96 protein-coding genes and 2 pseudogenes (1 of these 98 running past the window's edge) are annotated in these 115,343 nt (G+C 75.6%); 50 read left to right on the forward strand and 48 right to left on the reverse strand.

What is annotated here, in order from left to right:
- The 8 genes from secA to mtrA all read right to left on the reverse strand — a co-directional run.
- A protein-coding gene (gene secA / locus GY42_RS06695; RefSeq protein ID WP_046528743.1) for a preprotein translocase subunit SecA crosses the window boundary here: on the reverse strand, positions 1–1,276 show its start. The gene continues 1,538 nt to the left of window position 1, outside the view; 1,276 of the gene's 2,814 nt are visible here — the first part of the coding sequence; its start codon is at positions 1,274–1,276; its stop codon lies off the left edge, out of view.
- 121 nt (positions 1,277–1,397) lie between these two features.
- Positions 1,398–2,687, reverse strand: coding sequence for a winged helix-turn-helix domain-containing protein (locus GY42_RS06700; protein ID WP_046528744.1), 1,290 nt, complete (start codon positions 2,685–2,687; stop codon positions 1,398–1,400).
- Positions 2,688–2,780: 93 nt separating this feature from the next.
- Positions 2,781–3,413 carry a ribosome hibernation-promoting factor, HPF/YfiA family gene (gene hpf, locus GY42_RS06705; protein ID WP_046528745.1) on the reverse strand — a complete coding sequence of 211 codons (633 nt, stop codon included), beginning with the start codon at positions 3,411–3,413 and terminating at the stop codon, positions 2,781–2,783.
- 160 nt (positions 3,414–3,573) lie between these two features.
- The gene (locus GY42_RS06710) at positions 3,574–4,497 is read right to left on the reverse strand and encodes a ComF family protein (protein ID WP_236686733.1); all 924 of its coding nucleotides are present in this window, start codon (positions 4,495–4,497) and stop codon (positions 3,574–3,576) included.
- 112 nt (positions 4,498–4,609) lie between these two features.
- On the reverse strand, positions 4,610–5,404 hold the full coding sequence (locus GY42_RS06715; protein WP_046528746.1) for an LpqB family beta-propeller domain-containing protein: 795 nt from the start codon (positions 5,402–5,404) through the stop codon (positions 4,610–4,612).
- Entirely contained in the window at positions 5,401–6,282 is an 882-nt protein-coding gene (locus tag GY42_RS19350) for a GerMN domain-containing protein (RefSeq protein WP_052748247.1), read from the reverse strand. Before GY42_RS19350 ends, GY42_RS06715 begins: the two co-directional genes overlap by 4 nt.
- Positions 6,279–8,066, reverse strand: coding sequence for an MtrAB system histidine kinase MtrB (mtrB, locus tag GY42_RS06725; protein WP_082131390.1), 1,788 nt, complete (start codon positions 8,064–8,066; stop codon positions 6,279–6,281). Before mtrB ends, GY42_RS19350 begins: the two co-directional genes overlap by 4 nt.
- Positions 8,063–8,746: an MtrAB system response regulator MtrA gene (gene mtrA, locus GY42_RS06730; RefSeq protein ID WP_046528747.1), complete on the reverse strand. Its 684-nt coding sequence runs from the start codon at positions 8,744–8,746 to the stop codon at positions 8,063–8,065. Before mtrA ends, mtrB begins: the two co-directional genes overlap by 4 nt.
- A 224-nt stretch (positions 8,747–8,970) precedes the next feature.
- Here mtrA and GY42_RS06735 point away from each other — a divergent pair, with 224 nt between their 5' ends.
- The 6 genes from GY42_RS06735 to GY42_RS06760 all read left to right on the forward strand — a co-directional run bounded on the left by GY42_RS06735 (position 8,971) and on the right by GY42_RS06760 (position 15,791).
- Positions 8,971–10,209, forward strand: coding sequence for a hypothetical protein (locus tag GY42_RS06735; protein ID WP_046528748.1), 1,239 nt, complete (start codon positions 8,971–8,973; stop codon positions 10,207–10,209).
- Positions 10,210–10,252: 43 nt separating this feature from the next.
- The gene (locus GY42_RS06740) at positions 10,253–10,870 is read left to right on the forward strand and encodes a DUF4129 domain-containing protein (protein WP_046528749.1); all 618 of its coding nucleotides are present in this window, start codon (positions 10,253–10,255) and stop codon (positions 10,868–10,870) included.
- A complete protein-coding gene (locus GY42_RS06745; protein WP_046528750.1) occupies positions 10,867–12,075 on the forward strand; it encodes a DUF4350 domain-containing protein in 1,209 nt (402 codons plus the stop codon). The genes GY42_RS06740 and GY42_RS06745 overlap by 4 nt, the downstream gene beginning before the upstream one ends.
- 61 nt (positions 12,076–12,136) lie before the next feature.
- Complete coding sequence (locus GY42_RS06750; protein WP_082131703.1) at positions 12,137–13,270, forward strand: AAA family ATPase; 1,134 nt, start codon at positions 12,137–12,139, stop codon at positions 13,268–13,270.
- A 3-nt stretch (positions 13,271–13,273) separates the two neighbouring features.
- Complete coding sequence (locus GY42_RS06755; protein WP_046528751.1) at positions 13,274–14,590, forward strand: DUF58 domain-containing protein; 1,317 nt, start codon at positions 13,274–13,276, stop codon at positions 14,588–14,590.
- A gap of 34 nt (positions 14,591–14,624) precedes the next feature.
- A complete protein-coding gene (locus tag GY42_RS06760; RefSeq protein WP_046528752.1) occupies positions 14,625–15,791 on the forward strand; it encodes a winged helix DNA-binding domain-containing protein in 1,167 nt (388 codons plus the stop codon).
- A 44-nt stretch (positions 15,792–15,835) separates the two neighbouring features.
- Here the strand turns inward: GY42_RS06760 and GY42_RS06765 are convergent, their stop codons facing one another.
- Entirely contained in the window at positions 15,836–16,825 is a 990-nt protein-coding gene (locus GY42_RS06765) for a stage II sporulation protein M (RefSeq protein WP_046528753.1), read from the reverse strand.
- Between the two features lie 63 nt (positions 16,826–16,888).
- On the opposite strand from GY42_RS06765, the gene GY42_RS06770 reads away from it, so the two are divergent.
- The 4 genes from GY42_RS06770 (at position 16,889) to GY42_RS06785 (ending at position 21,342) form a co-directional block, all read left to right on the forward strand.
- Entirely contained in the window at positions 16,889–17,734 is an 846-nt protein-coding gene (locus GY42_RS06770) for an RDD family protein (protein ID WP_233421220.1), read from the forward strand.
- A 437-nt stretch (positions 17,735–18,171) separates the two neighbouring features.
- Positions 18,172–19,467: a quaternary amine ABC transporter ATP-binding protein gene (locus GY42_RS06775; RefSeq protein WP_046528754.1), complete on the forward strand. Its 1,296-nt coding sequence runs from the start codon at positions 18,172–18,174 to the stop codon at positions 19,465–19,467.
- Positions 19,464–20,333, forward strand: a complete 870-nt coding sequence (locus tag GY42_RS06780; protein ID WP_046528755.1) for an ABC transporter permease — start codon at positions 19,464–19,466, stop codon at positions 20,331–20,333. Before GY42_RS06775 ends, GY42_RS06780 begins: the two co-directional genes overlap by 4 nt.
- Before the next feature lie 73 nt (positions 20,334–20,406).
- Entirely contained in the window at positions 20,407–21,342 is a 936-nt protein-coding gene (locus tag GY42_RS06785) for a glycine betaine ABC transporter substrate-binding protein (RefSeq protein WP_046528756.1), read from the forward strand.
- A 74-nt stretch (positions 21,343–21,416) separates the two neighbouring features.
- Here GY42_RS06785 and GY42_RS06790 read toward each other — a convergent pair whose 3' ends face one another.
- Positions 21,417–21,620, reverse strand: a complete 204-nt coding sequence (locus GY42_RS06790) for a Trm112 family protein (protein ID WP_046528757.1) — start codon at positions 21,618–21,620, stop codon at positions 21,417–21,419.
- A 279-nt stretch (positions 21,621–21,899) separates the two neighbouring features.
- Entirely contained in the window at positions 21,900–22,295 is a 396-nt protein-coding gene (locus GY42_RS06800; protein ID WP_046530649.1) for a DUF3499 domain-containing protein, read from the reverse strand.
- 127 nt (positions 22,296–22,422) lie between these two features.
- On the opposite strand from GY42_RS06800, the gene GY42_RS06805 reads away from it, so the two are divergent.
- Together GY42_RS06805 and GY42_RS06810 are read left to right on the forward strand one after the other, a co-directional pair.
- Positions 22,423–22,938: a metallopeptidase family protein gene (locus GY42_RS06805; RefSeq protein WP_330217830.1), complete on the forward strand. Its 516-nt coding sequence runs from the start codon at positions 22,423–22,425 to the stop codon at positions 22,936–22,938.
- 145 nt (positions 22,939–23,083) lie between these two features.
- A pseudogene (locus tag GY42_RS06810) lies at positions 23,084–23,863 on the forward strand (glycosyltransferase family 2 protein); the annotation flags it as partial.
- A 43-nt stretch (positions 23,864–23,906) separates the two neighbouring features.
- On the opposite strand, the gene GY42_RS06815 reads toward GY42_RS06810, so the two are convergent.
- From GY42_RS06815 to GY42_RS06825, 3 genes are all read right to left on the reverse strand, one after another.
- On the reverse strand, positions 23,907–25,496 hold the full coding sequence (locus GY42_RS06815; protein ID WP_046528759.1) for a DUF5719 family protein: 1,590 nt from the start codon (positions 25,494–25,496) through the stop codon (positions 23,907–23,909).
- On the reverse strand, positions 25,493–29,161 hold the full coding sequence (locus GY42_RS06820; protein WP_046528760.1) for a glycosyltransferase: 3,669 nt from the start codon (positions 29,159–29,161) through the stop codon (positions 25,493–25,495). The genes GY42_RS06815 and GY42_RS06820 overlap by 4 nt, the downstream gene beginning before the upstream one ends.
- Before the next feature lie 82 nt (positions 29,162–29,243).
- Positions 29,244–29,573, reverse strand: a complete 330-nt coding sequence (locus tag GY42_RS06825) for a WhiB family transcriptional regulator (protein ID WP_046528761.1) — start codon at positions 29,571–29,573, stop codon at positions 29,244–29,246.
- A gap of 259 nt (positions 29,574–29,832) precedes the next feature.
- Here GY42_RS06825 and GY42_RS06830 point away from each other — a divergent pair, with 259 nt between their 5' ends.
- Entirely contained in the window at positions 29,833–30,585 is a 753-nt protein-coding gene (locus GY42_RS06830) for a TIGR03089 family protein (RefSeq protein WP_046528762.1), read from the forward strand.
- A 59-nt stretch (positions 30,586–30,644) separates the two neighbouring features.
- Positions 30,645–31,514: a glucose-1-phosphate thymidylyltransferase RfbA gene (gene rfbA, locus GY42_RS06835; RefSeq protein ID WP_046528763.1), complete on the forward strand. Its 870-nt coding sequence runs from the start codon at positions 30,645–30,647 to the stop codon at positions 31,512–31,514.
- A 49-nt stretch (positions 31,515–31,563) separates the two neighbouring features.
- Here the strand turns inward: rfbA and rfbD are convergent, their stop codons facing one another.
- A complete protein-coding gene (rfbD, locus tag GY42_RS06840) occupies positions 31,564–32,406 on the reverse strand; it encodes a dTDP-4-dehydrorhamnose reductase (RefSeq protein ID WP_046530652.1) in 843 nt (280 codons plus the stop codon).
- Positions 32,407–32,524: 118 nt separating this feature from the next.
- Here rfbD and GY42_RS06845 point away from each other — a divergent pair, with 118 nt between their 5' ends.
- A complete protein-coding gene (locus GY42_RS06845; protein WP_046528764.1) occupies positions 32,525–33,154 on the forward strand; it encodes a dTDP-4-dehydrorhamnose 3,5-epimerase family protein in 630 nt (209 codons plus the stop codon).
- Positions 33,155–33,227: 73 nt separating this feature from the next.
- Here GY42_RS06845 and GY42_RS06850 read toward each other — a convergent pair whose 3' ends face one another.
- The 6 genes from GY42_RS06850 to GY42_RS06875 form a co-directional block, all read right to left on the reverse strand.
- Positions 33,228–34,379 (reverse strand): glycosyltransferase family 4 protein, encoded by a 1,152-nt coding sequence (locus tag GY42_RS06850; RefSeq protein WP_236686735.1) that lies wholly within the window; start codon positions 34,377–34,379, stop codon positions 33,228–33,230.
- Positions 34,376–35,641 (reverse strand): lipopolysaccharide biosynthesis protein, encoded by a 1,266-nt coding sequence (locus GY42_RS06855; RefSeq protein ID WP_046528765.1) that lies wholly within the window; start codon positions 35,639–35,641, stop codon positions 34,376–34,378. Before GY42_RS06855 ends, GY42_RS06850 begins: the two co-directional genes overlap by 4 nt.
- A complete protein-coding gene (locus tag GY42_RS18130; RefSeq protein ID WP_052748248.1) occupies positions 35,638–36,780 on the reverse strand; it encodes a glycosyltransferase family 4 protein in 1,143 nt (380 codons plus the stop codon). The genes GY42_RS06855 and GY42_RS18130 overlap by 4 nt, the downstream gene beginning before the upstream one ends.
- Entirely contained in the window at positions 36,777–38,021 is a 1,245-nt protein-coding gene (locus tag GY42_RS06865) for a glycosyltransferase family 2 protein (protein ID WP_046528766.1), read from the reverse strand. The genes GY42_RS18130 and GY42_RS06865 overlap by 4 nt, the downstream gene beginning before the upstream one ends.
- A gap of 102 nt (positions 38,022–38,123) precedes the next feature.
- Positions 38,124–39,299 carry a glycosyltransferase family 4 protein gene (locus GY42_RS06870; RefSeq protein ID WP_046528767.1) on the reverse strand — a complete coding sequence of 392 codons (1,176 nt, stop codon included), beginning with the start codon at positions 39,297–39,299 and terminating at the stop codon, positions 38,124–38,126.
- Positions 39,300–39,336: 37 nt separating this feature from the next.
- Positions 39,337–40,443 carry a glycosyltransferase family 4 protein gene (locus GY42_RS06875; RefSeq protein ID WP_082131392.1) on the reverse strand — a complete coding sequence of 369 codons (1,107 nt, stop codon included), beginning with the start codon at positions 40,441–40,443 and terminating at the stop codon, positions 39,337–39,339.
- 55 nt (positions 40,444–40,498) lie between these two features.
- Here GY42_RS06875 and GY42_RS06880 point away from each other — a divergent pair, with 55 nt between their 5' ends.
- The 11 genes from GY42_RS06880 to GY42_RS18135 all read left to right on the forward strand — a co-directional run bounded on the left by GY42_RS06880 (position 40,499) and on the right by GY42_RS18135 (position 54,823).
- Positions 40,499–41,464 carry a glycosyltransferase family 2 protein gene (locus tag GY42_RS06880; RefSeq protein WP_046528769.1) on the forward strand — a complete coding sequence of 322 codons (966 nt, stop codon included), beginning with the start codon at positions 40,499–40,501 and terminating at the stop codon, positions 41,462–41,464.
- 130 nt (positions 41,465–41,594) lie between these two features.
- Complete coding sequence (locus GY42_RS06885) at positions 41,595–43,196, forward strand: DUF2142 domain-containing protein (RefSeq protein WP_046528770.1); 1,602 nt, start codon at positions 41,595–41,597, stop codon at positions 43,194–43,196.
- Positions 43,193–43,942 (forward strand): glycosyltransferase family 2 protein, encoded by a 750-nt coding sequence (locus tag GY42_RS06890; protein ID WP_152667232.1) that lies wholly within the window; start codon positions 43,193–43,195, stop codon positions 43,940–43,942. Before GY42_RS06885 ends, GY42_RS06890 begins: the two co-directional genes overlap by 4 nt.
- On the forward strand, positions 43,939–44,343 hold the full coding sequence (locus tag GY42_RS06895) for a DUF2304 domain-containing protein (protein WP_046528771.1): 405 nt from the start codon (positions 43,939–43,941) through the stop codon (positions 44,341–44,343). The genes GY42_RS06890 and GY42_RS06895 overlap by 4 nt, the downstream gene beginning before the upstream one ends.
- Positions 44,336–44,740: a GtrA family protein gene (locus tag GY42_RS06900; RefSeq protein WP_046528772.1), complete on the forward strand. Its 405-nt coding sequence runs from the start codon at positions 44,336–44,338 to the stop codon at positions 44,738–44,740. Before GY42_RS06895 ends, GY42_RS06900 begins: the two co-directional genes overlap by 8 nt.
- 79 nt (positions 44,741–44,819) lie before the next feature.
- Entirely contained in the window at positions 44,820–46,430 is a 1,611-nt protein-coding gene (locus tag GY42_RS06905; RefSeq protein ID WP_046528773.1) for a DUF2142 domain-containing protein, read from the forward strand.
- A 103-nt stretch (positions 46,431–46,533) separates the two neighbouring features.
- Positions 46,534–47,442 carry an ABC transporter permease gene (locus GY42_RS06910; protein ID WP_046528774.1) on the forward strand — a complete coding sequence of 303 codons (909 nt, stop codon included), beginning with the start codon at positions 46,534–46,536 and terminating at the stop codon, positions 47,440–47,442.
- Between the two features lies 1 nt (position 47,443).
- On the forward strand, positions 47,444–48,649 hold the full coding sequence (locus GY42_RS06915; protein ID WP_046528775.1) for an ABC transporter ATP-binding protein: 1,206 nt from the start codon (positions 47,444–47,446) through the stop codon (positions 48,647–48,649).
- A gap of 171 nt (positions 48,650–48,820) precedes the next feature.
- Positions 48,821–51,886, forward strand: coding sequence for a peptidoglycan recognition protein family protein (locus tag GY42_RS06920; RefSeq protein WP_046528776.1), 3,066 nt, complete (start codon positions 48,821–48,823; stop codon positions 51,884–51,886).
- 76 nt (positions 51,887–51,962) lie between these two features.
- A complete protein-coding gene (locus tag GY42_RS20010) occupies positions 51,963–52,532 on the forward strand; it encodes a hypothetical protein (RefSeq protein ID WP_046528777.1) in 570 nt (189 codons plus the stop codon).
- Entirely contained in the window at positions 52,529–54,823 is a 2,295-nt protein-coding gene (locus tag GY42_RS18135) for a hypothetical protein (RefSeq protein ID WP_052748249.1), read from the forward strand. Before GY42_RS20010 ends, GY42_RS18135 begins: the two co-directional genes overlap by 4 nt.
- 99 nt (positions 54,824–54,922) lie before the next feature.
- On the opposite strand, the gene GY42_RS06935 is transcribed toward GY42_RS18135, so the two are convergent.
- The 6 genes from GY42_RS06935 to GY42_RS06955 all read right to left on the reverse strand — a co-directional run bounded on the left by GY42_RS06935 (position 54,923) and on the right by GY42_RS06955 (position 61,988).
- Positions 54,923–56,818 carry an SAM-dependent methyltransferase gene (locus tag GY42_RS06935; RefSeq protein ID WP_046528778.1) on the reverse strand — a complete coding sequence of 632 codons (1,896 nt, stop codon included), beginning with the start codon at positions 56,816–56,818 and terminating at the stop codon, positions 54,923–54,925.
- Between the two features lie 52 nt (positions 56,819–56,870).
- On the reverse strand, positions 56,871–57,815 hold the full coding sequence (locus tag GY42_RS06940) for a glycosyltransferase family 2 protein (protein WP_046528779.1): 945 nt from the start codon (positions 57,813–57,815) through the stop codon (positions 56,871–56,873).
- Positions 57,802–58,728: an NAD-dependent epimerase/dehydratase family protein gene (locus tag GY42_RS06945; protein ID WP_046528780.1), complete on the reverse strand. Its 927-nt coding sequence runs from the start codon at positions 58,726–58,728 to the stop codon at positions 57,802–57,804. Before GY42_RS06945 ends, GY42_RS06940 begins: the two co-directional genes overlap by 14 nt.
- Positions 58,721–59,899: a rhamnosyltransferase WsaF family glycosyltransferase gene (locus GY42_RS06950; RefSeq protein ID WP_152667233.1), complete on the reverse strand. Its 1,179-nt coding sequence runs from the start codon at positions 59,897–59,899 to the stop codon at positions 58,721–58,723. Before GY42_RS06950 ends, GY42_RS06945 begins: the two co-directional genes overlap by 8 nt.
- Positions 59,900–60,174: 275 nt before the next feature.
- Positions 60,175–60,837 (reverse strand): hypothetical protein, encoded by a 663-nt coding sequence (locus GY42_RS19355; protein ID WP_160309400.1) that lies wholly within the window; start codon positions 60,835–60,837, stop codon positions 60,175–60,177.
- On the reverse strand, positions 60,774–61,988 hold the full coding sequence (locus GY42_RS06955) for a DUF6077 domain-containing protein (protein ID WP_152667234.1): 1,215 nt from the start codon (positions 61,986–61,988) through the stop codon (positions 60,774–60,776). Before GY42_RS06955 ends, GY42_RS19355 begins: the two co-directional genes overlap by 64 nt.
- 93 nt (positions 61,989–62,081) lie before the next feature.
- On the opposite strand from GY42_RS06955, the gene rfbB reads away from it, so the two are divergent.
- From rfbB to GY42_RS06970, 3 genes are all read left to right on the forward strand, one after another.
- Positions 62,082–63,077, forward strand: coding sequence for a dTDP-glucose 4,6-dehydratase (gene rfbB, locus GY42_RS06960; protein WP_046528783.1), 996 nt, complete (start codon positions 62,082–62,084; stop codon positions 63,075–63,077).
- A gap of 112 nt (positions 63,078–63,189) precedes the next feature.
- Positions 63,190–64,440 (forward strand): LCP family protein, encoded by a 1,251-nt coding sequence (locus GY42_RS06965; RefSeq protein WP_236686736.1) that lies wholly within the window; start codon positions 63,190–63,192, stop codon positions 64,438–64,440.
- A gap of 443 nt (positions 64,441–64,883) precedes the next feature.
- Positions 64,884–65,924 (forward strand): LCP family protein, encoded by a 1,041-nt coding sequence (locus GY42_RS06970; protein WP_236686737.1) that lies wholly within the window; start codon positions 64,884–64,886, stop codon positions 65,922–65,924.
- Here GY42_RS06970 and GY42_RS06975 read toward each other — a convergent pair.
- The 6 genes from GY42_RS06975 to GY42_RS07000 all read right to left on the reverse strand — a co-directional run bounded on the left by GY42_RS06975 (position 65,863) and on the right by GY42_RS07000 (position 72,379).
- Entirely contained in the window at positions 65,863–67,188 is a 1,326-nt protein-coding gene (locus GY42_RS06975; protein ID WP_052748250.1) for an acyltransferase family protein, read from the reverse strand. The genes GY42_RS06970 and GY42_RS06975 overlap by 62 nt on opposite strands.
- 76 nt (positions 67,189–67,264) lie before the next feature.
- Positions 67,265–67,801: a 5-(carboxyamino)imidazole ribonucleotide mutase gene (gene purE, locus GY42_RS06980; RefSeq protein ID WP_046528784.1), complete on the reverse strand. Its 537-nt coding sequence runs from the start codon at positions 67,799–67,801 to the stop codon at positions 67,265–67,267.
- Positions 67,798–68,988 carry a 5-(carboxyamino)imidazole ribonucleotide synthase gene (locus tag GY42_RS06985; RefSeq protein ID WP_082131395.1) on the reverse strand — a complete coding sequence of 397 codons (1,191 nt, stop codon included), beginning with the start codon at positions 68,986–68,988 and terminating at the stop codon, positions 67,798–67,800. The genes purE and GY42_RS06985 overlap by 4 nt, the downstream gene beginning before the upstream one ends.
- Positions 68,989–69,032: 44 nt before the next feature.
- A complete protein-coding gene (gene manA, locus GY42_RS06990) occupies positions 69,033–70,226 on the reverse strand; it encodes a mannose-6-phosphate isomerase, class I (protein ID WP_046528785.1) in 1,194 nt (397 codons plus the stop codon).
- A gap of 109 nt (positions 70,227–70,335) precedes the next feature.
- The gene (locus GY42_RS06995) at positions 70,336–71,655 is read right to left on the reverse strand and encodes a sensor histidine kinase (protein WP_046528786.1); all 1,320 of its coding nucleotides are present in this window, start codon (positions 71,653–71,655) and stop codon (positions 70,336–70,338) included.
- 1 nt (position 71,656) lies between these two features.
- The gene (locus GY42_RS07000) at positions 71,657–72,379 is read right to left on the reverse strand and encodes a response regulator transcription factor (protein WP_046528787.1); all 723 of its coding nucleotides are present in this window, start codon (positions 72,377–72,379) and stop codon (positions 71,657–71,659) included.
- A gap of 195 nt (positions 72,380–72,574) precedes the next feature.
- On the opposite strand from GY42_RS07000, the gene GY42_RS07005 reads away from it, so the two are divergent.
- The 5 genes from GY42_RS07005 to GY42_RS07025 all read left to right on the forward strand — a co-directional run bounded on the left by GY42_RS07005 (position 72,575) and on the right by GY42_RS07025 (position 82,219).
- Complete coding sequence (locus GY42_RS07005; protein WP_046528788.1) at positions 72,575–73,873, forward strand: sensor histidine kinase; 1,299 nt, start codon at positions 72,575–72,577, stop codon at positions 73,871–73,873.
- Entirely contained in the window at positions 73,870–74,604 is a 735-nt protein-coding gene (locus GY42_RS07010) for a response regulator (protein WP_046528789.1), read from the forward strand. The genes GY42_RS07005 and GY42_RS07010 overlap by 4 nt, the downstream gene beginning before the upstream one ends.
- 149 nt (positions 74,605–74,753) lie before the next feature.
- Positions 74,754–75,590 carry an ABC transporter ATP-binding protein gene (locus tag GY42_RS07015; RefSeq protein WP_046528790.1) on the forward strand — a complete coding sequence of 279 codons (837 nt, stop codon included), beginning with the start codon at positions 74,754–74,756 and terminating at the stop codon, positions 75,588–75,590.
- A complete protein-coding gene (locus GY42_RS07020) occupies positions 75,590–78,136 on the forward strand; it encodes an ABC transporter permease (protein WP_046528791.1) in 2,547 nt (848 codons plus the stop codon). The genes GY42_RS07015 and GY42_RS07020 overlap by 1 nt, the downstream gene beginning before the upstream one ends.
- Positions 78,137–78,268: 132 nt before the next feature.
- On the forward strand, positions 78,269–82,219 hold the full coding sequence (locus GY42_RS07025; RefSeq protein ID WP_046528792.1) for an FtsK/SpoIIIE domain-containing protein: 3,951 nt from the start codon (positions 78,269–78,271) through the stop codon (positions 82,217–82,219).
- A 47-nt stretch (positions 82,220–82,266) separates the two neighbouring features.
- On the opposite strand, the gene GY42_RS07030 is transcribed toward GY42_RS07025, so the two are convergent.
- Complete coding sequence (locus GY42_RS07030; RefSeq protein ID WP_046528793.1) at positions 82,267–82,668, reverse strand: hypothetical protein; 402 nt, start codon at positions 82,666–82,668, stop codon at positions 82,267–82,269.
- Between the two features lie 606 nt (positions 82,669–83,274).
- Between GY42_RS07030 and GY42_RS07035 the strand changes: the two genes are divergently transcribed.
- The gene (locus GY42_RS07035; protein ID WP_013117620.1) at positions 83,275–83,523 is read left to right on the forward strand and encodes a WhiB family transcriptional regulator; all 249 of its coding nucleotides are present in this window, start codon (positions 83,275–83,277) and stop codon (positions 83,521–83,523) included.
- Between the two features lie 237 nt (positions 83,524–83,760).
- Here GY42_RS07035 and GY42_RS07040 read toward each other — a convergent pair whose 3' ends face one another.
- Positions 83,761–85,242 (reverse strand): sensor histidine kinase, encoded by a 1,482-nt coding sequence (locus tag GY42_RS07040; protein ID WP_046530661.1) that lies wholly within the window; start codon positions 85,240–85,242, stop codon positions 83,761–83,763.
- A gap of 143 nt (positions 85,243–85,385) precedes the next feature.
- On the opposite strand from GY42_RS07040, the gene GY42_RS07045 reads away from it, so the two are divergent.
- The 6 genes from GY42_RS07045 (at position 85,386) to GY42_RS07070 (ending at position 92,206) form a co-directional block, all read left to right on the forward strand.
- A complete protein-coding gene (locus tag GY42_RS07045) occupies positions 85,386–85,907 on the forward strand; it encodes a DUF2505 domain-containing protein (RefSeq protein WP_046528794.1) in 522 nt (173 codons plus the stop codon).
- 335 nt (positions 85,908–86,242) lie between these two features.
- Positions 86,243–87,553 (forward strand): ABC transporter substrate-binding protein, encoded by a 1,311-nt coding sequence (locus GY42_RS07050; RefSeq protein ID WP_046528795.1) that lies wholly within the window; start codon positions 86,243–86,245, stop codon positions 87,551–87,553.
- Between the two features lie 148 nt (positions 87,554–87,701).
- Positions 87,702–88,742: a carbohydrate ABC transporter permease gene (locus GY42_RS07055; RefSeq protein ID WP_046528796.1), complete on the forward strand. Its 1,041-nt coding sequence runs from the start codon at positions 87,702–87,704 to the stop codon at positions 88,740–88,742.
- On the forward strand, positions 88,739–89,656 hold the full coding sequence (locus GY42_RS07060) for a carbohydrate ABC transporter permease (RefSeq protein ID WP_046528797.1): 918 nt from the start codon (positions 88,739–88,741) through the stop codon (positions 89,654–89,656). The genes GY42_RS07055 and GY42_RS07060 overlap by 4 nt, the downstream gene beginning before the upstream one ends.
- A 130-nt stretch (positions 89,657–89,786) precedes the next feature.
- The gene (locus GY42_RS07065) at positions 89,787–90,827 is read left to right on the forward strand and encodes a LacI family DNA-binding transcriptional regulator (RefSeq protein WP_046528798.1); all 1,041 of its coding nucleotides are present in this window, start codon (positions 89,787–89,789) and stop codon (positions 90,825–90,827) included.
- 92 nt (positions 90,828–90,919) lie between these two features.
- Positions 90,920–92,206 carry a Glu/Leu/Phe/Val family dehydrogenase gene (locus GY42_RS07070; RefSeq protein ID WP_046528799.1) on the forward strand — a complete coding sequence of 429 codons (1,287 nt, stop codon included), beginning with the start codon at positions 90,920–90,922 and terminating at the stop codon, positions 92,204–92,206.
- A gap of 114 nt (positions 92,207–92,320) precedes the next feature.
- Here the strand turns inward: GY42_RS07070 and hemQ are convergent, their stop codons facing one another.
- On the reverse strand, positions 92,321–93,028 hold the full coding sequence (gene hemQ / locus GY42_RS07075) for a hydrogen peroxide-dependent heme synthase (RefSeq protein WP_046528800.1): 708 nt from the start codon (positions 93,026–93,028) through the stop codon (positions 92,321–92,323).
- Positions 93,029–93,077: 49 nt separating this feature from the next.
- A complete protein-coding gene (locus GY42_RS07080) occupies positions 93,078–94,247 on the reverse strand; it encodes a ferrochelatase (protein ID WP_236686738.1) in 1,170 nt (389 codons plus the stop codon).
- 332 nt (positions 94,248–94,579) lie between these two features.
- On the opposite strand from GY42_RS07080, the gene GY42_RS07085 reads away from it, so the two are divergent.
- Complete coding sequence (locus GY42_RS07085; RefSeq protein WP_046528802.1) at positions 94,580–95,461, forward strand: serine/threonine-protein kinase; 882 nt, start codon at positions 94,580–94,582, stop codon at positions 95,459–95,461.
- Between the two features lie 39 nt (positions 95,462–95,500).
- On the opposite strand, the gene GY42_RS07090 is transcribed toward GY42_RS07085, so the two are convergent.
- Positions 95,501–96,028, reverse strand: a complete 528-nt coding sequence (locus tag GY42_RS07090; protein WP_046528803.1) for a flavodoxin domain-containing protein — start codon at positions 96,026–96,028, stop codon at positions 95,501–95,503.
- A gap of 119 nt (positions 96,029–96,147) precedes the next feature.
- Complete coding sequence (locus GY42_RS07095) at positions 96,148–96,681, reverse strand: MarR family winged helix-turn-helix transcriptional regulator (RefSeq protein WP_082131397.1); 534 nt, start codon at positions 96,679–96,681, stop codon at positions 96,148–96,150.
- A 137-nt stretch (positions 96,682–96,818) separates the two neighbouring features.
- On the opposite strand from GY42_RS07095, the gene GY42_RS07100 reads away from it, so the two are divergent.
- Positions 96,819–97,382: an NYN domain-containing protein gene (locus GY42_RS07100; protein ID WP_046528804.1), complete on the forward strand. Its 564-nt coding sequence runs from the start codon at positions 96,819–96,821 to the stop codon at positions 97,380–97,382.
- A gap of 40 nt (positions 97,383–97,422) precedes the next feature.
- Here the strand turns inward: GY42_RS07100 and GY42_RS07105 are convergent, their stop codons facing one another.
- Positions 97,423–98,232 (reverse strand): alpha/beta hydrolase, encoded by an 810-nt coding sequence (locus GY42_RS07105; protein ID WP_046528805.1) that lies wholly within the window; start codon positions 98,230–98,232, stop codon positions 97,423–97,425.
- A 148-nt stretch (positions 98,233–98,380) separates the two neighbouring features.
- On the opposite strand from GY42_RS07105, the gene GY42_RS07110 reads away from it, so the two are divergent.
- On the forward strand, positions 98,381–98,827 hold the full coding sequence (locus GY42_RS07110) for an HIT family protein (protein WP_046528806.1): 447 nt from the start codon (positions 98,381–98,383) through the stop codon (positions 98,825–98,827).
- A 151-nt stretch (positions 98,828–98,978) separates the two neighbouring features.
- Positions 98,979–100,136 (forward strand): annotated as a pseudogene (gene nhaA / locus GY42_RS07115) (Na+/H+ antiporter NhaA); the annotation flags it as partial.
- A 170-nt stretch (positions 100,137–100,306) separates the two neighbouring features.
- Here nhaA and GY42_RS07120 read toward each other — a convergent pair.
- The 6 genes from GY42_RS07120 to GY42_RS07145 all read right to left on the reverse strand — a co-directional run bounded on the left by GY42_RS07120 (position 100,307) and on the right by GY42_RS07145 (position 105,341).
- Positions 100,307–101,194: an SDR family NAD(P)-dependent oxidoreductase gene (locus GY42_RS07120; RefSeq protein WP_046528807.1), complete on the reverse strand. Its 888-nt coding sequence runs from the start codon at positions 101,192–101,194 to the stop codon at positions 100,307–100,309.
- 58 nt (positions 101,195–101,252) lie between these two features.
- Positions 101,253–101,783 (reverse strand): DsbA family protein, encoded by a 531-nt coding sequence (locus GY42_RS07125; protein WP_046528808.1) that lies wholly within the window; start codon positions 101,781–101,783, stop codon positions 101,253–101,255.
- A gap of 75 nt (positions 101,784–101,858) precedes the next feature.
- A complete protein-coding gene (locus GY42_RS07130; protein ID WP_046528809.1) occupies positions 101,859–102,890 on the reverse strand; it encodes an NAD-dependent epimerase/dehydratase family protein in 1,032 nt (343 codons plus the stop codon).
- Between the two features lie 23 nt (positions 102,891–102,913).
- Entirely contained in the window at positions 102,914–104,110 is a 1,197-nt protein-coding gene (locus GY42_RS07135) for an alcohol dehydrogenase catalytic domain-containing protein (RefSeq protein ID WP_046530663.1), read from the reverse strand.
- Positions 104,111–104,233: 123 nt separating this feature from the next.
- Positions 104,234–104,782 (reverse strand): DUF1697 domain-containing protein, encoded by a 549-nt coding sequence (locus tag GY42_RS07140; protein WP_046528810.1) that lies wholly within the window; start codon positions 104,780–104,782, stop codon positions 104,234–104,236.
- 40 nt (positions 104,783–104,822) lie between these two features.
- Positions 104,823–105,341, reverse strand: coding sequence for a methylated-DNA--[protein]-cysteine S-methyltransferase (locus GY42_RS07145; protein WP_046528811.1), 519 nt, complete (start codon positions 105,339–105,341; stop codon positions 104,823–104,825).
- Positions 105,342–105,550: 209 nt separating this feature from the next.
- Between GY42_RS07145 and GY42_RS07150 the strand changes: the two genes are divergently transcribed.
- Positions 105,551–106,156 carry a hypothetical protein gene (locus tag GY42_RS07150; protein WP_052748251.1) on the forward strand — a complete coding sequence of 202 codons (606 nt, stop codon included), beginning with the start codon at positions 105,551–105,553 and terminating at the stop codon, positions 106,154–106,156.
- A 25-nt stretch (positions 106,157–106,181) separates the two neighbouring features.
- Here GY42_RS07150 and GY42_RS07155 read toward each other — a convergent pair whose 3' ends face one another.
- Complete coding sequence (locus tag GY42_RS07155) at positions 106,182–107,474, reverse strand: mechanosensitive ion channel family protein (protein WP_442856792.1); 1,293 nt, start codon at positions 107,472–107,474, stop codon at positions 106,182–106,184.
- 506 nt (positions 107,475–107,980) lie between these two features.
- Between GY42_RS07155 and GY42_RS07160 the strand changes: the two genes are divergently transcribed.
- The 4 genes from GY42_RS07160 (at position 107,981) to GY42_RS07175 (ending at position 114,990) form a co-directional block, all read left to right on the forward strand.
- Complete coding sequence (locus GY42_RS07160; RefSeq protein WP_236686740.1) at positions 107,981–108,910, forward strand: DNA-3-methyladenine glycosylase family protein; 930 nt, start codon at positions 107,981–107,983, stop codon at positions 108,908–108,910.
- A gap of 118 nt (positions 108,911–109,028) precedes the next feature.
- Positions 109,029–110,006, forward strand: coding sequence for a DUF4349 domain-containing protein (locus GY42_RS07165; protein ID WP_052748252.1), 978 nt, complete (start codon positions 109,029–109,031; stop codon positions 110,004–110,006).
- A gap of 158 nt (positions 110,007–110,164) precedes the next feature.
- Positions 110,165–112,075 (forward strand): DUF4914 family protein, encoded by a 1,911-nt coding sequence (locus GY42_RS07170; protein WP_046528812.1) that lies wholly within the window; start codon positions 110,165–110,167, stop codon positions 112,073–112,075.
- A gap of 185 nt (positions 112,076–112,260) precedes the next feature.
- On the forward strand, positions 112,261–114,990 hold the full coding sequence (locus GY42_RS07175; protein WP_046528813.1) for a cation-translocating P-type ATPase: 2,730 nt from the start codon (positions 112,261–112,263) through the stop codon (positions 114,988–114,990).
- Positions 114,991–115,021: 31 nt separating this feature from the next.
- Here the strand turns inward: GY42_RS07175 and GY42_RS07180 are convergent, their stop codons facing one another.
- Positions 115,022–115,321 carry a hypothetical protein gene (locus tag GY42_RS07180; RefSeq protein ID WP_046528814.1) on the reverse strand — a complete coding sequence of 100 codons (300 nt, stop codon included), beginning with the start codon at positions 115,319–115,321 and terminating at the stop codon, positions 115,022–115,024.
- Positions 115,322–115,343 lie beyond the last annotated feature (22 nt).

Here is a 115,343-nt window from a genome sequence, read left to right on the forward strand (position 1 = left end):
CGACGATGTCGGCGACGACCGCGTCGAACTTGCCCTCCTCGCTCTTGTAGACGAGGTCCTTCTGGTCGATGCGGACCATGTCCCGGTTGGTGGGGATCGGGACGACGCCCAGCTTGTAGGTGCCCTGGAACTCGGCCGCCTCGGTCTCGGCGGTACCGGTCATGCCGCCGAGCTTGCTGTAGAGGCGGAAGTAGTTCTGCAGCGTGATCGTGGCGAGCGTCTGGTTCTCGGCCTTGATGGCGACGCCCTCCTTCGCCTCGATGGCCTGGTGCATGCCCTCGTTGTAGCGACGGCCGGGCAGGATGCGGCCCGTGTGCTCGTCGACGATGAGCACCTCGCCGTTGAGGACGACGTAGTCCTTGTCGCGGCGGAACAGCTCCTTGGCCTTGATCGCGTTGTTGAGGAACCCGATGAGCGGCGTGTTGAGCGACTCGTAGAGGTTGTCGATGCCGAGGTAGTCCTCGACGCGCGCGATGCCCGGCTCGAGCACGCCGACCGTGCGCTTCTTCTCGTCGACCTCGTAGTCGCGCTCGCGCTCGAGGCGGCGCACGACCTTGGCGAACTCGCCGTACCAGCGGTTCGCGTCGCCCGACGCCGGGCCCGAGATGATGAGCGGCGTGCGGGCCTCGTCGATGAGGATCGAGTCGACCTCGTCGACGATCGCGAAGTGGTGGCCGCGCTGCACGAGGTCGTCGACGCTCCACGCCATGTTGTCGCGCAGGTAGTCGAAGCCGAACTCGTTGTTCGTGCCGTACGTGATGTCCGCGGCGTACTGCTCGCGGCGCTGCGCCGGCGTGAGGTTCGACAGGATCGTGCCGGTCGTCAGCCCGAGGAAGCGGTAGACCCGCCCCATGAGGTCGGCCTGGTAGCCGGCGAGGTAGTCGTTGACCGTGACGACGTGCACGCCCTTGCCGGTCAGCGCGTTGAGGTAGGCGGGCGCGGTCGCGACGAGGGTCTTGCCCTCACCGGTCTTCATCTCGGCGATGTTGCCGAGGTGCAGCGCGGCGCCGCCCATGAGCTGGACGTCGAAGTGCCGCTGCCCGAGCGTGCGGCGCGACGCCTCGCGCACCGCGGCGAACGCCTCGGGCAGCAGGTCGTCGAGCTTCTCGCCGTCGGCGAGCCGGGCGCGGAACCGGTCGGTCTCCTCGCGCAGCTCGGCGTCGGACAGCGACAGGAAGCTGTCCTCCAGCGCGTTGACCTGGGCGGCGATGCCGGACAGCTTCTTGAGGATCCGCCCCTCGCCCAGCCGGAGGACCTTCTCGAGGATCGCCGTCACGCAACTCTCCCGACGTCGTTGGCGCCCGTCCGCTCGCGGCATCGGGGCGGCGCATGTCACCCGACCGCTCGGCCGGGGCCCGACCATCGTAGGCGAGCCGCGCGACCTGCGTGAGCGTCCCTCAGGGCGCGGTCGGCCGGAGCGCGCCGGCGAGGGGTGCGACGAGGTCGCCCGCCGCGTCCGGGCCCGTGCGCACGTCGTCGAGCCCGAGCCACCGCGCGACGGACCACAGCTCGGCGGCGAGCTCGTGCGCGACCTCGCCGTCGGCGGGCGCACCGGCGGCCACGTCGCCCGCCGGGCCGGGCGCACGGTGGGCGGCGTGGACGCGCAGCACGCCGTCACGCCGGTCGGCCTTGAGATCGACGAGCGCGACGAGCCGGTCCCCCAGCAGGAACGGCAGCACGTAGTAGCCCCACACACGCGCGTGCGCCGGCGTGTAGATCTCGATGCGGTACCGCAGGCCGAACAGCGACTCGGTGCGCGTGCGCTCCCAGACGAGGGGGTCGAACGGGCTCAGCAGCGTGCGGCCCTGCGCACGTCGCGGCACCGTCGCGTCGCGGTGGCGGTACAGCGGCCCGCGCCAGCCCGCCACCTCGACCGGGACGAGCGTGCCGTCGTCGACGAGCTCGGCGACCACCGCGCGCGTCGGGGCGAGCGCCGTGCGCCAGTGGTCCGCGAGGCAGCGCACGCTCGCGACGCCGTGCGCGCGCGCCGCCTGCTCGACCAGCCGTCGGCGCGCGGTGGGCTCGTCGACCGGGGGCGCCGCGAGCACGTCGGGCGGGAGCACGCGGTCGGGACGGTCGTAGCGCCGCTCGAACTGCGCGTTGCGTCCGGCGCTGGTGAGCTCGCCGACGAGGAACAGGTGCTCGAGGGCGCGCTTGGCGTCGGTCCACGCCCAGCCCCACGCCTGCGCGCGGCGGCCGTCGCCGCCGAGCACGGCCTGCACCTCGCGCGCGGTCAGGGGCCCGCGCTCGTCGATCACCGCGCGGACGCGCGCGACCTCGGGCGCGTCTGCGATGGGGACGCCGTGCAGGGCGTCGCCGCGGCGCTCGACGCGCGCACGGTTCGCGGCGTGCTTGAACGCCAGGTCCCGGAACGTCGCGGCCGCCACGAACGACGCCTCGTGCGCCCACGTCTCGACCAGCCGGCGCGGCGGGCGCGACGTCGCGCGGTCGAGCGCCGCGACGTCCCACGCGCCGACCCGCGCGTAGACCGGCATCAGGTGCGCGCGCGCGAGCACGTTGACCGAGTCGATCTGCAGCAGCCCCAGCCGGTCGACGACCTGCTGGAGCGCGCGCGTGCCGGCGGGCGTCGGGCGCTCGGGGCGGCGGCGGTGCAGCCCCGACGCGCGCAGCACGGCCCGGCGGGCCTGCGCGGGCGTGAGCCGCTCGGTCGGTGGCACGCGGGTCATGCGCCGATCCTGCCGGGCACCACCGACACCGGACCGGGCGCACGTGCGGGGACGGTCGACGACCGTCCCCGCACGTCGGCGGCGTCGCCGGCGTCAGCCCGCGGCGGCCTGCGTCGTGGCGACCGGCACGTCGAGCTTGATCACCCCGTAGCTCCAGCCGCGACGGCGGTAGGCCACCGACGGCTGCGCGGTCTCGGCGTCGACGAACAGGAAGAAGTCGTGCCCGACGAGCTCCATCTCGTACAGCGCGTCGTCGACCGTCATCGGCTCGGCCCGGTGGACCTTCTCGCGGATCAGCACGGGCGAGTCGCCGAGCGGCGTCTCGACGACGCCGTCCGGCCCGGGCTCGGGTGCGGCGTCCGCCTCCTCCTGCGGGGGGCTCGGCGGACGCACGTCGACGGGCGTCAGCGGAGTGTGGTTGCGGTGGTCCTTGCGCCGGTCGCGCGCGCGCCGCAGGCGCTCGAGCAGGCGCCCCATCGCGATGTCCAGGGCCGCGTACGCGTCGTCCGCGCACGCCTCCGCCCGGATCACGGGCCCCTTGTCGATCACCGTGAGCTCGACCTTCTCGCTGCTGCCCGACTGCTTGTGGCTCGCCTCGTGCGAGACGAGCACGTCGACGCGCTGCGCGCGGGGGGCCAGCTGCTCGATCTTGGCGAGCTTGTTCGCGAGGTGCTCGCGGTACCGCGTCGTCACCTCGGTGTGCCGGCCTGCAACCACGATCTCCATGTGGGCCTCCTGAGAGGTCGGGGGCGGGCGCCGCCCGCCCGGACGAGTACGTCTGCGGCCCCACGACGGGGGCACGGGCGGCATCACCTCCTCCGCGCGCACGCACCACCGCTCGACTGCTGCGGCGGGCGCCTCGCGGCGTCGTTCCCAGGACCCCACGCTATCCCGAGCGGGCACCGGAACGCACATGCGCCACGGCCGTCCGGGGGACCCTCGCGGCCGCCGGGTCGTCCGGCGACGGCGTCGCGGCGAGCGTGCACGCGGCCCGCACGCGGGCGCCGGCGGCGACGAGCGCGGCGTGGCACGCGGCGAGGGTCGCACCCGTGGTCAGGACGTCGTCGACCAGCACGACCTCCCGCCCCCGGACCGCCCTCGCCCGGCGCACGCGGACGCGCCCGACGAGCGCCGCGCCGCGCGCCCGCGCCCCGAGGCCGGCGAGGTCGGGGCCTGCTGCCCGCACGAGGGGCGCGGCGCGGCGCGCCTCGACGCCGACGTCGCGCAGCCCCGCGGCGACGGCACCCGCGAGCACGTCCACGGGGGCCCGGCCGCGGCGCCGGCGCGCCGCGGCGGACGACGGCACCGCGACGACGAGCACGGCACCCGCCACCCGCCGGGCACCGGCCTGCGACGCCGGCGCCCGGCGGCCCGACGGGCGCGACGCCGACGGCACCGACGGGTCCGACGCGCCGCGGTCCGCCGCACCGCCGAGGTGCCGACCGGTCCGGCGCAGCGCCGCCGCGAACGGACGGTCGAGGTCGGCGCGTCCGCCGTCCTTCCACGCGGTCACCGCGTGCCGGACCGGCCCGGCGAACGCCGCGGGCGCGAGCACCGGCAGCAGGGTCCGCCCCTCGAGCAGGTCGAGCCGCCCCGCGCCGTGGTCGCGGCGGACCGGCGGACCGTGCAGGTGCGCGGCGCACGCGTCGCACCACGGCACGTCGGCGAGCCCGCAACCGGCGCACGCGACGGGCACCACGAGCCGCACGAGGTCGCGCGCGACCGCGACCGCGAGCGCCACGCAGCCCGTGGCCCTCGACGCGGGCTCCCGGGCGGGGTCGCGGCGCGTCCGCCGGGGTTCGTCGTGCACACCGGCAGCCTCCCGCGCCGACGACGGTCGACGACCCCGGAACCCCCGTCGTCGGGGCCCGACGCCGGGGGTCCCGGGGCCGTGGACGGCTCGGCACGGGTCCGGCCGCACGTCAGCCGGGGAACGCGACCCCGGTCACGTCGAGGTCGCCCGTCACGCCCGGGACCGCGACCCACGTGCCGCCCTGGTGGCGCAGCAGCTCCCCCTCCGCGGTCACGACGTACAGCGTGCGCTCGCCCCGGTCCGCCGCGAGCGCGACCGCGTCGGCGACCGCCGGCAACGACGAGCTGCGTCCCGCGACCGTCACGAGGTACGGGGCCGCGCCGGCGTCGCCGTCGGCGAGCACCGCGAGCGTCACGTCGTCGACCCACACGACCGGGCCGGTCGGTGTGAGCGGCGCCCCGACGCGCAGCGCCGGGCCGATCGCGACCGGCGCGCCGTCGTCGTCCCGCACGACGCCCGCGACGTCGAGCGTGGTCCCGTCGGGACCGTCCGAGACGATCGCCACGCGCGAGGCGTCGCGCGACACGCGCACCGCGCGCACCGTGCGCCCGAGCAGCCACTCGGCCGCCACCTCGGTGGTCGTCCCGTCGAGCCGCACGGTGTCGACGCGCCCCGGCGCCGAGACGCGCGCGGTCCACACCCAGCCGAACCGGTCGACCGACGGTGCCGCGAGCCCCGCTCCCGTCAGCAGCGTCCGCTGCGCGGCGGCCCCGACCGGCAGGGCGACGAGCGTGCTCGCGTCGGCGAGCGCGACCCGCACGGACCCGTCCGCCGACCGCGCGATCGCGCGCGGCGCCGCACCGGCCACGGCCCCCACGCCGTCCACGGGAGCGGCGACGCCGTCGACGAGCGCGAGCGTACGGCCGTCGACGAGCAGCTCGAGCTCCCCCGGGTCGGGCGTCACCAGGTCGGCGGCACGGCCCTCGAGCGGCGCCCCGTCGCGCCGGCCTGCACGTGGACCGTCGTGATGCCGAGCGCGCGGAGCGACGCCTCGAGCTGCGCCAGCAGCAGGCCACGGTCGGCGTCCTGCACGGCCTGCGCGGGCTCGAGCGTCAGCTCGGCGACCCCGCCCTGCTCGAGCGTGACCGCCTCGGGCTTGAGCTCGGCGCCCGCGGGCACCGCGGTCGTGACCGCGTCCCGCAGCCACGGCGACGGGCCGGCGAGCAGCGCCCGGACCACGGCGGTCGGGACGTTGCGGTCGCGGAACCATCGGACCTCGGGGACGAGCATCTTCTCGTCCGGCGACAGGAAGTACAGCGAGGTGGCGCGGAACTGCTGCTCGAACCGCCGCGCGGTCACCACGACGCCGTCGGGTGCGTGCGCGATCCGCCAGTGCCCGCGCGCGTCCTGCACGAGCTCGTAGCGCAGGGTCTCGCGCGCGTCGGCGGGCGCCTCGGCGTACCGCCCGTCGGCGTCGAGCCGTGCGGACACGTCCACGGACACCGTGACCTGCGCCTCCCCGGTCTGCTCGACCTTGGTGCGGCTCGCGACGACGGTCGACGCGCCCGGGTCCCACTCGGTGCGCTCGTCCGCCGCGAGGAACTGCCGCGTGACCTCGAAGTCGCCCGTGACCTCGGCGTCGCTCGCGAGCAGGAAGCCCTCGACGATGGCCGCCGGGTCGGCGTCCGCCTGCGGGCCCTGCGCCAGCACGACGACCCCCTCCTGCTCGCGCACCACGCCGTCGCCCTCGGTCACGGGCCCCGACGTGGGGATCGCCGCGCACCCGACGAGCACGCCGACGACCAGCACGACGGCCGGCGCCGCGCCCCGGACCCGGCTCACGGCTGCCTCCGTCCGTGGGCCGGCACGTCGGCCGTGTCGTCGAGGCGCACGTCGGTGCGCGCCGGGTCCGACGCGTTGCTCACGATCGCGATCTCCCCCGTCATGGGCGGCAGCTCGGGCAGCGCCGCCGGGTCCGTGCTGCGCAGCGGGGCGGCGTCGGCGACCGGGGCGTCGGGGTCGGGGACGAGGGGCAGCGGCGAGCCCGAGAGCCGGATGCCGGCGCGTCGGGGCAGCGTGAGACGGAAGCAGGCACCGCGCCCCGGCCGCCCCCACGCCTCGAGCGTGCCGCCGTGCAGGTGCGCGTCCTCGAGCGAGATCGCCAGGCCGAGCCCCGTGCCGCCGGTCGTGCGCGCCCGCGCGGGGTCGGCGCGCCAGAAGCGGTCGAAGACGTGCAGCGCCTCGTCCGCGGTCATGCCGACGCCGTGGTCGCGCACGGTCACCGCGACGGCCGTCGGGTCGACGCCCACGCGCACCTCGACCGCCGAGCCGTCGGCGTGCTCGATGCCGTTGACGAGCAGGTTGCGCAGGACGCGCTCGACGCGGCGCGGGTCGACGTCGGCGTCGGCGCGCTGGTCGGGCAGCTCGACCTGCAGCCAGGACCCGCGGCGCGCGGCGAGCGGCACGGCGTTGTCGACGGCCTGCATCACGATGTCCCGCAGGTCGCGGCCCTCGGCGTCGAGGACGGCGGCGCCCGCGTCGAAGCGGCTGATCTCCAGGAGGTCGGCGAGCAGGTCCTCGAAGCGGTCGAGCTGCGTGGCCAGCAGCTCGGCGGAGCGCTTGACGGCGGGGTCGAACTCGTCGCGCGCACCGTGGATGACCTCGCCCGCCATGCGGATGGTCGTGAGCGGCGTGCGCAGCTCGTGCGACACGTCGGACACGAAGCGGCGCTGCAGCGTCGAGAGCTCCTCCATGCGGTGGATCTGGTCCTGCAGGCTGCCCGCCATCTCGTTGAACGACCGCGCCAGCGTCGCCATCTCGTCCTGCCCGTGCACGGCCATGCGCTCCGACAGGTGCCCGTCCGCGAGGCGCTCGGCGACGTGCGCGGCGCGGCGCACGGGGTGCACGGTGCGGCGCGTCACGAGCCACGTCATGCCGCCGAGCAGCACGACCAGCGCGGCGGCCGCGAACCCGAGCGTGCGCAGCAGGAAGTCGAGCCGGTCCTGCTCGGCCTGCAACGAGTACAGGAAGAACATCTGGTACGTGCCCGCGGTGGGCACCTCGACGTCCTGCCCGACGACGATCCCCGGCTCGACGCGGTCGCCCACGGGGATCGCGACGGACTGCCACTGCTGGCCGTCGCCCGCGGTCGCCTGCTTGAGCTCACGGCTGACGAGGTCGACGAGCGTGAGGTCGCTCGCCGTCGCGCCGACGCCGAACCCCGCCTGGCCCGGCGCGCGCAGCAGGAACACGTCACGGTCGCCCGACCCGCCGGCGCGCTGCGCGTTCGTCACGTCCTCGAGCAGGATCGCGACGTCCCCGGGCGTGCTCGCGGTGGACGCCGCGAGCGAGTCCTGCGCCTGCTGCGTGCTGCGCGCGCTCTCGGCGAGCACCTGGTCGCGGCGCGCCTCGAAGAGTCCCGCGCTCATGCGGTCGCCGACGTAGACGCCGATCAGCGCGAGCGCGACGAGGCCCAGCCCGAGCGTCGAGACGAGCACGCGCAGCTGGAGCGACGAGCGCCAGCGGCCCGCCAGGGCGCGCAGACGACGCCCCGCGCGTGCGCGGCCGAGCCGGCGCCACGCACCGCGGCGCGGCGTGCGCTCGACCGTGGCCGGGGACGCGCTCACGCGCCGCCGACGCCCGCCTTGTAGCCGACGCCACGCACCGTCACCACGATCTCGGGACGCTCGGGGTCGGTCTCGATCTTCGAGCGCAGGCGCTGCACGTGGACGTTCACGAGCCGCGTGTCGGCCGCGTGCCGGTAGCCCCAGACCTTCTCCAGCAGGACCTCGCGCGTGAAGACCTGCCAGGGCTTGCGCGCGAGCGCGACCAGGAGGTCGAACTCGAGCGGCGTGAGCGCGATGGGGCGCCCCGCACGCTCGACGCGGTGGCCCGGGACGTCGATCGACAGGTCGCCGATCGCGAGGTGCTCGGGCGCCGGCTCGTCGCTGCGCCGCAGCCGGGCGCGCACGCGCGCCACGAGCTCCTTGGGCTTGAACGGCTTGGAGATGTAGTCGTCGGCGCCCGACTCGAGGCCCAGCACGACGTCGACCGTGTCGCTCTTGGCCGTGAGCATGACGATCGGCACGCCCGACTCGGCCCGGATGAGCCGGCACACCTCGTTGCCGTCCTTGCCGGGCAGCATGAGGTCGAGCAGCACGAGGTCCGGCTGCGACTGCCGGAAGACGCCGAGCGCCTCGTCCCCGTCCTCGCAGAAGACGGGGTCGAACCCCTCGGAGCGCAGCACGATCCCGATCATCTCGGCCAGAGCGGTGTCGTCGTCGACCACCAGGACGCGTCCCTTCATGGTGATGATCCTCTCATCGTCACGGCACTTCCCGGGGCGCCCCGCGGCGCGCACCCGGGTGACGCGGACCGCGGTGCGGGCGCCGCCGCCGGGACCGCGCGGACGCCGTGCCCGCCGCGGCGCCGCGCACCGGTCGTCGCGGGGGTGCCGCGTGGCACGATGGGCCCCGACCAGCAGCGGCGCACCGCCGCGCGGCCGACACGGACACCCGAGGAGCCGGACGCATGACCGCACCGCAGGACGACGCCCCGCCGCCGGCGCCCTGGGCGAGCCCCGCCGGTGCGTCGAGCCACGGTCCGGCGTCACCCCCGCCCGCCGCACCGCCGGGCGGCGCCCCCGTCGCACCGGGCGCGCCCGCGTGGGGGCCGGCGCCCGGGGCCGCCGGCGCGTGGGGTGCGCCCCCGCCGCCCGCGAGCGGGTGGGGCGCCGCACCGACGCCGCCCGCCTGGGGCGCGGCGCCGCCCCCGGCCGGTCCCGGCTGGCAGGGCGGTGCACCGGGCGGCGCGGGGGCCCCGGGGTGGCGCGCACCCTCGCTGCAGCCCGGCATCGTCCCGCTGCGCCCCCTGGGCCTCGGCGAGATCCTCGACGGCGCGGTGCGTGCGGTACGCGCGAACCCGTCGGTGATGTTCGGGCTCTCGGCGGTCGTCGTGACGGTGGCCGTCGCGATCCAGACCGTCGTGCAGCTGTACGTGACCGGCCTGCTGAGCGGCGCGATCGGCGACGCGTTCCGGATGGACGGCGTGACGCCCGCGGAGTCCGCGGCGCTGTCCGAGATGCTCTCGACCAACACCGGCGCCGCGCTGACGGCCCCCCTGCTGGTCCCGGTGACCTCGGTCCTGACGGGTCTGCTCATCGTGTCGGTCAGCCGCTCGGTGATCGGGCAGCGGGTCGCGCTGCGCGAGGTGACCCGCTCGCGGCGCGTGTGGCTGGTCGTCGGCTTCGGGCTGCTGCAGCTGCTCGCGTCGGTCGTCGCGGTCGGGCTGTGGATCGGCGGGGTCGTGGGCCTCGCCGCCGCCGGCACCCCCGGCGGTGCCGTGCTCCTCACGCTCGTGGGCGGTCTCGCGCTCGCCGTCGGGACGGTCTGGGTGACGGCCCGCACGCTGCTGGTGCCGCCCGCCCTCATGCTCGAGGGCCGCCGCTTCTGGCCGACCGTCGCGCGCGCGTGGCGGCTCACGCGGGGGTCCTTCTGGCGCCTGCTCGGCATCTACCTGCTGGCGAGCGTCCTGGTGTCCGTCCTCATGTACCTGTTCGTGCTGCCGGCGGGCGTCGTGGCGGGCCTGGTGTCCGCGGCGACGGGCTCGCAGGCGGTCCTGGTGCTGGTCACCGCGCTCGGCCAGATCGTCGGCATGACGCTGTCGACCACGTTCATGGCGGCCGTGGTCGCGCTGCTCTACGTCGACGTGCGGATCCGCCGCGAGGGCCTGGACCTCGAGCTCGCACGCGCGGCGACGGCGGACGCGTGACGCGGGAGGCCCCGCGGCGGGCGCGACGTCGGGTCGGCACCGCATGAGGCTCGGCGTCCCGGTCGAGCCCGACGCCGCCACCGCGCGCGGCTGGGCGCGTCAGGAGCTGCTCGACCCCGTCTACCACCAGCGGCAGTCGCTGCTCGAGCGCGTGATCGGCTGGATCCGGGAGCAGCTCGAGCAGCTGCCCTCGATCGGCATGTCGGGCGGGACGTGGTTGCTGGTCGTCACGGTGGTGGTCCTCGTCGTGGTGCTCGTCGCGCTGCGCGTCGCGGGGCCCGTGCGCCGCGCCGCGCGGCGTCGCAGCGCACCGCTGCGACGCGGTGACGACCGCCGCACTGCCGACGAGCTGCGGGCGGCGGCCGACGCGGCGGCGCGCGAGGGCGCGTGGTCCGCGGCCGTGGCGGACCGCTACCGCGCCGTGGTCCGCGGGCTCGAGGAGCGCGCCCTGCTCGACGAGCGTCCGGGGCGTACGGCGCACGCCGCCGCGCGGGACGCGGGTGCGGCGCTGCCCGCGCACGCCGCGGCGCTGGCCCGCGGCGGCGACCTCTTCGACGACGTCGTGTACGGCGAGCGGCCGGCCACCGCCGAGGACGACGCCACGATGCGTGCGCTCGACACGGCCGTCGCGGCGGCCCGCCCGGTGGCGGTGGACGCGTGAGCGCGCCCCCGACGACGCTCCCCGGCCTCGCCCCCGACGAGGTGCTGGGCGACGGCTCGACGGCGCGCAGCCGCGGCGCCGAGCGCTGGCGCCGGTGGCGCCCGTGGCTCGTCGTGCTCGCGGTCGCGGTCGTCGGCGCGCTCGTGCTGGCCCTGCCCTCGCCCCCGACGAGCACGACGCCCGGCGCACCCGACAACCCGACCGCGTCCGGTGCGCGCGCGGCGGCCCGCGTCCTCGAGCGGCAGGGCGTCGACGTGCGGTACGTGACGACCACGCGCGCGGCCGTCGGCGCGGCCGCGTCGGGCGGCACCGTCCTCGTGGTCGGCGACCAGTGGCTGTCGGCGCAGCAGGTCGACGCGCTCGCGGCGCTCGACAACGACCTCGTGCTGGTCGACGCCGGGTGGGCGCTCACCTCGCTCGCCCCCGACGTGGTCGCGACCGGCGGCACACCTCCCCGGGCCGCCCGGCCGGCCGCGTGCGACGACCCCGACGCGACGGCCGCGGGCACGATCACCGCCGCCGGCGGCTACGAGGACGTCGGCGGCTCCGCGGTGCTGTGCTTCCCGTCGTCGCCGGGCGCCGACGACGGCGCGTACGTGGTGGTCGAGCAGGACGGCCGGCGGCTCGTGGCCCTCGCGGACATGGAGCCGCTCACCAACGAGGCGCTCGCCGACGAGGGCAACGCGGCGCTCGTGCTGCGCATGCTCGGACGCACGGACCATCTCGTCTGGTACGTCCCGAGCCTCGACGACGCCGGTCTCGTGCCCGACGGCGCGGCCGGCGCCTCGCTCACGGACCTCGTGCCGTGGGTCGGGCCGGTCCTCGCGTGGCTGCTGCTCGTGCTGGCCGTCACGGTCGTGTGGCGCGCACGCCGGCTGGGCGCGGTCGTGGCCGAGCCCCTGCCGGTCGTCGTGCGCTCGGCCGAGACGACGCGCGGGCGCGGGCGCCTGTACCGCCGGGCGCGCGCGCACGGCCACGCGGGAGCGGCGCTGCGCGCGGGCACGGCGGCGCGGGTCGCGCACCGGCTCGGCCTGCCGCGCTCGGCCGACGCCCCCACCCTGATCGACGCGCTCGTGCGGGCCACCGGGCGCGACGCGCGCGGTGTCGAGACGCTGCTGTACGGCCCGCCCCCGACCGACGACGCGGCCCTGCTGCGGCTCGCCGACGACCTGCACCACCTGGAGAGCGAGGTACACCGACCGTGACCGACGAGACGCCGTACCCCCCGGCCACGCCCGCTCCCGGGCCCGAGCGCCCGGCGGCGCCCTGGCCGGGCCACGACGCCGGCGGCGACGCCCCGCGCCGACCCCGGCGCACGCCGCACCGGCGGGCCCGCAGCCTCCCGCGGACGCCTCGCCGTACGCGCCGCCGACGGCCGCACCCGCCCCCGCACCGGCCTCCCCGACCCCGCCGGCGCACGTCGCACCGCCCGCCCCCGCCGCGGCCCCCGGCGACGACCTGCGCACGGCGCTCGCGGCGGTGCGGACCGAGGTCGGCAAGGCGGTGGTCGGGCAGGACGCCGCCGTCACGGGCCTCATCATCGCGCTGCTGTGCCGCGGGCACGTGCTGCTCGAGGGCGTCCCGGGCGTCGCCAAGACGCTGCTGGTCCGCTCGCTGTCGGGTGCGCTCGAGCTCGGCACGACGCGCGTGCAGTTCACGCCCGACCTCATGCCGGGCGACGTCACGGGCTCGCTCGTGTACGACGCGCGGACGGCCGAGTTCTCGTTCCGCGAGGGCCCCGTCTTCACGAACCTGCTCCTCGCCGACGAGATCAACCGGACGCCCCCCAAGACGCAGGCGTCGCTGCTCGAGGCCATGGAGGAGCGTCAGGTCACGGTCGACGGCCAGCCGCGCCGGCTGCCCGACCCGTTCGTGGTCGTCGCGACGCAGAACCCGGTCGAGTACGAGGGCACCTACCCGCTGCCGGAGGCGCAGCTCGACCGGTTCCTGCTCAAGCTGCTGCTGCCGCTGCCCGAGCGCGCCGACGAGGTCGAGGTGCTGACCCGCCACGCCGCGGGCTTCGACCCGCGCGACCTGCGGGCCGCGGGCGTGCGCGCCGTCGCGGACGCCGACGCGCTCGCGCGCGCCCGCGAGCAGGTCGCACGCGTGCAGGTCGGGCCCGAGGTCGTCGGCTACGTCGTCGACCTGTGCCGCGCGACCCGCACGTCGCCGTCGCTGAGCCTCGGGGTGTCCCCGCGCGGCGCGACGGCCCTGCTCGCGACGTCGCGCGCGTGGGCGTGGCTCTCGGGCCGCTCCTACGTCACGCCCGACGACGTGCAGGCGCTCGCGCATCCCACGCTGCGGCACCGCGTGCAGCTGCGGCCCGAGGCGGAGATCGAGGGCGTCACCGCCGAGACCGTGCTCGACACGGTGCTCGCGTCCGTCCCGGTCCCCCGCTGACCCGTGGCGCTGACCTCCCGCGCGGTGCTGGTCGCGCTCGCCGGGCTCGTCCCGGTGGCGCTGCTGCCGGCACCGATCACGGTCGTCGCGTGGGCCGTCGTCGTGGCGGCCCTGTGCGCGGTCGACGTCGCCCTCGCGGCGTCGCCGCGCGAGCTCGCCGTGTCCCGGCGGCTGCCGGCGTCGGTCCGGCTGACCGGCACCGCCGACTCGGTGCTGACGCTGCGCAACGTCGGGCGCCGCACGGCGCGCGTCCTGGTGCGCGACGCGTGGCCGCCGTCGACCCTGCCCGGCGGCGACGCCCCGACGGGTGCGCGCACGCCGCGGCACCGCGTCGACGTGCCCCCCGGCGAGGCCCGCCGCGTCACGACGACGCTCGTCCCCACGCGCCGCGGCGACGCCGAGGCCGGCAGCGTCACGGTGCGCACGGTCGGCCCCCTCGGCGTCGCGGGGCGGCAGGCCTCGCTCGACGTGCCCGGGCGGCTGCGCGTGCTGCCCGAGTTCGCGTCGCGGCGCCACCTGCCGTCCCGGCTGGCCCGGCTGCGCGAGCTCGACGGGCGGGCGGCCGTGCAGGTCCGCGGCGGCGGCACCGAGTTCGACTCGCTGCGCGAGTACGTCGACGGCGACGACGTGCGGTCCATCGACTGGCGCGCGACGGCCCGCCGCGACGAGGTCGTGGTGCGCACGTGGCGCCCCGAGCGCGACCGGCACGTGCTGCTCGTGGTCGACACGTCCCGCACGAGCGCGGCGCGCGTGCTCGACGGCACGCGCCTGGAGGCGTCGGTCGAGGCGGCGCTGCTGCTGGGCGTGCTCGCGGCGCACGCGGGCGACCGCGTCGAGCTCGTCGCGTACGACCGCCGGGTGCGCGCCCGTGTCGCGGACAGCCACGCGTCGCGCGTGCTCCCGGCGCTCGCGGACGCGCTCGCGGTGGTCGAGCCGGCGCTCGTGGAGACCGACTGGCCGGGTCTGGTCGGGCAGGTGCGGTCGCGGCTGAGCCGGCGCGCGCTCGTGGTGCTGCTGACGTCGCTCGACCCGGCGTCCGTCGAGCAGGGGCTGCTCGACGTGGTCGGGGGCCTGACGCGTCGGCACCAGGTGGTGCTGGCGGCGGTCGCGGACCCCGAGCTCGAGCAGCTGCGGGCGGCGCGCTCGACGGTCGACGAGGTGTTCGACGCCGCGGCGGCCGAGCGCACGGCGCTCGAGCGGGCGGCCGTCGGGGCGCGGCTGCGGCAGCGCGGCGTCGAGGTGGTCGAGGCGCTGCCGGACGACCTGGCGCCACGGCTCGCTGACACGTACCTCGCGCTCAAGGCCCAGGGACGGCTGTAGGCGGGACGTGGGTGGTCGCCGCTAGCGTCGTCCCGTGCTCGACGACCGCGGCCTCAACCGCGCGCTGCTCGCGCGCCAGCACCTGCTGACGCGCACGTCCGACGCGCTGCCCGACGTCGTGGCGCACCTGCTCGGCCTGCAGGCGCAGAACCCGTGGTCGCCGTTCCTCGGGTTGTGGAGCCGGGTCGAGGGGTTCACGACCGCCGCGCTGGACGCGGCGCTGGTGGACCGCACGGTGCTGCGGATCGCGTGCCAGCGCTCGACCGTGCACCTGGTGACCGCGCGGGACGCGCCGGTGCTCGCGGCCCTCGCGCTGCCGGTGATGGCGCGCGAGCTGCGTGCGAACGCACGCCGGCGCGCGTCGGCCGATGCGACGGACCTCGAGCGGCTGCGCGAGGTCGCGGCCGCGTACGTGCGGGCCGAGCCGCGCGTCACGACCGACCTGGGTGCGCACCTCGCCCGCTCGTGGCCGGACGCGCACCCGCAGGACCTGTCGGCGTTCGCCCGCGCGCTGCTGCCGCTCGTCCAGGTCACGCCGCGCGGCCTGTGGCACCGCTCGGCGCCCACCACGTGGACGACGCTCGACGCGTGGGTGCCGGACGCGGTGGCCGCGGCGGGCGACCTGGCGGACGACGCCGTGTGCGGCCGCGCGCTCGAGGCGGTGGTGCTGCGCTACCTCGCCGCCTACGGGCCCGCGAGCGTCGCCGACGTGCAGGCGTGGTCGGGGCTCACGGGTCTGCGCCCGGTGGTCGACGCACTGCGCGACCGGCTCGTGGTGGTGCCCGCGGCGCCGGTGCGGCCCGGCGGGCGCGTGCGCGAGCTGCTCGACCTGCCCGACGCGCCGCGGCCCGACCCCGACGTCCCGGCGCCCGTGCGGCTGCTGCCCGACTTCGACGACCTGTGGCTGTCGCACGCGCAGCGCACGCGCGTGATCGACGACGCGCACCGTACGCGCCTGCAGACCCCGAACGGGCGGATGCCGGCGGCGGTGCTGGTCGACGGGCGCGTGCGCGCCACGTGGGAGGTGGCGCGCACCGTCACGGGCGCGCGAGGTGCACGCCGCACGACCGCGACGCTCACGGTGCAGCCGCTCGAGCCGTTGACGCGCACCGAGCGGCGCGACGTGCTCGCGGAGGCCGAGCGGGCGGTCCGGCTGGTCGCGGACGACGCCGACGCGTGGGCCGTGCGGCTGACCGACTGACCGGCTGACGCGGCTCGTCCGTGCCGACGAGCGTCGGCAGGACCTCAGCCCGCCGTGGCGACCGCGTAGCCCGCCCGGTCGGCGTCGAGGTCGCCCGTCTCCCCCGCCGCGACGGCGCGCCGGCCCAGCACGAGCACGTACGCCCAGAAGGCCGCGAGCGCGACGACGCCGACGCCGACCTTGAGCGGCCAGGGCAGCGCCGTGCCGGTGACGAACCCCTCGACCAGGCCGGACACCGCGAGGACGCCCACGAGCCCGAGCGCGACCGTGAACAGCGCACGTCCCTCCTGCGCGAGCGCGCGTCCGCGCGGGCGCGGGCCGGGGTCGACCCACGTCCAGAAGAGCCGCAGCCCCGCGGCGCCGGCCACGAAGATCGCGGTGAGCTCGAGGAGCCCGTGCGGCGCGATGAGCTGGAGGAACACGTCGAGCCGCCCGTGCGCGGCCATGAGCCCGCCCGCCGCACCCACGTTCACGGCGTTCGTCAGCAGCATGTACGCGGGCAGCAGGCCGGTGATGCCCGTGCCGACGCACACGGCCGCGATCCACGCGTTGTTGGTCCACACCATCGCCGCGAAGCCCGCGCCCGGGGCGTAGTACGCCTCGAAGGCCTCGTTGACGTAGGCCTCCTGCTCGGCCGCCGTGCCCATGAGCGCGAGCGCGTCGGGCGACGTCGCGACGAGCACGCCCGTCGCGACCGCGACCACGAGGAACGCGACGGTCACGCCGACGGTCCACCACCGCACCCGGTACAGCGCGGCGGGCAGCCGGACGGTCACGAACGCCGCGACCTCGCCGAAGGACGGCGCGTGGGTCCCCGCGAGGCGGCCCCGGGCGCGTGCGAGACCGTGCGACAGCCGGGTCACGGTCGCGGGGTCGGGCGCCGCCGAGCGCACGGCGGACAGGTCGGTCGCGGTCGCCTGGTACAGCGCGACGAGCTCGTCGGCCTCGGCGCCCGTGAGCGTGCGACGCCGCGTGAGCTCGTCGAGCCGCTGCCAGGTGGGCGTGCGGGCCCGGGTGTACGCGTCGAGGTCCACGCCCCCAGCCTGCCACCCGTGGCGTGCGCGCGGGGCCGACGTGCCGCCGGTTAGTCTGCGCGGGTGGCAGCCACCGCACGCGCGACGCACCTGGAGGACGGGGTCGTCATCGGCGAGGGCGTCGTGCTGGACACCCGGCCGGCGTCGGTCGCGTCGCGCCTGCTCGCGGCGATCGTCGACCTCGTCGTGCTGTTCGTCGCCGGGATCGCCGCGATCCTCACGCTCGGGGGGCTGGACGTCCCGCTCGACGAGCACTCGGGACGCGTCCTCGGGATCGTCGCGGTCGCGGTCGTGACGCTCGTGCTGCCGACGACCGTCGAGACGCTCACGCGCGGGCGGTCGGTGGGCAAGCTGGTCGCGGGCGTGCGGATCGTGCGCGACGACGGCGGCCCGATCACGTTCCGGCAGGCGTTCGTGCGCGCGCTGACGGGCGTGGGCGAGCTGTGGCTGACCGCCGGCTCGGTCGCGCTGCTGTGCTCGCTGTTCCACCCGCGCGGCAAGCGGGTGGGTGACGTGCTCGCGGGGACGTACGGCTCGCGCGTGCGCTCGGCGCGACCCGACACGGGGTCCGCGGTGATGCCGCCGCACCTGGCGGGCTGGGCGACGCACGCGGACGTCGCGCGCCTGCCCGACGGGCTCGCGCTCGCGGTGCGGCAGTTCGTCGCGCGTGCGCCGCGGCTGCACCCCGCGTCGCGGGCCGAGCTCGCCGTGCGGCTCGCGGGCGACCTGCAGCCGTTCGTCAGCCCGCCGCCGCCCGCGGGCACGCACCCCGAGGCGTTCCTGGCCGCGGTGCTCGCGGAGCGCGGCCGCCGGGAGGGTCTGGTCGAGCTCGAGCGTGTGCGCCGCGAGCAGGCGGAGGCGGTGCTGCTGCGGCGGCTGCCGCACGGGGTCCCCGACCCCGAGGTGTGACCTGCACGGCACCGGGCGCGTGATCCCCGTCACGTCCTGGGGGGCGCACCGCCGACGCGCCCACCTCTCGGCACGTGCGTTCGATCACGATTCGATAACGACGCCCGGCCTGCACGAGTCCGCTGGTCACATGCGGTTTTTGCCATCTCTTTGACGCATCCTGACCCCGGAGGACCCGGACATCCGACCAACGGCACGTTTGCGGCATCCGAGCACGCCGGGCAGGGTGGATCGGTCCCGGTCCACCGGCCGGGACCGGCTCCCGAGGTGCGCCCTGTGGCGTCCTCGCTCCCGGGCACGACGTGCCGGGACGGCTGTGCCCGCACGAGCGGGCCGGGAGCTGCCGTGGAGGGCCCGAGACCGCGGAGCGCGCAACGCGCCCCGCGGACGCCGAGCGCGCAGCGCACGGTCCGGGCCCGTGGACGCACGAGGTGGATGTGACAGCACTACGCGCCGAGGGCGTGTTCAAGGTCTTCGGACGGCGCCCGAACGAGGCCGTCCGCCGGTTGCGCGAGGGCGCGACCCGCGAGGACGTCCGACCGTTCGGGACGGCCGCCGTGATCGACGCCGACCTGCGCGTCGAGTCGGGCGAGACGTTCGTCGTCATGGGCCTGTCGGGATCCGGCAAGTCGACGCTCATCCGCATGCTCAACGGGCTGTGGCGGCCGACCGCCGGCAGCGTCGTGATCGGCGACGACGACCTCGCGACGGTCGACGACAGGCGCCTGCGCGAGCTGCGCCGCCGCCGCGTCAGCATGGTCTTCCAGCACTTCGCGCTGCTGCCGCACCGCACCGTGCTCGACAACGCCGCGTACCCCCTGGAGATCCAGGGCGTCGACCGCACCGAGCGCCGTCGCCGCGCCGGCGAGGCCCTCGAGCTCGTCGGGCTGTCGGGCTGGGGCGACTCGCTGCCGTCGCAGCTCTCGGGCGGCATGCGCCAGCGCGTCGGCCTGGCGCGCGCGCTCGCCGCCGACACCGACGTGCTGCTCATGGACGAGGCGTTCAGCGCGCTCGACCCGCTGATCCGTCGCGAGATGCAGGACCAGCTGCTCGACCTGCAGCAGAACCTCGGCAAGACGATCGTGTTCATCACGCACGACCTCAACGAGGCGATGTACCTCGGCGACCGGATCGCCGTCATGCGCGACGGCCGGATCGTGCAGACCGGGACGGCCGAGCAGATCCTGTCCGACCCCGCCAACCACTACGTCGCGCAGTTCGTCGCGGACGTCGACCGCACGCGCGTCCTCACGGCGTCGTCCGTGATGGTCGCGCCGCGCGCGGTCGTGCCGCACGCCGGCGGCCCCCGCCAGGCGAGCCGCACGATGCGCGAGGCGCAGGTCTCGGCCGCGTACGTCGTGGACCGGCAGCGTCGCCTCACCGGCATCGTGCGCGACGACGAGGTCGTCGCGGCCGTGCGCGAGGGCCGCGAGACGATGGACGGGCTCGTGCACGAGGGCGTCGCCCCCGTGAGCCCGGACACCGCGCTGGCCGACGTCTTCGCACCCGCCGCCGAGTCCGCGCTACCCGTGCCCGTGACCGACGAGGCCGGCCGCCTCGTCGGCGTCGTGCCGCGCGTCACGCTGCTCGAGGCGATGGTGCCCCCGGAGACGTCCGGGACCACCGACGACGGCACCACGGCGGACGCGATGGCGTCGACCGACGCCGTGCCCGCCGACGAGGTGCACGACGCCGTCGACGCGCACGCCACGACCGCGGGAGGTGCCCGATGAACGAGACGCTCGTGCCCCGCGTCCCGCTCGGCCAGTGGGTCGACGGCGGCGTCGCGTGGGTGACCGACACGTTCCGCCCGCTGTTCTCGTTCGTCAAGGACGTCCTGGTCGGCATCTACGACATGCTCGACGTCGTCCTGTCAGGCCCGCCGTTCTGGGTCGTCGCGCTCGTGCTCGCGGGCCTCGCGTTCCTCGCCAAGGGGTGGCGCCTGGCCGTCGGCTCGCTCGTCGGCTTCGTCGTCATCGCGTCCGTCGGCCAGTGGGGCAACGCGATGGACACGCTCGCGCTGGTGATCCTCGCGTCGGTGATCGCGCTCGCGATCGCCCTGCCGCTGGGCATCTGGGCGGCACGGGACGACCGCGTCTCGCGCGTCGTCCGCCCGGTCCTCGACTTCATGCAGACCATGCCGGCGTTCGTCTACCTGATCCCGACGGTCGTCATCTTCCTGGCCGGCCCCGTGCCGGGCATCGTCGCGACCGTGATCTTCGCGCTCGCCCCCGGCGTCCGGTTCACCGAGCTCGGCATCCGCCAGGTCGACCCCGAGGTCGTCGAGGCCGGGCACGCGTTCGGCTCGACCCCGGGTCGCATCCTGCGGCAGATCCAGCTGCCGCTCGCGCTGCCCACGATCATGGCCGGCGTCAACCAGGTCATCATGCTCGCGCTCTCGATGGTCGTCATCGCCGGCATGGTCGGCGCCGACGGCCTGGGCTCCGACGTCGTCGCGGCCCTGCAGCGCGTCAACGTCGCGCTGGGCTTCGAGGCCGGCCTCTCGGTCGTCGTGCTCGCGATGTTCCTCGACCGCGTGACCGCGGCGCTCGGCACGCGCTCCCCCGTGTCCAAGGCCCTCGCCGCCGCGAAGGCCTGACCCCCGCCCTCACGGGCAGCAGCACCACCCCCCACCCCGGCGCCGGCACCGTGCCGTCGCCACGAAAGGAAGCATGACTCCCGCACGCACGCGCACCACCGCCCGCCGCCGCACCGTCGCCGCAGCCGCCGCCGCGGTCCTCGGCCTCACGCTCGCCGCCTGCGCGTCGGACGCCGACGCCGACGCCGCGCCCGCGGGCGACGGCTCCGACGAGACGAAGGTCGCGATCGGCATCCCGTCCGGCTGGGACGAGGGCATCGCGGTGTCCTACCTGTGGCAGGCGATCCTCGAGGACGAGGGCTACGACGTGTCGACGCAGACCGCCGACATCGGCGTCGTGTTCACGAGCCTCGCGGGCGACGACTTCGACCTGCTGTTCGACGCCTGGCTGCCGCTGACGCACAAGTCGTACCTCGACAAGTACGGCGACGACGTCACCGACCTCGGCGTCTGGTACGACGACGCCAAGCTGACCATCGCGGTCAACGAGGACTCGCCGGCGAAGACGCTCGACGACCTCGCGACCATGGGCGACGCGTACGGCAACCGGCTCGTGGGCATCGAGGCGGGCGCCGGCCTGACCGAGGTCACGCAGGACGCCGTGATCCCGGACTACGGCCTCGAGGACCTCGACTACGTGACGTCCTCCACGCCGGCCATGCTCGCCGAGCTCAAGAGCGCCACCGACGCGGGCCGCGACGTCGCCGTGACCCTGTGGCGCCCGCACTGGGCGTACGACGCGTTCCCGATCCGCGACCTCGAGGACCCGAAGGGCGCGCTCGGCGAGGCCGAGCAGATCCACACGTTCGGCACCGGCGACTTCGAGGAGCGCTACCCCACGCTCACCAAGCTCGTGGGCGCGTTCACGCTGACCGACGAGCAGCTGTTCTCGCTCGAGAACATGATGTTCAACTCCGACGAGCACGCCGACGAGCAGGCCGCCGTCCAGGCCTGGCTCGAGGAGAACCCGACGTTCGTCGACGACCTCAAGGAGAAGGCGGGCGTCTGACGCACCCGCGCACGACGGAGGCCGGCACCCTGCGGGGTGCCGGCCTCCGTCGTGCGTACGTCGTCCGTGCGCCGTCAGACGGGGCGTGCCTCGTCGACCAGCAGCACGGGGATGCCGTCGAGCACCGGGTACTCCACGGGCCGCTCCGGGTCCGTCGACCGCAGCACGGGCGAGCCGTCCGCCGCGACGGCGTCGACCAGCTCGGCGCCCGTCAGCGGGCAGCGCAGGAGCGCACGCGCCCACGGCTCGAGGTCGGTGGTGGGTCCGTCGGTCGTCATGGGGATCCTTCCGGGGGGGCGCGGCTCAGGCGAGCGCGCGGGGTGAACCGTCGGGGCCGAGTGCAGTCCCGTCACCGTCGACCACGAACCAGGCCGTCGACTCGCACGACGGGCACGCCGCGAAGACCGACGGACGCCCGTCCGGCAGCGCCACCCTCACCCGGGTGAGGTCGCGCTCGCCGCACGCGTAGCATCCGGGAACCGTCGCGGTGTCGTCGACCACGGGACGCGTCACCGACCCGAGCGGCTCGTCGGGCGGGGGACGTCGGGACCGGGCGCTCATGCGTCCTCGCCCGGCACGGCGCCCGGCACCACCCGCAGGTGCCCCCGACGCCGCGTGGCGTCAGGCGCGGGCGCGGGCGCGGTCACGGGCGCCAGGACCGACGAGGGCTCGGGCTCGCGCCGACGCCCCGCCTCGCGCACCGCCTCGGCCAGCGCGACGAGGTCGTCGTGGCTCGGCGCCGCCGCCTGGAGGTCCGGCAGCAGCCGCACGACCTCCCAGCCGCGGGGTGCCGTCAGCCGCTCCGCGTGCTCGACGCACAGGTCGTACGAGTGCGGCTCGGCGTTCTGCGCGAGCGGGCCCAGGACCGCCGTCGAGTCCGCGTACACGTAGGTGAGCGTCGCGACCGCAGCGTGCGTGCACGCCGTGCGCGAGCACTGTCGGACGGATCTCACGTGCAGACCGTACCCTTCGTCGCGCACGCCGTGCCGCGCGGCCGTGCCGCGTGTCGGACGGGACGCGCCGCGCGCCACGCACCGTCGCCGCCGTCCCGGGGCGCCGCTCGCTCGCTAGACTGGCGTCGTGAGTCCGTCCGGCCCGCACCGCCCCTCCGCGCCCGACGGCTCCCGACCGCTCCCCGGGCGCCGACGCGCCGACGCGGCCGTGCCGCCGCGAGCCGCGCCCACGGTCCGCCGCCGGGACCGCCGCGGCCGCGGCCCGCGGGGCCCCGTCCTGCCGTTGGGCGTCCCCGCGTACCGCACGCGGGCCGAACGCTTCGACGACCTCGTGCTCGACACCGTGGAAGACCTCGAGCGCCGCTGGGCGCGCGAGCTCGAGGGCGCCGAGTTCGCGGTCGAGGACGTCCCGCCGTCCAACCCGGCGCCGTGGGAGCGCGGGGGCGTGCCGCTGGGTCGGTACTTCCCTGCGGACGCGGGGCTGCCCCCGCGGATCGTGGTGTACCGCCGCCCCGTCGAGGCGCGCGCGAACGACGACCACGACCTCGCGGACCTCGTGCACGAGGTCGTGGTCGAGCAGGTCGCGGACCTGCTGGGTCGCAGCCCGCAGGACGTCGACCCCGGCTACGACGACGGGCACTGAGCTGCGCGCACTAAGGTGAGCGGACGATGAGCACGCCCCCCTCCCCCGGCTCCCCCCGGCCCACCCCACCGACGGCCACGACGCGCCCCGGGTCCGCGTCGTCTGCGTCGTCTACCACCCCGGTGACGAGCTCGCACGGTTCGTCCGCACGCTCGCGGACGCGTCGGAGCACCCCGTCGAGCTCGTCGTGGTCGACAACGGCACCGACCACGCCGTCGCGCAGGCCGCCGCCGACGAGGCCGGCGGTCGGCTGCTGGTGCCGGGACGCAACCTCGGCTACGGCGCGGCGGCGAACCGCGGTGCCGAGGGTGCGGGCGCGCCGTGGCTGGTCGTCGCGAACTCCGACATCGAGTGGACCCCCGGGTCGCTGGACCGCCTCGTCGCCGCGGGCGACGAGCAGCCCAGCGCCGGGTCCCTGGGGCCGATGCTCCTCAACACCGACGGCACGATGTACCCGTCCGCCCGAGCGCTGCCGTCGCTGCGCCAGGGCGCGGGGCACGCGCTGTTCGGCCGCGTGTGGCCCGGCAACCCGTGGACCCGCGCCTACCACGCACGGCAGGAGTCCGCCGGGGGCTACCTGCGCGAGGCCGGGTGGCTGTCGGGTGCCTGCCTGCTGCTGCGCCGCACCGCGTTCGAGCAGGTCGGAGGGTTCGACGAGTCGTACTTCATGTTCTTCGAGGACGTCGACCTCGGCGAGCGTCTGGGACGCGCGGGCTGGGAGAACCTGTACGTGCCCGACGTGCAGGTGACGCACGTCGGCGGCACCTCCTGGCGCGAGCGGCCGGCGCCGATGATCCGTGCGCACCACGCGAGCGCCCGCCAGTACCTCGAGCGCCGGTACGCGCACTGGTACCAGGCGCCGGTCCGCCTCGCGCTGCGGATCGGTCTCTCGCTGCGCGAGCGGCTGCAGCTGCGCGCCCCCTGACGCGTCCCGCGCGTACGGCGTGCGGGACGTCCCGCACGCCGCGTCAGCCGCGTGCGGCGGCCGGGTCCTCCCGGACGGTGCGGTCCTTCGCCCGGCCGTTGACCGGCACGGGGTCGAGCACCGCCACCAGGTCGCCGTCGGCCTGCTCGACCGTCAGCGTGACGCCCCACGCGAGCGGCGTGCCGCCGTCCGGCTCGAGCTCCAGCGCGACCGCACCCGCCGCGACGTCGGCGACGTCCCACGCGCCCGTCGTGCCGGCGTCGACCGTCACCGGGACCTCCGACAGGACCGTCCCGTCACGGTCCAGCGCACGCAGCGTCGCGCGCGTCCTGCCGCGGTCCTCGTCGTCCTGACCGACCGCGGCCACCACCAGCCGGGCCGCGATCCCCCGGGGCAGGGCGACGACGCCGTGCACGTCCGTCGCCGTCGACGCCGACCACGCGCGCTCGACACGTGCCTCGTCGTCCAACGCGCCCGGCACGCCCGACCTCGACACGACCGCCGCGGCGACGACCGGGACGTCCGCGTCGACCACCGCGGTCCAGGTCCCCGCCGGCAGACCTCCGAGCGGCACGTCCACGACCTCGCCGGGCGCGAGCGGCACCTCGTCCGCACCGGGCAGCGCGACGGGCCCGTCGGCGCCCAGGAGCGACACGTGCGCCGTCGTCGCCGCGTCCCCGGGTGCCAGCAGGCGCAGCACCGGTGCGTCCGACGCCCCCACGGCCGAGGCCTCCACGTCGAGACCCGTGACGACCTGCCGCGCGGCGGGTGCGGACCCCGGGACGACGAGGTCGGTGCCCGCCGGCGTGAAGCCGAGCACGGCGGTGTCCTGGACGCGCGCGGCGACCTGCCCGCCGGCCACGGTGACGTGCACCACGAGGGCCGACTGCCCCGCGGCCGTACCTCCGAGGTCGACCGTGCGGGTCGCACCCGGTCCCACGACGTGCTGCGCGGTCGTCTGCTCGACCGGTCCGTTCGGACCGAAGACCTCGAGCGTGACCTGGGCCGCGGTGAGACCTGGGTTGCTCAGCACGAGCGTCGACGTGGACCCGATGCCGGTCGCGCCGCCGACGAGCCAGTCGTCCGAGGACGGCGCCCGGCACGAGGCGGCCGCGAGACCGCGCGCGTCGCCGTCCGTCACGACCGACGCGCCGGTCGCGGCCGCCACGGGCGCGTCGTCCCGCGGCTCCGCCCGCACGACCAGCGGACCGGCGACGTCGGCGAGGTGGGCAGCGCCCCCGCCGGCCCCGAGGTCCGCGAGCGCGGTGCCCCCGCCCAGCGGCGCGACCGCCAGCGCACCGGCGCCGGAGCCCTCCGCCGTGACGGCGTCCACCGTGACCACGGGTGCCACGGGGGCCGGGTCGAACGCCGCGTCGCCACGGACCGTGCGCTGCGGGAGCAGGACCGGCCCCGGGCACTCGAGCGTCACGGGGGTCGGCGCCACCTCGACGTCCACCGCGGGCAGGGCGCGCGCGTCGGCCGTGCCGAGCTGCGTGCCCGCGACGACGGCGCCGGCGGTCAGGCCCAGCACCGCGACGCCGGACACGATGCGAAGGGCGCGCCCGCCCCGCCGGGCAGGACGCTCGCGGCGCGTCGTGCCCTCGGGTTCCGGGGCGGTGGTCTCGTGCGTCACGTCCGCACTCCTCGACGTCGTCGTAGCGGCAGCGCGAGCAGCAGGGTCACCAGCGTCGTCGCCCCGAGGGCCAGGAGCCACGGGGTGCGCAGCGGGGTGACGTGGCGGATCTCGAGCGTGCCTCCGTCGGGACCCAGCGCGAACGCCTGCCGCCAGCCCGCGTCGGCCGCCGGCAGCGGACGCCCGTCGAGCCACGCGCGCCAGCCCGCGTCGGCGCGCTCGGCCAGCACCAGGACGCGGTCGCCGTCGCCCGCGGGGAGCGCCGTGCCGCCCCGACGCGCGTCCGCCGCGACCGGCTCGGCGCCCGGGTCGACGACGTCCGCCCCCGCCGGCAGGACGCGTGCCCAGGAGGCCACGGCGGTCCCCTCGGCCGCGCGGACGCGCCACAGGGTGCCCGAGCCGTCGTGCGTGACGCGCTCGAGCCCGGCGGTGGCGTCCAGGACGCCGACGAGCCTGGACCGTGCGGCCCGTGCCGCGGGTGCGTCCTCGCGCACCCCCGGGACGAGCACGTCGGCGACGCCGAGCGCGGCGACGTCGGGGGCGACGTCGCCCGCTGCGCCCTGCGCGAGCCGCGCCGCCAGCGCGTCGACCTCGGTCGCGGCGTCGTCGCGCTCGACGGCGGACGGCGCGTCGAGCGGCCCCGTGACGCCGCGGGTCGCGACGGCCGCCGCGTGGTCGACCTGCTGGTCGCCGTCGGCGCGCAGGAGCGCCCAGCCCACCGTGCCGTCCGCACGCGCCTCGAGGGACAGGATCCGTGACGCCGCGTCGGACCGCGCGCCCTGCTGCCCCACGACCGGGACGACAGGTGCGGACGGCGCGCGCAGGGTCGCCGCGTCGCCCGTGCGGGCCGACCAGCCCCACCCGACGAGCGCGGTGGTCACGGCCACGACCCCGGCGGCCGTGCCCAGGGCGACGACGGCCTGCCGCCACCCGAAGGTCTGGCGGGCGAGCCGGTCGGTCATGCCGTCCGCACCGAGCACCGCGGCGCCGAGCAGCCCCAGCAGCGTCAGCGACACGGTCGCACCCGTCCAGGCCGGCGCGACGGCGTCGGCGGTCACGGTGGCGGGCAGCGCCTGGACCAGCACGCCGGCACCGACCCCGACGGCGGCGACGGCCCAGCACGTGCGCACGCCGCGCGCGACCGCACGGCCGCGCAGCAGCGCCGCGGCGGCCAGGGCGAGGAGCACCGCTCCGCCGAGGTACGGCCAGACCTGCGCGAGCACGCCGGGGAGCGCGGCGGGCACGAGGGCCGCGGGGTCGGTCGGCACCCCGAGGAGTCGTTCGAGCGTGGTCGCGGGCGCCGCCGCGGCGGCCGGACCGGGGTCGGCGAGCAGCAGCCGGACGCCCTCGACGCCTCGTGCGCCGGCCTCGGCGAGGAGCGGCGCGAGCAGCACGAGCGACGGCACGGCCGTGGCGAGCACGCGCAGCCGGGCCCGCGGCACGACGGTCGCGACCAGGACGAGCAGCACGAGGGCGGGGGCGAGCAGCACGGGCGCCGCGGCCGTCACCACGGCGAGCGCGAGCGCGGCTCCCGCGGCGGCCGCCACCGAGCCCGTGGGGTCGGGCGCACCCACGAGCGCCGGCGCGGGTCCCTCGTCGGACGACGCGGGCGCGGGGTCGTGCGTGACCGGCGCGGCAGCGACGACGGCGCCCGAGACGGGACCGCGGGGTGCCGGCACCTCGGGCACGCCGCGCACCGGCGTCTCGACGTGCGCCTCGTCCGCCGGGGGCGGGGAGGGCGGCGCGGCGGTCGCGGGACCGGCCGTGGGGTCGGTCGACCGGCCGCCTCCCACGCGTGCGTGGGAGGCGGTGTCCCAGCGCTCCGCGGCGGCGGCGGCCCGGGCCTCCGCCTCGGCGTCCGCGTCGAGGCGCTCGTCGCGCCGCGCGGTCGAGATCCCCGACAGCACCTGGTCGACGCGCTGCACGCCGACGGCGCGCGCGAGGCCGAGCGCGACCCACGGCAGCGCGGCGTGCGCGAGCACGGCACCGACCCGGCCGTCCCCGACCGCGAGGAGCAGCGTCGGGGCCAAGGCCCACACGAGCGCGGCCCAGGCACGCACGCCGACCGAGCGCGTCGCGGCGCCGGCCGCGAACCACGCCCCGACGCCCGCGATCACGGCCCCGCCCAGCACGACGGTCGCGAGCGCGACACCCGGGTCACCGCCCAGCACGGCGGCCAGCGCGGCCAGCACGACGACGAGCGGGTCCGCCGGCCCCGGGGAGCCCACGCCGCCCGAGACCCAGCCCGAGGTCGCGGCGTCCCACACGTCGCCGAGCGAGGTCGTGGCACGCGCGAGCGCGTCGCCCACGAGCGGGGCGCCCGCGACCACCGGGCCGACGAGCCGCCCCAGCGCCACCGCCGAGGCCGCGACGAGCAGCACCAGGACGACGGCGGCCGTCACGCGGCGGCGGGTCGCGAGCGCCGCGAGCTCGCGCAGCTCGAGCTCGCTGGGCGCCGACGTGACCCGACGCGCCTCGCGGCGCGCCAGGCGGCGGTCGCGGGACTGCCGCCAGACGTCGCGCCACCCGGCCTGCAGCGGCCGCAGCGTCCGGCGGGAGACGGCCCGGCTCGCCCGCGCTCGGCGTCGCGCACGGACCACGGGCATCGGGCGGAGCAGCACGAGGAGCGCGACCCGCACCTCGGCGAGCGCGAGCCGGGGCCGCTTGAGCGCGATCTGCCCGAGGCACCGCAGCGCGGCGGCCGCGACGACCATGACCACGACCGCGGGGAGCAGCGCGAGCGGGGCGCCCGCGAGCCGCGAGTGCAGCAGGGCGTACCGGCGCGCCGCGAACGACCGCGTCGGGTCCGCCGAGTCGGGCTCGCCGTCGCCGTCGAGGTCCACCTCGGGAGGTGCGGGCCCGTCGCCGTCGCGCGACCCGCCGCGGGCGGGTCGGAGCCCGTGGTAAGCGGCCTGCGCGTGCCTGACGACGGCCGTGGGGACGACGACGACCCGGTGGCCCGCCAGCCGGGCTCGGCGCGACAGGTCGAGCCCGTCGCCGAACGGCCCCAGCGCCGGGTCGGTGCCGCCCAGCGCGTCCCACACGTCGCGGCGGACGAGCGCACCGGCCACGCCGACGCCGAGGACGTCGGTCCGGCCGTCGTGCTGGCCCTGGTCGAGCTCTCCCGGTTCGACGTCGGCGTGCCGGCGGCCCGAGCGCGTCGTGCGCACACCGACCTCGAGCAGGCGCTCGGGCTCGGTCCAGGTGCGCTGCTTGCAGCCCGCGACGGCCACCGACGGCGCGTTGGAGACCGTCCGGACGAGGCGCGCCAGCGCCTCGGGCGCGGGGGCGCTGTCGTCGTGCAGCAGCCACAACCACGGCGTGGGCCGCTCGTCGACCGCGTCGGCGAGCGTCGTCAGGCCCGCCGTCACGGCCTCGCCGAACGTGCGCGCGTGCGGGGCGCGCACAGTCGCCAGACGCGGCACCGGCTGCGGGGCGGTCGCGAAGACCTGGTCGAGCACGAGCCCGACGTGCTGGTCCTCCCCCGGCGCGACGTCGACGAGCAGCACGCGCATCGGACGCCGCGTCTGCGACGCGAGGGCCCGCAGCGTCGTCGTGAGGTAGCCCGTGCGTCCGCGGGTGACCACCACGGCGGTCACGGGTGTGGTCACCGGTACCGCAGCGGTCGTCAGGAGGGGGTCCACGGGGGACAGCGTGTCAGTCATGCTCGCGCCATGATGCGCGACGGCGCGGGTCCACGACGGCAGGTCGCCCCGGCGTGGCGCGACGTGCCGTGCGTGCGGGCCGTCAGACCACGCGCCGCTTCAGCTTGCGGCGCTCGCGCTCGGACAGGCCGCCCCAGATGCCGAAGCGCTCGTCGTTGGCCAGGGCGTACTCGAGGCACTCGGACCGCACGTCGCACTGCGTGCAGACCTTCTTGGCCTCGCGCGTCGACCCGCCCTTCTCGGGGAAGAACGCCTCGGGGTCGGTCTGCGCGCACAGGGCACGCTCCTGCCACCCCATGGGGCCGTCGTCCTCGGGCGTGCCGAACAGCGACAGCACGTTGCCGTTCGCGGGCGCGGGAGCAGGGGTCGCGGCGTCGGTCGGGAAGCTCTCGTCGTCGAGCAGGTGCCACATACGTGCCTCCGCGGGTGTTCGTGCTCGGTGCTGCTCGTGCTGGCCGGCTGCCGGGGTCTCGTCCCTGATCCGACGGACCGGCCGGTGCGGCCCGGTCCCTCGGACGGCCGCGTCCGACGTGCTCCATGAGTCAGTTCTCAGGGAATTACACGCGTGTCGTTCGCGATCGTCAACCGGAGGCGTGCTAGATGCCCGAGTTGTCCGGGTGAAAGTTGCGTGCGTACGGCGTGGCGTCCACGCGTGTCTAGATTGAGGGTCCATGAGCACCCCGCGCGACGCGCTCGCACTGCCGCCGACGGTCCCCGCGATCCTCACGCGCCTCGAGCGCGACGGCGGCAGGCCCGCGCTCACCTGGTACGGCCCCCGCGGCGAGCGCGTGGAGCTCTCGGGCGCCGTCCTCGTCAACTGGGTGACCAAGACGACGAACCTGCTCGTCGACGAGCTGGACACGGCTCCCGGCACACGCGTGCTCCTCGACCTCCCGGCGCACTGGCGCACGCCGGTCTGGGCGCTCGCGGCGTGGCGCGCGGGCGGCAGCGTCCTGCTCGCGACGCCAGACGCGGCGACGGGGGTCGACGTGGTCGTGACCGCGCAGCCCGACGAGCACACCACCGGCGCCGACGTCGTCGCCGTCGCGCTGCCCGCGCTGGCGCGCCGCTGGGACGGCACCCTGCCCCCCGGCGCACTCGACGCGGCGGCCTCCGTCATGACGTACGGGGACGTGCTCGGCGTGACACCGCACGTCGACGCCTCCGCGCCCGCCCTGGTGACGCGTGAGGGCACCGTCCCGCACGCCGACCTGGTCGCACGGGCGATCTCCGCCCTGCCCGTGCCGGGCGACGGACGGGTCGCGCTGCGCGCGTCGGGCGCCCCGACCACGTCGCTGCTGCAGTCGCTCGCGACGTGGGCCTCGGGCGGTTCCGTGGTGCTCGTGCACCCCGCGGCGGCCCCCGACGCCGACGCGCTGGACGCCCTGCTGCGCGCCGAGCGGGTCACGGCCCGCGTCGACTGACGCGTCCCGGCGCCGCCGAACCCGGCACGCAGCGGCCGTGATGAGCCAGACTGTGCGGCATGCGAGGCATCATCCTGGCCGGCGGGTCCGGCACACGACTGCACCCGATCACGCTGGGCGTCAGCAAGCAGCTGGTCCCCGTCTACGACAAGCCGATGATCTACTACCCGCTGTCGACCCTGATCCTGGCGGGCATCCGTGACGTGCTCGTCATCACGACGCCGCACGACGCCGACCAGTTCCGCCGCCTGCTCGGCGACGGCTCGCAGTTCGGGATCTCCATCCAGTACACCGTCCAGGCCGAGCCGAACGGGCTCGCGCAGGCGTTCGTCCTCGGCGCGGACTTCGTCGGCAACGACCCCGCCGCGCTCGTGCTCGGCGACAACATCTTCTACGGCCCGGGCCTCGGGTCGCGCCTGCAGCGCTTCGAGACGCTCACGGGTGGCGCCGTCTTCGCCTACCGGGTCGCCGACCCGACGGCGTACGGCGTCGTCGAGTTCGACGAGGCCGGGCGCGCGCTGTCGCTCGAGGAGAAGCCCGCCGCACCGCGGTCGAGCTACGCGGTTCCGGGGCTGTACTTCTACGACAACGACGTGGTCGCGATCGCGCGCGACCTCGCGCCCTCGGCGCGCGGCGAGTACGAGATCACGGACGTCAACCGGACCTACCTCGAGCAGGGACGCCTCCAGGTCGAGGTCCTGCCGCGCGGCACCGCGTGGCTCGACACCGGCACGTTCGACTCGCTCGTGGAGGCGTCGGACTACGTGCGCACGATCGAGCACCGCCAGGGCCTGAAGATCGGCGCGCCCGAGGAGGTCGCCTGGCGTCGCGGGTTCCTCTCCGACGACGAGCTGCGCGAGCGCGGCGAGGCGCTGCGCAAGTCCGGCTACGGCGCCTACCTGCTGGGCCTGCTCGAGCAGGAGCGCTGACGGTCCGCACGCCCGGGCGCCCGACAGCGCCCGGGCGTGCGACCCGACGTCATCCCAGGACCGTCGCGGCGGCCGTGCGCCACCGCTCGTCCCACGCGCCGATGGCGCGCCCGGCCAGGGCGTCGTGGCCCAGCACCGAGTACGACGGACGGGGCGCGGGCCGCACGAACCGGTCGCTCGTGGTGGGTCGGACCGAGTCGGGGTCCAGGCCGGCCGCGGCGACGACGGCGCGCGCGAACCCGTACCAGGACGTCTCGCCCGACGACGACCCGTGGTACGTGCCCGAGGGCGCCCCCTCGGCCACGAGCCGCTCGACGAGATCCGCGAGATCGACCGTCCACGTCGGCTGGCCGACCTGGTCGTCGACGACGTCGAGGCTCCCGCGCTCGGCGACCAGCCGGGCGATCGTGCGCGGGAAGCAGGCGCCGTTCCGGCCGTAGAGCCAGGCGGTGCGGACGACGAGGTGGTCGGGCGCCTCCGCCCGGACCGCCCACTCCCCCGCGGCCTTGGTCCGGCCGTAGGCCGACCGTGGTGCGACCGGCGCGTCCTCGCGGTAGGGCTCCGTGGCGGCGCCGTCGAAGACGTAGTCGGTCGAGACGTGGACGACGCGGGCGCCCGCCGCGCTCGCGGCCCGCGCCAGGTGGGCCGCGCCGGTCGCGTTGATCGCGAAGGCGTCGCCCTCGTGCTCCTCCGCCGCGTCGACCGCCGTGTAGGCCGTGCAGTTCAGCACGACGTCGTAGCCGCCGTGCGCGACCACGTCGTGGACGGCCGCGGGGTCGGTCACGTCGAGCCCTTCCCGTGCGCGCGCGTCGACGTCGTGCCCGCGGGAGCGCAGCAGCTCCACCGCGTCGCTCCCGAGCATCCCGGACGCTCCTGCCACCAACCAGCGCAACTCCACCCGCCTGCCTCTCGTCGACCCCGGGCATGCTATCGGCCACGAGGACGGGCCCGGGGCGGGACGGGGCCCGCGGCCGGTAGGGTGAGGCCGTCGTCGTCGAGAGGAACCTCCCGTGCAGTACCGCGAGCTTCAGGTCCCCGGGGCGTGGGAGATCACGCCCCGTCAGCACGGCGACGACCGCGGGACGTTCCTCGAGTGGTTCAAGGCCGATGCGTTCGAGTCGCACGTCGGGCACGCGCTGGACCTGCGTCAGGCGAACCTGTCGGTCTCGGCCGCCGGCGTGCTCCGCGGCATCCACTTCGCCGACGTGCCGCCCGGGCAGGCCAAGTACGTCACGTGCGTGCGCGGAGCCGTGCTCGACGTCGTCGTGGACATCCGTGTCGGCTCCCCCACGTTCGGACGCTGGGACTCGGTCCTGCTCGACGACGTCGACCGCCGCGCGATCTACCTCTCCGAGGGCCTGGGCCACGCGTTCCTGTCCCTCGAGGACGGCTCCACCGTGACCTACCTGTGCTCGACGGGGTACGCGCCGGGCCGCGAGCACGGCATCGACCCGCTCGACGCCGAGGTGGGCGTCGAGTGGCCCGCGCAGGACCGCGCCGGCCGACCCCTGGAGAACCTGCTGTCCGACAAGGACGCCGCAGCGCCGACGCTCACCGAGGCGCGTACGTCGGGGCTGCTCCCGACGTGGGACGCGACCGAGACGTACGTCGCGCGGCTGCGCGAGCGACTCGCGCGCTGACCGGTCGCCCGCCGCACCGTACGCACACCGGCGCGAGCACGACGGGCCGCGCGCAGCGCTGCCCCGCGCGACCTCAGCGCGCTCGCCGCCGCGTGCGGGCCAGCGCCTGCCGGTAGGCCGCGACGTGGCCGTCGGCCGCCGCCTCCCACGTGAACGTCGCCGCCCGCCGCTCGGCGGCGGCCGCGAGCTCCGCCCGGCGGCCGGGATCGTCGAGCAGCGCACCCAGCGCGGCGGCGATCTCCCCCTCGGTGACGCCCGTGTACGCGACCGCGTCGCCCCCGACCTCCGGCAACGACGTCTCACGGGTCGTGAGGACCGCGGCACCGCACGCCATCGCCTCGAGCACGGGCAGGCCGAACCCTTCACCCACGCTCGGGTACGCGACGACCGCGGCGCCGCTGAGGTAGCCGGGCAGGTCGGCGAGCGGGAGATAGCCCGGTCGCACGACCGTCAGCCCGGTCGGCACCGCCGCCAGCGCGGGGTCCACCCCGTCGTCCCACCCTCGACCGCCGGCGAGGACCAGGGCGGGGGGCGCGTCCCGCCCGGTGCACACGGCGACCCACGCCCGCACGAGCGCCGGGACGTTCTTGCGCGGCTCGAGCGTGCCGAGGAACGCGACGTACGACCGACCCTCGAGCCCCAGGCTGCGTGCGACCCGTGCGCGCTCGGCGTCGTCGACGGGGTGGAACGTCGTGGAGCGGACGCCGTGGTACGCGACGTGGAAGGCCTCGGGTCGTCCCCCGACGTGCTCGAGCACGGCGTCGCGCGTGGAGGCGGACGGCACGACGAGCGCGTCCGCGTGCCGGACCGCGTACCGGGTCCAGGCACCGAAGAAGCGTCGTTTGAGCGACGAGTGCATCGCGGGGTGGCTGAAGAAGGTGGCGTCGTGCAGGGTCACGACCGACGGCACGCGCGACACCAGCGGCATCGTGTAGTGCGGGCTGTGCAGGACGTCGACACGCTCGCGGCGAGCGATCCACGGCAGCGCGACCTGCTCCCAGAGCAGCCGCACGGGCCGGCGCGAGGTCGCCGCGGGCGCCGGCAGCACGCGGGCCGACGGCACGAGCGACCGCACGTGCGCGACGTCGGTGCGCTGGCAGACGACCACGAGGTCGAGACCCCGAGCCGCCAGCGCGGGCAGCAGCTCGTCGACGTAGCGGCCGACCCCGCCCCGGTCCGCCGGGATCGCCGTCGCGTCCACGAGCACCCGCACCGTGCCGGTCACTGCCCCACCACCCCGTCGTCGATCCTGGTCCCCGCCGCGCCGGTCGCACCGCGCAGGTCCTCCAGCCGCTGTCGGGTCGGGTGCACGAGCACCCCCGTCGCGACAGCCTCGCTCACGAGCAGGCCCAGCGCACCGCCGACCGGGCCCAGCGCCCAGGTGAGCAGCGCGATCAGCGGCACCCCCACCACGGCACCGGCCGTCACCGACACGAACACCACCCGCACCCGCCCCGCGGGCACGAGCACGTGGCGCGTCATCGACGTGCGGACCGACGCGAGGAGGAACGCGGCACCGAGCCACACGCACACGTCGCGGTGGGCCGCCACGTCCCGCCCGAACAGCAGACCGGACGCCCACGGGCCCGCGACCGCGAGGACGGCCCAGCCGACCGCCCCCACGAGCGCGTGCGCGAGCAGCGCGGTGCGCAGCCGACGCACGAGCGCGCCCGGCCCGGCCTCCACCGTCCAGCTCTGGAAGGCGTTGGCGAGCGACACGGGCACGTACGTGCCGAACTTGTACAGCTTGTCGCCCGAGGCGTAGGCGCCCGCCGCAGCGACGTCGCTCAGTCCGTTGACGAGCGGCACCGGCACCGCGCCGTACGCGCCGCCCGCGACGTCGACGGCGGCCAGCCCCTTGTCGCGCACGAGCAGCCGCGGGAGGTCGGCGACGCGCGGCCAGGCGCCCTCGGCACCCGCGAGCAGACGTCGGCTGAACGCGACGACGCCGCCGATCGACGCGACGACCGCGAGCAGGGGGTACAGCACGAGCTCGCGGGTGAGCAGCAGCAGCCCGGCGGCCGCGAGCGCCGCCACCACGCGCGGCACCGCCTCGTACACGGCGATCGACCGCGGGTCGCCGGCGCCCACCGCGTACCACGCGAACGACAGACCCACCACGGCGCCCGCGACTCCCATGAAGACGGTCGGCAGGACGAAGCCGTCGGCGGCGACGAGTGCGCAGAGGACCGCCAGCACGGGCAGCGTGACGACGGCGAGCGCCCCGCGGACCACGAGGCTCTCCCGGTAGAGGCGCACGCGGTCGGCACGGTCCGGCGACGCGGCCACCCGCGGCGGGCCTGCGACGTTCCAGCCGTAGGCGATGACGATGCCGGCGAGGGTGCCGATGGACTCGCCGGCCACGAGGCTGCCCCACCCGGCGACACCGGCGACGCGCCCGACCACGGGCAGCACGAGCAACGGGGTCGTCAGGGAGATGACCGGCAGGCCACCGAAGCCCGCGAGCCGCCCCCACAGCGAGCTCATCGCGCGCCGGACACCACGTCCGCGGCGGCGCTGCGCAGCACGGAGAGCGTCCCCTCCGCGGTCCGGTCCCAGCTGAAGGTGGCCGCGCGCTCACGTCCCGCGTCACGCATCCGGGCACGCTCGCCGGAGTCGGCCGCCAGGTCCGCCAGCACGGCACCGAAGGCCTGCGGGTCCTCGGTGTCGACGTAGCGCGCGGCGGCGCCACCGACCTCGCGCAGGACGGGCAGGTCGTTGGCGACGACCGGGCAGCCCCGGCTCATGGCGTCGAGCACCGGCAGGCCGAAGCCCTCGACGAGCGAGGGGCACGTGTAGACGGCGGCCGTGGCGTACAGCGCCTCGAGCTGGTTCGCGGTGACCCAGCCCAGCAGGCGCACGTCGTCCTCGATCCCGAGCTCGGCGGCCAGCGGCCGCAGCGGGTCGGGCCCGTGGCTGCCGGTGACGACGACGTACGGACGCCGGTCGGCCGGCACGGTGGCGACCGCGCGCAGGAGCCCGTCGAAGTTCTTGTGCGGCATCCGGTTGCCCGTGCTCAGCACGATCGGGCGATCGGTCGGCACACCGAGGGCCGCGAGCTCGACGTCGACGTCGGTGACCTCCTTCGGGACGCCGCCCGCGAGGGGTGTGGGGGTGATCCGCCCGCGCGGGATCCCGAGCGCACGCACGATCGCGTCGGCCGAGTCGTCGCTCACGGTCAGCAGGTGCTCGGCGCCGCGCGCGGCGCGCCGGATGATCCACGACGTGACGGCCCTCGTCACGGGACTGACCTGGGGGTTCGGGTGGCTGAACGCGATCACGTCGTGCACCGTGACCACGCGAGGCACGCGCCCGCGACCGGGACCGAAGTTCGCAGGGCACCACAGGAGGTCGGCACGCATCCGCGCCGCGAGCGGCGCCACCGCGACGGTCTCGGCGACCGCCCACACGGGCCTGCCGTGACCGCTGATCGGGACCGTGCGCAGGGACCCGGGGAACCACGCCGCGACCGCGTCGCGGCCCGCACGGTTCGTCAGGCCCACGAACTCCAGGTCGGGCGCCATGCGGGCCACTCGCGTGAGCACCTGCCGGATGTACGTCTCGGTGCCGCCGCGCTTGCCCGTGTAGTAGAGCAGATCGACCGCGACCCGCGTCCGCGTCGTCACGACCGGACCTCCTCGCCCTGGCCGGCCACGGTCTCGTCGACCGCGGGGATGTCGAGCATGGGCGTCGGGTGCGCCGTGCTGCGGGTCGCCACGGTCAGAGCGCCCGCGAACATCGAGGCCATGAGCGTGAAGAAGCCGAGCGTCAGCCCCAGCATGACCGGCACCGCCACGCGCGTCGCGCGGATCGTGTCGAGCTCGCCGAAGCCGGAACCGCCCCAGCCGAGGACCTGGGCGATCCCCACGACGAGGCCGAGCACGAAGATGACCAGCCCCAGCACGAGGCCGCGCTCGAGCGTGAAGAGGTTGGACAGCCACCGGAAGCGCGGCCCCACCGGCAGGAAGCCCTCGCGCGCCGCGTACAGCTTGGTGAGGATCGAGAACACGACCGCCTGGTAGCCGAGGACCGTGATCGCCGAGGTGTAGATCATGGTGACCGAGTCGAACCCGATGCCGCCGACCTCGCGAGGGCCGAGCATGAGGACGAGCGTCGACAGGCCCCCGAGCGTGAGCGCCACCAGCCCCGGGTAGAGGAAGAGCCACCGGGGCGCGTACAGCAGCAGGAAGCGCAGGTGCCGCCAGCCGTCCCGCCAGCTGCGCAGGTGCGGAGGGCGGGACCGGCCGTCCTTGTCGAGCGTGGTCGGCACCTCGGTGACGGCGAGCCCGGCGAGGCTCGCTCGCACGACCATCTCCGAGGCGTACTCCATGCCCGTCGTCACGAGCCGGAGCCGCAGGACCGCCTCGCGGTCGTAGCCGCGCATCCCGCAGTGGAAGTCACGGATGTGGCGGTTGAAGAACAGGCGCCCGATGCCGGACAGCACGGGGTTCCCGAGGTACTTGTGCAGCGGGGGCATCGCACCGGGCGCGATGCCGCCACGGAAGCGGTTGCCCATGACGAGCTGGTAGCCCTCCCGGAGCTTCTCGACGAACGCGTCGAGGCGCGAGAAGTCGTACGAGTCGTCCGCGTCGCCCATGATCACGTACCGCCCCCGAGCAGCCTGCGTGCCTCCGATCAGCGCGGCGCCGTAGCCCCGCTGCGCGACCGGGACGACGCGCGCGCCGAGCGAGCGGGCGATGTCCTGCGAGCCGTCCGTGCTGCCGTTGTCCGCGATGACGACCTCGCCGACGATCCCGGAGCGCTCGAGGTACTGCTGCGCCTTGCGTATGCAGACCGCGAGCGTCTCGGCCTCGTTGAGGCAGGGCATCAGGATCGAGAGCTCGACGTTCTCGGTCGACGAGGGCATGCGGATCCGTCCGGACGGCGGTCAAGGGCGCGGCGAGTATACCGACGCTGCACCTGCCCAGGGGCGGGTTCGCAAGGCCGTCCTGACCGGTGTCCGCGCTCGTCAGGGGTGCGGGACGGGGGCCGCGCCGGCCTGCTCGCCGACGGCGGAGAGGATGCGTGCCGCGGCGTTGGCCGCGGTGCCCTCGACGACCGTCCGGTCGAACCAGTCGCGCGCACGGCGGCGCAGCGCGGGGCCCGCGGTCACGGTCTCGACGAGCGCGGCACCGAGGACCTCGGGCGCCGTCGAGGCCGCGACGACCCCGTTCACGCCGGGCTCCACGAGCTCGACGGAGGCGTTGTCCGGCGCGTCGACCAGGACGACGGGCGTGCCGTGCGCCGCCGCCTCCACCACGACGAGCCCGTACCCCTCGCGGCGTGACGGGTTCACGAGGCACGCGGCCCCGGCCAGGGCCTCGTCGAGCTCGGCCTGCGTGACGAACCCCGGGAGGTCGACGACGTCCTGCAGCCCGAGCCGCACCACCTCGGCACGCACGGCCTCCCGCTGCTGCCCGTCGCCCAGCACCGTCGCGCGCAGCGCGGGCACGTGGCGCCGCGCCCACGCGACGGCCGCCGGGATCGTCTCGACCTGCTTGTCGGGGATGTGACGCCCCACGAACACCACCGTGGGCGGGTCCGCGGCCTCGAGGGTCGCGGGCCCGACGTCCGTCCGGTAGATCAGGCCGGGGCTCACCACGGGCGCGCGCCGGGCGCCCTCGGCGACGAGCCGGCGACCGTTCATGCGCGAGTGGCAGCTCACGACCGGGCTGATCCGCACGGCCAGCCGCTGCAGCGCCGCCGCGACGCGCCCCACGACCGGCCCGGAGTACTCGACCCACTGGTCGGGCCGCCACACCTCGAGGAAGTCCGCGCACAGCCGGACCCGGGACCCGACGAGCGCGAGCCGGGCCGCCAGCACGTTGAGCACGGGAAGCGCGCTCACCAGGACGACGTCGTACTCGTGACGACGGCGCGCGAGGTGGACGAAGAGGCCGGCCGCGTAGCGCAGGGCCGTCAGGGGGCGCCGGTTGCCGTCCTCGTCGTAGAGGTCGCTCGGCCCGCTGACGGCCCGCACGCGGACTCCCGGCACGACGGGTGCCTCGTCGTCCCACTGCCGACGCGTGAGGTAGTCGACCTGGTGACCCGCGGCCGCGTACGCCTCGGCGAACGCGCGGTACTGCCGTTCGCCCCCACCGGTCGTGACGGGGAAGAGACAGTCGAAGGCCACCGCGATCCGCACGGCAGGAGGGTACCCGCCGCTCGACGCCGCGCCGGCGTCAGCCGGCCACGGCGGCGAAGACCCGCTGGTGCGCGCGTGCGGCCGCCTCCCAGGTCGCTCCCGCGGCCGCCGCGCGCGCGGCCGCGGCCAGCTCGTCGCGACGCGGGCCCGTCACCTCCGCGAGGCCCGCCGAGATCGCGGCGACGTCGGTGGGGTCCACGACCACGCCGCCGTCCCCCACGAACTCCGCCATGGAGGTGCCGGCCGAGGTCACGACCGGGACGCCGTGGGCCATCGCCTCCAGGACGGGCATCCCGAAGCCCTCCCACAGCGACGGGAACGCGAACGCCCGCGCCCCCGCGTACGCGACCTGCAGCTCGTGGTCGCCGAGCCGTCCGACACGGTGCACGACCCCGTCAGGCAGCCGCGCCAGCACGGCGCCGATCGACTCGGCGACGCCGCCCCAGCCCGCGGGGCCGGCGAGGACGAGGTCGACGTCGGCGGCGACCGCGGCGAACGCCTCGACGAGACGGTGCAGGTTCTTGCGGGGCTCGAGGGTCCCGCACCACAGCACGTAGGGCCGCTGCAGCCCGTGGCGACGCCGCCACGCCGCCACCTCCTGCGGGGTCACCACCTCGGCACGGACGCCGTGCGGCACGACGTGCAGCCGGTCGACGTCGAGGCCGGCCGCGACGCAGTCGTCCCGCGTGGCGAGCGACGGCACGACGACGGCCGCGGCCTCGTCCCGCACGACGGACAGCGCTCGGCGGAACCACGCGTTCCCGCGCCGCGAGAAGTGGCCCGGGTCACGCAGGAACGCGAGGTCGTGCACCGTGACGACGAGCGGCAGCCGGGTCCCGGGGACGGCCCAGGTGGTGGCGTGCACGACCTGCACCGGACCGGCCAGCCCTTCGGCCCGCGGGCGCCGCAGCCTGCTCCACGACTCGTACAGCGCCGCGCGCGGCAGGGCGCTGCGCGCGACGCGCAGACCCTCCGGCAGGGCCACCACGGGCGGCCCCGCGTGCCGTGCCGCGAGACCGACGACGTCGACCCCGCCGACCTCGGCCAGCGCGCGCAGCAGCTCCACGACGTACGACCCGGACCCGCCCGGGACGTCGTGCCAGCACTGCTCGACGGTCGTCGCGACGCTCACCGGATGGTCCACGCGCCGAGCCTACGGCCGCCGTCGGGGCCCGCGGCACCGGCCTAGGATGCGCGGTATGGCAGCCCCCCCGTCCGTCCGCGTCGTGGTGGTCAGCTGGCAGGGCGCGCACCTGCTGCCCGCGTGCCTCGACTCGCTGCGCGCCCAGACCGTCCCGGGGCTCGAGGTCGTCGTCGTCGACAACGGCTCGACCGACGGGACGGCCGAGCTCCTGCGCGACCGCTACCCCGACGTCCGTGCGCTGCGCAGCGAGCGCAACCTCGGCTTCGCCGGCGGCGTCGACCTCGCGACGCGCGGGTACGCGGGCGACCACGTCGTGCTGCTCAACAACGACGCGACGTTCGCCCCCGACGCGGTCGGCGAGCTGCTGCGCGCCGTCGCCGAGCCCGGGTCCGAGCGGGTGGGCGCCGTGACCGCCAAGATCCTGCTCGCGGAGCCGGACGGTGCGCGCCCCCGCCGGGTCAACTCGACCGGCTCGGTCGTGCGCCGCGACGGCAGCGGCGCCGACCGCGACTGGTGCGTCCCCGACGGCCAGGAGTCGACCGACCCCGACGTGTTCGGGTTCTGCGGCGGCGCCGCGCTGCTGCGCGGCGCCGCGCTGCGTGACGTCGGCGGCATCGACCCCGGTCTCTTCCTGTACTACGAGGACACCGACCTGTCCTGGCGGCTGCGCGCGCGGGGGTGGACCGTGCGGTACGCGCCCAGGGCCGTCGCGGTCCACCGCCACGCGTCGAGCACGGGTGTGACGTCCCCGACGTTCCGCTACTACAACACGCGCAACTCGCTCGTGGTCGCCACGCGGCACGCGCCGTGGCGGGTGGTCGCGCACTCGGCGGCGCGGCAGACCGTCGGCCTCCTCCGCGCGGCGCTGCGCGACGGCCCCCGTGACCCGCTGGTGCGCGCCCGGGCACGGGCGCTGCGCGACTGGGCGCGTCGCCTGCCGCGGGAGCTGCGGGCGCGTCGCTCGGTCTGGGCGCGGGCGACCGTCGCGCGCTCCGAGGTCGCGCGCCACCTGCTGCCGTGAGCCGACGCCGGCCGTGCGGGACGCGGTCCGGACGACCGCGGGGCACGGCACCATCGGCTAGCCTGTCCCGTCGGGCGCACGAGGTGCGCCACCCCCGACCGCCTGCCCGAGACGAAGGACCGTGTGCCCTGTGGAGCAACCGACCACGCCGCTCCCGGCCACCCGCGACCTGACGCTCGCGTCACTGGTGCGCTCACCGGCACGCGTGTACTGGGCGTCCTTCGCCGCGCTGTTCGTCGCGATGGCCGCCTGGGCCTTCGCGAACCCCCCGATGGCCGCGCCCGACGAGCCGGCGCACGTCGTCAAGGCCGCGGCCGTCGTCCGTGGCCAGCTCACGGGCGTGCCCGACCCCGGCGGCCCGGGATCGGCCGAGGTCCGGGTGCCGGCGCTGTACGCGCACACGATGGCCATGCCGCAGTGCTACGTCTTCCAGTCGAACGTGCCGGCCTCGTGCTCCCCCGCCCTGCCCGCCGACCTCGACGCCCCGACCGAGGTCACGACGTGGGTCGTGCGCAACAACCCGCTCTACTACGCGGTCGTGGGCCTGCCGACCCTGCTGACGCCGGGCGCGCACACGTTCTACGCGATGCGACTCGTCAGCGCGCTGCTCACGGCGGCGGTGCTCGCGTGGGCGTTCCGCGGCGTGGCCGAGCTGCGCGGACGACGGTTCGTGGGGCTCGGGCTGCTCTCCGCCGTGACGCCGATGGTCCTGTTCCTGGGCTCCACCGTGAACTCCTCGGCGCTGGAGGTCAGCGCCGCCGTCGCGCTGTGGGTGTCGCTGCTGGTGGTGCTGCGGGCTCCGGACCCGGCGCGACTGCCGTCTCGGATGGCCGGTGTCGGCGTGCTGGCGGTGCTGCTGGCGAACTCGCGCGGGCTGGCGCCGCTCTTCCTCGGCGTGATCGTCCTCGCGGCGGTCGCCGTGAGCCCGTGGCGCACGACGCTCGACGTGCTGCGGGACCGCAGGTCGTGGCCGTGGGTGGGGGTTGCCACCGCGGGTCTCGCCGCAGCGCTGGCCTGGACGCTCTCGGCCGGGACGCTCGAAAGCGGCGGTTCGGGCGGCACGGGCGTGTCGGTCCGTGACGGGCTGCGCACCGCGGTCGAGAAGACCCCGGACTACATCACCGGCATGCTCGGGCACTTCGGCTGGCTCGACACCGCGCTCCCCCAGTGGGTGTACCTGTGGCTGGCCCTGGCCGTCGGCGTCACGATCGTCCTCGCCGTGCTCGTGGCGGCGCGGCGCCGCGACGCGCTGGCGGTCGCGGGTGTCGGCGCGCTCGGCCTCGGGCTGCCCGTGCTGCTGCAGGCCTGGCAGGCCGACAGCGTGGGGATCATCTGGCAGGGCCGTTACTCCCTGCCCCTCATGGTGGGGCTGCCCGTCGTCGCGGGGTTCGTCCTGCGGCGCGGGGCTCCGCTGGTCCCGCAGCTGCGCCCCCGGCCGGTCTTCCTCACCACGGCCGCGATGCTCCTCGTGGCGCAGGTCGTCGCGTTCGGCATCAACCTGCACCGCTACGTGCGCGGGACCGCGGGCTCCTGGTTCGAGGAGACACCGGTCGACTGGTCTCCGCCCGCCGCCCCCGTGCTGCTCACGCTCGTCGCCGGGCTCGCGTGCGCCACCCTCGTGCTGGTCGTCGACGCGACGTCCCGGCTCGACGAGCGCCGGGCCGCCTCGGACCGCTCCGAGCGCACCGAGGAGCGAGCCACGGACTCCGCACCGGCGCAGGTGGCCGGGTGAACGCGCCCGTGACGCCCCGACGCGACCTCCTCGTCGTCGTCCCGGCGTGGAACGAGGAGGAGACCATCGCCGACGTGCTCCTGGAGATCGCGCGCGAGGTCCCCGAGGCCGACGTGCTCGTGGTCAACGACGGCTCGACCGACGCGACCGCCGCGGTCGCCGTGCGCGCGGGCCTCGCCGTCCTCGACCTGCCGTTCAACCTCGGCGTGGGCGGTGCCATGCGCGCGGGGTTCCGTTACGCGGTGCGCGAGGGCTACCGCGTGGTCGTGCAGGTCGACGCGGACGGTCAGCACAACCCCGCCGACGTCCGCCGGCTCGCCGCCGCGCTCGACGCCGAGGGCACCGACATCGTCATCGGCGCACGGTTCGCGGGCACCGAGTCGTACGAGGTGCGCGGCCCGCGCCGCTGGGCCATGCGGGTCCTGTCCGCCACCATCTCGCGGATCGCGCGCACGACGCTGACCGACACGACCTCCGGGTTCAAGGCCCATGGGCCGCGCGCCGTGCGCCTGTTCGCGACGAACTACCCCGCGGAGTACCTCGGGGACACCGTCGAGGCGCTCGTCATCGCGGCACGCTCGGGGCTGCGGGTCAGCCAGGTCGGCGTGACCATGCGCGAGCGGGCCGGCGGGCGCGCGTCGCACAGCCCGCTCAAGGCAGCGGTCTTCCTGGCGCGTGCCGGGCTGGCCCTGCTGCTCGCGCTGTCCAGGCCGAGCGTCGAGCCGCACGCGGTGGAGGAGTCATGAGCGGGTACGTGTTCGCGCTCGTCCTGTGCGTCGCCGTGCTGGCGCTCCTCGTGCAGCTGCTGCGCACGCGCCGCATCCGCGAGAAGTACGCCGCGATCTGGATCTTCGTCGCCGTCGCGATCAGCGTGCTCGGGGCCTTCCCGCACGTCGTGTTCTGGTTGGCCGACGTCGTGGGCGTGCAGACGCCCGTCAACCTCCTGTTCGCCCTCGCGGCGCTCGTCCTGCTCGCCGTGTGCCTGCAGCTCAGCGGGGAGATCTCGACCCTCGAGGAGAAGACCCGCACGCTCGCCGAGGAGGTCGCGCTGCTGCAGCTGCAGCAGCGCCGCCTCGAGGAGCGCACGGCACGCCGCGACGCGGACGAGCCCGACGCCGTCGGGACGGACGACGGCGCCCATGGCTGAGCCCGTCACCTCCGGGCGCGCGGCTCCCACCGGTCGGCGCTCGCTCGTGCTCTACGTGCTGGTCGGCGGCCTGAGCTACGTGGTCGACGCGGGGCTCCTGGTGCTCGTCACGGGGCCGCTCGGTGGTCCCGTGTGGCTCGGCACGACCGTCGGGTTCTGGACGAGCGTCGTCGTCAACTTCCTGCTCAACCGGGCGGTGTTCTCGCAGGGCGACGCGTCGTCCGTGTCGCACGGCGTCCGCTACGGCGTGCTGCTGGGCGTCAACTACCTCGTGACGCTGCTCATCGTGCACGTCGGGACGTCCTGGGGACTGCCGCCCGTCGTGCCGAAGACGGTCGCGGTCGCGCTGACGACCTGCTGGAACTTCGTGCTCTACCGCGTGTGGGTCTTCCGGTGACGCGCACGCCGTCCGGCCGTCGCGCGCGCCCCGCGACGGCCCGGGACACCGAACGACGGATCAGGCTGGGGGCCCTCTCATGACCACGACCACGACCACGCCCGCCGTGGCGCGGTGGTCCACCCGCCGCACGTTCGGCTGGTCGTTCCTCGCCCTGCTCGTCACGTTCGTGGCGTGGGCCGTCGCCAACCCGATGTCGGCCGCGCCCGACGAGCCCGCGCACGCCACGAAGGCCGCGGCCGTCGTGCACGGCCAGCTCGTGGGAGAGGTGTACGACCCGGAGCACCCGGGCTGGGGTCACGTCGACGTTCCCGCGGTCGTCGCGTTCTCGACGTCCATGCCCAACTGCTTCGCGTTCAAGAACGACGTCACCGCGAGCTGCATCCCGTCGCTCCCCACGGACCCCGCACCGCTCACGCAGGCCGTCACGACCGCGTCGACGTACAACCCGGTCTACTACGCCGTCGTCGGGCTGCCGTCCCTGCTGCCCACGGGCGAGGAGACGCTGTACCTCATGCGGTTCGTCAGCGCCGTGCTGTGCGCGCTGGCGCTCGCCTGGGCGTTCACGCAGGCGCTGTCGTCGTCGCGCCCGGACTGGACGAGCCTCGCGGTGCTGGTCTCGATGACGCCGATGGTCGTGTACATGAGCAGCGCCATCAACCCGGCCTCGCTCGAGATCGCGTGCGCCACGGCCCTGTGGGTCTCGCTGCCGACGCTGCTGCGCAGCACCGACGACACGCGGCTGCGCTCACGCCTCGCCGCGGTCTGCGTCATCGCCGCCGTCTTCGTCAACCTGCGCGGCCTGTCGCCGCTGTTCCTCGCGATCATCGTGGCCGCGAGCGTCGCCGTCTCGCCGCTGCCCCGCACGTGGGACATCCTGCGCCGTCGTGCGACGTGGCCGTGGCTCGCGCTCGTCGCCGCCGCCGGCGTGGCCTCCCTCGTCTGGACCCGGACGGCCGGCACGCTCGAGTCGGACGGCAAGGTGCACCACCCCACCCTCGACCTGTGGACCGCGATCCAGTGGTCGCTCGGCGACACCTCGGTCTACGTCTCGAACCAGATGGGCCAGTTCGGCTGGGTCGACACCAACCTGCCCACGTGGGTCCTCATGACCATCGCCGTGACCGCCGGTCTGCTCGTCGTGCTCGCCGTCGCGCTCGGGAACCGTCGCGAGAGGGCCGTGATCCTTGCACTGGCCGTGCTCGTGATCGTGGTGCCCGTCCTCGGCCACGCGAGCCAGGCGAAGTACCTGGGCATCGTGTGGCAGGGCCGGTACTTCCTGCCCGCCAGCATCGGCCTGCCCGTGCTCTCCGGCCTCGTCCTGGCGCGCGTCGCCGGCGCGCGAGGGCTGCGGTTCGCCTGGCGCACGTCCGTGCTCCTCGCGGGGACCTGGGTCGTCTACCAGGTGATCGCGTTCGCCCTCAACCTGCACCGCTACCAGAACGGCGCGAGCCACGGCTGGCGCGTGGGCCCGCCGGACCAGTGGCACCCGCCCGTCCCGGTGCCCGTGCTCTACCTGCTGCTGCTCGCCGGGCTCGGCACCCTGGTGTGGCTGGTGCTGCGCGCCACGGTCCGCGGTCCGCTCGTCGAGGCGCCCGACGGCGACCTCGGCGCCGACCTCGAGCTGCCGCCCGTGCCGCGCGACGCGCGGTCCGTCCCGGACGGGGCCACCACGACGGCGGCCCGATGAGGCACACCGCGGCATGCCTACCATGAGGCGGCAGGACGTCGCCGAGCGTGCGACGCGATCGACCGACGAGCCGTCCCGGCCGGCGGAACAGGGAGTCAACCACATGCCTGACAACGAGAGCGCTCTGCGCGCCCAACGGCTCGCGGAGCGTCCGCTCGTACGCGTCGGACCGCAGCCTCACTTCTTCCGCGGGACGTGGGCGTCCATCGTCGACATCGCGCGGTACCGCGAGCTGCTGGTCCTGCTGGTGCGGCGCGAGCTGCGCGCGCGGTACAAGAACTCGACGCTGGGCTTCGCGTGGAGCTTCGCGAAGCCGGTCGCGCAGCTCGCGATCTACACGCTGATCCTGGGCGAGCTCCTGCAGATGAACCGCGGGGTCCCGCAGTTCGCGATCTACGTCTTCTGCGGCCTGACGCTGTGGACCCTGTTCAACGAGACGGTCGCCGGCGGGACCGGCGCGGTCGTCGCGAACTCCGGGCTCGTGAAGAAGGTGTACCTGCCACGCGAGGTGTTCCCGCTCAGCACCGTCGGCGGAGCGACCGTCAACTTCGCCATCCAGTTCGGTGTGCTGCTGCTCGCGACGATCGCGCTCGGGCAGGCCCCGATCTCGATGCGCTTCCTCTACGTCCCGGCGTCCGTCCTGCTCGTGCTGCTGGTCGGCACGTCCGCGGCGCTCGTCCTCTCGGCGTTCAACGTGTACCTGCGCGACGTCCAGCACATCGTGGAGATCGTCATCATGGTGCTGTTCTGGGCCTCCCCGATCGTCTACTCCTACCAGTACGTGCACGAGTACCTCGGCGGCAACTGGCTGGAGCAGCTCTACCTCGCGAACCCGGTGACGATCGCCGTGCTCGGGTTCCAGCGCGGCATGTGGATGGCCGGCGCCGAGCAGCCCTTCCCGCACGACCTCTCTCTACGACTGGCGGTCGGCATCGTGGTGTCCTTCCTCCTGCTGTGGATCAGCCAGCGCGTGTTCGCACGCCTCGAGGGCAACTTCGCCCAGGAGCTCTGACATGACCGTCACCACCACCGCGCCCGAGATCATCCGGGTCACCGACGTCTCGAAGAAGTTCGTGCTGCACAGCGAGAAGTCGCTCAAGGAACGCGTCCTGCGGGGCGGACGGCGCCGGCGCGAGCAGGAGGACTTCTGGGCCCTGCGCGACGTCAACCTGTCGGTCGCCGCCGGCACGACGATCGGCCTCATGGGGTCGAACGGCTCCGGCAAGAGCACCCTGCTCAAGGTGATCGGCGCGATCGTCCAGCCGACGACCGGCGAGGTGCTGCGCCGCGGCCGTCTCGCCGCGCTGCTCGAGCTCGGGGCGGGGTTCCACCCGGACCTCACGGGCCGCGAGAACGTGTACCTCAACGCGTCGATCCTCGGCATGTCGCGCGCCGAGACCGACCGGCACTTCGACGCGATCGTCGAGTTCTCGGGCATCGAGAAGTTCATCGACAACCAGGTCAAGTTCTACTCGTCCGGCATGTACGTGCGGCTCGCGTTCGCGGTCGCCGTGCACGTGGACCCGGACCTGCTGCTGGTCGACGAGGTGCTCGCCGTGGGTGACGAGCCGTTCCAGCGCAAGTGCATGGACAAGATCCGCGGCTTCCAGGCCGAGGGCCGCACGATCGTCCTGGTCAGCCACTCGGCCGACCAGGTGGGCGACCTGTGCGACCGGGCGGTGCTGCTGCGCAACGGGACGATCGAGACCGACGACGTCCCCTCGGTGGCCATCCGGGCGCTGCGCGACGGCTTCGAGGAGGATCGCCGCCGGCAGGAGTCGGAGCACGCCCCCGAGGGTGTCAGCGGCGCACGGGGAACGATCGCGTCGGTGTCCCTGCTGCACTCGGACGGCTCCGCCGTGACCGAGCTGCACCCGGGCGACACCCTCATGGCACGCGTCGACGTCGACCTCGTCGAGCAGATCGACCGCTGGATGATGGGTTTTGCGCTCGAGACGCCCCTCGGCCAGCGCGTCTACCACGTCAACTCGGAGACCTCCGGGGTCCGGCTCGTGCCGGGCAAGGGACGGCACACCGTCGAGTTCCGGCTGCCGGACCTGCGCCTCGGGACGGGGCGCTACGTCGCCCGTGTCGGCATCGCCGAGGTCAACGGCGAGATGATCGACCTCCAGCCGCAGGCCGCCGAGTTCGACGTCGTGTCGGGCAGCCTCGGCAACGGACTCGTGGACGTGCACGCGACCGTCACGCCCGTCTCGTGACCCGACCACGGGCATATCCGGACAAGCCGTGACGGACTGACGCCCCGCCGTCGAGCGTGACGGCGGGGCGTCGTCGCGCCTCCTCGCCGCACGGGCCCGAAGGTGCGAGGGTGACCGGGGACTGCCTCGCGACGGCGTCCGCTCCGCTCACCGCGAACGAACGGGATCGTCATGACACGTCACTCGCGACCGCTGTGCGGCCTCGTCCTGTCCAGCATCCTCGTGGTGTCGCTCGGCACGGCCGTCCCGGCCGCTGCGACGCCCGCAGGTGCAGCCGCCTCGGCCGCCGTGCCCGCGGGCGCCGCACCGGCGGCCGCGGTCCCGGCCGCCCCTCCCGCAGCCGAGGTGACCGAGGTCGCGGTCGAGCTTCCCGACGCCCCTTCCTCGGCGCGGGCCGCGGCCCCCGCCCCCGAGGCACCCACGGTCGACGCGTCGGAGAGCGACCACCTCGTCGCCGACCTCGAGGTCGCGCCCGGACGCCGCGCGACGCCCGTGGTCGACGCGTCCGACGCGCAGACGCTCGGGGTGACGTGGCCCGAGCCGGCGGCGGATGCCGCGCTGGACGTCGAGGTGCGCGTGCTCGACGAGGGCCGGTGGTCGGCGTGGACCCCGCTCGAGGCGGGAGCCGCGCCCGACGCAGGCAGCGTCGACGCCGAGCACGCGACGCGGGCCGGCACGGAGTCGATGTGGCTCGGCGGCGCCGAGGCGGTCCAGGTCTCGTTCGCGGACACCGTCGCCCTCGACGTCGGCGAGCTTGCGCTCACCCTCGTCGGGGACGCGTCGCCGGCCGACGGCTCCCCCGCGCCGGGCGGCACGTCCGCGCCGAGCGCTGCCCCGTCCTCGCCCGCCCCGTCCGAGCCCGCACCGTCCTCACCCGCCCCGTCCTCACCCGCACCGTCCTCGCCCGCACCGTCGGTCCCGCCACCGGCCTCGCCGACGCCGACGGCGGGCCCCACCCCGGCGACGGCCACCGCACCGGCGGCCGCCACGACCTCGTCGACCGCCGCGGTGCGCGACCGGGCCGCGGCGACCGCGAGCCGGTCGGGAACGGTCGGACGCACGGTCGCGCAGGTCTCGGCCCCGCAGGTCGCGACGGCGCAGGCCGCCGGCACGCAGGCCGCCGCCGCGGGCACGGCCCCGCGTGTGATCTCGCGTGCCGAGTGGGGTGCGCCCGCGCAGACGTGCCGACCCGACGTCGCGTCCGGGCTCGTGGGGGCCGTCGTGCACCACACGGCCGGCAGCAACGGGTACGGCTCGGTCGCCGAGGCGATGCAGCAGCTGCGCAACGACGCCGCGTACCACATCCAGAGCCGCGGCTGGTGCGACATCGGCTACAACTTCGTCGTCGACAAGTGGGGCAACATCTACGAGGGCCGCGCCGGCAGCATGACGGAGGCCGTCGTGGGAGTGCACGCGGGCGGCTTCAACACCGGGACCGTCGGCGTGTCGATGCTGGGCACGTACGACGCGGCGCCCCCGCTCGCGACGCAGGTCGCCGTCGGCAGGATCATCGGCTGGCGTCTGGGCGCCTACCGCGTCGACCCGCGCGGCACGATGTCGTACGCGACAGGCACGGGCGAGAACTCGCGCTTCCAGAACCAGACGGTCACGCTGCCGCGCGTGATCGGCCACCGCGACGTCTCCTACACCTCGTGCCCGGGCAACGGCGGATACGCGGCCCTCGCCGCGATCCGCAACACGGCCTGGGACGCGAGCGTGGAGTCGTGGTCGGCTCCCCCGAGCAGCCTGCTGCGCACGTCTGCCGACGCGACGGTGTACCTCGTGTCGGGGGGCCAGCGTCACCCCATCACGAGCATGGCCGTGCTCGAGGCGCTCAGCCCGCTCGGGCCGGTCGCCTTCGTCGCGCCGCAGTACCTCGCGGCCTGGACCGTCGGCAGCCCCGTCAAGCGCGTGCTCCTCGAGCCGGACGGCACCGTGTCGTTCTTCGACGCGGGCATCCGCCTGTCCTTCGGCTCGTGCGCGCAGGTGCAGGATTTCGGCCTCGACTGCGCCGACGCGATCCGCATCGACGCCGCCCAGACCGCGGCGCTGCACTACGGCGGCCGCATGACGAACCTCTACCGCACGACCAACGGCAAGGCCTTCTACGTCACGGGTGGCACCAGGCGCGAGGTCGCGGACGACCGGTCGCTGGCCGAGGCGGGCCTGCCGTCGAGCGCCGTGTGGCTGCTGGAGAGCGGCATCTCCTACCTGCCCTACGGCACCCCCGTGGTCCGCACCGGCCTGCAGCTGCACGAGCGAGGTGGCACCACCACGTACAAGCTGGCCAGCGAAGGGGTCGTGGCGATGCCCGACGCCCTGACGGCCGTGCCGCGGCTCGTGCCCGGCTCGCCGATCGAGATGGACGCGGCGAGCCTGGCACGCCTCCACGTCGCCGTACGCCTCGAACCGTTCATCCGTCGCCCCTCACCGAACAGCGGCGTGATCTTCCTGTCCTCGGCCGGGGCGCACCGCGTCGTCGACTGGGAGGCCGCACCCCAGGACGCCCCGATCGTGCCGGCGTACGCGTACGCCGGCGTGCCCGACGCGGACCTGGACTCGATCTACGCGCCGTTCCTCCTCAAGGGCGCCGACGACGGCACGGTGAGCGTCGTGCGGCAGGGCCGCACGCGCGGCATCCGCTCGTGGACCGATCTCGTGCGGCTCGCGGGGACCGACACGCCCACGATCCTCGAGGTGCCCGGCGCGATGGCTCGTCTCCTCCCGCAGGGGCCGCTCTACGACCCGCCGGGCACGCTCGTGAAGACCGCGGGCGACGGCACCGTCCACATGCTCGACGGCGAGGGGCACCGCGTCACCGTGTCGACGTTCGCCGTCACGGCCGAGCTGGGCGCCACCCGGCTCGTCGTCGTGCCGGACGCGGAGATCGCGGCGCGCGCACCGCGCGACGGCGTGCTGCGCACGATCGTCGCCTGCGGCGACACCACCTACGTCGGTCTGGGCGGCCGGTTGTGGCCCGTCGCGTCGGCCGACCGCGTCCACTTCCCGGCCGGGCAGCAGCTCGACCCCGCGACGTGCGCGGCCCTCCCCCGGTCCGACCGCCCCGCGCCGCGTTTCTGGCGCACGGTCGACGGGACGATCTACCAGGTCGTCGACGGCACCAAGCGGCCCATCGGCTCGATGGCACGCTACGAGCAGCTCGGCGGCACACCCGCGACGACCCTGGGCGTCTCGGACTTCGCCGCGTCCCAGCTCCGCACGGGTCCCCGCCTGTGACGCGCACCGACCCCGCGTCCCCCTGACGACCCCGACGACCACGGGCCCCCGCCCGGCACCACCCGAGAGGCGCACCATGAGCACGTCCCCCGCGCGGCACCCGGCCGCGCCCGTCCGGCGACGCACCACGACCACCGCCGTGACCCTCGCGGTCGTGGCGACGCTCGCGTCCTGCACGGGGGCGCCGGGTCCCGCCGGGCCCTCGACCTCCGCCGCGACGCCGACCACCACGTCGTCGGTCGCACCGTCGCCGTCGCCCGAACCCACCGGCTCCGCGCCCACGGGCACGACCCCGGCCGCACCGACCGCCGCACCGACCGGCGGGGCGCCGGCGCCCGAGCCCGCCGGCACGCTGCACCCTGAGCTGGTGTACGCCGGACGGCCCGACGGCGCCGCGACGTACGAGCTCTCCGGCCTGGTCGTGGACGTCGTCGAGGACGGGGGGACGTGCACCTTCCGGCTGCGCAACGGCGCCACGGACGTCGTGCGCGAGGCCCCCGGCACGGCCGACGCCGCCTCGACCACGTGCGGGACCGTCGAGGTCCCCGCCGACGAGCTCGTCGCCGGCACGTGGCTCGCCACGCTGACCTACCAGGGCGCGCACGGCCGCGGCACGTCACCCGCGGTCGAGGTGGTCGTCCCGTGAGCCGCACGCTCGGCCTGCGCGGCTCTGCGCTGCTGCTCGCGGCGGCGCTCGTCGTGTCCGGCCTCACCGGTCTCGGGACCGCCCCCGCCGCGCAGGCCGCGTCGGCCGCCGACTTCGACGCCGGGAACATCATCAGCGACGAGGTCTTCTTCGCGTCGTCCGCCATGTCCGCGAGCCAGGTGCAGCAGTTCCTGCAGAGCAAGGGCGCGACGTGCGTGCCCGGCGAGCAGCCGTGCCTCAAGGACTACCGGACGTCGACGCCCGACCGACCGGGCGAGACCGGTCTGTGCCGCGCCTACACGGGCCGCCCCGACCAGAGCGCCGCCGACGTGATCGTCGGCGTCGCCCAGGCGTGCGGCATCAACCCGCGCGTGCTGGTGGTCCTGCTCGAGAAGGAGAACTCGCTCGTCACCCGCACGCGCCCGACGACGCGCAGCTACCAGGCCGCGACCGGGTTCGGGTGCCCCGACACCGCCCCCTGCGACAGCCAGTACTACGGCCTGTTCAACCAGCTCTACATGGCCGCGCGCCAGTACCAGGTCTACGCGCAGAACCCGACGCGCTACGGCTACCGCGCCGGCCGCACGAACACGGTCCGCTGGCACCCCGACGCCTCGTGCGGCACCTCGCAGGTCTTCATCGTCAACCAGGCCACCGCGGGCCTGTACAACTACACGCCCTACCGCCCGAACGCGGCGGCACTCGACAACCTGTACGGCACCGGTGACCGCTGCAGCTCGTACGGCAACCGCAACTTCTGGCGCCTGTTCACCGACTGGTTCGGGTCCACGCAGGCCAACACGTACCTGCTGCGGTCCGACGGCGACGCGACCGTGTACCTGGTGTCGGGCAGCACGAAGTACCCGATCGCGAACGGCGACCTGCTGCACGCGCTGTCGCCGCTGGGGTCCGTCGGCTTCGTGTCGCAGCAGTACCTGGACCGGCGCACGACGGGGAAGGTCGTGCAGCGGGCGCTGCTCGGTCCCGACGGCACCGTGTACTACGTCGACGCGGGCATCCGCCTGCCGTTCGGCTCCTGCGCCCAGGTCGAGGACTTCGGCATGACCTGCGGGGACGCGGTCGCGCTCGACGCCGGGCCGATCGCGGCGCTCGCGGCCGGCCCGCGGATGACCAACCTCTTCCGCACGACCTCGGGCAAGGCCTACTACATCCAGGCGGGCAAGCGCCGGGAGGTGGCGGACGACGCGTCACTGGTCGCCCAGGGCCTGCCGACCTCGGGCGTCACGCTCCTCGAGTCGGGCGTCGCGTACCTCCCGCCGGGCGAGCCGGTCGCGCGCGACGGCGTCGTGCTGGCGGCACGCGACTCCGCCGACCGGCTGCTGCGCACCCAGGGCGCGTACGTCCCGCTCGACGCGGGCATGCAGCGCACCGCGGGCCTCGTGAACCTGCCCGTGCGTGCGATGGACACCGTGAGCCTGCGCACCGTCCCCCGCGCGACGCCGGTCGTCCCGCTGATGCGGGACGACCGCGGCAGGACCGTGCTCCTGACGACGGCCGGACGCGTCGTCGTCTCGGACGCCGCCGCGGCGGGGACGTCCGCCCCTGCCGCGCCGGCCGGGCTGCTCGACCGCGTCCCGGACGCCGGTGCCACCTCCGGCCCCGTCTTCGTGAAGACCGAGGACGACGGGACCGTCTACATCCTGCGCTCGGGCGAGCTGCGGGCTCTGCGCTCCTGGACCGACCTCGTCATCGTGAACGGCGGTGACGGCAACCCCCGGATCCACACGATCGGCCGCGGCACGGCTCCGCTGATGCCGGCCGGCCCCACGCAGGTCGCGCCGGGGACGCTCATCATCGCCCCCGACGACGGCACCGTGTACCTCGCCGACGGCATGGACGGCCGGGTCACGGTCGGGTCCTTCGCGGTGACGGACGAGCTCGGTGTGACGCGACTGATGTGGCTGGGCTCGTCCGACCTGGCGCGCTACCGGCTCCGTCCCGGGATGCTCAGCACGGCCGTGCAGTGCGGCCCGAGCCGGTACCTCGGTCTGGGCGGGACGCTCACCCCCGTGCCCGACGCGATGGTGCCCGTGTACGGCCTGACGTTCACGTCGCTCGAGGCGAGCACGTGCGCCGCCCTGCCCCGGCGCAGCGCACCCCTGGACCGCTTCCTCCGGACGCCGGACGGCACGATCTACTTCATGCAGGACGGGCGCAAGCGCGCGTTCCGGTCGTACGGGGCCTACGTCGGGGCCGGTGGCACCCCCGCGAACACCCTTCAGGTGTCCGACTTCACCGCCTCGCGGTTCCCGACCGGGGACCCGTACTGACGCGCGCGAGCGGATGACGAGACCCGGGCGGCCGACGGGGCGCCCGGGTCGTCCCGCGTGGTCCCGTCCCGCGTCGTCACGACGCGGGACGGGACGTCGTCAGGCCGCGGGACGGCCGCCGGCGCGTCCGCGCGCGAGGCGGCGGCGCAGGCGCACCAGGAGCCCGTAGGCGGTCCGTCGCGTGAGGTGCTCCACCCGCTGCTCGGCCGCGAGGGCGCGAGCACGCTCGGCCGCGACGCTCTCGTCACGCCGGGCGACGTCGTCCTGCAGTCCGGCGATCTCGTCGCGCAGCGCCGCCACCTCGTCGTCGTGCGCGGACAGCTGCGCCGTCGCCTCGGCCCACTGCAGGTCGAACCGCTCGCCACCGCGCACGGCGGACAGCGTCTCGTCCCACATCGAGCGCAGGTCGCGAGCCGACCGGTCCCGGCTGGGAGCGTCGGGGCCCGTGAGGGAGACCACGGTGGACTGGAACGCCGACTCGCTCGCCACGAACGCGTCGACCGCCGCGTCGTCCAGCTCGACGCCGGCCTCGGACGCCAGCCCGCGCACGACGTCACCGACGGTGACCCACGGGGAGGCTGCCTGAGGACGGGTGAGCTGCGCGATCTGCAGAGCGGCGAGGAAGAGACCGCGCACGATCGTGCTGCTCCGCCCGTACCCGCGGACCTGCCACTCCTGGTCGATCGCGACGAGCGTGCCGTCGTCGTCGACGACCACGTTGTGGGGCACCAGGTCGACCGGCATCCACTCGAGGTCGTCGGCGGGCAGCAGCGCGATCCACGCACGCAGCAGCTCGCCCCGCCGCTCCGGCTGCTCGACCAGCGCCGTCAGGAGCTCGGCGCCGGGCACGACGCGCTCGCTCGCCGCGGGCGTGTGGCGCACGTCGGCCGCCCCGTCGGGCTGCGCCGCACCGGGGTGCATGACCTCGCGCAGGAACACCAGACCGTCGCCGTCGCCCCGGACCTCGCCGCGGACCGCGTACGGCCGCCGGCGCTCGGTGCTGAACAGCAGCGCGAGACGTTCCGCGGGCCACAGCCGCGGCCCCTCGCCCTTCGTCGCCAGCGCCAGGAACGAGTTGGCGAAGTGCTGACCGACGCCCGAGTCGACGAGCGTGCGCCAGGTCTGCGCCTCGTCGGCGAGGTTGAGGCGCGGCACCAGGTAGTCCGGGCTGGGGAACCGCGGCAGGTGGGCGGCCAGCTCCGGGCTGCGGTGCACGAGGTCGTCGGTGAACACGGCCCGCGGCAGCTTGTAGTCGGGGAACGCGGAGAGCACCTCGCTGCCGAACCCGGCGGTCGCGAGCATGTCCTGCAGCGTGCGCCGCGTGAAGGTGCGCGCCGGCGACGCGAGCATGTAGCCCTCGAGCGAGTCGAACGGGCGGTTGGTGTGGTCCTCGACCGCACCCGCGACGTACTTCACGCCGAGCGGGTTCTCGATCGCGAGCGCGAGCGTGCCGCCGTCCTTGAGCACGGCGTGGCACTGCTCGAGGAAGCGCAGGTAGGGCGCCGGGTCGGCCGTGCCGCCGCCGACGTACTCGAGCACGCCGACCACCACGACCACGTCGTAGACGGGTTCGGCCGGCACGTCGTCGAGCGTGCCGACGAACACCTCGACCGAGTCGAGGTCGCGCGTGCGCAGCCGCGCGACCCGCGCGCGGGCCGGCATGGGCTCGACGGAGTCCACCGTGCCGCACTGCTCGCCGAGGTACCGCGTGATCGGTCCGCAGCCGCAGCCGATCTCGAGCACCTTCATCCCGGGGCGCAGGTCCAACGAGCGCAGCAGGTTGGAGCGGGTGGGGACGAGCGAGTAGGTGGTGCCCCAGTCGGTGGCGGCCGACGCGAGCTCCTCGGACGACGACGAGAGGTCGGTCGCCCCGCCGACGATCTCGGCGAGCCGCTCCTCCGCGCCGTCCGCGTAGCCGATGCCGGGGTCGGACAGCACCCGGCAGCCGTGCTCGTTGATCTCGCCCAGCTGCCGGACAGGGGTCGGCTCAGACATCACTTCTCCTCTTGCAGCGCTCGCTGCGTTCGTCCACGTCGCGTCGGCAGCGTCATCGCTGCGGGGTGGGCGCCGCGGCGCCGCGGCGCACGCCACGCCACTTCTGCACGTGGAACAGCGGGTTCACGACCAGGTAGTAGAGCTTGCGCCGCACACCATAGGCACGGTCGCGCAGGATGCCCACCGTGTCCCGGGCGACTCCCCTGCCGATCATCCGGGCGACGACGGACACCGAGGGTACCGCGACGTCGATGCCGACCTCGCGCTGGCCGAGCGTCTCGGCCTCCATGCGGTCGTCGTACTCGGCGAGCGTCATGTCGTTGGAGTGCACCACGGCCGCGCGCGGGGCGTAGGCCTTGAGGTAGCCGGCGGCGATCGCGTCGCGCCCGAGCAGCTGGTCCTCCGCGTAGGACACGTCCTGGTAGGGCAGCGGGCCCACGAGCAGGTCCCGCCGCGCGGCCGAGTTGACGTCGGAGTAGAACGTGATCGCGTTGCGCACCGCCTCGGACGTCACGAAGTCGTCCTCGTAGAACAGCGTGGTCCCGAACTCGGGACCGAAGCCGCGGAACACCGCGTCGATCTCGTACTTGAGCAGCGGGAAGCACCACGGCCGCGCCACCTGACGTCCCATGACGGCCGCGACGTCGGGGTTGAGCTCGAACGGCTTGAGCAGCTCGTAGAGCCAGCGGTCGGTGGCCGGCACGGCGTCGTGCGTCAGGTAGGCGACGTACCGTCCCCGCGCGAGGTGCGCGGCGAGGTTGCGGGTCCGCCCGTGCCCGAACTCGGAGTTCGGGATCCGGTGGAGCCGGACCTCGGGGAAGTCGGCCACGATGTCGAGCGTGGAGTCGGTCGATCCGGAGTCGACGACGAGGACCTCGACCTCGCCGTCGACGCGCTGGACGCGCAGCGCGTTGAGGATGTCCCGCAGGTACGTCTCACCGTTGTAGGTCAGGATCGCCACGGTCGCCAGGACCTCGTCGCGGTCAGTGGCTGCCACCGGTGATGTCCTCCCAGGTCAGTCGGATGCCCTCGGCGAGGGACGTGCGGGGACGGCTCGGGAACTCGGCCTCGAAGCGCGCGGTCGCGAGCGTCACGTGGTCGACGAAGGTCGCGGGTCGGGGCGCGTACTCGCGCCGCACGTCACGCCCGGTCACCTCGCCGATCGTGCGGACGATGTCCTCGAGCGAGCTGCCGGAGCCGCTGCCCAGGTTGTACGTGTCGTGGCGCGGCGTGCCCTCGGCGACGTCGGCGACCATCTCGGCGACGTCGGTCACGTAGACGTAGTCGCGCACCATGGAGCCGTCGCCGTAGATCGTCACGGGCAACCCGTCCGCGAGACGACGCAGGAAGATCGGGATCACGCCCTGCCGCTTCTGCGGGTTCTGGCGCGGCCCGTAGGGGTTCGAGATCCGCACGACCGTGGACGCCAGGCCGTACTTGCGCCGGAAGTAGCGCAGGTAGCTCTCGATCGTGAGCTTGCCGATGGCGTACGGCGACACGGGCAGCGCCGGGTCCTCCTCGCCGAAGACCTCCCGGTCCTGGTCCCCGTAGATCGCACCGCCGGTCGAGGCGAAGACGACGCGGCTGACGCCGGCGTCGACGCAGGCCCGGAAGAGCTCGATGCTGGCCGCCACGTTCGTGCGGATGTCGAGCGTCGGGTCGTTCTCGGCCGTCGCCGGGTCGGTGGTCGAGAGCATGTGCACGACCGTGTCGTGCCCCTCGACGGCGTGGCGCACGTCGTCCACGTTGAGGAAGTCGCCGGACACGGCGCGGACGTCGGCGGCCGTGAACTGGGACCGCGTGCGTCCGAACCGGTCGAACGCCGTGACGGCGTGCCCCCGCGCCGCGAGGGCGTCGACGACGTGCGACCCGATGAACCCGTTCCCTCCGACGACCAGGCACTCAGCCACGCATGGCCCCGTTCAGGAAGTCGACGAACTGCGCGCCGGACGTGTCCCAGCTCACGTCCGTGACGCTCGCGGCCGCGGCCCGGGCGTGGGCCGCCTGGTCGGGGCGGTCGAGCGCCTCGAGGACACCGCGCGCGAGGGCCACGGGAGTGGGCTCGCAGTACCGCAGGTACGGGTTGTCGCTCACCATCGTGTTGTTCTCGCCGTCGTTGAGGACGGGGACGACGCCCGCCGCGAGCAGCTCGAGCGGCAGGAGCGACATGTTCGTCAGCGACAGGACGAGCGCCGCGCCGCACCGGTTGTACAGCTCGTTGAGCTCGGTGACCGGCATCGACCCGTGCGCGACGTACGGGAAGGGCAGGTCGTAGTTCGAGACGTCCCACCCCGCGAGGTGGATCGTCAGGTCGGGCCGGCTGCGCGCGACGCGCTCGAGCGCCATGACGCCGAGCTCGAAGCCGCGTCGCGTCGTCACGGGGCGGGCGTAGAAGAACACCTCGTCGCGACGTTCGGTGTTGACGTACGAGTAGTGCCGCAGGTCCGCACCGAAGTCGAACGAGGCGGTACGCATGCCGTACTCCGAGGCGAGCTTCGTCGCGAGCCAGCGGCCGGCGGTGATGCCCTCGAACCCGAAGCGGTAGGTGTTCTCGGCCAGCACGTGCTCCGAGCCCACCGGGTAGAACGCCGGTTCGAAGTCCTGCACGAAGTAGAAGCGGCGCGCCGGCGAGGGGTCGAGGTAGGCCGGGTAGGCGGTCTCCCAGCCGGTCGCGAAGATGGCGTCGGTGTCGGCGGCGACCGCACCGTCGTACGCGTGGAACCGCGCGGCGACGCGCGGGTAGGACGGGCTCGCCGCGATGAGCTTCTGCAGGTAGCGCGCGTCGATCGCGTGGTCGGCGGAGTGGTAGAGGTACACCGTCGCCTCGTGGCCCGCCTTCTCGAGGTACTCGATGAAGCGGAAGATGTTCTGGTGCCCGCCGGAGGACTCACCGGGGGGGTGCATGATCCACGCGGTGCGCACCGGTCGGTCCTGCACGGTCAGCCGCGACTCGGCCCACGGGGCGGGCACGCTCCAGTCGACCGCCGACGCGTCCTCGGTGCGCACGAGCATGCGGATGGGCGTGCGCTGGACGACGGGGGTCTCCGGGGTCACGAGGCGCGCGCGGACCCGGTCGATCACCCGGAGCGCGACCGCGCGTGGTCCCTCCGTCCTCAGCAGCTGAAGGACACGTGCAACGCGGAACATCGACTTCCTCCCTGCGGGACTCCTGCGAGCAGGGCTCCTGCCACGTCGGACCCCGGTCTCGGTCGGTCCGTGCTGCCCGGGCTGCGTTCCTGCCCCGCCCGGACGGGCCGTGTGACCGGCGGATCGCAACCCGATCCACGTTACCAGCCCGTGACCCCGGCGACGGCGACGGCGGGAGCGGCCGGCCCGGGACGGCCGGCCTCGGGACGTCAGGACGGCACGAGGTCCCAGCAGGTGTCGGGGCCGCCCGACCAGACGGCGGCCCAGCGGTCGCCGAGCACGTCGCCCATCGCGGGACGGCCGCAGACCAGCCGGACGTCGAGCGTCGCCAGCGCCTCTGCCGCCTCGGTGCCGGTGAGCTCCCGCGCCCCGTCGACCCACGCCTGCAGGAGCAGCCGGTCGGCGGCGTGCGCCTCGGGCAGCTCGAGGTAGGGCTCGATGTAGCCGGGCCGGCTGCCGACCGGGGCGAGGTCCGCCGTCGTGGTGCCCACCGCCGCCACGACGCCCTCGCGGGCGAGGTAGCGGCCCGCGGGCGCGTGCGCGACGACCCACCGGGCCGTGACGAGGTCGTCGGCGTGGACCTTCCACGTGCCCGGAGCGGCCAGCACGGCGCCGTTCTGCGCGCTCCACACCGCCTGCCCGCCGACGACGAGCGTCAGCGCCGCCGCGAGGCCGACCACGGTGGCGGCGGGCCGGGGGCCACGTCGGGTGGGCGCGGCGAGCATCCCGACGAGCAGCGGGACGGGCACGACCCACACGACGCGCCACACGATCGCGTCCGTCCCCATGACCACGGCCAGGAGGTCGGTCACAGGCGGCAGCGCGAGCACCATCCCGACGACCACCGACGCGGCGGCGGTCGCGGTCGCCACGACCGAACGCGCGCGAGCGGCCGGCGGGTACAGCGCGACGAGCGCCGCCAGCCCCGCCGCGAGCACCACCCACGCGACCGGCCCGAGCCCAGGGTCCGCTCCCACGGCCCGGCCGCGGTGCTCGCGGGGATCGCGTCGTCGGTCCGGCCGGCGGTCGCCATGACGAGCCCGGCGAGCAGGGGGTACGCGCAACCGGTCGCGACCAGGAGCGCCGCGCGCCGCGCGCGGCGCGTCAGCAGGCCCACGACGCTCGCCACGACCACGACGCCCGGCACGACGAAGATCCCGGCGGGCGACAGCCCCACGGCTGCGACGCCCGCGGAGGCGACGAGCACGAGCGCCGAGGCGCGGGACGCGCCGCGGCGCGACGCCCAGTACCGCGCGCACCAGGCGTAGGTCAGCGGGACCAGCACCGCCAGCAGCGTGACCTTGCCCTGCCAGATGCGCCCGAGGTGCAGGTTCGCCCACGACGCGTGCTCGGTCGCGCCCCACAGGAGCAGCACGCACGCCAGCACCAGCACCGCGACGGGCCTGCGCACGCGCCACTCCCGCACGAGCGTCCAGAGCGCCCAGACGGCCGCAGCCGTGGCCAGCGGGACGTAGACCGCGTAGACGAGGGCGCCGGCGGAGAGCCCGGTCGTCCCGGCGGTCGCGCCGAGCAGGTTCTCGAAGGACGGCAGGTACGGGGTCTGCTCCGGCAGCCCCGGCCACCGACCGTCGGAGAAGATGACGTCGCCCCCGTCGAGCACGCCGCGCGAGGCGACCCACGCGGACCGCACCGTGTACGACGCGTCGTCCAGGTCCGGCCGCACGACGACGGCCGACAGGGCGGCCATGCCGAGCGCGACGAGCGCCGCCCAGCCGTGCCCCCTGCCGGGCGCGCCCAGCCGACCCACGCGTCGCTGCAGCAGGACGCGCACCGCCACGAGCGCCGCGGAGCCGACGAGCCACACCCACCACGTCAGGGTCGCCGGCAGCGAGGCCAGCAGTGCGAGGTGGTCGAGCAGCGTCCACCACGCGAACGCGAGCACCGCGCACTCGAGCACCCCGTCGAGCAGGGACGCCAGCGCCGTGCCGCGCCGGCGCGGCGCACGGACCGCCGGTGGTCGCAGACGCGTCCGCGGGGCGGGCGCGGGAGGGGTCGTGCGCATCGGGTCCACGAGCCTGAGAGACTAGTGGGAACGGCTGCGGTCCGCCGCGGTCGGCTCGTCCCAGTCGGCACCTCACACGCGGGAGACCCTCGCATGCGCATGCTCGTCACCGGCGGCGCCGGTTTCATCGGCTCCAACTTCGTGCACCAGACGGTGCGGGAGCGTCCCGACGTGCACGTCACCGTGCTCGACGCGCTCACATACGCGGGTGACGAACGGAGCCTCGACCCGGTCGACGGCAAGGTCGTGCTCGCCAAGGGCGACATCGCCGACCCCGACATCGTCGACCAGCTCGTCAAGGACGTCGACCTGGTGGTGCACTTCGCCGCCGAGTCGCACAACGACAACTCGCTGCACGACCCCTGGCCGTTCGTGCGGACCAACGTCATCGGCACGTACCAGCTGCTGGAGGCGGTGCGCCGCCACGACGTGCGCTACCACCACGTGTCGACCGACGAGGTCTACGGCGACCTCGAGCTCGACGACCCCGCGAAGTTCACGCCCGACACGCCGTACAACCCGTCGAGCCCGTACTCGTCGACGAAGGCCTCGTCGGACCTCCTCGTGCGTGCGTGGGCCCGCAGCTTCGGCGTGCGCGCGACGATCTCGAACTGCTCCAACAACTACGGCCCGTACCAGCACGTGGAGAAGTTCATCCCGCGCCAGATCACCAACGTGATCGACGGCGTGCGCCCCAAGCTCTACGGCACGGGCGAGAACGTGCGTGACTGGATCCACGTCGAGGACCACAACTCGGCGGTGTGGCGCATCATCGAGGACGGCCGCCTGGGCGAGACGTACCTCATCGGCGCCGACGGCGAGAAGGACAACAAGACCGTCATCGAGATGATCCTGCGCCTCATGGGGCTCGAGCCGGACGCGTACGACCACGTGAACGACCGCCCGGGGCACGACCTGCGGTACGCGATCGACGCGACGAAGCTGCGCACCGAGCTCGGCTGGGAGCCGCGCTACACGACGTTCGAGGACGGGCTCGCCGCGACGATCGACTGGTACCGCTCGCACGAGTCGTGGTGGCGCCCCCAGAAGGACGCCACCGAGGCCAAGTACGCCCTGCTGGGCCGCTGACCGTCGCTTTCGTGCAGATGGCGCCGCGTTGCGGCGCCATCTGCACACATCCTCCACGACGCCGCTGCGTCGCTCCCCCGCCTCGCGCCGCGGGCTCTCCTACCATCGAGGAGTGACTCACCGCCACGCCACCCAGCGCCGCGCCCGTGCCCCCCGTCACGCCCGCACGCTGCACGGGCACGGCGTCCTGCGGGGTGTGGCCCTGACGGTGACGAGCGTCCTCGTGTTCGGCGTCGCCGGCGGCGTGGCGTTCGCCGCACGCCTCACGAACAACGTCGAGTCCCTCGACCTCGGCGACCTCGTCGCCGCGGCACCGACGCCGACGACGCCGCCCGACCCGGACGACGTCCACGCCGGCCAGGCCGTCAACATCCTCGTGCTCGGCTCGGACCAGCGCGACGGCGAGAACGCCGAGATCGGCGGCTCGGAGGAGGGCATGCGGTCGGACACGACGATCGTCGTCCACGTCTCGGCGGACCGCACGCGCATCGAGATGGTGTCCATCCCGCGCGACTCGCTCGTCGAGATCCCCTCGTGCACGCTCACCAACGGGCAGACCACGCGTGCGCAGGGCAAGGCCATGTTCAACTCGGCGTTCGCGATCGGGTACGACCGTGGCGGCGACCTCGAGTCGGCCGCCGCCTGCACGGTCAACACCGTGCAGGCCAACACCGGCGTGGCCATCGACAACGTCGTGGTCGTCGACTTCGCTGGGTTCCAGAACATGATCAACGCGATCGGCGGCGTGCCGATGTGCATCGAGCACGACGTGAGCGACAAGTACACGGGGCTCAACCTCACCGCCGGGCAGCACATGCTCGACGGCGTGACGGCGCTGCAGTACGCGCGGGCACGGCACGGCACGGGGTTCGACGGGTCCGACACCATGCGCGCGGGTCGTCAGCAGGTGCTCATCGCGAACGTCGCGAACGAGGTGCTCTCGAAGAACCTGCTCACGGACGGCGCACAACTCATGCAGTTCCTGTCGGCGGCGACGCAGTCGGTCACCACCAACCTGTCGGTCACCGACCTCACCGGCCTCGCCTTCAGCCTGCGCGGCATCGACCGTGACAACATCACGCTCATGACCGTGCCGTGGGCACCCGCACGCAGCGACAAGAACCGCGTCGAGTGGACGTCGGAGGCCACGAAGATCTGGCAGAACATCGCGGCGGACGTCCCGATGCTCGGGCAGCCCGAGGCCCCTGCGACCCCCGATGCTCCCGCGACGCCCGCGGACCCCGCGGCTCCGGGAGGGGAGGCGACGCCCGGCGCGCCGGCCGCTCCCCCGACCCCGACCGAGACGAAGAAGCCCGGCGTCGACGCGTTCACGGCCGCGGACGCGACGAGCACGAGCTGCTGAGACGCGTGGCCGAGCACCGGGACGCCCCACCTCCCAGCTTCGCACCGGACGGCGGACGCCCGCGGCCCGCTGCCGAGGGGGCACGCGTCGTCGGATCGGCGGCCGCCCGTCCGTCGGCGCGCAGCAGCAGGCCGACGCCGCCCACGCCGCCACGCGGCGAACCTGAGCCCGCGTCGCCGCCCGCCCGCGTCCGCACGCCCCGGACCTCGGGCGCCGGCTCCGCGTCCGCTCCTCCCCGGGCGCCGGGCGCCACGGCGGCACCCGCCTCGATCGCTCCGGAACGCTCGGGCGCGACGGGACCGGCACGTGCCGAGAGCGCCGTCCCGGTGCCGGGGCGAGGACAGCCACCCGGCCCGGCACGACCCGCGAGCCCGCACGCACGCCCGGCCGCCGCGGCACGCACGACTCCACGGTCGACGTCCGCGCGCGCGGGCGGGTCGGCCGTGCCCGTGGCCGGGCGTCGCCCCGAGGTGCGCCCCGCGGGCGGCGGCGGGACGAACCCAGCCGTCGCCCCCCGGACCCCCGCCGGCCGCCGACGGAGCCGCAGGCGGGTCGTCGCGGCCGTCGCCGCGCTCGTCCTCGTCGCGCTCGTCGCGTGGCCCGTCGGGCTGCTGGTCTGGGCGAACGGGCTGCTGCAGCACACCCCCGCGCTGTCCGGCGCGGCGAGCACGCCCGGCACGACCTACCTGCTGGCCGGTTCCGACGCGCGCGGCGACGACGGCGGTGTGCAGGCGGACGGCACCGAGGGGCAGCGCACCGACACGATCCTCGTCCTGCACGTCCCGACGAGCGGCCCGACCGCGCTGATCTCGCTGCCCCGGGACACGTACGTGGACGTCCCCGGGCACGGCGCCTCGAAGCTCAACGCGGCGTTCGCGTGGGGTGGCGCACCGCTGCTCGTGCAGACCGTGGAGGGCCTGACGGGGCTGACGGTCGACCACTACGTGGAGATCGGCATGGGCGGCGTCGCGCACCTCGTGGACGCGGTGGGAGGCGTGAACCTCTGCTACGACCGCGACGTGAACGACGCGGACTCGGGCATGGTCTGGACCTCCGGGTGCCATGACGTCGACGGCACGGCCGCGCTCGCGTTCGCGCGCATGCGCAAGTCCGACCCGACGGGAGACGTCGGCCGAGCACTGCGCCAGCGGCAGCTCATCGGTGCGGTCATGGGGAAGGTGGACCCCCGTTCGCTCGCGTTCGACCCGGCCGCGCAGGTGGCGCTGGTCGAGGCAGGGACCGGTGCGATGACGTTCGACGAGGACGCGGACGTGATCGACGTGGCACGCCTCGCGCTCGCGTTCCGCGACGCCAACGGTGAGGGCGGCGTCACGGGCACGCCCCCGATCCGCAGCATGGACTACCGACCCGGCAACGTCGGGTCCACGGTCCAGCTCGACCCCGACCTCGCGCCGGCGTTCTTCACGGCGCTCCGGGACGGGACGCTGACCCCGGGGCCCGTCGGCGGCGTGCCGACCTCGTAGTCCGGACGATCTCCTCGACGGGTTCGTCGCCGCCCCTCGCCGTGGTCCGAGGCGCGAGCGACGAGGTGGCCGCACGGGACACGCCCGCTCCCGACGGGGCCGTGATCCCGACCGCCGCCGCCCGCAGGGCGCGCGGCCCCGCGTTGACGCGCTCGAGCAGGGCGTCGCGGGCACGGACGAGGGCGCGCTCGGCCGTCCGCCGCAGCGCCGGTGCGTACCGTGCCTCCACCAGGCGGTGCACGGCCCACGCCAGCACGAACGACACCACGAGCGCCGCGAGCACCGCGACCCACGCCGGCACCCTGCCGACGAGCCGGGAGATCACCCACAGACCCCAGTACTGGTGGACGAGGTACAGGGGGTACGTGAGCGCGGCGGACGCGACGAGCCACGACCGGTCGAGCCCGGGCATCGGGATCACCGCGACCAGCGCGACCAGCGCGACGCAGAGCCCGATCGCCACCGCGACGCCGACGCGCGAGGGTTCGAGGCCGGTGATGTGCCCCAGGCCGGTGACGGTCGGGGACGTCCGCAGCACGACCGCGAGCACCGTGTTGGTGAGGACGACGAGCCACGGCGCCGCGGCGTGCCCGTCCCGGTGCACGAGGTACAGCGCCATGCCCGCGCCGAAGAACGGCGCGTAGTCGCCGATGAGGAGCTCGGCGAGGTCGGTCGCGCCGAGCTGCGCGACGAGCGCCGCGACCGGCGGCCACAGCAGCGCCACCGCGAGCACGCGGCGCCGCGTCACCCCGGCCAGCACGAGGAGCCCCACGAGCAGGTAGAAGCGCAGCTCGGTCCACAAGGTCCAGTACACGCCGTCGACGTGGTCGACGCCGACGACCTCCTGGAGCATGGTGAGGTTCACCGCGACCTGGCCGGCCGTGACGGCCTTGCCCTCGGGCCAGACGACGAGCAGCAGCGCGCCCGTCAGCAGCACCGCGACCCAGTACGAGGGGTAGAGCCGCCCGATGCGCGACGCGACGACGGCGGCCGTCGTCCGCCCCCAGGCCGTCATGAGGATGACGAAGCCCGAGATGACGAAGAACAGCTCGGGTCCGAGCGCGCCGTAGGTGGCCCACCGCGTCACCACGTCCGGCACGGCGACGTCCTGGGCGCCCTGCCACGCCGACGTGCGGCGGGCCGTGAAGTGGTAGACGACGACCGCGACCGCGGCGACCAGCCGCAGGACGTCGAGGGCGACCAGGCGTGCGGGCGGGCCTGAGGAGGCGCGGGCGCCGACGGCTCGTGTCGGGGCGAGGACCACCCGACGACGGTAGGGCCGCACGGACCGTCCCGCAGGTCGAGCCGGGGGCCCGCGCGGGGACCGCCGTGCGACGACGTCAGGCCGAGAAGCCCGTGACCTGCCCGGTCGTGCGGGCGCGCAGCCGCTCACCCTTCGCGTCGGCCTGGGCCCGCAGGCCGTCCTGGAAGTCCACCATGGCGGCCCGCAGCCGCGCGGCGTCGGGGCCGGCTCCGGCCGCCAGCACCCGCACGGCCAGCAGGCCGGCGTTGCGCGCGCCACCGACCGAGACGGTGGCGACCGGGACGCCCGCGGGCATCTGGACGATCGACAGCAGCGAGTCCATGCCGTCGAGGTGCGCGAGCGGCACGGGCACGCCGATCACGGGCAGCGGCGTGACCGCGGCGAGCATGCCGGGCAGGTGCGCGGCGCCGCCGGCCCCCGCGACGAGCACCCGCAGGCCGCGCCCGGCGGCGTCGCGCCCGTACGCGACCATCTTGTCGGGCTGGCGGTGCGCCGAGACGACGTCGACCTCGACGGGCACGCCGAACTCGGCGAGCGCGTCGACCGCGGCCGACATCACGGGCCAGTCGGAGTCCGACCCCATGACCACACCGACGAGGGGTGCCTCGTTCATGCCGTGCCTCCGCTCTCGACGTGCTCGCCGCGCAGCCGCGCAGCCGCGGCGCGCGCGCGGGCGCGCACGTCGTCCAGGTCGTCGCCCGACACGTTGACGTGCCCGAGCTTGCGGCCCGGTCGGACCGCCTTGCCGTACAGGTGGACGCGTGCGCCGCTGTCGGCGCCGAGCACGTCCGCGAGCGCGTCGGTCGGGTCCGCGAGGGCGCTGCCGAGGACGTTCGCCATGACGGTCCACCGGGCCACGGGCGTCACGTCCCCGAGCGGCAGGTCGAGGACGGCGCGCAGGTGCTGCTCGAACTGGCTCGTGACCGCACCGTCGATCGTCCAGTGCCCGGAGTTGTGCGGCCGCATCGCGAGCTCGTTGACCAGCACACGCGGCCGACCCCCGGCACGGTCGCGGATCTCGAAGAGCTCGACGGCGAGCACGCCGGTGACGTCGAGCCCGTCGGCGACGGCACGCGCGACGGCTTCGGCCTCGGCGGCGGTCGCCGGGTCCAGGTCGGGAGCGGGTGCGACGACCTCGGCGCACACGCCGTCACGCTGGACCGACTCGACCACCGGCCACACCGCGCTCTCGCCCGACGGCGTCCGCGCGACCAGCACGGCGAGCTCGCGGTCGAACGGCACCAGCTCCTCGACGAGGACCGCGGGGCCGCTGCCGTCCGCGGCGGCCTCGCACCACGCGACCACGTCGTCCGGCAGCGGTCCCGCGTCGACGACGCGGACCCCCTTGCCGTCGTACCCGCCCCGTGCGGTCTTGACGACCGCACGCCCACCGGACGACCCGCGGAACGCCTCGAGGTCCTCGACGTCGAGCACGCGCGCCCAGCGCGGGCAGGGCACGCCCAGCGCCGTGAGCCGTTCGCGCATCACGACCTTGTCCTGCGCGTGCAGCAGCGCGCCCGGCCCCGGGCGGACCGGGACGCCGCGCGCGGCCACCGCGTCGAGCACGTGGCCGGGGACGTGCTCGTGCTCGAAGGTCAGCACGTCGGCACCGTCGGCGAGCGCCAGCACGGCTGCGGCGTCACCTGCCGCACCCACGGGCGCGTCGGCGACCGCCTGCGCGGCCGGCCCGTCCGCGGTCTCGACCAGGACGCGCAGGCGCAGCCCCAGGGCGGTGGCAGGACCCGCCATCATGCGGGCGAGCTGCCCGCCGCCGACGACGGCCACGGTCGGAGGTGTCACGGGCGCCGAGCCTAGCCGGTGCGACCGGCGTGGTCAGCGAGAGGTCACGGGACGGACGCCTGGACGACGCAGCCTCGGCCGCCGACGCTCAGGGCGCCGTCGGCCGCCGGCACGAACGCCGCGCGGCCCGCGGCGAGCGACAGGTCCTCGCCGGCGGCGGAGCGCAGCGCGACCTCCCCCTCGACGCACAGCACGACCCGGGGGCCGCCGCCGGGCAGCCGCACCGCGCCCGCGTCGCCGACCCGTGTCACCGAGAGCTCGAAGTCGTCGACCGGGACGTAGTAGACGTCCGTCGCGTCGTAGACGTGCTCGGGCGCGATGCGGATCGGCGGGGCGGCGACGCAGTCGACCGCCTTCAGCAGCTCGGGGATGTCGACGTGCTTGGAGGTCAGGCCGGCCCGCAGCACGTTGTCGGAGTTCGCCATGACCTCGACCGCGAAGCCGCCCAGGTACGCGTGGACCGCCCCCGCGGGGACGAACAGCGCCTCGCCCGGCCGGAGCGTGACGGGGTTGAGGAGCACGGCGGTGACGGCACCGGGGTCGCCGGGGTAGGCGCGCTCGAGCAGGTCCACCGCACCGTCGGTGCGCGGCGACGGCGAGCCCGTGGCGAGGCGTGCACGGAACTCGTCCGCGAGCTCGGCGACCTCGGCCGGCGTCGGACGGCTGTCGGGCCCGACGAGCCGGGTGAACGCCGCCTGCACACCGGTCGGCGTGGGGTCGTCCGTCACGGCACGGTGCAGGTCGCGCGCGACCGGGTGCTCCAGTCCGCGCAGGATCTCGGCCGTCCGTCGCGGGGCGCGGAACCCGACGAGCGCCTCGAACGTCGAGAGCGCGTACACCAGCTCAGGCTTGTGGTTGCGGTCGCGGTAGGACCGGTGGGGGTCGTCCAGGGGGACGCCGCGTGCGTCCTCTCGCTCGTACCCCTCCTGCGCGAGCTCGACGCTCGGGTGAACCTGCAGGGAGAGCGGTCGCGCGGCGGCGATCAGCTTGAGCAGGAAGGGGAGCTGGGGGCCGAACCGGGAGACCACGTCGCCGCCGAGCAGCGCCACGGGGTCACGCGTGATCGCGGCGTCGACCGGCTCGCCGTCGGGGCCGCCCAGGACCGACGGCGCCGAGGGGTGCCCACCGAACCACGCCTCCGCCACGGGGCGCCCGTCCGGCGCGAGGCCGAGGGCTTCCGGGATGGCGGTCGACGACCCCCAGGCATAGCCCTGAAAGGTCGGTTCGAGAGCCAGCACGTGCTCCTCCTCGTTCGCGCCGCGGTCACGTCGACGGCAGCCTAGCCCCGTGGCCGGTACCGGAGGCCCGGTCGACGAGCCGGGTCGCGGGCGGCGCGCACCTGCGCGATCAGCGACGCCTGTCGCGCCGCACGGAGACCACGGCGCCGCGCGGGAGCACCACGTCGGGACGCAACGACGCCGGGACGCCTGACAGGAAGAGCGCGAACACGGCCGGGCGGCGCTGCGCGAGCTCGAGCCGGCCACCGTCGGCGTTCGCCAGGTCGCGCGCGAGCGCGAGCCCGAGACCCGTGCCGGCCCCCGAGGTGACGTCGCGCTCGAAGATGCGGGACGCGAGGTCGTCGGGCACGCCCGCGCCCTCGTCGCCGACCTCGACCACCACCGCGTGGGACGACCCGCCGGCGCGCGCCCGCACCGTCGTGGTGCCGTCCCCGTGCTTGAGCGAGTTCTCGATGAGCGTCGCGAGCACCTGCGCGAGCGCGCCCGGGGTCGCGAGCACCTGCGTCGACGGGTCGACGTCGACCACGAGACGACGCCCGGCCGCCGCGAAGGTGGGCGCCCACTCCTCCTCCTGCTGGTGCACGACCTCGACGAGCGGCACCGCCTCGGTGGTGCCGCCCTGCGCGCGGCGCGAGCTGGCCAGCAGGTCGTCGACCACGCGCACGAGGCGCTCGACCTGCTCGAGGGAGATGCGCGCCTCCTCGCGGACCTCCTCCTCGCCCGCCGCGAGCATGATCTCCTCGAGCCGCATCGACAACGCGGTCAGCGGCGTGCGCAGCTGGTGCGACGCGTCGGACGCGAACTGCCGCTCGGCGGCGAGCCGGCCGGCCATGCGGTCGGCGCTGCGCGCGAGCTCGGCGGCCACGAGGTCGATCTCCTCGACGCCCGACGGCTCGAGCTGGGGCCGCACCTGCCCGGACCCCAGCTGCTCGGCGGACGCCGCGAGGTACACGAGCGGCGCGGCGAGCCGGTTGGCCTGCCAGATCGCCATCGCGATGCCCGCGGCGAACGCGACCACCGCCGCGACCACGACCAGGGCGATGACCTGCACCGACGGCCAGAAGACGTCCCACCAGGAGACGTACAGCAGGACGGTCGCGCCCGTGTCGGACGTGTCCTGGACCGTGAGCCGCCGCCCGTCGACCGCCGGACCGGCCCGGTACGTCTCGCCGTCGGCCGTGCGCACGACCACGGTCGCGGCGATGTCGCCGCCGCCGCCGGTGTACGGCTCGAGCATGCGGTTGGACAGCGCGATCTCGCGCTCGACGCGGAAGTCGACGGTCCGCGCGACCGAGACCGCGCGGACCTCGAGGTTGCGCACCTCGTTCTCGCGCACCAGCTGCGCCCCCAGGAAGGCCAGCGGGAAGCCGAGCAGCACGACCGCGACGGTCACCGCCGCGATGGTCGCCTGCAGGACCCGACGACGCACGTCAGACCTGGTCGAACGGGCCCGGTGGCGCGACCTCGGGCGCGGCGCCGCCGGTCTCGAAGCGGAAGCCCATGCCGCGCACGGTCGTCACGTAGCGCGGGGCGTTCGCGTCGTCGCCGAGCTTGCGCCGCAGCCACGACACGTGCATGTCGAGGGTCTTGGTCGACCCGGTCGGGTCGGAGCCCCACACCTCGCGCATGAGCGTCTCGCGCGCGACGACCGTGCCGGCCGCGGCCACGAGCACCCGCAGCAGGTCGAACTCCTTGGCGGTGAGGTGCAGCTCGCGCTCGCCCTGGAACGCGCGGTGCGCCGCGACGTCGACGCGCACGTCCTGCGCGTGCAGCTCGTCCTCGTCGGCCGGGTCGCCGACCGTGCGCCGCAGCAGCGCCCGCACGCGGGCGAGGAGCTCGGCGAGCCGGAACGGCTTGGTCACGTAGTCGTCGGCGCCCGCGTCGAGGCCCACGACGAGGTCGACCTCGTCCGCGCGGGCCGTCAGGACCAGGACCGGCGTCGTCAGCCCCTGCGCCCGGATCGCCCGGGCGACGTCGAGGCCGTCCATGTCGGGCAGCCCGAGGTCGAGGACGACGAGGTCGGCACCGGCCGCACCGTCGATCGCGCCTTGACCCGTTCCTTGCACGCGCACGTCGTAGCCTTCACGCCCCAGCGCGCGCGCCAAAGGCTCGGCAATCGCGGGGTCGTCCTCGGCCAGCAGCACCTGGGTCATTCCGCCATGCTAGGTCACGTACTCCCCTCTCCCGCCAGCCCCAGGTCCCCGACGCGCCGAGAGGATCCACGCCGCGACGCCGGCCGCGGCCCGCGTCGCCGCCGCGCCCGCTGCACCCGTGGACGGACGCCGCCCGGCCGCACGATCAGCCCGCGGGCGCACGACCGCGGCCGTGACGCCGCCTACGCTCGTGGGATGTCGTGGTGGGACCGGATGTGGCAGTGGGAGGACCAGCACCGCTTCGGCGTCGACCTCACGATGGCGGCCCTGCTCACGGTGGTCCTGGTGCCGCCGTCGATCGGGCTCGTGGCGAACCAGTTGTCGGACCTGCCCGCGTTCGTCGTCTCGCTGAGCACGTTCGGCATGGTCGTGCCGCTGGCCTGGCGCCGCACCCGCCCCGCGGCGTCCGTCGCGATCGTCTACACGTGCGCGCTGCTGCACCTGGTCGCGCGGGTCCCGATGGTCCCGACGGACTTCGTGGTGCCCTTCGCGCTGTACTCGGCCGCGCTGCACGGCCCGCGCTGGGCGCACCGCACCGCCATGGCGGGAGCACTCGTGGGGTCGGCGGTCCTGGGCGGCATGATCGGCATGCCGTACTCCCCCGGCATCGCCGTGTTCATCGCGATGTTCGCGGGCAGCCTGTTCCTCGTCGCGTGGGCGTTCGGTCTCGTCCGGCGCAGCCGTCGCGAGCACCTCGAGGCGCTCGTCGACCGCGCGCAGCGGCTCGAGGTCGAGCGCGACCAGCAGGCGATCATCGCCACGGCCGCCGAGCGCGCGCGCATCGCGCGCGAGATGCACGACATCGTGGCGCACAGCCTCTCGGTGATCATCGCGCAGTCCGACGGCGGCCGGTACGCGGCCGTGCACGACCCCGACGCGGCGACGCGCGCGCTCGGCACGATCGCCGAGACGGGCCGCGCCGCGCTGACCGACATGCGCCGCCTGCTGGGCGTGCTCCGCGAGGCCCCGGCACCCGCGACGGCGGGCGCCCCCGGCGTCCTGCCGACCGCGACCGCCGACGACGCGCCCGACGTGCGCGCCTCGACCGCCACCGTGACGCCCCAGCCCTCGGTCGAGGACGTCGAGCACCTCGTCGCGCAGATGCGCGCGAGCGGCATGCGCATCTCCCACGTGCGGCTGGGGCAGCCGCGCCACCTGCCGCCCGGAGCGGGGCTGACGATCTACCGGATCGCGCAGGAGTCCCTCACCAACATCCTCAAGCACGCTGGCCCCGACCCGTCCGTGACGGTCATGCTGCAGTGGCAGCCCACGGCCGTCGCGCTCGAGGTCAGCGACGACGGCCGCGGGGCGTCGGCCGGCACCGACGGGCTCGGGCAGGGGCTGCTCGGGATGCGCGAGCGCGCGACGATGTTCGGCGGCACCGTCACCGCGGGGCCCCGCCCCGGCGGCGGGTTCCGCGTGCGTGCGACGCTGCCCACACCCGGCGCGCCGGGCGAGCCCACCACGACACCTGCGGGAGGATCCCCCTCGTGAGCACCCCGAGCAGCGGCACCGTCCCGCCCGTCCGCGTCGCGCTCGTCGACGACCAGCAGCTCGTCCGCGCGGGCTTCCGCATGGTCATCGACTCGCAGCCCGACCTCGAGGTCGTCGTCGAGGCGGGTGACGGCGCGCAGGCCGTGCGCGCGCTGGACCCGGCGGCGCGCACCGCGACCGGGCCCGTCGACGTCGTGCTCATGGACGTCCGCATGCCCGCGATGGACGGCCTCGAGGCGACCGAGCGCATCGTGGCGAGGGCGACGCCCGAGCTGCCGGCCCCCAAGGTCATCGTGCTCACGACGTTCGACCTCGACGAGTACGTGCTCGCCGCGATCCGCGCCGGCGCGAGCGGCTTCCTGCTGAAGGACGCACCGCCCGAGGAGATGCTGGCGGCGATCCGGACCGTGCACCGCGGCGACGCCGTGATCGCGCCGTCGAGCACGCGCCGGCTCCTCGAGCACCTGGTCACGGCGCTGCCCGAGGACGAGGCGGCCGCGGCGGACCACCCCGCGCACCAGGCGGTCGCGCAGCTGACGGACCGCGAGCGCGAGGTGCTCGTGCTCATGGCGCGCGGCCGCTCGAACACCGAGATCGGGCAGGACCTGTACGTCGCCGAGGCGACGGTCAAGACGCACGTGGGCCGCATCCTCGCCAAGCTCGGCGCGCGCGACCGCGTGCAGGCGGTCGTCACCGCGTACGAGACCGGGCTGGTCCGGCCCGGGGCCTGACCCGCGGGGCCGCAGGTCCGCCCCCTGGTCGCACTGCCCGTGCGGCCGTGGGATGACGGGGTCGGCCGCAGGACCCACCCACGGCGGGACGCGCCTCGGGGTCGTCGGACGCGAGGCTGGGTGCACACCTTCGAGACAGGAGCACCCCGTTGGACACCTCCGCCCCCCGCCCGCTCGACCGACCGGCCGACGGCACCCCCGCGTCCCGCGCCCGTGCGCTCACCAAGGTCTACGGGTCCGGCGCGTCGGCCGTGCGTGCGCTCGACGGCGTCGACGTCGACTTCGCCACGGGCGCGTTCACCGCGATCATGGGCCCGTCGGGCTCGGGCAAGTCCACGCTCATGCACCTGATGGCGGGGCTCGACGACGCGACGTCCGGCACGGTGCACCTCGGGCAGACCGAGATCACGTCGCTCAACGACGACGCGCTGACGCGCCTGCGCCGCGACCGCGTGGGCTTCGTCTTCCAGTCGTTCAACCTGCTGCCCATGCTCACTGCCGAGCAGAACATCGTGCTGCCGCTCGACCTGGCGGGCCGCAAGCCCGACAAGGCGTGGTTCGACACGCTCGTCGCGACCCTCGGGCTGCAGCAGCGGCTCACGCACCGGCCGAGCGAGCTGTCCGGCGGTCAGCAGCAGCGCGTCGCGATCGCGCGCGCGCTGATCACGCAGCCCGAGGTCGTGTTCGCGGACGAGCCGACCGGCAACCTCGACTCCCGCTCGGGCGCCGAGGTGCTGAGCTTCCTGCGCCGCTCGGTGCGCGAGCTGGGCCGCACGATCATCATGGTGACGCACGACCCGACGGCCGCCGCGTACGCCGACCGCGTGCTCCTGCTCGCCGACGGCCGCATCGCCGGCGACATCGCCGACCCGACGCCCGAGTCGGTGCTCGCGGGCCTCGAGGGCCTGCGCGTGCTCGAGGCGCCGGCCGGCACGCCGACCGGCGCGACCCCCGTGGTCCAGGCCCCCGCGGGGGGGCTGCGCTGATGCTGCGCCTCACCCTCGCCCAGATGCGGCGGAGCCTGCCCCGGCTCGTCGCGGCGGGCATCGCCATCGTGCTCGGCTCGGCGTTCGTGACCGCGACGCTCGCGGCCGGCGACGCGATCACGCGTGGCGGGTACGACTCGATCACGGCGCGGTACGGCACGGCGGACCTCGTGCTGCTGTCGGACTCCGGTGAGCTGACCGGTGCGGCGGAGCGCGTGCGCGACGTCCCCGGCGTCCGCGCCGCCGACCCGCTGCTCGCGAGCTGGGCGCGCTTCGAGAGCGGCCGCCGCACGGCCTCGCAGACCGTCGTGCCCGCACCCTCCGACCCCGGGCTCGCGTCGGTCGAGGTCGTCGACGGCCGCGCACCCGCGGCGCCCGGTGAGGTCGCGATCCCCGCACCGACCGCGGAGCGCCTCGGCGTCGGCGTCGGCGACACCCTGACCACGAGCTGGACGGTGTGGCCAGAGACCGCCGACACGGTCGACGCCGCCGGGACGGACGAGCCGCAGACCGACCCGGAGCCCGTCGACATGACGGCCGAGCTCACGCTCGTCGGACTGGTCGACGACCCGCGCGGGGCGTGGGCGGGCTACGGCGGCGCCGGGCTCGCGACGTTCGAGGACATCGCGCGCTGGAACGGCGCGGACGACCCGTCGGAGCTCGCGGTCATGGGCATGACCGTGGCCGTCGACGGCGACGTCGAGCAGGTGCGCACGGCGCTCGCGAGCGCGTTCCCGGACGGCGAGGTGCTGACGCGGGACGAGGCGGCCGAGAAGACCGTCAAGGAGTACACGGGCGGCGGCAACGCCATCATGATGCTCGTGCTCGGCTTCGCGGCGGTCGCGCTGCTGGTCGCGGCCCTGGTCATCTCGAACACGTTCCAGGTGCTCGTCGCGCAGCGCACGCGCATGCTCGCGCTGCTGCGGTGCGTCGGCGCGCGCCGCGGGCAGCTGCGCACGTCGGTGCTCCTCGAGGCCGCGATCCTCGGGGTCGCGGCGAGCGCGACCGGCGTGCTGCTGGGTCTCGGGCTCGCGCAGGGCGCGCTGTCGCTGCTGGCCCGCTCGCAGGGCGGTGTCCCGCTGCCCACGACCGCGCACCCGACGGTCGCGAACGTGCTGCTGCCGATCCTGGTGGGCACGCTGGTCACCGTGGGCGCGGCGTTCGTGCCGGCGCGTGCCGCGACCCGTGTCGCCCCCGTCGCCGCGCTGCGCCCGGCCGACGCGCCGAGCGTGCGGGCGCGCCCGGGCAGGATCCGGTTCGGCTTCTCGCTGCTGCTCACCGTGGGCGGCCTGGGTGCGCTCGTGGGCGCGGTCCTGCTCGCGCGCAAGGGCATCGGCGTCGACAGCATGCTGCCGCTGGCCGTCGGCGTGCTCGGCGGTGCGACGTCGTTCGTCGGGCTGCTGGTCGGTGCGGCGCTGTGGATCCCGAAGGTCGTGTCGGCCGTCGGCCGGCCCGTCGCCAGGATCTCGACGAGCGCGCGGCTCGCCGCCGCCAACACCGTGCGCAACCCGCGCCGGACCGCCGCGACCAGCACCGCGCTGGTCATCGGCGTGACGCTCGTGGTGATGATGACCACGGGCGCGACGTCGGCGCAGGTCTCGCTCGCGCGCGAGTTCGACGAGCGCGGGCCCGTCGACCTCGTGGTGCAGGGCTCCGACGGCGAGGCGTTCCCCGAGGACATGGTGCGCAAGATCGCCGAGGTCGACGGGGTCGCCGAGGTCGTGCCGACGCGCAGCGCGGTCGTCCAGAGCGAGAAGGAGGCGCCCGTGCAGGCGTTCGTGGTCGACGCGAGCGCGGCGCACCTGCTGCGGGACGCCCCCGCGGCCGACGCGATCGCCGCGGGCCGCAGCGTCGTGCCGGCGTGGTTCGCGGACGCGACCGGGTCCTCGGCGACCATGACGGGCCCGGGCGGCAGGACGCAGACCGTCCCGGTGACGACGCGCGGGGTCGACGACCTGCTGCTGACGCCCGAGGCGGCCGACCTCGTGGGGCTTCCGGACGCGGCGAGCTCGGTGCTCGTGCGGCTGTCCCCGGGTGCGGACGCCGCGCGGACGATGCTCGACGTGAACGACCTGCTCGTCGAGCAGGACGTGGTGCTGACGAGCTCGGCCGCGGAGCGCCAGAGCAACGAGCAGATCATCGAGGTGACGCTCGCGGTCGTCATCGGACTGCTGGGCGTCGCGGTGATCATCGCGCTCGTCGGCGTCGCGAACACGCTGTCGCTGTCGGTGATCGAGCGCCGCCGGGAGTCGGCGACGCTGCGTGCCGTGGGCCTGTCGCGACGCGGGCTGCGCTGGATGCTCGCGACCGAGGGCATGCTCATCGCGGGTGTCGGTGCACTCATCGGCACGGTGCTCGGTCTGCTCTACGGCTGGGCGGGGGCCGCGACGGTGTTCGGCGAGTTCGGCGACCTGCGCCTGCACGTCCCGTGGGCGCACGTGGCCGTGGTCATGGTCGTCGCGCTGCTGGCGGGGCTCGTGGCCTCGGCGCTGCCGGCGCGGTCGGCCGCGCGGACGCCTCCCGTGGCGGCCCTCGGCGTCGACTGAGGGTCCGGTGCCGCGACGGGTGGAGGGCCCTGCGCGGCACCGAACCGACCACGGCCCGGTGCGGGAAGACGTCGTCCACGTCGTCCCGCACCGGGCCGTGGTGCGTCACGCCGCGCGCGCGACGCTGGCGACGTGCGCCTCTCGCTGTCCTCGCCCCTCGACGGCCCCGACGAGCTCGACGTCGACGTCCTGCCCGGTCTGCCGCTGGACGACCTGCGACGCCACCTCGCGGTGCTCACGGGCGACGCCGGGTGGGCGGGCCCCGGGGTCGCGCTGACGGTGGACGGCCACGCGCTCGCCGACGACCACCCCGTCGGCGCCCCGCCGCTGCTGCCCGGCGCGCGGCTCGCCCGTGGGCACGACCCGCGCGCGGCCTCCGACGGGCTGGCCGAGGCCGTCGCCGCCGACGCGCACGTCGCGGTCGTCGCCGGGCCCGACGCGGGTCGCGTGCTCGCACTGCCCGACGGCGCGCAGATCGCGGTCCGCGGCCCGCACGGCCCGAGCACGCCGGGCCGACGGCACACCTGGCGGACGCCCCCCGGCCCGGGCGCCACCCTGGTCGTCGACGACCCGACGCTCACCGGCCTGGTGCTGCGGGTCCGCCGTCGCGGGCGTCGCGTCAGGGTCCGCACCCGTCGTGGTCCGCGCCCGCGCGGGGACGTGACGACGCTCGGTGCGTCGACGCGCCCGTCGGCGCGGCGGCTGCCGGGACCGCCGGGCGGCGCGGCGTGGCGCGCCGACCGCCCGCTCCGCGTGGGGGCGTCGGTCCTCGAGGTCCGCGGACCGGGCGTGGCGCCGCCGCCGGGCCGCCGCCGGCGGCTCCCCCCGTGGGCCTGGACCACCGTCGCCTCGACCGCCGGTGCGGTCGGCCTCGCGGTGGCCATGCGTCAGCCGCTGCTGCTCCTCACGGCGGGCGTCGGGCTGCTCGCGCTCGTCGCGGCCCTGCGGACGCCGGACGCGCCGCGCGGTGACCGCGGCGGCACGGACGACGACACGGAGGATGGCGCGCCCCCGGCGCACGCTGCCGACGAGAGCCGCCCCGCACGGGACGTGGCCGCGCTGCGCGTCGCGACGGCGGCCGCGGTGCGCGGCCGCCCCGCCCCCGTGCCCGGCGACCGCCGCTCGTGGCCGGCCGACCGCGCGATCGCGCTGGTCGGGCCACGCGCGGCGGCACTGGCGACCGCGCGCGCCCTGGTGCTGCGCAGCCTGGGGGCCGCGACGAGCACCTCGCTCGTCCTGCGCGGTCCCGCCGGGTCTGCCCCGGGTGACGACTGGGCCTGGGCCCGCTGGTGGTACCCGTCGCACGACCTCCCCCGTCCCGATGCGGACGCCCTCGTCGTCGTCGACGGCGCGGGCCGCGACCTCGCGGGGTGGTGGGCGTCGACCGGACCGCGCACCCTGCTGCTCCTGGTCGTGCCTCCGGGCGAGCGGGTCCCCGCCTGGGTGCCGACGGTCGTCGCCCTGCCGTCGCGCCCGCACGCGTGCGACGACGCGCGACGGCGGCGAGCGCCCCGACCGGCGGCGTGCGTCGAGCCGGGCGTGGAGGGGGTCTCGCGCGGGGTCGCCGACGCGCAGGCGCGTGCGGCCGCCGCGCTGGCGTGGCGGAGCGCGGCGGCCGGGCGGACCGTCGGGCCCGACGACGGGTCCCTGACGGCCGGGCCCCCGGTGGCACCGCACGACGACGGGGCGGCCCCCGTGCTCGGCGCGCTGCCGGGCCTGCCCGCCGCGACCGCCGACGCCGTGTCGAGCGCCTGGCTCCGCGGCGCCCGCCGGCACCGCCCGGTCGCGAGCGTCGGCGTCGACCCGGGGGCGCCCGCCGCGGGACCGGTCCGGCTCGACCTGATGCGCGACGGGCCGCACGTGCTCGTCGCGGGCACCACGGGGTCGGGCAAGTCCGAGCTGCTCACGACGCTCACGCTCGCGCTCGCGCTGACGCACCCGCCGGAGCGCCTCGCCCTCCTCCTGGTGGACTTCAAGGGCGGCACCGGGCTGGGCCCGCTCGCGGGTCTGCCGCACGTCGTGGACCACGTCCACGACCTCGACGTCGCGTCCGCACGCCGCACCCTCGCGGGCCTGCGCGCCGAGGTGCGTCGCCGCGAGCAGCTCCTCGCGGCGTCCGGGCGCACCGACGTCGCCGACCTCGACCCGGCCGACCCGGCGACACCCGGCCGCCTCGTCGTCGTCGTCGACGAGCTCCGCGCGCTCGTCGACGACCTGCCCGAGGCGGGAGCCGCGCTCGCCCGCCTCGCCGCGCAGGGCCGCGCGCTCGGCGTGCACCTCGTGCTCGCGACGCAGCGTCCCGCCGGTGCCGTCCCTGCCGACCTGCGGGCCAACGTCAACCTGCGGATCGCGCTGCGCGTCGCGGACGAGGCCGACTCGCGCGACGCGCTCGGCGTCCCCGACGCCGCCGCCCTGGACCCGGCGGCGCCCGGCCGGGCGCTGCTGCGCGTCGGCCGGCGTCCCGCCGTCGCGGTCCAGGTCGCGCGTGCGCGGCACGGTCGCGCGCCGGCACCGGTCCGGCTGGCCGGTCGCCCGGGCGGCACGTGGCGACCCGACGCCGCCCCGGGCGCCGTCGACGACGTCGCGGCCTGGGTCGCCGCGTGCCGCGCGGCGGCCGGGGAGCGCGGGCCCGGCGTGCCGTGGACCCCGGCGCTGCCCCGGCACCTGCCGGCCGACGCCGTGGGTGCGCCCGCGCGCGACGACGGGCTGCTCGTCGCGGTCGCCGACCTGCCCGACGAGCAGCGCCGTGCCGAGGTCCGCTGGCGGCTCGACGCCGGGCCGCTGCTCGTGCTGGGCGGGCCCCGGTCGGGCCGCTCCACCACGCTGCTCACGGCCGGCACGCACGCGCTGCACGCCGGCGCCTACGTGCACGCCGTCGGGCTCCCCGACCGCGCCGTCGCGGGCCTGCACGCGGCCGCGGCCGGAGCCCTCGGCACCGTCCTGCCCCTGGACGACCTGCACCGCTGCCTGCTGCTGCTCGACCGGCTCGCGCACCCGCACGAGCCGGCGGGAGCGCCGCAGGTGCTCCTGCTCGACGGCCTCGACGTCCTCCTCGAGGACCTCGCCAGGCACGCCCGCGGGCTCGGCGCCGACCTGCTGGCCGCCCTCCTGCGGCGCCCGCCCGCGGGCGTGCACGTCGCCGCGGCGGGGCCGGTCGTCGCGGCGCTCACCCGCCTGCTGGGCACGTTCCCGACCCGGCTCGTCCTGCCCGTCGCCGACCCGGCCCTCGACCCGCAGGCGGGCGTGCCCGCTGACCTGACGGGGCCGCGCACGTGCGCCGGCCGCGCGATCGCGTCCACGCCGACCGGGACGGCCGTCGCCCACGTGGTGACGCCGTCGCGGACGCCGGTGCCGCACGACCACGCGCGCGCGGCACCCCTGCGGATCGCCCTCCTTCCCGAACGGTCGCTCGCACCGGCCGGGGCGTGCGACCGCCGGCTGGGCACGGGTGGGGACGGCGGCGCACCGGTCCTCGTCGACGGCACGCGGCCGCTGCTCGTGGCGGGACCGCCCGGCAGCGGCCGCACCACCACGCTGCTCACGCGGGCGCTCGCCGCCGCCCGAGGCGGCGAGCGGGTCCTCCTCGTCGCGACGCGCGGGCCCGACGCGGCAGCACCGCCCGACCACCCGGGCCCGGTGGAGGCGCCGCGGTGCGTGCCGGCGGACGCGTCGCCCGTCCGTACGGTCGGGCCCGACGCCCTCGCGGACCTGCTCGACGACCCCGGGGGCAGCACGACGGGCGGACCGCTGCTCGTCGTCGACGACCTCGACGAGCTGGAGCGCCTCGCACCCGAGGCCGCCGCGGGCGTCGAGCGCGCGCTGCGCTCGGGGCGGCCCCGCGTCGCCGCGGTCGCGACCACCACCGAGCACGCCGCGACCGCGTTCCGCGGGGTCGTGCCCGCGGTGCTGCGGCACGGTCAGGTGCTCGTCCTCGACCCGCACGGCCCGGCCGCGGCCGACCTGCTCGGCGCGGGGTCCGCGCTGCACAGGGACCCGGGCGTGCGGGTCCCGGGCCGAGGCGTGCTGCGACGCGACCGCAGGCTCGTCCGCGTCCAGGTCGACGACCACCCGCGCACGTCCTGAGCGGACGCGTCACGGGCCGCCGGCCGAGACGCCTCGGTCCGTGCGCCTCAGTCCGTGCGCCGCCCCGTGGACGACGTCGCGGCGACGACGGAGGGGACGAGCAGCGCAGCACCGACGACGACGGCGACGACGACGGGCACGAGCGCGAGCGCTCCCCCGCCGGCACGCCACCAGGTGGTCGCGGCCACCACGACGAACAGCTGGACCGTGAGCACCGGTCCGCGGGGCCAGCGACGCCCGCCCCAGAGCCCGCGGGCAGCACCGACGAGCAGCGCGGCCGCCCCCAGCGCGAGGAGGACGAGGAACAGGACGGAGCCGACGTCGCCCCCGCCACCCAGCGACACGACGCCGACGACGGCCGCCGCCCCGAGCGCGAGCGCCTCGAGGAGCACGAGGCCGCACGCGACGACGAGCAACGGGGGACGCGACGACGACGGAGGCGTGGGCATGCGACGACCCTAGGACGTCGCACCTCGGACGTCGGTCGTCGGACCCGGGTGCGGCGGTCCGGCTCGCACCTGCGCAGCCCCACGACCCGCTCGCGCGGGCCCGCGGCGGGCCTCCAGGAGCGCGCACGCCACGACGCGGCGGGGCCATACCAGATCCGGCACGCCCGCCCGACCACACGTCTCGACGACGCGACCGGGAAAGACGTCCCGGGTCTCGCGTGAACCACGTCACGATCACTCGGGCACGCCTGCGGCCGACCACGCGCGGGCGACCCGGGACGGCGGCGTCGAGGTGACGGCGGGGTGAACGACACAGCGATCTCCCAGGTCACGGGCCTGGACCGGGACGAGTGGCTCTGACCTGGACGTTCGGCCGAGTTCGGCGCGCCGTCACGGCGCGCCCTCGCGACGGGTCACAGCCCGACGACGCGAGAATGTGACCAACGCCTCAGAGGTCACGATGATGAAACGTTGCCGTAACCCTTGTGCGTCGACGGCACCCGGTGTGACGCTTGAGCAAGCACGTTCCCCCCACCACTGACTCCATGCCTGCGGCCGCGCGCTCCCTCGGGGCGCGCCGGGCAGGCGTGCGCCCAAGGAGATCCCATGGACTGGCGCCACCGCGCAGCCTGCCTCGACGAGGACCCCGAGCTCTTCTTCCCGATCGGCAACACCGGTCCGGCCCTCCAGCAGATCGAGGAGGCCAAGGCCGTGTGCCGCCGGTGCGACGTCGTCGACACGTGCCTGAAGTGGGCGATCGAGACCGGTCAGGACGCCGGCGTCTGGGGCGGCCTGTCTGAGGACGAGCGCCGCGCGCTCAAGCGCCGCACCGCGCGCCAGCGCCGCGCCGGCTGACCGTCGCACCGGCGTCGCGCCCCCGCGACGCACCCCCCGCACCACCGACAGGGCCGACCGTTCGCGGCGGCCCTGTCGTCGTCCCGGCGCACGGACGGGCACCGGGCCGGGACGACCGCCCGCGACGGCTCGCACCACGCTCGGCCGTCAGGGCACCTGGCCGTCAGGGCACCTGATCGTGCGGGACCGCCCGGCCGCTCCCCCTTCCGCAGCCCGCGGTCGACCACGACCTCCCGGTCAGGCGACCGTCGCCGCGTCCCGCCCCTGCCGCAGCACGGCCTCGATGACGACCGACGTGCCGCCGCTGTCACCCGACCGCCACACGATCGAGCCGCCCAGCTCGTTGCGGACCAGCGTCGACACGATCTGCGTGCCCAGCCCGGTGCCGGCGCCCTTGCCCTCGGGCAGGCCCGCGCCGTCGTCGACCACCTCGACCCGCAGGCGGTTGCCCTCGCGTTCGACGACGATCTCGACCGTGCCCTGCTCGCGCCCGGCCAGACCGTGCTCGACCGCGTTCGTCACGAGCTCGGTGAGCACGAGCGCGAGCGCGGTGGCGTCCTCGGCCGGCACCGCGCCGAACGAGCCGCGCACCGTGGTGCGGACGTGCGCCCCCGCGGTCGCGACGTCCGCCGCGAGCCGCAGGCTCCGCCCGACGAGGTCGTCGAACGGCACGCTCTCGTCGAGCGTCTGCGACAGGGTCTCGTGCACCAGCGCGATGGTCGCGACGCGTCGCATGGCCTCGGCGAGCGCGTCACGCGCCTCGGGCGAGCTCATGCGGCGCGACTGCAGCCGCAGCAGCGCCGCCACCGTCTGGAGGTTGTTCTTCACGCGGTGGTGGATCTCACGGATCGTCGCGTCCTTGGTGATGAGCTCGCGCTCGCGCCGCCGCAGCTCCGAGACGTCGCGGCACAGCAGGACCGCGCCGGTGCGCTGGGCACCCTCGGTGAGCGGCACGGCACGCAGGGACAGCGCGACGCCGCGCGCCTCGACGTCGACGCGCCACGGCGCCCGCCCCATGAGCACGAGCGGCATCGACTCGTCGACCGTCGCGTCCTGCTCGATGAGGTCCGACGTCACCTCGACGAGCGACCGCCCGACGAGGTCGCCGAGCGCCCCCAGCCGGTGGAAGCACGACAGCGCGTTGGGGCTCGCGTACAGCACCTCACCCTCGGCGTTGAGGCGCACGAGCCCGTCGCCGACGCGCGGCGCGCCGCGGCGCGGACCGGTCGGCGCGTCGGGCGACGGGAACTCGCCCCGCGCGATCATGCCCACGAGGTCGTCGGCGGCCTCCACGTAGTTGAGCTCGAGGCGCGAGGGCGTGCGGGCGCCGCCGAGGTTCGTCTGCCGCGCGAGCACCGCGATCGCCCGGCCGCCGCGCACGACGGGCACGGCCTCCTCGCGCACCGCGTAGGAGCCGAACCAGCGCGGCTCGCGCGAGCGCTGCGGGACCCGCTCGTCCAGGGCGCGTCGCAGCTGCGCACGCTGCCCCTCGGGCGGGTGCGAGCCGACCACGTCGTCGTAGTGCACGGTGGCACCCGTCGACGGGCGGCACTGGGCGATCGCCACGAAGTCGTCGTCGGTCGTGGGCAGCCACAGCACCAGGTCGGCGAAGGCCAGGTCGGACACGACCTGCCAGTCGCCGACCAGGAGGTGCAGCCACTCGAGGTCGGCGGGCTCGAGCGCACCGTGGCGCGCGACCAGGTCGCTCAGCGTGGACACGCGCACCAGGGTACGCAGCGACGGCTAGGCTCGACGCGACGGGTCCACACCGCGGCGACGCACCGGGGGACGGCCACGGCTCGACCCGTCGAGGGGTCCGCGCCGTCGCGCGGCACCGTCACCATCGGCCCGGGGAGCCCGCGGTGCACCTGCACGTGACCATCGACCTGCCCACCGACGCGCACGGCGCCGCGCGCCTGCTCGCCGACCCGGCCTACGTCGCCGCCAAGGTCCGCGAGGCGGGCGCGGTCGACCAGCACGTGGACGTGACCGGCACGGTCGACGGCGCGTTCACCGTGACGACCCGCCGCCAGCTGCCCACGGGTCAGATCCCCGCGCACCTGCGGGCGTTCGTGGGCGACCGGATCGACGTGCGCCAGGTCGAGGCCTGGGAGGCGGCCCACGAGGACGGCGCGCGGGCGGGCACGGTGGTCGTCGAGATCGCGGGCGCACCGGTGCGCGTCACCGGCCGCACGACGCTCGAGCCCGTGGCACCGGGCACGAGCCGGGTCGTCTACGACGGCGAGGTGCGTGCCGCGGTGCCGTTGTTCGCGGCGGCCGTCGAGGAGGCCGCGGGGGGCGCCGTGCGCGCCGCGCTGGCGACCGAGCAGGCCGTCGCGGCGCGGTGGCTGAGCGGTGCCGACGGCCACGCGCAGACCACCTGAGCGGACGACCCCCGAGCGCCCCGCCGGCGAAGGTCACGAACGGCTGAACGCCGTAACGATTGGGTAACGTGGGAGTCGTGGGAAATCGCTGTGACCAGCGACGACGCTCAGGTGGAACCGCTACCACGACCTTGACGCGATCCCCGCTCCTTGACACCTGACCATCTGGCGCAGCAAGGTGTCCCGCAGTGCGTGGGAACGCTCCCGCAATCACGGCGAGAGCGCACCCACGACGGGGCCGACCACCCCACGCACGATGCCCGACGTCGACGACGCGCGGCACCGGGCGGATCGACGTACGGCGGTGTCGCCGTCCGACTGACAAGGGAGTCACAGTGCGCAAGACCACACGCAGGACGTGGGCGCTCGCAGCGGGTGTCATGAGCGTCTCGCTGCTCGCGACCGCCTGCTCCAACGACGGCGGTTCCACCGACGGCGGTTCGACCGACGCCGACGGCAAGGTGACCATCACCGTCGCGACGTTCAACGACTTCGGCTACACCGACGAGCTGCTCGCCGAGTACACCGAGGCGAACCCGAACGTCGTCGTCAAGCAGACGCGGGCCGCGAAGTCCGAGGACGCCCGCACCAACCTCACGACGAAGCTCGCGGCCGGTGGCTCGGGCCTCGCCGACATCGAGGCCATCGAGGTCGACTGGCTGCCCGAGCTCGTCCAGAGCTCCGACGCCTTCGCCGACCTCACGGACTCGGCCGTCGAGGGCCGCTGGGAGGACTGGAAGGTCAAGGCCGCGACGACGGCCGACGGCAAGCTCATCGGCTACGGCACGGACATCGGCCCGGAGGGCATCTGCTACCGCGCCGACCTGTTCGAGGCCGCGGGCCTGCCCTCGGACCGCGAGTCGGTCAAGGAGCTCCTCGGCGGCGACAACGCCACGTGGGACAGCTACTTCGCGGCCGGTCGCGAGTTCAAGTCGAAGTCCCCCGACGTCGCCTGGTTCGACTCGGCGTCGTCCATCTACCAGGGCATGGTCAACCAGCTGGAGAACGCGTACGAGGAGAGCGACGGCACGCCGAAGCCCCTCGCGGACAACGCGGACGTCAAGAAGCTGTACGAGGCCACGCTCAACGCCTCGGCCGACCTCTCGGCGCACCTCGGCCAGTGGTCGGGCGACTGGGACGCCGCGTTCCAGAAGAACGGCTTCGCGACCATGCTGTGCCCCGCCTGGATGACCGGTCCCATCGAGGAGCGTGCCGGCGGCATCACCGGCTGGGACGTCGCCGACGTCTTCCCCGGCGGCGGCGGCAACTGGGGCGGTTCGTACCTGACGGTCCCGTCGACGGGCAAGAACGTCGACGAGGCCAAGAAGGTCGCCGAGTGGCTGACCTCGCCCGAGACGCAGATCAAGGCGTTCCTCAACGCGGGCACCTTCCCGAGCCAGGTCGAGGCCTGGGACTCGGCGGACCTGACGGCCGCGACGAACGACTTCTTCAACAACGCGCCGGTCGGTGAGATCTTCGCCAAGCGTGCCGCGGCGATCGACGTCACGCCGTTCAAGGGCCCGAACTACTTCCAGATCCACCAGACGGTCGGCGACGCGCTGAACCGGGTCGACATCGACAAGTCGGAGTCGATCGAGCAGGGCTGGACGAGCGCGGTCCAGGCGTACGACAACCTGGGTCTGTGACCCACCGGGCCGGCCGGGGACCTGAGACACGGTCCCCGGCCGGCCCTCCGGTGTGACCGCACGGTCCGCCATCTGACGTCCGAGGGTCTGCGGGCACGACGCGACCCTGAGCCCCCGCACGCGGGTCACCACCCCCACGAGGTCCGTCATGTCCGTCAAGTCACCGGCGCCCGAGCGCATCGCGCCCGCGGGCACCCCCCGCGCGCCGCGCCGGGTCGGCTTCTCCCAGCGGCTGTCCCGCTGGGACGTCAAGCTGTCCCCGTACCTCTACATCTCGCCGTTCTTCATCCTGTTCGCCATCACGGGCCTCTTCCCGCTGGTCTACACGGCGTACGTCTCGCTCCACCAGTGGTCGCTGCTGGGCGGGCAGGGCGACTACATCGGGTTCCAGAACTTCACCGACATCTTCGCGCAGCCGGCCTTCTGGCGGTCGCTGCGCAACACGTTCTCGATCTTCCTGCTGTCCTCGGTGCCGCAGGTGCTCGTCGCGATCGTCATCGCCGCCCTGCTGGACCAGAACCTGCGCGCCAAGACGTTCTGGCGCATGGGCGTGCTGCTGCCCTACGTGGTCGCGCCGGTCGCCGTCGGCCTCATCTTCGGCCGCATGTTCGCCGACCAGTCGGGTCTCATCAACGGTGCCCTCGGGTTCTTCGGCATCGAACCCATCCGCTGGCACGTCGACGCGCTCGCGAGCCACGTCGCGATCGCCTCGATGGTCAACTTCCGGTGGACCGGCTACAACGCACTGATCTTCCTCGCCGCGATGCAGGCCGTGCCGCGCGAGCTCTACGAGGCGGCGATCATCGACGGCGCCGGCCGCGTGCGCCAGTTCTTCTCGATCACGATCCCGCAGATCCGCGCCACGATCATCTTCGTCGTCCTGACGTCGACCATCGGCGGCCTGCAGATCTTCGACGAGCCCCGCGTCTTCGACGAGGCGGGCCGCGGCGGGTCCTCCCAGCAGTGGATGACCACCACGCTCTACCTGTACGACGTCGGCTGGGGCACGCAGCGGAACCTGGGACGCGCCGCGGCGGTCGCCTGGCTCCTGTTCCTCATCGTCGTCGTGATCGGCTTCATCAACTTCGCGATCACCAACCGGATCTCGACGTCGGGTGCCGACCGCACCACCACGCGCACCCGTCGCCAGCGACGCGCTGCCGCCCGTTCCTCGAGGAGGTCCGCATGAGCTCCGTCCCCACGACCCGCCAGACGGCGGGCGCCGGCGCCGCGCGTGCAGCCGCCCGTCGGGCCGGCCGCAGCAAGGTCGGCGGGTACGACCGCCGTCCCGGCGTCGTCACGTACGTCCTGCTCGGGGTGGCCGTGCTCATCGGCCTCGGGCCGCTGTACTACACGCTGCTGCTCGGCTCGTCGGACCCGGTCGCGATCGCGCAGAGCTCGCTGCCGCAGCTGCTGCCGGACGCGAGCCTGTTCGAGAACTTCTCGAAGGTCATCAACTCCGACGCGTTCGACTTCTGGAAGGCGTTCGGCAACTCGCTGATCATCGCGCTCTTCACGTCCGCGACGACGGTGCTGTTCTCGACGCTCGCGGGCTTCTCGTTCGCGAAGCTGACGTTCAAGGGCCGCCGACCGCTGCTCGTCTTCGTCATCGCGACGATGGCCGTGCCGACCCAGCTCGGCGTCATCCCGCTGTACATCATCATGGCGAAGATCGGCTGGATCGGGACCCTGCAGGCGGTCATCGTGCCGGCGCTGGTCACCGCGTTCGGCGTGTTCTGGATGACGCAGTACCTCGAGGAGGCGCTGCCCTACGAGCTCATCGAGGCCGCGCGCGTCGACGGTGCGTCGATGTTCCGGACGTTCTGGTCGATCGCCATGCCGGCGGCCCGCCCGGCCGCCGCGATGCTCGCGCTGTTCACGTTCGTCACGCAGTGGACCAACTTCTTCTGGCCGTCGATCGTGCTCAACCAGAGCAACCCGACGCTGCCCGTCGCGGTCCGCCTGCTGCAGGCGAACTACTTCGTGGACTACTCGCTGGTCATGGCGGGCGTCTTCCTCATCACGCTGCCGCTGATCATCCTGTTCGTCTTCGCCGGCCGCCAGCTCGTGGCAGGCATCATGGCGGGCGCCGTCAAGGGCTGAGCCCGACCCGGCCCGGGGCGCTTCCCACGCTCGCCCCGGGCCGGGAGGTAATCTCACGCGTGCGTCACCGCGCGCGAAGCGTGACAGTGCACAGGCACCGTCGCCTGGCAGCAACAGGAGGAAGACCTCGGTGGTCAACAACCTCGGCACGCGGGGCGAGTCGCACCGTCCCGCCGCTCCCACGCTGGAGCAGGTCGCGGAACGCGCAGGCGTCTCGCGCTCCACCGCGTCCCGCGCCATCAACGGTGGCCTGCGGGTCTCCCCCGAGGCGCTCTCGGCCGTCGAGGCCGCCGTCGCCGACCTCGGCTACACCCCCAACCGCGCCGCACGCTCCCTCGTCACGCGACGCACGGACTCGATCGCGCTCGTGGTCCCCGAGCCCGACGAGCGCGTGCTCTCCGACCCGTTCTTCGCGGGCACCCTCAACGGGCTGAGCACCTCGCTCGCGGACTCCGACATCCAGGTCGTCCTCGTCATCGCCCGCCCGGGCGAGAGCGAGCGCACCATCCGCTACCTGCGCAACGGCCACGTCGACGGCGCGATCGTGGTGTCGCACCACCGCGACGACGAGCTCGACCGCGCGCTGCTCGCGTCCGCCGTGCCGAACGTGTTCGTCGGACGCCCGCTGTCGGCGCCGGACGAGCACGTGCAGTACGTCGACACCGACAACACCGAGGGCGGACGCCTCGCGACGCAGCACCTCGTCGACCGCGGCTGCCGTCGCATCGGCACGATCGCCGGTCCGCAGGACATGTCCGCCGGCATCGACCGCCTCGCGGGCTGGCGGCAGGCGATGTCCGCGGCCGGGCTCGACCAGTCCGCCGTGGTGCACGGCGACTTCACGATCGCCTCCGGCGCCACCGCGGCACGCGAGCTGCTGGCGGCCCACCCGGACGTCGACGGCATCTTCATCGCCTCGGACCTCATGGCGGCCGGCGCGCTCGGCGTCATCACCGAGCTCGGCCGCGACGTCCCCGGGGACGTCAAGGTCGTCGGCTACGACAACCTGGGGGTCGCGGCGTCCACGAGCCCGCCCCTCACGAGCGTCATCCAGCCGGTCATCGCCATGGCCCGCGCCGCCGGCGCACGGCTGCTGGACCAGCTCAACGGCGCACCCGCGGGCGACCCGCTGATCTTCGCGCCCGAGCTCGTGGTGCGCGCCTCCGCCTGAGAGGCGGCACCTCAACGACGCCGGTGGCGACGGGCCGTCGCCACCGGCCACGACGACGCGACCGTGCGGCGCGCCCGTGCCAGGGTGGGCCCATGCCTCACGACTACCGCTCCCCCGAGCCCGACGACCCTCCCGCCTCGTCCGCCCCGCTCGCGACCGCGCAGCACCAGCTGGCGCGCGCGGTCGAGATCCTCTCGTACGACGAGGGCCTCCACGAGGTCCTCGCGACGCCGCGCCGCGAGATGCGCGTCGCGGTGCCGCTGCGCCGCGACGACGGCCGCGTGCAGGTCTTCACCGGCTACCGCGTGCAGCACAACATCTCGCGCGGGCCCGGCAAGGGCGGGCTGCGCTACGCGCCCGGCGTCGACATCGACGAGGTCCGGGCGCTCGCGATGTGGATGACCTGGAAGTGCGCGGTCGTCGACGTGCCGTACGGGGGCGCCAAGGGCGGCGTCACGATCGACCCGCACGCCCACTCGGCGGCCGAGCTCGAACGCGTCACCCGGCGCTACACGAGCGAGATCATGCCCATGATCGGACCCGAGCGGGACATCATGGCGCCCGACATCGGCACCGACGAGCGCACGATGGCCTGGGTCATGGACACCTACTCGGTGAACCGCGGCTTCACGATCCCCGCGGTCACGACCGGCAAGCCGCTCGCCGTCGGCGGGTCGCTGGGGCGCCCGACCGCGACGTCGCAGGGTGTCGTCCACACCGCGCGCGCGGCGCTGCGCGCGGACGGCGTGGAGCTGGCCGAGGTCAGCGCCGCCGTGCAGGGGTTCGGCAAGGTCGGCTCGCACGCCGCGCGGCTGCTGCACGAGGCCGGCACGCGCGTCGTCGCGGTGAGCGACCAGTACGGCGGCGTGCAGCGCGCCGACGGGCTCGACGTCCCGGCACTGCTCGAGCACGTCGCGCGCACCGGCACCGTGACGGGGTTCGGCGACGCCGACGCCGTGAGCAACACCGACCTCCTCGCGCTGGACGTCGACGTCCTCGTGCCGGCGGCGGTCGAGGGCGTGATCGACGGCGACACGGCCGGGCGCGTGAAGGCGCGGTGGGTCGTCGAGGGCGCCAACGGGCCGACCACGAGCGAGGGCGACCGCGTGCTCGCCGAACGCGGCGTCGTGGTCGTCCCCGACATCCTCGCGAACGCCGGCGGCGTGGTCGTGAGCTACTTCGAGTGGGTGCAGGCCAACCAGGCGTACTGGTGGACCGAGCAGGAGATCGCCGAACGCCTCGAGCAGCGGATGCTCGCGAGCCACGCGTCCGTGTCCGCGCTCGCCCGCGCGGAGTCCGTGACGCTGCGCGAGGCGGCGCTCACGATCGGCGTGCGCCGGGTCGCCGAGGCGCACCAGATCCGCGGGCTCTACCCGTGAGACGGGGACGGGACGGGGCCGTCGCCGCACACGTGCGGGTGGCACCGTCCCGTCCGGCACCGTCCCGTCCGGCACCGCGGCGCCCGGGACCTCCCGGCGACGGCCGGTCCGGGGTCAGACGCGCGCCAGGCGCTCGACCCACTCCCCCAGCGCGACGCGCGGGCCCGTGTAGAACGGGACCTCCTCGCGCACGTGCAGACGCGCCTGCGTCGCCCGCAGCTCACGCATGAGGTCGACGATGCGGTGCAGCTCGGACGCCTCGAACGCCAGCAGCCACTCGTAGTCGCCCAGCGCGAACGACGACACCGTGTTGGCACGCACGTCGGCGTAGTCGCGTGCCGCGGCGCCGTGCTCGTGCAGCATCGCGCGACGCTCGTCGTCCGGGAGGACGTACCACTCGTAGGAGCGCACGAACGGGTAGATGCACATGTAGTCCCCCGCGGGTTCGCCCGCGAGGAACGCGGGCACGTGCGCGCGGTTGAACTCGGCGGGGCGGTGCAGCCCGACGACCGACCAGACGGGCGTGAGGTGCGCGCCGAGCGCGCTCGCACGCAGCCGGTGGTACGCCGCCTGGACCTGCTCGACGGTCTCGGCGTGCCACCAGACCATGAGGTCCGCGTCGGCGCGCAGGCCCGCGACGTCGTACCAGCCGCGGACGACCAGCTCGGCGTCCGCGCCGACCGCGCGCTCGGCGTCCGCGACGACCGCGGCGCGGGCGGCCGCGTCGGCCGGCAGGGGGGCGTCCACCGCGAACACCGACCACATCGTGTAGCGGATGGTCGCGTTGAGCGTCTCGGCGTCGGGCGTGGGCGTGCTGGTCACGGGGTCTCCGTCGGGTCGTGCGGGCGGTCGGGTGGTGGGCTCGGCGCCGTCAGGACCAGGGGTCCTCGGAGCACGCCGCGGGCAGTCCGGAGGCGACGCCCGCACGCTGCCGGCAGCAGCCCGGCGCGCAGATCGAGCGGAACGGCGGCAGCGCGCCGACCGTCTCTTGCGCGGGGCGGGGCTCGCCGGCGTCGTCGGCGCGTGCGATCGCCGCGCGCTCGAGGAGCAGGTCGACCAGGCCGCGCACGAACGGCTCGCGCACGCCGACCGAGTCGGCACGCACGGCCGTCATGCCGAGCTCGGCGGCCGTCTCGAGGGCCTCGGTGTCGAGGTCGAACGCGACCTCCATGTGGTCGGACACGAAGCCGATGGGTGCGAGCACGACCGACGTGGTGCCGGCCGCGGACAGCGCCTCCAGGTGGTCGTTGACGTCGGGCTCGAGCCACGGCTGGCTCGGCGGGCCCGAGCGCGAGCAGTAGGCGAGGTCCCACTCGACCTCGTGCCCGAGCCGCTCGGACGCCGCGGCGGCGACGCTGCGCGCGACGTCGAGGTGCTGCTCGCTGTACGACGCGCCGGCGACGACCGACGCCTCCTCCATCGTGTCGGGGATCGAGTGCGTGACGAACACGAGACGGGGCCACGCCGCGTCGGCGTCGAACCCCGCGTAGGCCTCGACCACGGCGTCGGTGTTCGCCTGCACGAACCCGGGGTGGTTGAAGTACGAGCGGCACTTGTCGACGTCGACCAGGTGCGTGCCCTCGGGTGCGCCGACCTGCACGCTCAGCGCGTCCAGCGACGACCACAGGTTCTCGCGGTACTGGCGGCACCCGGAGTACGACGAGTAGGCGGACGTGACGAGCGCGACGGCGCGCTGCGCGCCCGCGGCGTGCAGCTCCGCGAGCGCGTCGCGCGTGTACGGCTCCCAGTTGCGGTTGCCCCACACGACCGGCACGTCGAGGCCACGACGGTCGAGCTCGGCGCGCAGCGCGGCCTGCAGCGCGAGGTTCTGCTCGTTGATCGGGCTGCGCCCGCCGAAGTGGTGGTAGTGCTCGGCGACCTCGGCGAGCCGCTCGTCGGGGATGCCCTTGCCCGCGGTCACGTTGCGCAGGAAGGGCAGCACGTCGTCGGGACCGTTGGGGCCTCCGAACGAGAACAGCAGGACGGCGTCGTAGGGCGCGAGGCCGGCCGTCGTGGGCAGGGCGGTGGCGGGGGGCGTCACGGGGGGCACGGTCCGATCATCGCACCGCGTCGCGGGCCGGTCAGGTCGACCGGGCCCGCTCACCACGTGACGTTGTCGCGACGCCGTGTCACCTCGTCGGCCCGCCCGCCGGCGGTCCCACGCCCCTCGGACGCGCCGCGTTTCACCCGCCCCCCGCCACCGCCGCGCGGGCACCTCCGGGTGCAGGGCCGCCCGGCGGGTCCTACCGTCGTTCGTGGTGCCCCGCGCACCGCGCACGACCTCGCCCCGGCACGACGCCGCCGGCGCGACCGCACCCGGACGACCGACCGGCCGGACACCGAGAGGCAGACCCCGAGAGCGATGACCACGCCGTGACGCGCACCGGACGCCACGCGGCACCGCGCCTGGCGCGGCGCTACGTGCTCGGCACCCCGCTGGGCCAGGGGGGCTCCGCGCAGGTGTTCCGCGCGCTGGACGTGCGGCTCGACAGACCGGTCGCGGTCAAGCTGTTCCGGCTCGCCGACGCGGACCCCGACCAGGTGCGGCGCTACGCGCAGGAGGCACGCGTGCTCGCGGACCTCGCGCACCCCGCGCTCGTCGCGCTGCTCGACGTGGGCGCGGACGTCCTGCCCGGCACGGGACCCGTCGCGTTCCTCGTGATGGAGCTCGTCGAGGGGCGGACGCTGCGCGAGCTGGTGACCGACGGCCCGCTGGACGTCGCGACGACCGCGGACGTCGGGCACCAGCTCGCGCAGGGCCTCGCGCACGCGCACCGCGCAGGCGTCGTGCACCGCGACGTGAAGCCGTCGAACGTGCTGGTCGCGCACACGGCGCCGACGTCGGGCCGGCGTGACGCGCCCGCGGTGCCCGTCGTGCTCGCCGACTTCGGGATCGCCGCGTCGGACGCGGGCGGCTCGCCGGACACGACGGATGACCGCGCGACCGCGAGCTACCAGAGCCCGGAGCAGGCGCTCGGCGAGCCCGTGGGGCCCGCGAGCGACGTGTACTCCCTCGGCCTCGTGCTGCTCGAGTGCCTGACCGCGCGGCGCGCCTACCCGGGCGACCCCCTCACGGCCTCGCTCGCGCGCCTGCTGCACGGGCCGCGGATCACGGACGACCTCGACCACGACATGGCCGCGCTGCTGCGCGCGATGACGCGCACCGACCCGGCGCAGCGGCCGTCGACCGCCGCGGTCGCGGCGGAGCTGCGCGGCGTGCGCCGCCAGCGGGAGCACGCGGTCCGCGCGTCCTGACGGATGACGACCCCGGGCACGACCCGCCGGGACCGGCCCTCAGACCTTGTGGCTGAGCGCGTCGGGCAGGTCGACCGGGAGGTCCGCGAGCTCGTCGGCGACCTCGTCGGCCCACGCGGCCACGGCCGTCATGTCCCGGTGGTCTCCCTCACGCGCGCGTCCGCCGGCGATGATCGCGCGCTCGGTGAACGAGAGCACCGAGCGGTCCAGGCGGCCACGGAAGTGCCGGTGCCCGCGGGCGCCGACGCGGTCGCGCAGCGCGGCCACCTCGAGCGGCGAGTTCGCCGAGTTCGCGGGCTGGGTGGCCAGACCGGACGAGAACAGCCACACCGGCCGTTCGCGCAGGCCGTCCGCGCACCGCGCGGCCAGGTCCCGCGCCACGGGCAGCCAGTGGGCCGTGTAGACGGCCGACCCGAGCACGACGGCGTCGTAGCCCGTCACCGTGTCGACGTCCTCGGGTGCGCGCTGGTCCACCGCGTGCCCCCGGGCACGCAGCCGGTCGGCGATCACCTCGCCGATCTCCCACGTGCCGTGGTGACGTGACGCCACTGCCAGCAGGATGCGCATCGTCCCCTCCTTCGCCGCTCGGTTGCGGACCGGGGTCCCCTTGCGACCGGTCCGTCCACCATGCTTCCTGGCGAGAGCGGCCGCGGCGTGGGCCGGAGGTCCCCACACGCCCGCGCAGGTCAGAGGTCGGACGGTGCGTCCGGCGTCGTCGCGCCGGGGTCGGGCAGGTCCTGCTGGGCGACGCGGAGCTTGGTGCACAGGCGCTCGAGCGTCGCGAGCTCGTCCGGCTCGAGAGCACCGCCGACGAGCGCGGCGATCGATCGCACGTGCCGGCGCCCGACCTCGCGCTGACGGCGCGCGCCGGTCTCGGTGAGGTGCACGGCGGTCCCGCGGCGGTCGCCCTCGACGGGGCCGCGCCGCACGAGGCCGTCGGCCTCGAGCCGGTCGACGAGCCGCGACAGGCTCGGCTGGGTCAGCAGGCTGGACGCCGCGAGCTCGCGCAGACGCAGGGCCCGGCCCGGCGCACGCGACAGCGTGAACAGCACGTCGTACTCGCGCATGGACAGGTCGCCCCAGACGTCGTCGCGCGCGAACCGCCGCACGAGCGTCACCTGCGCGCGGAACAGCGCCTCCCACGCCTCGGCGGACGCGCGGACGTCGGGCCCGGCGTCCGCACCGGGGGCGGGCGCACCGTCGCGACGCTCGTCGTGCACCGTCCACCCCCTCGCACCGACCGCGCGGCGTCGGCGCCCGCGGCACGGGGGCGCTCCTCGCCGCGCGAGGAATCATGTCACCCCGGCCGCGTGCGCGGCGCGCGTGCCGGGCGGAGCAGCACGTCTACGCTGGGACGATGAGCGCGACGGGAACCACCTACCTGCTGGTGGACGGCGAGAACATCGACGCGACCCTGGGGTCGTCGATCCTCGGCGGTCGCCCGACGCCCGAGCAGCGTCCGCGCTGGGAGCGCGTGCTGACGTTCGCGCAGCAGGCGTGGGACCAGCCGGTCAAGGCGCTGTTCTTCCTCAACGCGTCGAACGGCTCGTTGCCGATGTCGTTCGTGCAGGCGCTCACGGCGATCGGGTTCGTGCCGATCCCGCTGTCGGGCGAGTCGTACGAGAAGGTCGTCGACATCGGCATCAAGCGCACGCTCGAGGCGATCGCGCTGCGCGAGGGCGACGTGCTGCTCGCGAGCCACGACGGCGACTTCGCGCCCGAGGTGACGCACCTGGTCGACGCGGGGCGGCAGGTCGGCCTGCTCGCGTTCCGCGAGTTCACGAGCCAGGCCCTCGCGGGGCTGACGGCACGCGGCCTGCAGACGTTCGACCTCGAGACCGACGTGCAGGCCTTCAACGTGCAGCTGCCGCGTCTGCGGATCATCCCCCTCGACGAGTTCGACCCGCTGCGCTACCTGTGACGCACGGCCGGGCCCGTCGGCGACGGGCCCGGTGCCCGCGTCAGCCGGTCGTGCCCGTGGCGAAGCCCTGCTCGAGCGCCGTGTCGATCGTGGCGCGGACGTGGTCGGCGTGCGGGGCGTCGGGTGCGAGGAGCTCGATGCCGTGCGCGGTGCCGGGCACCTCGGTGACGACGGACGACGCGTCCTGCCGGGCGACCAGCGCGCTGTCGGCGGCGGGCACCTGCGGGTCGTCGGTCGACGAGAACACCTGCAGCGGACCGGTGAAGTCGTTCGAGGCCGCCCGCGCGTCGACGCCGCCGTTCTCCGACGGCGGGCTGAGCGCGACGACGGCGACCGCGTCGAGGTCGTCGGCCAGGCCGGCCGCGAGCGTGCCGCCAGCCGAGGCACCCACGAAGGCCACGTCCGGGGCGCCGGTGGTGCGCAGGACGTCGAGCGCCGCACGGAACCCGATCTCGCCCGCCTTGCCCCAGTCGAAGGTCGCGACGAGGTAGCCCTCCCCCGCGAGCCGCACGAGCTCGGCGGCCCACTGGCACACGTCGCCGCGCACCTGCGGCGCGAGCAGCACGCCGCGCGGGCCCGAGCCCGCCCAGGCGACGCGGCTCGCGGCCATGCCCGTGCCGACCTCGGCGTACGCGACACCGTCCGGCAGGCAGTCCGGCGGCTCGGCCGCCGTCATCTCGACCGGCGGGCTCGCCAGCACTGTCGGCGTCGTCACGTCGCCCGGCGCGGGCTCGGTGCCCGCCGAGCAGGCGGTCAGCAGACCGAGCGCGAGCGCGACGGCGCCGACGAGCGCGCGGGCGCCGCGTGCGGCCGAGGGGCGGGTGGACCGGGGTGTGGGGTGGAGGCGCACACGGGATTCCTAGGGGCCGGTCGCGCGCACCACAAGGGACCGCCCACTACTGAAGCGTTTCGCACGGCGTGTCGCGGGCCCCGGAGGCCCGGCCCGACGCGTCCGCACCGCACCGGCGCACGCCAGTGGCACGCGCTAGCGTGAGCGCATGCCGACGCTGTTCACGCGCATCATCGACGGCGAGCTGCCCGGACGCCTCGTCTGGGAGGACGACCGCGCGGTCGTCCTGCTCACCATCGCCCCCATCACCGACGGCCACGCGCTCGTCGTCCCCCGCGAGGAGGTCGAGCAGCTCACCGACGCCCCCGACGACCTGCTCGCGCACCTCACGTCCGTCGCCAAGGCCGTGGGACGCGCGCAGCAGGCCGCGTGGGGCGCGCCGCGCGCGGCGCTGCTGGTCGCGGGCTTCGAGATCCCCCACCTGCACCTCCACGTGCTGCCCGCGTGGGACGAGTCGAGCCTCACGTTCGCGAACGCCCGCCAGGACGTCCCCGGCGCCGAGCTCGACGCGGCCGCGCAGCGCCTGCGGGACGCGCTGCGCGCGGCCGGGCACGGTGCGCACGTCCCGGCCGACCCCGAGGTCCCGGCCCCGTGACCGGCGCCCGACCCGCTCCCGCGCCGCGGCGGCGACGCTGAGCACGCCCGCGCCGCGGCCGACGCTGCGCGACCGCGTGCTGCGCCGCGCCGACGCGTCCCACCAGGCCCACCCGCCCCTGCGCGAGAAGGTCTCGACGCTCGCCCCGGCGATGCGGACGTTCCTGGCGACGGAGGCCGGCAGCGCGGTCGTCCTGCTCGCCGCCACCGTCGCGGCGCTCGTCTGGGCGAACTCGCCGTGGCGCGACGCCTACACCGCCCTGTGGCACACCCCCGCGGGCGTCGTGGTCGGCGACGGCGGCCTCGTGATGGACCTCCAGCACTGGGTCAACGACTTCGCGATGGCCGTGTTCTTCGCCGTCGTCGGGCTCGAGATCAACCGCGAGGCCACGCGCGGCGACCTGCGCGACCCCCGCGCGGTCGCCGTCCCCGCGCTCGGCGCGCTCGGCGGGCTCGTCGTGCCCGTGCTCGTGTACCTCGCGTTCAACGGCGGCACCGACGCGGCGCACGGCTGGGGCGTCGTGATGTCGACCGACACCGCGTTCCTCGTCGGCGTCCTCGCGCTGTTCGGGCCGCGCTGCCCCGACCGGCTCCGGCTGTTCCTGCTGACGCTCGCGATCATCGACGACATCGGCGCGATCCTCGCGATGGCGGTGTTCTACACCGACGACGTCGACGTCGTGGCGCTGCTCGTCGCGGGCACGCTCACGGCCGCGCTCGTGGTGCTGCGCGTGCGCGGCGTCTGGCGCCTCGCGCCGTACGTCGCCGTCGGGCTCGCGCTGTGGGTCGCGGTGCTCGCGTCGGGCGTGCACGCGACGATCGCGGGCGTGCTCGTCGGCCTCCTCGTGCCGACCGCGGTGCCGCACGAGAAGCGCCGCCGCGCCGTCGCGGTGCACGCGCGGCGCTTCCTCACCGCGGGCGGCGCGGACCGCGAGCACGCGGCCGAGGTCGCGGGCCGCGCGGCCGTGCCCACCGGCGACCGGCTGCAGCGCGTGCTGCACCCCTGGAGCGCGTACGTCGTGGTGCCGCTGTTCGGCCTCGCGAACGCGGGGGTCCGGCTGGACCCGGCGACGCTCGCCGACGCGTTCGGGTCACGCCTGACCGTCGGCGTCGCGGTCGCCCTGGTGGTCGGCAACGCGGTCGGGATCACGGGCGCCGCGACCCTCGCGCTGCGGCTCCGCCTCGGCGACCTGCCCGGCCTCGTGCGCTGGGGCCACGTGCTGGGCGGCGCCGTGCTCGCGGGCATCGGCTTCACCATCTCGCTGTTCATCGCGCAGCTCGCGTTCGACGACCCCGTGCAGCTCGAGCGCGCCAAGATCGGCGTGCTCACGGGCTCGCTCGTCGCGGCCGTCGCCGGGTCGCTGCTGCTGCGCTGGCTCGGGGAGCGGCTGCCGCTGTGCTCGCCGCCGCGCCTGCCCCGACGCTGCCGCCGCTGCCGTGGCGGTCGCCCGCGGCCTGACCCGCCCGACGCCGGGACGCCTCAGGCGACCGGGTCGTCCGGCCCCCACGTCGCGAGCCGCAGCGTGCGCGCGTCGGCGTCGAGGATCGCGGGCGTCGCGGCACGCAGCGACGCGACCGTGTCGACCCCCGCGCGCACGAACCGGCCCGACAGGTCGTCGAGCTCGCCGCGCGCGAACGCGAGGACGAGCGCCGCGACGTCCGCCGGGTCGGTCCACTCGCTCCGGCCGTCGTGCACCGGCATCGCCGCGGTCATGTCGGTCGCCACGACGCCGGGCGCGAGGTCGAGCACGCGCAGCCCCGCGGCGGCGTACTGGTGGTGCAGCTGGGTCGTGAACCGCGCGAGCGCGCCCTTGCTGATCGCGTAGCCCGTGTACGTCGGCAGCGCGCGGTGGCCCGAGCCGGAGTTCACGTTGAGCACGCGCCCCCCGCCGCGCGCGAGCATGCCCGGCAGCACCGCGTGCGTGACCAGCAGCGGGCCGCGCACGTTGGTCTCGACGACGCGCCACACGTCCTCGACGTCGTCGGCCGCGAACGGCAGCTCGGCGCGCTCGATGACGCCGGCGTTGTTGACGAGCAGACCGAGCCCGCCGTGCGCGGTGAGCGCGTCCTCGACGCGCCCGACCGCGTCGGCGACCGCACCGGCGTCGACGAGGTCCGCGACCGCGACGGTCACGTCCGCACCCAGGGCGCGCGCCTCGTCGGCCACCTCGTCGAGCCGCGTCCGCGTGCGCCCGACGAGTCCGAGCGCCCAGCCGTCGCGCGCGAGCGCGAGGGCGAGCGCACGGCCGATGCCGCGGCCGGCGCCCGTGACGAGCGCGGTGCGAGGGACGGGCCGGGCACCCGCGAGGGCGGACGGCTCGGCGTCGGACGTGGCGGCGGACGTGGGGGCGGGCTGCGCGTCGGTCACGCAACCATCGTCGCCCACGACGCGCCCCGGCACGGTTCCACGACCCGCCGGGCCCGATTCACACCGCGGAGACGACCGCTCGCAGCTTCTCGAGCTCGACGCGCCCCCGGTACCGCACACCGTCCACGAGGATCGTGGGCGTGCCCGGCACGTCGAGCTCGATGCCGCTCTCGTAGTCGGCCTGCACGGGCCGCGCGTACCGGTCGGCGGCCTCCCCCACGACCTCCTCGGGGTCCAGGCCCAGCTCGCCCGCCCACCGCACGAGGTCCTCGTCGCCCAGCGCGTCCTGGTGCGCGAACAGCAGGCGCTGCATCTCCCAGAACCGGCCGTGCCCCCCGGCGGCCTCGGCCGCGAGCGCCGCCGCGAGCGCGTGCGGGTGCACCTGGAACAGCGGGAAGTGCCGCCACACGAGCCGGACCCGCCCGTCGGACTCCTCGACCAGCCGGCGCAGCACGGGCTCGGCGTCCCGGCAGTACGGGCACTCCAGGTCCCCGTACTCGACGATCGTCACGGGTGCGTCGGGGTTGCCGAGCACGTGCCGGTCGGGGTCGGTGCTCACCTCGGGCGACGGGGCCGCTGACGACGTCATGCGCTCAGCGTGCCGCGCGCGCCGCCGCGACGCACGCCGACCGACGCGCCGGCCCCGGTCGCGCGCGCGGGACCGTCAGACGCGGCGCCCGCGCAGCGGCGGGCTCGCGGTGCCCGCGCCGGACGCCATGCCCCGGACGGCCTCGTGCACGGCCTCGACGCCGCTGCGGGCGGGCCGCCACGCGAGCTCGCGCTCGGCGCGCCCGGTGTCGAGCAGGGGCGCCGACATGCCCATGTCGAGCCATCCGGGACCGACCGGCGCGACGCGCGCGTGCCACGCGGACCACAGCGCGGCCCGCGTCGCCGCGGGCGGCACCTCGCGCAGCCGCGCGCGCGACACGAGCGCCGCGACGTCGGGACCGCGCACCACGCCGGGACCCGCGAGGTTGAACGCGCCGCGCACCTGCCGCACGACCGCCTCGCGCACCGCGTCCGCGAGGTCGTCGGCGTGCACGGCCTGCAGCCGCAGCCCGCGCGGCCACGGCAGCACCGGCACCTCGCCGTCGAGCAGACGCGTCGGCACCAGCGGTCCCAGGAAGTACCGGGACTGCTCGGCGCCCGCGGCGCGCTGGAACACCAGGGCCGGCCGCAGGCGCGCCACGACGAGGTCGGTGGTGGCCTCGGTCTCGTCGAGCAGCCGCTCGACGGCCGCCTTGTCGACGCTGTACGACGACGAGCGCACGCCGTCGGTGGGCCACGACTCGTCGCGCGGCTCGTCCCCCGGCGACGGCGCGTAGGCGCCCACCGACGACATGACCACGACGTGCGGGACGCCCGCGCGACCCGCCGCGGTCAGCACGCGCCGCGAGCCGACGACGTTGGTGGCCCGCAGCCGCTGCCGGTCGTGGCTCGGCTGGATCGCCCACGCGAGGTGCACGACCGCGTCGGCGCCCGCGCACGCGTCCGCGAGGGTCGTGACGGTCGCGGCCTCGTCGTCGGCGCCGACGTCGCACGCGACCCACGTCGCCGCGTCGTACGGGGCGGGCGGCGGCCGCCGCGGCGTGCGGCGCGCGACCGCGACCAGGGAGGTCACCGTCTCGTCGGCCGCGAGCCGCCGCAGCACGGCCGTCCCGACGTTGCCGCTGGCACCGACCACCACGACCCTCATGCGTGCCTCCGTGTCCGGGCCGCTCAGGCGGCCGGGTCGAGGACGACCTTGATGCAGCCGTCCGCCTTGCGCTGGAACACGTCGTACGCCTGCGGCGCCTGCTCGAGCGGCACGCGGTGCGTGCGCAGGTCGTGCACGCCCAGCGGGTCGGACTCGTCGGCGACGAGCGGCAGCAGGTCGTCGTACCAGCGCCGCACGTTGGCCTGGCCGAACCGGAACGACAGCTGGCGGTCGAACACGTCCATCATGGGGAACGGGTCGATCGCGCCGCCGTAGACGCCCACGACCGACACGGTCGCGCCGCGGCGGGCGACGCCGATGGCGGTCTGCAGCGCGGCCATGCGGTCGACGCCGGCCTTCTCGATGAAGGGCCGCGCGAGCGCGTCGGGCAGGAACGACGCCGCCCGCTGCCCCGCCGCCGCGACGGGCGAGCCGTGCGCCTCCATGCCGACGGCCTCCACGACGGCGTCGGCGCCGCGCCCGTGCGTGCGGTCCCGCACGGCGGCCACGACGTCGTCGGTGCGTGCCGCGTCGATCACCTCGACGCCGTGGCGGGCCGCCATGAGCAGGCGCTCGGCGACGATGTCGATCCCGACGACCCGCCCGGCGCCGCGGTGCAGCGCGATGCGGGCCGCCATCTGGCCGACCGGGCCCAGCCCCACGACCACGACCGTGCCGCCCGGCGGCACGGCCGCGTACTCGACGGCCTGCCACGCGGTCGGCAGCACGTCGGACAGGTAGAGGTACGTCTCGTCGGGGCGGCCGTCGTCGGGCACGACCAGCGGGCCGTACTGCGCCTGCGGCACGCGCAGGTACTGCGCCTGACCGCCGGGCACGCTGCCGTACAGCGACGTGTAGCCGAACAGCGCCGCGCCCTTGCCCTGGTCGCGCACCTGCGTGGTCTCGCACTGGCTCTGCAGGCCGAGCGCGCACATGTGGCACGTGCCGCACGCGATGCCGAACGGCACGACGACCCGGTCGCCGACCCGCAGCCGGCGTCCCGCCTCCTCGCCGACCTCCTCGACGACGCCCATGGCCTCGTGGCCGAGGACGTCACCGGGGCGCAGGTAGGCACCGAGCACCGAGTACAGGTGCAGGTCGGACCCGCACACCGCGGTCGACGTCACGCGGATCACCGCGTCGGTGGGTTCCTCGACCCGCGGGTCGGGGACGTCCTCGACCCGCACGTCCTCCCGGCCCTGCCACGTCAGCGCACGCACGCGCACCACCACCTCGTCGTCGGCTCGCGTCGCCCGGCCGGGCGCCCCGCCACCGTCGCACCGGTGCGCGCCCGCCGCATCCCGGCGGGCGCTCCGCGACGCCGGCTGACGCGCGGTCGCGCGTCAGCCGGCGCGGGTCGTGGCGTCGAGCTCGTCCGCGAGCGCGGCGAGGGCCGTCACGGTGCGCAGGTTGCGCGCCGTGCCGACGGGCCGCGCGCCGGTCGTCAGCCGCGCGGCGAGGCGGCTGCGACCGACGCCGTGCGGCAGGTGCAGGTACAGCTCGCGGCCCGCCGCGGCGAGGTCCTCGGGCGGCTCGACGGGCACGTCGGGCACCCGGGCGGGCGCGTCGCCGGGCAGGAGCACGACGTGGTGGTGCGTGGGGTCGTCGTCGCGGTCGAGGAACGGCCAGGCCGCGAGCACGGCGTGCAGCTCGTCGCGCGTGCGGACCACGACGTCGGGCTGCACGGGGAACGCCGCGGCGCACGCGTCGCGCAGCGTGCGGGCGACGCGTGCCGGGTCGTCGTCGCTCGTCAGCAGCACGTTGCCGCTGTTGAGGTGCGTGCGGACGTCGCCGTACCCGGCGTCCGCGACGACGCGCCGCAGGTCCGCCATGGGCACGCGCGTGGCACCGCCCACGTTGACCCCGCGCAGCAGGGCGACGAGCACCGTCATCGCGTCACGCTCCCCTCGTCGTCCCGTCCGTCCCGCCGGCTCAGAACAGCGTGCTCGCGCCGGTCGCGACGCGCGCCTCGAGCGCGAGCAGCGCGCGCTTGCACTCGAGCCCGCCCGCGAACCCGGTGAGCGTGCCGTCGGCGCCGACCACGCGGTGGCACGGCAGCACGACCGGCAGCCGGTTCGCGCCGTTCGCCGCCCCGACCGCGCGCGCGGTCGTGCGTGGGTCGAGCCCGACGGCGGCCGCGAGCGCGCCGTACGTCGTCGTCGTGCCGTACGGCACGCGCGCGAGCCCCTCCCACACGCGCTGCTGGAACGCGGTGCCGCGCGGGCGCAGCGGGAGGTCGAACGTGCGCAGCTCGCCCGCGAAGTAGGCGGTGAGCTGCCGCACCGCGGCGCCCAGCACGGGGTCGTCGCCCGGGTCCGCGGGCTCGCCGAGCCCGTCGGTCGCGGCCGAGCCGTCGGGGTGCGGCAGCCGCACGTCCGTCACGGCGCCGTCGGCGACCGCCACGGCCACGTCGCCGACCGGCGACCCCACCACGGCGTACCTCGTCGTCATGCCCTCATCCTCCCGCCCGCCACCGACACGCGTCACGCGCGCCCGCCGGAGCAGACGCGCGGGGCGGGCACGACGTGAGGTCCCGCGCCCGGCCGGCCCTACGGGGCACGGACGGACGCCACCTCCGCCGTCCGGAGGAGACGCCACCCGCACGACCGTCCGTCCGCCGGACGACGGTCGCGACCGTCGTCCGCTGGACTGGCCGCACCATGGACGACGACGCGAAGCACCGCCCCGACGACACCGGCCCGGCCGCGACGTTCCGGCCCGTGACCGGCTGGTCCGCGCTGTGGCGCGGCGCGTTCGGCACGCACCACGCCGGCAGCCACTGGGTGGTCGACGTGCACTACCTCGACCTGGACGAGAGGCTCCGGCTCTACCGCGACGGCCGGCTGGTCGAGGAGCGCCGCTCCCCCGCGCGCTTCGCGCTGGACGACGGCGCGAGCGTGCGGGTCGCGCTCAGCACGTTCGGCGTGCGGCACGCCCACCTCGAGACCGCCGCCGGGCGGCGGGACCTGGACCCGCTGCCGGGCACGTCGGAGGCGTGGCGCGACCGCATGGACCGCGAGCACCCGACCGCGAGCCGCGCGGTCGCGGCCGTCGCGTGGCTCGCGCTCGTCGTGGGGCTGCTCGCGCAGGTGCCGCCCGCGCTGCGGCTCGTCGAGGTCGCGCTCGCGCACGTCGACGTCGCGTGGCGGGCGCCCGCCCTGTGGGAGGCGCCGGACGCGTGGGGTCCGTGGCTCGGGGGCGCGGCCGTGCTCGCGGCGGTCGACCGCGCGCTGCGCCGACGCTGGACGCCGTGGCTCGACGACTGACGGCGTCCCGGCGGTCGACGCCGGCTCAGCGCTCGCGCGGCGCGGCACCCGCGCGTCCGGCGTCCGCGCCGACCGCGGGCGCGGCGTCGGACGCGGCACCGGGCGCGGCGTCGGAGGGCCCGTCGGCGGAGCCGTCGGACGCGTCGTCGCCCCGGGCACGCTCGGCGAGCACGTCGGGGCCCGGGCCCGCGAAGGCCTGCGAGCGCGCGACCGCCTCGATGCTGCCGGTGAAGAGCCGCGCGTCGCCGCCGTCCGGGCCGGCCACCCGCGCGGCGGGCACGGGGTGCGGAGAGGGAGCCGCGGGCGCGGCGTCGTCGGACTCCAGGCGCGTGCGCGGCAGCGCGCCCGGCGCCTCGCGCTGCAGCCACGCGACCAGCCCCTCGCGGACGTGGCAGCGCAGGTCGAACAGCGTGGGCGCGTCGGACGCCGACGCGAGCGCCCGCACCCGGACGAGCCCGCCGACGGCGTCCGTGACCTGGAGGATGCCGACGCGGCCGTCCCACAGGTCCGTGACGGACAGCAGGCGCGCGAGCTCGGCCCGCATGGCCTCGACCGGCACGCGCCAGTCGACGTCGATCTCGACCGTGCCCAGCAGCTCGGCGGAGCGGCGGGTCCAGTTCTCGAAGGGCGTCGTCGTGAAGTACGTCGACGGCAGGATCAGGCGCCGGTCGTCCCACACGTGCACGACGACGTACGTCAGCGTGATCTCCTCGATGCGTCCCCACTCGCCGTCGGCGATGACGACGTCGTCGACACGGATCGCGTCGGTGAACGCGAGCTGCAGCCCCGCGAACACGTTGGCGAGCGAGCTCTGCGCCGCGAGGCCCGCGACGATCGACAGCAGCCCGGCCGACGCGAAGATGCTCGCGCCGAACGCGCGCGCGCCCGGGAACGTGAGCAGCACCGCGGCGACCCCGACGAGCACGAGCACCGCGACCGTGATGCGCCGCAGCACCTGCACCTGCGTGCGCACGCGGCGCGCGTGCCGGTTGTCGCGCACGTCCACGCGGTAGCGCTGCAGCGCGACGTCCTCGAGGACGAACGCGAGCGAGCCGACGAGCCACGTGAGGCTGACGATCAGCGCGACGAGGAGCACGTGCTCGACCGCGGGGCGCCACGCGGACGCCGCGTCGGTCGACACGCGCAGCGCGACCCACACGGCCGCGACCACGAGCGTCGCGCGCAACGGGCGCCGCGACCGGCGCGACAGGTCGGCCGCCACCGGCGCGCGGTGCGCGACCCGGCGGACGAGCGCCGCGACGGCGGCGGCCGCGAGGTACGCCGCCACGACGGCGACGACGACCGCGACGACGGGCAGCAGGGCGCCGCCGACGTCACGCGCGACGGCGGCGACGGCGGACTCGGACGGGCTGGGGGTGGGCGCCGCGACGGCGGTCGGCGCGCCCGGAACGGGGTGCGTCACGCGACCACGGTAGGCACGGGCCGGCGGGGGTCCGCGAGCGGGGACGGGCGGATCGCGACGAACGTCACACCGCCCGGGAACGACCGGTCCCGCCTCCGCGGACGGAGGCGGGACCCGGTGCAAGAGCCGTCTCGCCGGCACGAGGCGTGGCAGGCTCCCTGGCCCCGAGGGGCCGGTCCGGCTCTCGCCGGACCCTGTGGCGTTGCGGACGTGACGTGAAACTGGTGACCCGCCGGCGGCCGGTCGCGGTGGACCGCGATCGGCTACTGACCGACAGCATGGCACCGTCGTGTGACCGGCGCATCTCGAACGTGCGACCAGGACGCTACCGACGCTTTGCCGAGCCCGGCCCGGGACGTCGGCCGCCAGGCCCTGTCGGACCCCGTCGTTACCGTGGCGTGGTGCCCGTCCTCCCGTCCGTCGGCCCCGCGCCCACACCTGCGCCCGCCGGCACGTCGACGACCCCACCCCCGGGCGAGGCCCACGGGTCCGTCGTCGAGCTGGCCGTGCGCGTGCCCCTCGACCCCGCACCCGTGCTCGCGTCGATGGCCGCGCGCGCGGTGCCGGGCGTCGAGAGCGTCGGGGACGGCGCGGTGCGGCGCCTGGTCGACCTCGGCGGCGGCCACGTCGCCGTGACCGCCGCCGTGACCGCCGAGGGCGTGGTGCTGCGGACCGACGCCCCGGTGCCGGCCGCCGCGCTCGCGCGGCTCGCGGACCGCTGGTTCGGACTCGCGGACGACCTCGCGCCCGTGCACGCCGCGCTCGGGGCCGACCCCGTGCTCGGTCCGCTGCTCGCGGCCCGCCCGCGGCTGCGCGTCGCGGGGCACCCCGACGGCTTCGAGACGGCCGTGCAGGCCGTGCTCACGCAGCAGGTGTCGCTGCGCGCGGGCGCGACGACCGGCGGCCGGCTCGCCGCGGCCTACGGGCGCCCGCACGCGTCGGGGCTGCGGACGTTCCCGACGCCCGCCGACGTGGCGGACGTCGACCCGGTCGCGCTGCAGGCCGTGCTGCGCGTGCCGCACGCCCGCGCCCGCGCCGTGCACGCGCTGGCCGTGGCGTGCGCCGACGGGCTGGTGCTGGCGCCGGGCGTCGACGTGGCCGCGGTGCGCGAGCGCCTGCTCGCGGTGCCCGGCGTCGGGCCGTGGACGGCCGACGTGGTTGCGCTCCGCGCGCTCGGCGACCGCGACGCGTACCCCGCGGGCGACCTCGTGCTGCGCCGCGCGCTCGGCGTCGAGCACCCGCGCGACGCCGCCGCCGCGGGCCGCACGTGGGCGCCGTGGCGCGCGTTCGCCGCGACGCACCTGTGGGCGTCGCGCGCCGTGCCGGTCTGACGGCACGCGCGGCGGACGGCGCCGCAGGGTCACCGGGCGGTGCCGGTCCGGTGACGGCAGGGTCACGATCGGGCGGAACCACCACGGACGGGCCCGACCGTCCCTACCGTGGCCAGGCATGACGCCACTGCCGCAGGGTCCCGCCCGTCGCCCCTCCCCGCGCCGCGGCCGCGCCGCGCTCCTCGCGCTCGTGCTCGCGGCGCTCGCGCTCGGGGGCTGCAGCTCCGGCGACGACGGCGGCGCCTCCGAGGCCGCGGCCGACGGCGCCGTGCGCGCGGGCGAGGACCCGGGCGTCGACACCGCCGACGTCGCCGCCGACGGGACCGCCTCCGGCCAGCAGGTCGTCCAGACGGCGCACGTGACGATGCTCGCGCCCGACCCGGTCGCCGCCGGTCACGCGGTCGTCGCGCTCGTCGAGCGCGTCGACGGCCGCGTCGACGCGCGCTCCGAGCGCTCGGGCGACGACGCGGGCGACCCCGGCTCCGCCGAGCTGACCGTGCGCGTGCCCGCGAGCGCGATGTCGACGATCGCCGACGACCTGCGCGAGATCGGCGACGTGCGCGACTTCCAGCTCGAGACCGAGGACGTGACGAGCGCCGCGCAGGACCTCGACGCCCGCGTCGCGGCGACCGAGCTGTCGGTCGCACGCATGTCGGACCTGCTGGCCCGCGCGACGACGAACGCCGACGTCATCTCCGCCGAGCAGGCGCTGACCGAGCGGCAGGCCACCCTCGAGCAGCTGCGCGCGGAGCGGGCGCGGCTCGCCGACCGGGTCGCCCTGTCCACGGTCTCCCTCGTCATCTACGCGGCCGACGCCGCGCCGGAGCAGACCGCCCCGGCGACGTTCCTCGACGGGCTGGGGACCGGCTGGTCGTCGTTCACGGCCGCCGTCCGCGGCGCGCTGGTCGTGCTCGGCGTGCTGCTGCCCTGGGCCCTCGCGGGCGGCGTGGTCGTCGCGCTCGTGCTCGCGTGGCAGCGGCGCCGCCGGGCCGCGGCGGGCACGGCGGGCGCGCCGACGCCCGGCACCCCCGCCGCCGCGGCTCCCGGCGCGGCACCCGCGGCGGGTCCGGTGCCGCCCGCGCGCGACCGTCCGTGACCCGCGGGGAGGCCCGAAGGTCCCTTCGCCGCCGTCCCCGCCGGTCGTAATCTCCTGGCAAAGAGCAGCCCGCAGGCGGCACCACGTCGCCCCCGCGGTGCGGCTCGCCGGGCACTCGCACGCCATCGCCCGGTCCCCCCGAAGGCGAAGGAGCTGCCGTGAGCGCCACCGTGACCGGTCCCCTGGCGGACGTGTCTCTCGCACCCGAGGTGCGTGCGGCCCTCGAGGCCAGTCCGCGACTCGTGATCCCCGCGACCCGCGAGGAGCTGTACCAGCTCGCGCTCGGCCCCGACGGCGGTCCCGTGTTCACGGTCGAGTACGACGTGAACGGCACGATGGTCCCCGAGGCGACCGTCACGCGCTGCCGCAACGGCGTGGCCGTGAACTACCCCGAGGACTACATGCGCCGGCGCGACCCGGACTGCATGCGGATCGCCGACGACCTGCCGACCGACAAGCCGCGCTACCGCGACGTGTTCGGCGCGGAGTTCGACCCGACGCGCGCCGAGACGCTCGAGTGGCTCGGCACGCAGGAGCTCGTGGTCGTGCCGTTCAAGGCCGGCGGCCCGCACTTCGGGTACCCGTCGCTCGCGATCGTGCCGCTCAACAGCGCGTTCTTCGCGCTCACGCTCGTCGACCTGCAGGGCTGGGTGACGTTCGACGAGATCGGCGCGTTCACGCCCCGCTCCATCCTCTACGTCGCGCCGCCGTTCCGGCACACGCACTTCGACAGCCGCCAGGTCGTCGTGCACAACCGGTCCGAGGTGCTGCACGAGGTCTGGGCGTACAACCTGTACCCGGGTCCGAGCGCCAAGAAGGGCGTGTTCTCGGTCCTGCTCGACATCGGCGAGCACGAGGGCTGGCTCACGGCGCACGCGTCGAGCGTGCGCGTGACCACGCCGTACGAGAACGAGACCGTGATCATGCACGAGGGCGCGTCGGGCGGCGGCAAGTCCGAGATGTGCCAGGAGATCCGGCGCGAGGGCGACGGGCGCATCCTCGTCGGCACGAACGTCGTGCGCGACGAGCCGTACCACATCACGCTCGGCGAGACGTCGAAGCTCGCGCCCGTGACGGACGACATGACGCTGTGCCACCCGTCCATCCAGAAGGGCAACGGGCGGCTGTCGGTGGCGGACGCCGAGGCCGGCTGGTTCGTGCGCGTCGACAACCTCACGAGCTACGGCGAGGACCCGGCGTTCGAGCGGGCCGTCATCGAGCCGCAGGAGCCGCTGCTGTTCCTGTCGATCGACGGCGTGCCGGACGCCACCGCGCTGCCGTGGGAGCACACGCTCGACTCCAACGGCAAGCGGTGCCCCAACCCGCGCGTCGTGATCCCGCGGACGTTCGTCAAGAACGTCATCTGCGAGCCCAAGGAGGTCGACGTCCGCACGTTCGGCGTCCGGATGCCGCTGTGCACGCGCGAGGCGCCCACGTACGGCGTCATGGGCATGATGCACATCGTGCCGCCGTCGCTCGCGTGGGTGTGGCGCCTGATCGCGCCGCGCGGCGACAAGAACCCGTCGATCGGCGAGAGCAAGGACGTCAAGAAGGCCCTCAAGCACGGTGGCATGGTCGCCGAGGGCGTCGGGTCGTACTGGCCGTTCTCGACCGGCACCAAGGTCGCGGCCGCGAACCTGCTGCTGCGCCAGATCGTCGAGAACGACCGCACGCGGTACGTCCTGACGCCGAACCAGCACATCGGCGCGTACAAGGTCGGGTTCTCGGCCGAGTGGCTGACCCGCGAGTACCTGGCGCGGCGCGGCGGCGGGCGGATCCTGCCCGAGCAGCTCACGCCGGCCCGGTGCGCGCTGTTCGGCTACCGGCCCAAGGAGATCAAGCTCGACGGCCAGCAGATCCGGCCCACGCTGCTGCAGCCCGAGTACCAGTCGCAGGTCGGTCTCGACGCGTACGACGCGGGTGCGCGGATCCTCACGGACTTCTTCAAGTCCGAGCTCGAGCAGTTCCTCACCGAGGACCTCGACCCGCTGGGCCGCAAGATCATCGAGGTGGTCCTGCGCGACGGCACGGTGGCCGACTACGAGGAGCTCACGCCGCTGTACGTGTGACGAGTGCGCCGGCCCGCCCGGCGTCCGAGGGGCCGCGTCCTGCGACGGACGCGGCCCCTCGGCGTCCCCGCCGCGCGCCGTGCTCCCCGCCCGCCGTTCTCCCGGCCCGCCGTTCCCTGCGCGCGCCGCGCGTGCCACGATGCCAGGAGGGTGATCGCCGGACCGACGCAGCGACGGGGTGAGCGATGTCGACCATCACGCCCGACCACGAGCGCCCCGGCGCGGCGCGGCAGGACGCGCTGCTGCCGTACGCGCGTCCCGCCGACGACGTGCTCGAGGCGCTGGGCAGCACGCGCGCGGGCCTGACGTCCGACGACGCGCGAGCCCGGCTGGCGACGACGGGACCCAACCGGCTGCCGACCCCGCACCGCCCGCACGCGGTCGTGCGGTTCGCGTCGCACTTCGACGACGTGCTCATCTACATCCTGCTCGCGGCGGCCGTGCTCAAGGCGTTCCTCGGCGACTGGGTCGACTTCGCGGTGATCCTCGTGGTCGCCGTCGTCAACGCCCTGGTGGGGTTCCTGCAGGAGGGGCAGGCCGAGCGCGCGCTCGACGGCATCCGCACGATGCTGTCGCTGGACGCGACCGTGCGTCGCGACGGCGCGTGGACCGACGTCGACGCCGAGACGCTCGTGCCCGGCGACGTCGTGCGCGTGCGCTCGGGCGACAAGGTCCCGGCCGACGTGCGGCTGCTCGCCGCGACGCACCTGCAGGTCGACGAGTCCGCGCTCACGGGCGAGTCGGTACCCGCGGCGAAGGACGTCGCGCCGGTCGGTGCCGACGCGGGCGTCGGCGACCGCGCGAGCATGCTGTTCTCGGGCACGATCGTCGCGACCGGCACCGGCAGGGGCGTGGTCACCGCCACGGGTGCCGGCACGGAGATCGGGCGCATCCAGTCGCTCATCGCGGACGTCGACCCCCTCGAGACGCCGCTGAAGCGGCAGCTGGGCCGGCTGGGCACGCTGCTGTCGCGCGGGATCCTCGTCATGGCGTTCGCGATGCTCGTGATCGGCCGCGTGGTGCACGACTTCGCGCTGCCCGAGCTGGTGTCGGCCGCGATCGGCTTCGCGGTCGCGGCCGTGCCCGAGGGCCTGCCCGCGCTCGTGACGATCACGCTCGCGCTGGGCGTGCAGCAGATGGCGCGCCGGCAGGCCATCACGCGCAAGCTCCCCGCGGTCGAGGCGCTGGGGTCGGTGACGACGATCTGCTCGGACAAGACCGGGACGCTCACGCGCAACGAGATGACGGCGCGCACGGTCGTCACGGCCGAGCGCACGTACGACGTCGAGGGCCTGGGGTACGAGCCGACCGGCGGCGTCACGCTCGACGGCACGCCCGCGCCGCTCGCGGACCACCCCGACCTGCACGCGCTGGTGCGGGCGGCCGCGCTGTGCAACGACGCGCGCGTGACGGCCGACGAGTCCGGCCGCTGGCGCGTCGTCGGGCAGCCCACCGAGGGTGCGCTCACGACGCTCGCGCTGAAGTCCGGTCTCGGCACCGCGGGGGCGCGGCGCCTCGCGGCGGTGCCGTTCGAGTCGGCGACGAAGCTCGCGGCGACGCTCGACCGTCTCGCGGAGGACGACGTGCGCATCCACGTGCTGGGCGCGCCCGACCGCCTCCTGGACCGCGCGGCGACGCAGCGGGCGCCCGGCGGCGGGACGGCACCGCTCGACGCGGCCACGTGGGAGCGCACGGTCGACGCGCTCGGCGCGCAGGGCCTGCGGGTGCTGGCGGCGGCCGAGCGGCGCGTCGACCCCGCGACGTCCGCGCTCACGCTCGCGGACGTCGACGAGGGGCTCACGTTCCTGGGGGTCGTGGGGATCGTCGACCCGCCGCGGCCGGAGGCCGTGACCGCGATCGCCGACTGCCACCGCGCGGGCATCGCGGTGAAGATGATCACGGGCGACCACGCGGGCACCGCCGTCGCGATCGCGCGCGAGCTGGGCATCGTGCCCGCGGGCGAGCAGGTCGAGGCGCTCACGGGCGCCGAGCTGGAGGCCATGAGCGCCGAGGAGCTGCGCACGCGCGTGCGCGACGTCGACGTGTACGCGCGCACGAGCCCCGAGCACAAGATCCGGATCGTGCGTGCGCTGCAGTCGCACCACGAGGTGGTCGCGATGACCGGCGACGGCGTCAACGACGCGCCCGCGCTCACGCGGGCCGACGTGGGCATCGCCATGGGGGTCAAGGGCACCGAGGCCACCAAGGAGGCGGCCGAGATCGTGCTCGCGGACGACAACTTCGCGACGATCGAGCGCGCGGTCGAGGAGGGGCGCCGGATCTACGACAACATCCGCAAGTCGGTGGTGTTCCTGCTGCCGACCAACGGTGCGCAGTCGCTCGTCATCCTCGTGGCCGTGCTCTTCGGCCTCGCGCTGCCGCTGACGCCCGTGCAGATCCTGTGGGTCAACCTCGTCACGGCGGTCACGCTGTCGCTCGCGCTCGCCTACGACCCGGCGGAGGCCGGGATCATGGACCGGGCGCCGCGGTCGCCGAAGGAGGCCGTGCTGTCGCGCCCCGCGCTCGTGCTCGTCGTGTGGGCGTCGCTGCTGATCGGCGGCGCGACGCTCGCGACGTACCTGGTCGAGAAGCAGCTCGGCGCCGGCGACGGCGTCGCGCAGACCGCCGCGGTGACGATGCTCGCGCTCGGGCAGACCGCGTTCCTGTTCTCGTGCCGGTTCCTCACCGGGTCGAGCCTGACGTGGCGCGTGCTCACCGGGAACCGCGTGGTGTGGATGGCGGTCGGCGCGCTGCTGGTGCTGCAGCTCGTGTTCACGTACGCGCCGTTCATGCACGACTGGTTCGACTCGGCGCCCATCGGGGCGCGCGACTGGGGCCTGACCGCGGCGTTCGCGGTCGCCGTCTTCCTGCTCGCGGAGCTGGGGAAGGTGGTCGCGCGGCGCGTGCGCGCGTGACGGGCCGCCCGACCGGCGAGCGGGTGGGCGGTCAGGCGGGCGTGCGCTCGGGCGGCACGAACCAGCTCACCGAGCGCGCGACGTCGCCCGCGCGCAGCCACGTGTGCCGCTCGGAGCGCGGGTCGTGGTCGTGCTCGCGCCACGCGACCATCACGTGCGTGCGCGTCCACCGGATCGCGCGCGCCGCGCGCCACTCCTCGGTGCCGTCGGACCACACGAGCCGGACGACGACCGCGACGTCGCCCTGCGGGCGCGTCGGGATGCCGTCGGGGACCTCGCTGTTGGCGACGTCCCGCGCGGGCGGGCGCGGCGGGGTCGAGCGGTCGGGCATGGACCCATCGTATCGAACACGT

The sequence above is a fragment of the Cellulomonas sp. FA1 genome (assembly GCF_000986825.1).
Lineage (GTDB): Bacteria > Actinomycetota > Actinomycetes > Actinomycetales > Cellulomonadaceae > Cellulomonas > Cellulomonas iranensis.

What these genes read in the sequence shown, in the direction of transcription:
- GY42_RS07035 (WP_013117620.1), top strand. Translation starts at nt 83,275, where the DNA reads ATGGACTGGCGCCACCGCGCAGCCTGCCTCGACGAGGACCCCGAGCTC.
- GY42_RS06895 (WP_046528771.1), top strand. Translation starts at nt 43,939, where the DNA reads ATGAGCGGGTACGTGTTCGCGCTCGTCCTGTGCGTCGCCGTGCTGGCG.
- GY42_RS06880 (WP_046528769.1), top strand. Translation starts at nt 40,499, where the DNA reads ATGGCAGCCCCCCCGTCCGTCCGCGTCGTGGTGGTCAGCTGGCAGGGC.
- GY42_RS06830 (WP_046528762.1), top strand. Translation starts at nt 29,833, where the DNA reads ATGAGCACCCCGCGCGACGCGCTCGCACTGCCGCCGACGGTCCCCGCG.
- GY42_RS06780 (WP_046528755.1), top strand. Translation starts at nt 19,464, where the DNA reads ATGAACGAGACGCTCGTGCCCCGCGTCCCGCTCGGCCAGTGGGTCGAC.
- GY42_RS06820 (WP_046528760.1), bottom strand. Translation starts at nt 29,161, where the DNA reads ATGACTGACACGCTGTCCCCCGTGGACCCCCTCCTGACGACCGCTGCG.
- GY42_RS06920 (WP_046528776.1), top strand. Translation starts at nt 48,821, where the DNA reads ATGACACGTCACTCGCGACCGCTGTGCGGCCTCGTCCTGTCCAGCATC.
- GY42_RS07130 (WP_046528809.1), bottom strand. Translation starts at nt 102,890, where the DNA reads ATGAGGGTCGTGGTGGTCGGTGCCAGCGGCAACGTCGGGACGGCCGTG.
- GY42_RS07030 (WP_046528793.1), bottom strand. Translation starts at nt 82,668, where the DNA reads ATGCCCACGCCTCCGTCGTCGTCGCGTCCCCCGTTGCTCGTCGTCGCG.
- GY42_RS06735 (WP_046528748.1), top strand. Translation starts at nt 8,971, where the DNA reads ATGACCGCACCGCAGGACGACGCCCCGCCGCCGGCGCCCTGGGCGAGC.
- GY42_RS07070 (WP_046528799.1), top strand. Translation starts at nt 90,920, where the DNA reads ATGCCTCACGACTACCGCTCCCCCGAGCCCGACGACCCTCCCGCCTCG.
- GY42_RS06825 (WP_046528761.1), bottom strand. Translation starts at nt 29,573, where the DNA reads ATGTGGCACCTGCTCGACGACGAGAGCTTCCCGACCGACGCCGCGACC.
- GY42_RS07175 (WP_046528813.1), top strand. Translation starts at nt 112,261, where the DNA reads ATGTCGACCATCACGCCCGACCACGAGCGCCCCGGCGCGGCGCGGCAG.
- GY42_RS07145 (WP_046528811.1), bottom strand. Translation starts at nt 105,341, where the DNA reads ATGACGACGAGGTACGCCGTGGTGGGGTCGCCGGTCGGCGACGTGGCC.
- rfbB (WP_046528783.1), top strand. Translation starts at nt 62,082, where the DNA reads ATGCGCATGCTCGTCACCGGCGGCGCCGGTTTCATCGGCTCCAACTTC.
- GY42_RS20010 (WP_046528777.1), top strand. Translation starts at nt 51,963, where the DNA reads ATGAGCACGTCCCCCGCGCGGCACCCGGCCGCGCCCGTCCGGCGACGC.
- GY42_RS06915 (WP_046528775.1), top strand. Translation starts at nt 47,444, where the DNA reads ATGACCGTCACCACCACCGCGCCCGAGATCATCCGGGTCACCGACGTC.
- GY42_RS06865 (WP_046528766.1), bottom strand. Translation starts at nt 38,021, where the DNA reads ATGCCCTCGTCGACCGAGAACGTCGAGCTCTCGATCCTGATGCCCTGC.
- GY42_RS07000 (WP_046528787.1), bottom strand. Translation starts at nt 72,379, where the DNA reads ATGACCCAGGTGCTGCTGGCCGAGGACGACCCCGCGATTGCCGAGCCT.
- GY42_RS07165 (WP_052748252.1), top strand. Translation starts at nt 109,029, where the DNA reads ATGACGCCACTGCCGCAGGGTCCCGCCCGTCGCCCCTCCCCGCGCCGC.
- GY42_RS06790 (WP_046528757.1), bottom strand. Translation starts at nt 21,620, where the DNA reads ATGACGACCGACGGACCCACCACCGACCTCGAGCCGTGGGCGCGTGCG.
- purE (WP_046528784.1), bottom strand. Translation starts at nt 67,801, where the DNA reads ATGAACGAGGCACCCCTCGTCGGTGTGGTCATGGGGTCGGACTCCGAC.
- GY42_RS06785 (WP_046528756.1), top strand. Translation starts at nt 20,407, where the DNA reads ATGACTCCCGCACGCACGCGCACCACCGCCCGCCGCCGCACCGTCGCC.
- GY42_RS07060 (WP_046528797.1), top strand. Translation starts at nt 88,739, where the DNA reads ATGAGCTCCGTCCCCACGACCCGCCAGACGGCGGGCGCCGGCGCCGCG.
- GY42_RS07090 (WP_046528803.1), bottom strand. Translation starts at nt 96,028, where the DNA reads ATGCGCATCCTGCTGGCAGTGGCGTCACGTCACCACGGCACGTGGGAG.
- GY42_RS06740 (WP_046528749.1), top strand. Translation starts at nt 10,253, where the DNA reads ATGAGGCTCGGCGTCCCGGTCGAGCCCGACGCCGCCACCGCGCGCGGC.
- GY42_RS07150 (WP_052748251.1), top strand. Translation starts at nt 105,551, where the DNA reads ATGGACGACGACGCGAAGCACCGCCCCGACGACACCGGCCCGGCCGCG.
- hpf (WP_046528745.1), bottom strand. Translation starts at nt 3,413, where the DNA reads ATGGAGATCGTGGTTGCAGGCCGGCACACCGAGGTGACGACGCGGTAC.
- GY42_RS06955 (WP_152667234.1), bottom strand. Translation starts at nt 61,988, where the DNA reads ATGCGCACGACCCCTCCCGCGCCCGCCCCGCGGACGCGTCTGCGACCA.
- GY42_RS07180 (WP_046528814.1), bottom strand. Translation starts at nt 115,321, where the DNA reads ATGCCCGACCGCTCGACCCCGCCGCGCCCGCCCGCGCGGGACGTCGCC.
- GY42_RS07110 (WP_046528806.1), top strand. Translation starts at nt 98,381, where the DNA reads ATGCCGACGCTGTTCACGCGCATCATCGACGGCGAGCTGCCCGGACGC.
- GY42_RS07055 (WP_046528796.1), top strand. Translation starts at nt 87,702, where the DNA reads ATGTCCGTCAAGTCACCGGCGCCCGAGCGCATCGCGCCCGCGGGCACC.
- GY42_RS07125 (WP_046528808.1), bottom strand. Translation starts at nt 101,783, where the DNA reads ATGACGTCGTCAGCGGCCCCGTCGCCCGAGGTGAGCACCGACCCCGAC.
- GY42_RS06935 (WP_046528778.1), bottom strand. Translation starts at nt 56,818, where the DNA reads ATGTCTGAGCCGACCCCTGTCCGGCAGCTGGGCGAGATCAACGAGCAC.
- GY42_RS07140 (WP_046528810.1), bottom strand. Translation starts at nt 104,782, where the DNA reads ATGACGGTGCTCGTCGCCCTGCTGCGCGGGGTCAACGTGGGCGGTGCC.
- GY42_RS06855 (WP_046528765.1), bottom strand. Translation starts at nt 35,641, where the DNA reads ATGAGCTCGCTGTGGGGGCGGCTCGCGGGCTTCGGTGGCCTGCCGGTC.
- mtrA (WP_046528747.1), bottom strand. Translation starts at nt 8,746, where the DNA reads ATGAAGGGACGCGTCCTGGTGGTCGACGACGACACCGCTCTGGCCGAG.
- GY42_RS06700 (WP_046528744.1), bottom strand. Translation starts at nt 2,687, where the DNA reads ATGACCCGCGTGCCACCGACCGAGCGGCTCACGCCCGCGCAGGCCCGC.
- GY42_RS07005 (WP_046528788.1), top strand. Translation starts at nt 72,575, where the DNA reads ATGTCGTGGTGGGACCGGATGTGGCAGTGGGAGGACCAGCACCGCTTC.
- rfbA (WP_046528763.1), top strand. Translation starts at nt 30,645, where the DNA reads ATGCGAGGCATCATCCTGGCCGGCGGGTCCGGCACACGACTGCACCCG.
- GY42_RS06900 (WP_046528772.1), top strand. Translation starts at nt 44,336, where the DNA reads ATGGCTGAGCCCGTCACCTCCGGGCGCGCGGCTCCCACCGGTCGGCGC.
- GY42_RS07100 (WP_046528804.1), top strand. Translation starts at nt 96,819, where the DNA reads ATGAGCGCGACGGGAACCACCTACCTGCTGGTGGACGGCGAGAACATC.
- GY42_RS06910 (WP_046528774.1), top strand. Translation starts at nt 46,534, where the DNA reads ATGCCTGACAACGAGAGCGCTCTGCGCGCCCAACGGCTCGCGGAGCGT.
- GY42_RS07020 (WP_046528791.1), top strand. Translation starts at nt 75,590, where the DNA reads ATGCTGCGCCTCACCCTCGCCCAGATGCGGCGGAGCCTGCCCCGGCTC.
- GY42_RS06905 (WP_046528773.1), top strand. Translation starts at nt 44,820, where the DNA reads ATGACCACGACCACGACCACGCCCGCCGTGGCGCGGTGGTCCACCCGC.